Genomic DNA, 115,343 nt, shown 5'->3' with positions numbered 1-115,343 from the left:
TTTTGTGTTTTTTGTACTTTTTGTCGCTTTGTGTTCTTTTTTTTTGATTGGTATTGGATTTGACTAATAGAAAAGCAACAACACAACAAAAAATATTTTAACAATACAACCATTAATCATCTTGTTCAAATAGATAAACGTTGAAAGATGATTGACATTAAACAACACAACAATTATGAGATTAGTAACAAGAAATTTCAATAGACCAACAATCAATACTTTTCCTAGTTTATGGAACGATTTATTTGCGGATGACTTTTTTGCCAAGCAAGCTAAGAACAAAAATACCTGCAATCCAGTTTATACCAACACACCAGCGGTAAACATCAAAAATAGAGCAGGGCATTATTTTATCGAAGTGGCTGCACCTGGCTTCAAAAAGTCAGACTTTTCGGTAGAGTTAGAAGATAGTACCTTGACAATTGCTGCAAAGAAAGTTGAGGAAAAAGCGACAGAAGGGGCAGGCGAAAAAACAGAAAAAGAGAGCTATACGCATCGTGAATTTGCAAGCCGTTCTTTTAAAAGAGCATTTACTATCCCAGAAAAAGCAGTCGATGTTGATAAAATTGAAGCAAGTTATGAAGCTGGAGTTTTGGTTATTTCAATTCCTAAAAAGGAAGTAGAAGAAACAAAATTAAATATTGATGTTCTGTAAGCACTACGCTGTTGAAACCACGCAGTAGCAGCGCAGCAAACTAAGTAAAGCGATTTTGCGAAGTAAATCGTATTAGTAAGAATAAACGCACAAGTTTCCTTGGTAGCTACTTAGATAGAAAGAAGCGTAGATGATGTATACAATAGAAGATAAGCAATAAGTAGTTGCCAATTGTTCACCCTTTAAAACAAGAAAATAATGAGTAGTAGTAGTAATTATAGGTTTCAAGTCGTTTCGGATTCGTTCCGAAACGACCATTTTTCCATCTCAAAAGATGTGGGGGGAGTTGGAAAAGTACGTCCCAATTTAGAAGCGGTTGATTTTATGCCAAAAGTAATCTCTAGAGAAAAAAATAAAAGTTAAACAAAACTAGAGGTTTGGATGTTATAAAGACATAGAAATTACAACAGAAGAGTGGTCGTTTAAGACTATTTAAAAATAAGAAGGTCGCTTTGCGATAGATACGAAAATTAGCACCCCAAGGTGCTATAGGTCACGTTAAGACAACCCAAAGAAAAAAAATGTGCTATCTTGATATATCGAGATGGCTTTTTTTGTTTTAAGAGGCACCTCTATTTTTAGAAATGATAGACAATTCCATTTATAAATTGATACTTCTTTCGAAAAAAAAAAGTTAAACAAAACGCAAATTTTTTCAAAAAAAGTTAAACAAAACTGGAGGTTTGAGTGTTATAAAGATATAGAAATTACAACACAATAGTAGTCTAAGACTACTTAAAAATAGGAAGGTCACTTGACGATAGATGCGAAGATTAGTACCAGTAGGCGCTATAGGTCACGACAAAGAAACCTCAAAGAAGAAATTATGCTGTCTTGATATATTCGAGATAGCTTTTCTTATTTTAGGAAAGAAAGAGTTTAATGAAAAAAAGCAATCATTTCTTTAGCGACAAGATTTTCCAAGCCTTCTTTATGCCCTAGTAAATTATCATCAATAAATTGCTGTAATAAACAAAGAATCTCTTTTTCTGCTTTAGATTGCAAAGGAAGCATGGCATTGTTAAGATATATTCTACGAGGTGTTGTATAAGGAATTAAGTCATCGTCAAGGTTGGGTAAAAAATCAATTTTAATTTTTTGATTTGTATGTAATTCAAGTTGCAGCATTAAACTGCAAGGTTGGGGTGGAACCCAAGCATGAACTTGTTTGATTTCGGAGTAATTGGGAATAAAGAAAACGGTCATATTGGTGCGGTGATGTTTATGTTAGCAGGCTCAAATCAAGTCTTGTTTTTTCATCCATTTTCTAGCTTCACGATAAGTAAGAGGCGACAACAAGTCTTGGTAAGATGTTGTAAAGTGTATCACCGCTTCTGCGTTAGTTTTGGAATATTCTCTCAATGCCCAACCACTAGCTTTCTGAACAAAGAACTCTTTGGAATCTGCACGACCTAAAATATAATCGAATAAGATTTGTTGATTGGTTTTATCTTTGTATTTTAATTGAAATATAATTGCTACCCTTTGCAACCAAAAATTGTCTGACTCAATCCATTTTTTGGTATAAGGAATGGTGTGTTTTGGATATTTTAAAAGCATTGCTCCAATAAGCCTTGGAGCTAAATAATCTACTGTATCCCACCAAGATTTTTGAACCACAAGTTGTTCCCATAGGTTTAACCAACTAGGAGATAATTTTTTGATAGATTGATGCATAAGATCTAATGCGTGGTATTGTAATTCACGATAAGGACTTTCCCATAAAGCCTGAACAAGTGAGGGAAGTTCCTCTAGGGTAGGGCGTGTTCTTGTTTCCCAAAACGATTTACATAATTTTTGGCGAGCAGGTTTTTTTAATCCAAAAAAATCAAATTGATTGCGCATATAGCCAGCCATAATAGGGGCGTCTACTGGGTTTTGGTGAGCACTTAGAAAAGTGCTTAACTCTGCTGTAATTTGTTGTGAATCCATGTAGAAAACGATTTGTAGCAACCAATTGAGAATACGGTGATTATTAAAATCAAAAATAAAATAAAATTTTTTATTTAATTAAACAGTTAGTTAAAATTTGACATGATTTTTGCTGTTGAAAAGGTACAAAAAATCAATCCATTTATAAAAAAAAAAGATAGCTTAGAGAAGACTTCAAACTCAAGTTTATTTTACAAACGGGACTAGTATATATGTATAAAATTGGCGTTAGCAAGGTCGAGATGACCTATTTTAAAGAAGGAGCAGGAATGTTAGGGTATGGCATGCATTTTCATAAAATAGAAGGTGTAGAAACTCCCCAATATGCACGTGCTTTTGTTGTTGAAAATGACCATAAAAAAGTTGTTTTTGTGAATGCAGATTTCTGTTTTTCAACAAACTATCTTAAAACCAGAGTGCTTACTCGTTTAGTGTCGGAAAAACCAGAATTGGGCTATTCGGATGCAAATGTAATGATTACAGCACAGCATACACACAGTGCGGCGGGTGGGTATACTCAACATTTGGCGTATAATTTTACAACCCCTGGTTTTAAAGAGGATGTTTGTATGCGTTATGCAAATGCTATTTTTGATGCTATTGTCCTAGCAGATAAGAATAAGAAACCTGGCAATATCAGCCATCACAAAGCTATGTTTGATAAGGACGCTGAAATATGTTTTAATCGTTCTATTCGTGCTTACAATCAAAACCCAGAAGTTGGCGTACGTATTCCTATGAAAAAACGTCATTTGGCTGCTGATCGAACCATGAAATTATTGCGATTTGATGATGCTGATGGGAAACCTATTGGTAGTTTGAACTGGTTTGGCGTACACACAACTAGTGTTTCAAATCGCTATCGCAAGGTTTGTTATGATAATAAAGGATATGCAGCTGATATGTTTGAAAATTATCTTCAAGAGAAATATGATAACAAAGATATTGTAACAGGTTTTGCACAAGATGCAGCAGGAGATATTAGCCCTAACTTTATATGGGATCGTAGAAATAGAGAGTACCGTGGAAAGCATTTGGATGATTACGAAAGTGCGGCTTATAATGGAAAACTGCAAAGCGATAAAGCCAAAGAGATTTTTGAATCTGCTTCTAAGATTGGTAAAAAAATAGAAGGCGATATTGATTATTTATTGATGTATGCAGATATGTCGGATGTTGGTATTGACGAATCTTATACAGGAGGGCTAAAACATGAAACGACAAGTGATCCAACTTGGGGAATGTCTTTTTTGGAAGGAACCACAGATGGTCAAGGAGCAGCTAAAATTGTAGGGCAAGCAGTTCGTGTGTTTTTGGGATCAATTCGTCAAGTCGAAGTGATGGCAGCTAGAATGAGCAAAGACGAGGCACGTCAGAAAAGAGTAATTGGTTATTATAATGCGCATCACCCTAAGGCAATTGTTATTAATCATGCAACAGGGGTAACAGCAGGCGCTATACATCCTGAGAAGTTGGTCGTTCCTGGATTTGTTGATCCGTCGATTAAATTTATCAAATTTGCCAATAAGGTAGGTTATGGGAAAAAAACACCTTGGATACCTAAAATTTTACCATTGCAAATTTTTATTATTGGCAATATGGCAATTGTGGGCGTACCTTCAGAAATAACAACGATTGCAGGAGCTCGCTTGCGCAAGACGGTAGCAAATGTACTAGAAGAACGAGGCGTTTCAGAAGTTTTATTGTCTCCTTATGCGAATTCTTATGCAGGCTATATTACCACCTACGAAGAGTATCGTTTGCAATTGTATGAGGGAGGTCATACGCTGTTTGGCAAATGGACTTTAGCGGCTTATCAGATGAAGTTTAGACAGATGGCAGAGGAACTTTTGAAAGCCCCTGAAGATCGAAAGAAGGTTGCCTTACAGCCCGAAATATTCGATATGAAGGATATTTGGACAGGTATGGATGACTTAGGTATATTGGCTGCCTTAGAGGCTACGGATGAATTGCTTGAATCGGGAGAGGAAGAAGAAGAAAAAGACGAAGAAGAAGCGGTTTAATAAACGGTGTTATTAGTAATCACTATCCTAATCAATAATTAATGAAGAAAAGAACTTATCCATATTATAAAAATGCATTTGAAGGACAAGCAATGCCCTTTGCCTATGTTGATTTAGATTTTTTTGATCAAAACATAAAAGATATTCTAGAGCGTGCCAATAGAAAAAATATTCGGATTGCATCTAAGTCGATTCGCTGTGTTCAGTTGATGCGTCGAATATTGGATTATAGCGAACAATATCAGGGGATTATGTGTTTTACAGCAACCGAAGCGGTTTGGTTGAGTCGCCAAGGCTTTGACGATCTGTTGGTTGCTTATCCTACGTTTCAGGCAAAGCATATAGAAGGCGTTGCCCAAGAAGTTCAAAAAGGGAAAAAAATCTATTTAATGACGGATAAGTTAGAGCATCTTCAGCAGATTAATAAAATTGGTGAACGCTTGAAGTTGAAAATTCCTATTTGCATGGATTTGGATGTTTCTAGTGATTTTCCTGGGTTGCATTTTGGCGTTTATCGATCTAGTTTGTGTACCCTAGAATCTGTTAAAATCTATTTGGAGCAGTTGAAAAAATTCCCTTTTGTAAACTTGAAGGGGATAATGGGTTATGAAGCACAAATTGCAGGGGTAGGAAATCAAGTGCCGCATCAAGGAGTTAAAAATAGGTTGATCAGAATATTACAAAGACGCTCTATTAAGGAAATACGAGAGCGCAGAGGAAAAGCAATCGAGTTGGTAAAGGAGGCAGTTGGTGCACTAGACTTTGTGAATGGAGGAGGGACTGGAAGTGTGGAAGTGACTAGCGAAGAGGAGGGCATTACAGAAGTAGCTGTGGGCTCAGGATTTTATACCCCTACTTTATTTGACAATTACGAGCATTTTCAACATTTGCCAGCGTCAGGGTATGCCATAGAGATAGTGCGTCAACCGCAACAACAAATTTATACTTGTTTGGGAGGTGGTTATGTTGCTTCTGGTCCTTTGGGGATCGACAAATTACCCAAACCCTATCTTCCCGATGGTTGTGAACTCTACCCCAATGAAATGGCAGGCGAAGTTCAAACGCCTATTTATTATAAAGGAAAAGAATCGTTGCAGATTGGCGACCCTATTTTTTTTCGACATAGTAAGGCTGGAGAACTATGCGAGCGATTCAACGAGTTGTTATTGCTGAAAGGAGGTAAAGTAGTAGAAAAAACAGAAACGTATAGAGGAGCAGGGCAATGCTTTTTGTAATGATGCGAATAGTTATTTTTATAATAACCATAAAATCAATGGAGGGTGATTAAAGTTATCGGAAAAATATTAAATTTTTTGTAGCTTTATTAGCTACAATAGTTTGTTGATTTTTATACAATAATTGCTTCCAATTTAACGGAACGATATTGCACGGAGTTAGTTTATAATTCATTAGCTTGTTCTAAATGAAAATTGTGAGCGAGGGCAACTAATTCACTTTATTACTATAACATCAATTAATTTGCTGAAATGATAGAAGGACTTATCAAGAGCGTTGCTAAAAAAGGAACCCAATGGTCTAATTGGGCTGGTAATGTAGCGTGTGTTGCGGAGCATATTTTTTATCCTAGAACAGAGGCGGACATAATCGAAGTGATTCAGTTGGCAGCAAGAGAAGGAAAACAGATACGGGTGGTTGGAGAAGGGCATTCTTTTTCGCCTTTGATAGCAACGGATTGCTTTATTCTATCGCTTACTTATATGACGGGAATTATTGACGTAGACAAAGATAATTTGCAGGCAACAGCTTGGGCAGGAACGTCGATTAATAAGGCAAATGCAGCGTTGTTTAAGTTTGGAGTAGCTATGATTAATTTGGGCGATATTGATGTTCAGAGCTTGGCGGGGGCAACGGCTACGGGGACACATGGCACAGGAACTGCTTTCGGAAATGTTAGCACAGAGATTGTTGCCTTTACAATTGTTACTGCCGATGGTAGAATTCTTAATTGTTCTAAGGATGAAAATGCAAGATTATTTGCGGCAGGAAGAGTGTCACTAGGGGCTTTAGGAGTAATTACTAAAATAACTTTTAATGTAGTAGAAGCTTACAAATTGGAATATAAATCCTCTGCCAATGATTTTTATGAAACGTTAGATGCGTTAGAAGCTTACAATCAAAAAAACAGAAATTTTGAATTTTATTATTTCCCATATTCCAATCAATTGCAACTAAAAGAGTCCAATGTCACAGATAAGCCTATCAAACACAATAAAATTTTAGCTCATATCAATGATGTATTTTTGGAAAATACAGTTATGAAATTGGTCTGTAAAGTTGGGGGTGCTTTTCCTAGTTTGACCAAAACATTGGGTCGATGGATGGCAAAAGCAGTGCCCAAAGGTGTTACCATAGATTATAGCCACGAAATTTATGCAACTGTTCGTGATGTGCGTTTCAAAGAAATGGAATATAATATTCCGATAGAGCACTTTAAAACTTGTATTCGAGCGTTCAAAGATCTGTTGGAGGAAAAGGAATACGAGGTGTTTTTTCCTGTGGAATGCCGTTTTGTAAAAGGAGATGATATTTGGTTGAGTCCAGCTTATGGGCGAGATTCGGCTTATATTGCTGTTCATGTGCCAGCAGCGGCTGAACACAACCCTTATTTTAAAGAGATGGAAGCTTTATTTATGCGTTATGACGGGCGACCACATTGGGGTAAAATGCACACAAGAACAGCAGAGAGTTTATCGGCTACTTACGAAAAATGGGATGACTTTTTGGCACTTAGAGCAGAATTAGACCCTAATGAACTATTTTTGAATCCTCATCTTAAGAAAGTCTTTGGATTAGAATAGATAATATTGTTCCTTACTTGCCAATTGTAGTGTTTTTAAACACCATCCAATGAAATTTAGGATGGTTTTGATCTTTGTGTTTTAATTCATCTTTCATTTCTTGGTGCAATAGGGGCAAGGCGTGAAAAGGAACCGCAGGATAAGCATGATGTTCGGCATGGTACGGCATGTTCCACATTAAGAACTTGACAAAGGAGGGCGCAGCAATACTTCTCGTTTTTTCTAAAATAGAACCTTCGTGAGGAAGTCCGTTGTGTTCTGCTGCGGTGTAACTTGCCAACATACAATGCCCAATTAATAAACCTACGAACAATCCCCAAAAGCCATTGTTAACAAATAGAGCCAATCCAACGATGCTCAATTGCACCATCAATATTGCCCAAGATTCTAAGACTATTTTTAAACGAACTTCTGGACGGATAAACGGATAGACATTTTTGCGCATAAACTCTGGCATTCCCAAGGCTCCAACAATCGTCATTCCTAGTTTGAACATAAATAGAGGAAAGCCCGATAACCAAGTTAGGTAAAAAGGTAAACTGCTTACAACAGAGGGAATGGCTTTGCCGCCCAATGATATTTCTGGATCTAGACCAGGTTCGTGGGTATGGCGATGATGTGTAAAATGTAATTCTCTGAAAATACTAGAGGGGTAGATATAGCTAAGTCCAGTTATAAAAGCGATGATTCGATTGAGTTGGGGAGACTTGAAGGCTGTGTTGTGTACGCATTCATGTTGACAGGCAAAAAGACTGCAAACTAACATTCCAAATATTAATAAAAAAACAATTAATAGGATGGTAGAATGATTCCAACTCCACACAATTCCTATCCCCATACTTACAAAAAGACTATACATACTTATAAAACGACTTAAAGCAGTCGTATTATTTTTCTTCAAGAGTTTTTGCATGACTTGGGGATTTATATGGGGACTTTTGTAGAAACTTTCTTGCATAATCTTGATGTTTTGGCACTTAAAAACAAAGGCTTAGTGGCATGGTAAAATACCAATTTTTGATCTGAATATTTCTATGAAATAATTTTTTTTGAATAAAAAATTTAAAATCTAATTTGAAACCCTACATAAAAAGAAAAGAAGAAGTTTTTTGAAAATTAGGTAGAGAAAAGAAAAAGACAGGTCATATTTGTAATGCGAATATCAAACAAAACCTGTCAATATGAAAAAAAACGATTTTTTCACAAGTCAAAGATAGTTTAAAAAGTCTATATCAGCAAGAGCCATCGGGGCATGCACTAAGCCGTTTGAACACTTTGTGTGGCTTAGTGACAGGAATGATTAAACGAAAAAGTAGCCATTTGCCAGATATAGGTAGTGGTTTACCTCAAGATATAGATGCCGCAAGTCGAGTTGTTCATGCCAAACGATTTCTGTCAAATAAGTGGACAGATTACAAGGTACATTATCTTCCCTTTCTAATTGCATTTTTACGTTTTGCTTTATCCAAAAAGAATAATAATCAAGACATTAGTTTAGTAATAGATGGGAGTCAAATGGGAAGTAAACATGTCGCTCTTGTTGTCAGTCTAGCTTGGAAAAAACGTAGTATTCCTATTTGTTGGGTAATCAGAAAAGGGCGTAAAGGACATTTCCCCCAACAAATGCATTTAGACATTATTCAACAAGCAGCCGAAATCTTAAAACCGATTCTTTTTACTCAAACTAAAGTGACTTTATTAGGAGATGGAGAGTTTGATGGAGCATCTATACAGCAATTATGTCGCCTAAAGTTAGGCTGGAAATATGCTGTAAGAACAGCCAAGAATACAATTTTACATGAGCAAGGAGACTGTTTTAAACCTCGATTTACAAAAGTACCAGATGGAGAAACATTTTTGTTTATCCCATCTGTTGAGTTTTCTAAAGAGAAAATTCAAGATGTAAATTTTCTGCATTGGCATGATCCTAAATATGATGAGCCAATATTTTTGATTAGTAATCTAGATGACCCCTTTGAAATTATAAGGCAATATGAACTGCGTTTTTCAATTGAAACCATGTTCAAAGATTTCAAATCAAGAGGATTTAATATGCATAAAACAAGATTAAAGGAAGCTTATGACATATTTAATCTGTTGATTGTTGGTGCATTAGCTTTTTGTTTTATTATGGGATTTGGTGCTTTACATCAAAACAGTCCAGTAAAAAAGAAAGTTCAAGAAAAACAAAATCAACAGTTTTCAATTTTTACATTGGGCTTAAAATTAGTTCATTATTTTATTGAAAGGGAAATCCCTTTCGTCTTTTCTCTCATATTTTCAAAGAACTCGTCTTAGTTTTTTCTAAGTTTTTATGTAGGGTTTCAAAAAATCTAAGAAGGATTAATTCCCAGAACCCTTTTTTTTATTAAAAAATTAATATCTTGTTGTTTCGTGCTTGATTTTAAATGCTGTATTTTTTGGCAAGATTATAGCCACTTATAAAGCATTTGATAGCACAGATAGACAAGATATTATATCATAAAAAGGTTCTTTTAGAGACAATTGCAGAAAACTATTCATGGGAATAATATGTTTGGCAAGATGTCGGAGAAAGAACTATTAAAAAATAACGTATTATGCAAGAGGAGAAGAATGGAATTGATGGAACAACGTCTCCCAAAAGAACAAAAGAATGGAATAGCATACACCAAATGAAAGCCTCTAACTCATGGACGGTTTTTAAAGTAATTGCTGAGTTTGTAGATGGTTACGAGCGTATGAATAAAATAGATCCTTGTGTATCTATTTTTGGTTCAGCACGTACCAAACCAGACAATCCTCATTATAAACTAGCCGAGCGTGTTGCTGGCTTGTTGGTAGAAGAAGGATATGGAATTATTACAGGAGGGGGACCTGGTATCATGGAAGCTGCCAACAAAGGGGCAAAAGAGAGCGGTGGTACATCAGTAGGACTTAATATTGATTTGCCTTTTGAGCAAGGTTACAATCCTTATATAGATGTAGATAAAGTATTTAACTTCAACTATTTCTTTATTCGTAAAGTTATGTTTGTGAAGTATGCACAAGCTTTTGTTGTGTTGCCTGGTGGGTTTGGAACCATGGACGAATTGTTTGAGGTATTGACATTGGTACAAACTAAGAAAATTGCTAAAATTCCAATCGTATTGATGGGTACAGACTTCTGGAAAGGCATGATTGAATGGATCAAAGGGTCTTTATTAGAGAAATATGCTACGATTAGCGCGCACGACTTGGATTTGATTCCAATTACAGATTCGCCAGAAGATGTTGTGAAAATTATTAACGATTTCTATGAAGCAGAGGAGTTAAAGCCAAATCTGCCCTACTAGATCGTTGCAAGAGTACAATGATTTATGATTGTTGCACCTGTTTATAAAACGAAGTTGCAGATTATTCTTCATTGCTCGCACAGTGCCTTTTTTTAAGATATTTAGTCCTCCCAGTTCTTAATTGAGGGGACTTTTTTTATTTTTATTAAAAATGTATAAAAAGGATTGAAATAAGAAACCGAAAATATAATAAGATAGGAATGACAAAAGAAGAATATGTAAGTACTTTTAGGGAAGAAGAATCAGTGGGGTGGCTTTTTTTAGATCGACAGTTGGAAACAGTGTATGGTAGCGTAGAACCTCGACATTACGCTGCTGAAGTGCCTTATGTGATAGGTGGGAATGATCCTTTAGATGGTGTCAGTATATACGATTCAGAGGCACAAAACAAACATTATCATTTGATTACTTATGGAATGTCCGAATTGTATTATGACGAAGAATTAGTTGGTGGAGATTTCAGTAAATGGGGATTTGAATTTACATTTCGATTGAAGCCTTTTGAAGCGGATGAAGGCGATCCATTTTGGGCAATAGAGGTATTGAATAATTTGGCGCGTTATGTATTTGAAACAGGCAATTGGTTTGAAGAAAATCACTTTGTACCTATCAATGAGCCAATTCGATTAGAGACAGATACGGATATTGTTGGTTTAATCTTTGTTCAAGATCCAGAACTAGGCAAAATAGAAACACCTCATGGAGATGTGACGTTTCTACAAATGGTAGGTATTACCTCTAAGGAGTTAGACACCTTATTAGAAAATCCAACAATAGAAGCAGTAGAGGCTTTAGCCAACAACTTGAAAAAAGATAATCCTTTGCTGATTACGGATTTGAACCGAAAGTAAAATGTAACGCACATTCTATTAGTTTTATGCATATTATGCAACTAACTATTGTGTTACAAAACAGTCAATTTATAGCATACAAAAAGACAGAATAGATGGATTTAATGACACCCAATAAAATAGAAGAAGATAACCTAAGTTACCAAAAACCTCCAAAGGAAATTTTAGATTTAGTAGACGTACCTCGGGCGCCATTTGTACAAGTAGATCGAAAAGGAAAGTATATGCTGTTTATTTACAGGGATAGTTATCAGACAATTGCAGCACTTTCGGAGGAGGAATTACGTTTGGGAGGGTTACGGGTTAATCCTATTACAAATATTGGGAGTCGAACTATTTATTATAATAACCTACAACTAAAATTATTACAAGATAAAGAAATTACGCAGGTCAGTGGCTTGCCAGCAATGCCTAAGTTAGCCAATTTTATTTGGTCGCCCTGCCAAACGAAATTAGCATTTACACACACAACTTCAACAGGAGCAGAAATTTGGGTGTTGGATATGGAAACAGCCCAAGCTCGTGCGTTAACTCCTGCTACTGCCAATGCCAACTTAGGAAATCCTATTGTTTGGTTTGAAGATAGTCAATCGTTGTTGGTTAAACTATTGCCCTCTTTAAGAATGAACTTAATTGATACCGATACCGCCGTTCCTACAGGACCAACAATATCTGTTAGCGATGGTTCTAAGGCACAAAACAGAACGTATCAAGATTTGTTAAAAAATCGAAATGATGAGCATAATTTTGAAGTATTAACAACATCTGAGTTATACAAAGTGGATTTAGATGGTCAACATACAAAATGGCTGGAAGTATCGGGTATGTATCGTTCTTGTTTGGTTTCTCCTAATGGCGAATATGTACAAGTAACGACAATACATCCTCCTTTTTCTTATTTGGTACCTTATACTAGATTTCCACACATAACTCGATTATATACAAGAAAAGGTGATTTGGTTCAAACGATTAATGATGTTCCTCTAACAGAAGATATACCAAAAGGATTTATGTCTGTTCGAAAAGGGCGTAGATTGTTGCAATGGAGAAATGACAAGGCTGCTAGTTTAATTTGGGCAGAAGCTTTGGACGAAGGAGACGCAGGGAAGGAAGTGCCCTTTAGAGATGCAGTTTATGAACTGGCAGCTCCTTTTACAGAAAAACCTAGGTTATTACTTAAAACAATCAACCGCTTTGATTCTATTGAATGGGGAAGCGAAACGTTTGCCATTGCGCATGATTATTGGTGGAATACTAGAAATACAAAAGTATACGGATTTAATCCTTCCAATGCGTCAGAGCAACCTGTAGTTATTTTTGATCGAAATTATCAAGATAAATATAGTGATCCTGGTCTGTTTTTGACAGAGAAAAACAAATTCAATCGAACAGCATTAACGATTAAAGAAAATGCTTTGTTTTTAATAGGAGAAGGACATTCCGAAGAAGGACAATTTCCTTTTGTAGATCAGCTAAATTTAGAGAACAACGAAACAAAGCGCCTTTATCAAGCGGAAGATAAACATACGTTAGAATCAATTTATTTTCCAATTGACTTGGAGAAAGGTTTGTTTATTGTTCGTATAGAAGCGCCAACAGCTTATCCGAATTATTATATTCGAAATATTTTCGAAAAGGATGACTTACAGCAAATAACGGCATTTGAAAATCCGTTTAAAAGCATTCAAGATGTCCACAAAGAGGTCATTAAATACACAAGAGAAGATGGCGTAGAACTATCTGGTACCCTGTATTTGCCCATAGGATATGATCGAGCAAAAAAAGAGAAAAAGCCCATGATTATGTGGGCTTATCCTCGTGAGTACAAAGATAATAATAGTGCTGGACAAGTAACAACAAGCTCCAATGAGTTCATCTATCCATTTTATGGTTCGATGGTGTATTGGGTAGCGCGAGGATATGTAGTATTGGATGATGCCTCTTTCCCAATAGTAGGAACAGGCGAAGAAGAACCTAACGATACGTTTAGAACACAATTGGTTGCTAATGCTAAGGCAGCCATTGATGCTGTAGATGCTTTGGGATATATAGATCGAGAACGAGTTGCAGTCGGTGGGCATTCATATGGCGCATTTATGACGGCTAATTTATTATCTCACTGTGATTTGTTTGCAGCAGGAATTGCTCGAAGCGGTGCTTATAATCGTACTTTAACACCCTTCGGATTTCAAAGTGAAGAACGCAATTATTGGGAAGCACCAGATGTATACAATGCTATGTCTCCCTTTATGCATGCGCATACAATGAAAACACCGTTATTACTGATTCATGGAGAGGCAGATAATAATTCGGGAACTTACCCATTGCAGTCGGAGCGTTATTTTAATGCTTTAAAAGGCTTAGGAGCGACAGCAAGATTGGTTATGTTGCCTAAAGAAAGCCATGGTTATAGTGCCAAGGAATCGATCTTGCATCTACTGTGGGAGCAAGATACTTGGTTGGAAAAATACCTCAAATAAAAGAACGGGCTACTGAATGCTCCATAAAGCATTCAGTAGCCTGTTTGTAATTAATAATATAAGCCTCAATTATTGTAGGTCTATTGGCACCACAATTCTACTTGTCATAGTTATACAGTTTGTAGCGCTCAATCAATTCAATCAAGATAGATGGGTATCTAGGATTGGTCGCATAACCTGCTTTTCGTAACCCTTTTGCCCATCCTTTGTAATCGTTGCGTTTTAATTTAAACAAATCTTTATAACGGCTGCTATTGGTCAAAAAATAAGAGTGTTCTTTGTAAGCATCATTCCCGTTTTTGAATACTCGGTAACAGCTTCCTTTATACTGAATTTTCTTACCTGTCCAACCACTACCACATTTAATTCCAAAGTGATTGTTCGATTTTTTTGCTAAAGGACTACTTCCATAGCCTGATTCCAAAATACCTTGGGCTAGTTTTATACTAGCAGGAATGCCTGTTCGGATGCTTTCAGATATGGCAATACGTTTGTATTGCTCCACATAAGCAACAGCATTTGATGGTCCTTTTATCGTATATTTTGCAGCATTGGAGCTACTAGAAGTTGTCGGAGGTTTGGAACTAGTGGTTGTTCTAGATGTGGTACAAGCACTGGTTAATGCGGTTAAAATACAAATAAAGAACAAATACTTTACGGACATAATCTATTGTGTTTTTAATGCGATTAGAATTATTGTATCGTAACGAATGCTTTGGAGAATTTCGTATTCCTAATTCGTTCGAATGAAGCAAAGCGCAAAAGTAGTATTTCTATTGTTTGGATAGAAATTAGCATGCAAAAATATTGGTATGATCATACATATTCCAACTTTATGCCAAATAAGAGGAATGCTCCAATTGTCTTGTATACTGTATTCCGTGTTTAAAAGAATAAAAACAATTGTTTTAGAAAGGAGGGTTTACAAAGTAATGTTGATATGTTGCAGAATAAGATCACTAGCACCGCTATTTTGCTGAAAGTAAAGTTGAGCTTGTTGTTGTATGGCAGAAGTTGTTTCTTTAGATTGTATTTGATGAATACAATTGATGGCAGTTTGAGCCTGTTTTATTTCAAATCCAACCCCTATCGCTATTAGATCCTTGGCTTCTTGAAATTTATGATGATTGGGACCAAAAAGAACAGGAATTTCAAAAACAGCTGCTTCTAAAATGTTGTGTATGCCTGCACCAAACCCGCCCCCAATATATGCTATATGAGCATACGCATAGATAGAACTAAGCATGCCGATATTATCTATAATTAAGACAGAAAATTCATCTAACTGAGAATTAGATACAGCAGAAGAATAACGAATACAAGTAGTAAAATCAAACAAACGCTCTATTTCTTTTAGGTGTTTTTCATTAATTTGATGCGGGGCTATGATAAGTTTTTGGTTGGGAAGTGTTTGCAGAACTTTGGCTAAAATTTGTTCATCAGGAGTCCATGTACTTCCAGCTACTAAGCAACGGTTGTTTGAACAAAATGCTTCTATGATAGGAAGGGGGGGGGCTTGTGCTCTTATCTTTAGTACTCGATCTAATCGAGTATCACCAGCCACATAAGCCGTTTGGTAATTAAGTTGATGTAATAAATCTAGGGATGCTTGATTTTGGACAAAAATGGTTTTGAAACAAAATAGCATTTGGCGAAAGAAGGCGCCATACCATTTAAAAAAAGCTTGGTTAGGGCGAAAAGAAGCTGATATAAGATAGGTTGGAATCTGTTGTTGCTGTAAAGTGGTTAGGTAGTGGTACCAAAACTCATATTTTACAAAAATGACTTGCTGTGGACGTACAATCGAAATAAATCTTAGCGCATTTTTTTTTGTATCAAGAGGCAAATAAAACACCCAATCTGCATCCGTATAATTTTTTCGAACCTCATAGCCAGAAGGCGAGAAAAAGGTGAGTAAGATTTTGAAATGTGGGTGTTGTTTTTTGAGCGCTTCTATAAGAGGGCGCCCTTGCTCAAATTCTCCTAAAGAGGCACAATGTACCCAAACAACAGGAGCCGTATTGTTGGCAAAGGTACTATTGAGTTGCTGAAAAATACGCTGGCGTCCATGCCTCCATTTTTGGGCTTTGGAATGACCACCCCAGGCGGCTATACGAATAACTAAAGTGTAAAAAAAAATAGCCGTGTTATAAAAAAATAAAGACATTAAATAGATGTAACTTTCAAAATAGGTGTATTCATAAATAAAAAAAAGGTAATGCCAAGCCCAATGACATTACCTTAAATGTATTTTTTTAGATTTTATTTACCAAGCTCTTTTGCTTGTTTTTTGAAATCTTTTCTTTCGTAAGCAGAAGCAAACCCTCTAATTGATTCACCTAGTTGAGCAACATGTTTCTTCGTCAATGACGCTAGTTGTTCGAAAGAGGTGATACCCGCAGCGCTAAGACTTTCCATCATTTTAGCTCCCAAACCATTAACTCTTGTTAGATCATCTGGTTCTTGAGCTGGTGTAGATGTTTCTTCTACTGTTGGATCGTGTAGTGCAAATTCTGTAATGTTGTTTTCTACAACCTCTTCAATGGTTGTTTTTTTCTCCTCTACAGGAGGTGCTTCTTTTGCTTTTGCAGGTGCTTTGCTTTTGGCTTTTCCCTTCGCTTTAGATTTGCCTTTAGCCTTGGTCTTGGCTTTTGCTTTGTTGTCAGCCTTCTTTTTCTTAGGTTTTTTAGCCGTTTCGGCTAAATCATCTAAGAGACGAGCGATGAGCCACCGGTTCTTATGGAAGAACTTGGCTCTATCCTCAAAAGATGCTCTTTCGATTAGAATTGACATAATTGGTTTCAATTTAATTGTTTTAAAATAAATGTTTTTCAACAAGCATCAGAAAATCACCTTTTTAATGGAGAACATAGTCAAAGAAAATTTACAATTTGACATCAATGCAAAATAGCCCAAGTTGCTCATCAAACTTTCAATTTTTGAGACAAGTACATAAAAGGGCAAACCTGAAAAAATGTTAAAAAACTATATAATGGAGTATTTAGTATCGTAAGTATACAAAAAAAAACGCTAAAAAAGAAAGAATATCAGTAGTATATGAACCCCTCTTTATACTCAAGTATAAAGAGGGGATATTTCTATATTGATAACAAAAAAATGGCGTTATTGTTTACGTTTTAGCAAACCAACAGGCATGTGTTTATCATATTCGCCGTAAATTAAAGGATGTTGAAATCCGTAAGTGAAATTGCGAACATTCTTCTCGATAAATTTATAAAGTTCTTCTACATCAATTACATTGTCTTTTTTACCATGTTCATCGGCACGGTTGGCAGCTCCTTTCATTGCTTGGATAAAATAGTAGCTAAAGACACCTTGTTGTAATTTGTTAGCTTCTAAAGAAATTTCTTCAGAAGCAGAAGACATGATGACAGCCAAGCCACCTTTAACTCCATCAAAACTTTTGTAATAATCTTTGATGCGCTCTCGGACATTTTTGCTTGAACGAGTAGAAGCAAAAGGATTGCCCATCGCTTCGCCTTCGCTATTATAGTTTTTTAGATAATCTTGATAAGAAATAACTGTGTTCATGTCAAAGCTTCCAGAGTGACAAGCATCGACAGCACACAATTTGTATTTGGCAGGGCTATCTTTTAATAACGAATTAACAAGTCCGTGGTAGAGTAGATTTGAATTGGTACCATCGTAGTCATATGGCAAGAAAGCACCATTTTTACCATGACCAGCGAAGTAGAAAATAATCAAGTCGTTACTATCTGCTTGTTCGTACAAATCTGCTGCGGTATTCATAATATTAAAAGCGGTAGCATCTTGATCCAACAAAAGTTCAATTTGATCTTCAGGAACAGCTCCACCTTCTACACTTCTCAAGAAAGCATACACTCGTTGTGCATCTCTAGTCGTATAGTTTAGTTTTTGAAAATGTTGATAGTCTGCTACTCCAACGACAAGCGCCCATACTTTCATTTTGTTGTGTGTGTACTCTCCATTCAAGAACTTTCCTGTATTGACGTGCCCATTATTAAAATAATAAGAGCCTTGTCCATGTTGAAGTCCATTTGCCCAGATGCCTTTGTAGCGATCGCCATTGTAGTAGCGCATTTCACCAAAACCACTGTATTCGCCCTTAGAGAATTCTCCATTGTAAACATTGCCACGGCTATCTTTGGATTTGCCATACCCTTCTTTACAATTACCAACCAAGCATTCACGGCTGATATCCTCTTTTTGGCGAGCAATTAATTTTCCATCTTGCCACGTTCCCACTTTTATTTTTCCATTTTTCGCCACTCGTGCACCGAGTCCATTTGGTTTTCCTTCTGCCCAATTTCCTTCGTATTTGTCTCCGTTGGCATAAATAAATTTACCTTTGCCAGCGCGAAGCCCATCGACGAAATTTCCCTCATAACGCCCTTGATAAATGTCTCCAACATAATACTCATAAATTCCCCAACCATTTTCACAATTGCCTTCTAGACAACCTTTTTCTTGAGCAAATAAAGAAGTTGTTAAGAGCAATGACAACAAGGTAAGAGCTAATTGAATGTACATAAGCTTATATTCTTTAGGAAGTTTTATAGATTGTTATAAAAAAAATCTAGTATGTGATTCTCAATTCAACAACGGTTGATAGAGAAACAAAACTTAGACTTCATTCGTTTAAAATGATCTTAGAACTTTTAATATACAAACAATCTATCGAATTTGTTTTTTTTTCTTGGAAATGTTGTGTGGTAGATCGTTATTATAGCAAAACAAATATTGTGCTAAAAGTAGAGGAGTACGTACATACAAGAATATAACGAGAAAAGAGCGGAGTTTCTTATTTAGGTACCTAAAGAAATTTATAAAAGAAATAAGAATCCTGTAATCCCAATGTGTTTCTTAGGATTACAAGATATTAAGAAGGGTAATAGCGACAGGACCGCCAATAAACCAAGCGGCTTCTCTCACAAAAGGAGAATTTTCGACTCGATTGGTTGCCGCATCACTTTTGGCGCGCACCATTTGAATGGTTTTGTTCAAATTAGATTTTGTTGCTCTATTGAACCGAATGACGTCAGGATGCCTGTTAATAGACGGAAAATGATTCGTATCAACGGTGTCTTCTACCAATAACAATGCAGGTGTTTCAGATTTTAATGCAAACTGCCATTCGTTATGGACGCGCTCTACTTCAGTACTATTGGCAGTAATAATCCCAATAAAAAGATTGGCTTTATTGATCTCATGAAAAGCAAGTTCATTATTGGTTTGTCCAAATTTATGATACCCACCCGTAAGAGCAATGCCATTGGCACGAATCCTTTTAGAGAGTGCGCTGATTATGTTTTGTTCGTCATCTGTGACCGATGGAGAAAAATAGGCTTTCATGTACGTGTTTTTAGTTCAGAAATTACATAACCGTTATGGTTAGAAGTGGTTTAGTTGATCTTATCTATTTGCCAAACCGATTGGTAGTAATGATTGGTTTCTATCTATAAGCTTCTGTAATAAGCAGGAAAAAACTCTGCCAAAATTTCATCATTGAGACGAATTCTGCGTAAAAAATCAGATCCTGTCCAAATTTCATAAGTATATTTCAAGCGACATTTACGTCTAAAGTTTTCAAACATATTACTTACGTTAGAAGTAACACCATTTTTGCATACCAAAAGATACCCATCCGCCCCATATTCATGAATCAAGCTAGGTATATTAACAGAAGCTAAATCTCTTTTGGATAATGAATTGGTGTAAAATTTACATTGAATTACCCACTTGCGTTCAAAAATCTCAATAGAGTCTGATACTCGAAATGTAACGAGAATATCTCGACCACCATCTGTCCCTTCGCCAGAAGGTTCCACCCGTACTTCTGTAATATTGTTGCTACTATCTTGTTGTATATATTTAAAATAGGCTGCAACTAAATCTTCAAATACTTGCCAGTTGGTTATTTCATCGAAACTTAGAATCATAATACCTGTTTGAGCAACGTGTTTTATTTAGGTGTCAAAATATTATTGTAGTAAAATATTATTCACTATTTAATTAAGAATGATAAAACCTGTACTCGTATTAACTCATGTATAACTGATTAAAGATCCATTTGTTACAGATAGTTCCCTGTTTAGTTTTTTAATTCATTTTACGGTTGAAATTGACACAAAAATGATTATTTAGGAATAGAAACCAAACCTCTACGAATTTTAGGTGTTTATTTTAAACAAGTTTAACCTCTTAAAAAGTTCCAAAAGATAAAGATATTCTTGGAATTTTTTTAGTCCTAAACGTATTCTTATCTTGTGCCCATGCCAGCACATTTACATACTATTAACTTATATAAATTTGACGATGTCGTTTCCGCTTTGCAGAAGAGTATTCGACGTTGTGATACTGCACAAGCTTTGTTTTGGGCAGGAGAGCTTAATCAAGGATTTAAGCCTATTTTGTACAGTCGATTGTGGACAATTATTGCAGAAGACATAGGTTTGGCAAGTCCTTTTTTAGCACAAGAGCTCTTTCCATTGTATCAAGCATGGACAAAAGCACAAAATACCAATACAGCATTGACAGAAGAACTGACGATACGTATTGTTTATACCTTGTCCAAAGCACCTAAAAACAGAGTTGTAGATAACTTATTGTTGTACAATTATTTTCAACCAAGACCTACCAATGGGTGGAAACGAAGTACTGTTACTAAAAGATGGCAAGAAAAAATTCAACATTTATTTAGTGTTAATTTATTTGAGCAGGCAGTAGAGAAAGAAATTGATGTGCAAGCTGCTTTGGTGCAATTGGTTGCTTGTCTAGAGAAGAGGGATGCGACCAATGCGTATTACTTTTGCAATATAATCAATTTATCCACAGAGGAAACGGATCGTTTGCCTTGGTTGTTGCAGTATTTAGGGCTTAACAAACCCTTGAAAATAGATAGCAAATGGAGTAAGAAAATGACTCTTTTTTGCTGGTATATTCTATTTGAAATGGTAAAGGATAAGAAGGAGTTGCTGGATGTATTGAAGGTATTGTTTCAATTATATTTGGGAAAAATAGGTGCTCCCAATTTGTTGTTAGCCTTTGCTATACTATTGTATTGCAATGAGAAACGACTTGTTCAAGAAACAACTAGATTACCGTTGATTTCAGAAATTCCAAGCGATCTTCAGAATCTTTATTACAATAATCAAGCAACTATTCTAGAGCGACGCCAACTTTCGATACCAGATTATGCCATAGACAAGCATACCGACAGAGGAAAGCCTTCTGCATATGCTCCACACAATATTGCAGATTTGCATACAGAGGCACAAAAAAAACGCATTGCTACTTATCAATGGTCGCCCAAAGAAATTGCTAAATCTCATGGTAATTATAAGGTTTTTGCAGATTACGTCCAGTCTGGGCAACATTCTCGCATGAGTCATTTTTTTCAAGAAGGGGCTTTGTTAAAGAATACTCCTACTAATTGGAAAGGGGAAGATCCTTATAAAAAAGAGGTAGAGCGGTATTTTTTAAGTTTAGAAAAGAAATACAATTATCAAGCTTGTAGTGGTTTTTTTATTCTTGAAAAAATGCGCCCAATTTGGATTCAACAACAAGAACTTTGGAAGTAAATGATTGTTATATAACCGAAAGTAAGTAATCAGAATTATCATTTAAACAATTATTTACTTATTGGAAATAACAATAGTTCGTTGAAACCACGAAGTAGCAGCGCAGCTAAACTTTATTAGTTTGATAATCAGCAAGTTGTGTCTTTGTTGTGTTTCGTGTTAAAATTTTGATTATCAAACTAATATAAATGTGATTTTTTATCTTTTTGGTAAAAAAGTAAAAAACTAAGCTTGCGCCCTCATGAGCGTAGCGAACTAATCAACGAACTACTAAAATAATAATTTGTATCGCTAATAAATAACAATTCTTATGGCAGCTGGAGATTGGAAAGATTTATTGGATGCCACGCAACGTGGCGATTTGGATTTGGTACGTTACCATATCAAAAAGGGTGTTAATCCAAATTATCAGCACCCTGAATTATTGACAACGCCTTTGATTGAAAGCGTTGAGTTTGAGCAAATAGAGGTGGCAAAATTTTTGCTCGAAAATGGAGCTGATGCTAGTATCCCTGCTGGATTTAGCACAGAAACCCCCTTAAAAGTAGCTAAGCGAAAGAAAAATAAAGACTTGATTCGTTTGCTAAAACAGTATGAAAAAAGACCTTTTTGGAAAATTTGGTAGTGCTTGAAGTAACGGATTGGTACTTTTGTCGTTTAGAGGAGGTATGGGGTTCTGTAGGTGCTATTACTATGTTGTGGGAAATTTACCTTTGAGGAAAAATAGTAATATTGGCGACTAGCCCTAATTTATATCAATTCAGCATTTTGTTGTTTTCTAAAACGATTCATAGATGAGCCTTTTATTTGCATTTTTGTTGTCCATGTTGCCTCTAGGAACTATTATATATGATTGGCACACAGAACCACTTGATATTGGATTCAAAGCAAAAGCAATTACTCTTTATCAAACCTGCTTTGTGCAAGATAGTACCGTTTTGCCAATTCCAACGCTAGATAAAAAAGCAACTTACAGAAAAACAAAAGAAGGCATTCGTTCCCAACAAAAAACATTTCAAACCGCTTACAAAAACGCTAGGACAGAAGAAGAAAAGGCTGTTATTCGAACACGTGCACAGCATTATATTACGAAAGCATTGGTAAACGATTTATTTCCTCATTGGTATGGAACAACATGGTCTTTTGATGGTTATTCGGCTGTTCCTAACGAAGGGAGCATAGGTTGTAGTTATTTTGTATCTACAACTTTATTGCATGCAGGTTTTAATTTAAACCGTTATCGCTTGGCGCAGCAAGGACCTGTTGCTGAAGCACAAAGCTTGTCACTAGGAGAGGAGCTAATTCTTATACAACTGACAGAAGGAAATAAGGATTTTGCCAATATAATGAAGGCGAAATATAAAGAAGGGCTATATTTTATAGGTTTAGGACATAGCCACGTTGGGTATTTGTATTATAGAGAAGGAGAATGCTATTTCATACAATCAAGCTATGGTAAGAGTGGGCAAGTAGAAATTGATTATGCACGAGACTCTGATATCTTGACAGGTTTTTCAGAGTTTGTCTTAACACCAATAACAACTAATGTTGCATTGATAAATGCATGGTTAGAAAGCACCGAAATTAGCATTATAAAAGGCACCGAATAAAAAAGAAGATTTGAGAAAAAGACCATCCCTCGTTCTCAAATCTTCTTGTAAACTTCTTTTGAAATTCAATTTAAATCTCGCCTACAACAGACTCTGTTACATTGATAATATGGTCACCAATTCGCTCCAAAGAAGAGAATAAATTGTTGTAAATCATAGCAGCTTTTACCTTGTAGTCAGGATTTCCCAAACGATCTAAATTGTTTGAACGCAATTGATCTCTGAGATCATTAATTGCATCTTCCAATTGACGCGCTGCACTTTTGTCAACCGTACTATAGTCCGCTACAGCTAAGTTTCTATTCATTTCCTGAAAAGCCTTATCGACTAATTCCAACATTTGATTTAAACCATTGCGTTGTTCGGGCAAGAAATAAATGCGTTCTTCTATTTTTTGTTCCAATGTCTTGGCAATTTGGAAATAAATATCGGCAATACGTTCCAAGTCATTGGCAATATTCATATAACTTCTCAGGCGAGTAGAAGTGTCAGAAGTGATTTCTTTGTCTGCAAGGTTGGTAATATATTCTGTAATTTCGATTTCCATCATATCCGAAATTTCTTCGTACTTAAACAAGCGTTTGATGGCTTCGTCTTTTTCCTTGTTATTAATGGTATTCAAAGACGTTTTTAGAAATCCGTTCATTCTTCCTATAACATCTCCGAAATGTGCTGTTTCTTTTTGTACAGCATCGGTATTTAATTCAGGGGTTAAATTACCATTGGTGATGAATTGTAATTTTTCCACTTGATTGTCTCCATCCTTATCTTTAACAGTATACGTAGCTGCACGAACCAACAAAGGCACAAAAGGTAAAACCAAACATACATTGATGGTATTAAAAGCCGTATGAAACGCTGCCAAAGACAATGGAATAGCTGCTGCGTCTGCATATGGATTGCCAAATAAATTGGGGAATAAATCCTGCAAGGTATTTGACAAAACTGGTAAGAACCAAGGCAGTACAATAACCATCCAAGCAACTCCAACGGTATTGAATAAAGAGTGTATTCTAGCCGAGCGTCTTGCAGAGGTGTTGCCTATTAAAGAGGCCAACTCTGCTGTAATGGTCGTTCCTATATTTTCACCTAAAATCATTGCTGCTGCAACGTCAAAAGGCAATAGACCATTGGCACAAAGCGTCAATGTAATTGCCATCGAGGCACTAGAAGATTGTACAATGATGGTTAATAGTGTTCCAACAATAACAAATAAAATTCTAGAAAAAATACCCCATTGTGTGTATTGTGCTAAGAACTCCAATGCTTCTGGATTCCCTTTCAAGTCAGGAACCGCACTTTTTAGTTCACTTAAACCTAAAAACAAAATGGCAAAACCAATAATAAACTGTCCCCAGTATTTGACTTTCCCTTTTCCTGCAAAAACCATGGGTACTCCAAAGGCAAACAAAGGTATAGAATAAGCCGATAGTTTGACCTTAAAACCAAGGACTGAAACAATCCATCCTGTAATCGTGGTTCCAATATTGGCACCGATCATTACTCCTGCAGATTCTGTCAACGATAAGAGTCCCGCATTAACAAAACTTACGGTCATTACAGTAGTAGCGGAGGAGGATTGTATGAGGAGCGTGATTAAAAAACCTGTGAAAACCCCTAAAAACCGATTTTGGGTCATGGTTCTCAAAATACTTCTAAGTTGTGAGCCGGCTGCACGTTGGATGCCATCACTCATCATCTTCATGCCATAAATAAAGAAGGCCAAAGATCCTATGATATTAAGAACACTTCCAAAGTTGAAATCCATTTTTTACTTTTTGTTATCTGTTAAACACTGTTGATTGATAAGATCTTGCTTTCCCAATTCACCTATCATCCATTTAATGGGGCGAAAGTACGTAGTTTTTTTGGTATTAGATGGGCATTTTAAATTAAATTAATAAGGATTGCAAGAAGTTATTTTTTTTCATTCTTATAATTAAGAATTACTTAAAGATACCCTTGTTATGTTGTCTTATTTTTAGCTTATTGTTAACTTAATGTTAATTGAAAATAGAGGCGTTTAGGGTATTGTTTATCAATTGTTTGGAGTAGTGTTTTGGGGCGAAATCAAGGAAAAAAATAATGCTAAGTAATTGTTTTGAAAAAATAATAGGTACCACGTGTCAGCAAGACCGCTAAACTATAATTTTTTTATATAATTCTTGATTCTAAAAAACGCTTCTTAGCGAATGTAGTAGCAGCGATAATAAGATGCTGATGGCTTCGATTTATGCTAAAAAATCAACGGAGTATTAAAGATTATGCATGTAAAAAGTTGTGGGAATAGTTTACTCCTTTGTCCTTCTTTTACTGCGTGAGCCTTTGGGTTCTTGATAAAAGAAGCAAACCACGCAGTAGCAGCGCAATTAACTATTGACTAAAATAAACCTAGTTTTTATTGTTATTGTAATTTAGCTGCAATAAAAGCTGTAGTCCAAGCAGCTTGGAAATTATATCCTCCTGTAATGCCATCTATGTCCAATACTTCTCCAGCAAAATACAGATTAGGGCAAACCTTGCTTTGCATTGTTTTGGGATGGATGCTTTCTAAGCTAACTCCACCACAGGTCACAAACTCTTCCTTAAATGTAGTTTTGCCCTTTACTTCATAACTGTCATTCGTAAGGAGAGCCACTAATTTATGCAATCCTTTTTTACCCAATTCTGCCCATTTTTTATGGATAGGAAGTTCACTTTTTTTCAATAAGTAATGCCAAAGTCGTTCAGGAAGTAAATAAGGACGGTAGTTCGTTAGCAATTTGTTAGGGTGGGCTTTGACAATATCGGATAGTTTTTCAGCAACTAAAGCGTTGTTGAGTTCATTTACCCAATTGACTTGAACATTGAACGAATAATTACACTCACTAAGCAGACGAGCTCCAAATGCAGAGAGTTTGAGAATCGAAGGACCACTCATGCCCCAATGTGTGATGAGTAGAGGTCCATCCGATTTGAGTTTGGTACCTTGGATGCTTGTTTTGGTTTCTTCTACAACAATTCCCATTAATTCTGTGATGTCTTCATGGGGCATATTAAAGGTAAATAAGGAAGGAACAGGCAGTTCAATTTGGTGTCCTAAATCGGCGAGCCACTGAAGCCCTTGTCGTTTGGGAGAACCACCCGTAGCAACAATTACTTTATCAAAGGTTCTAAATTCATGGGCTGTTTTTCCCAGTGTTAGTTTTATTCCGTCCGTAGTAGGAGTGAGGGCTTTGACAACTTTGTTTGTTTCGATTTGTACTCCTAGTCGGCGGCTTTCCTCCAAAAAACAATCAATAATAGATTGAGAATTTTGAGAGGTAGGAAAAACACAGTTGTCTTCTTGGATAACCAAGGGAACATTCCTAGACTGAAACCAGTCCATAGTATGTTTGGTATTGAAGGTCGGGAATATTTTTTTTAATAATTTATTGCCTCTAGGGTAAGCTTTGACCAATTCTTTGATTGAAGTACAGCCGTTGGTTACGTTGCAGCGACCTCCACCAGAGATTTTTACCTTAGAAAGTAACTTTTTGGTTTTTTCTAAAATCACAACTTGAGCATCAGGATAATTTTCTTTGGCAGCAATAGCTGCAAAAAAGCCTGCTGCTCCTCCTCCTATAATAGCAACTTTCATGAAGTGTACTTTATTTTTAAAATCTCGAAAAACATTGGTTTGAAGCACTGCAAAAGTCGATAAAAAAGCGTTAATTTTATATTAATTAGGCAACTTCATCAAAAATAATGCTTTCAACAGTCTTTTTTAGGAGTTGAATTTTGGGGTAAAACCATAGAAAAGAGACCAACTGTCCTAATATAATAGCAGAAATGAAAGGAAATGGGAGAAAACCTGAAAATCCAATGATTAAAAAAAAGATGGTTGCAAGTACTTGAGGACCACTGCCAATTTGAGGAAATTTTTTTTGAACAGTAGCCGTTCCGTGAGCATCAAGATTAATCTGAACTTTTACGCTATCCCCATAAGTACCTTTAACGATGACATAGCCTTTTTGGTGTGCGTACATATTGGTAATGCCTGCTTTGATTAGACTTTCTTTGATGCTATTGATAGTATGTGTGCGATGATCTAAAGGAAGATTTTGCATAATAGGGGGTGGTTTGAGATATTTTGTAATTAGAGCGTGTTTAAAATTGATCTATATTTTATGAATTTAAACACAGATTTTTAGAAGTTGGAACTAGCCGTCTAAAATAGAAATATTGTAGCAGAAAATCATCAAAGCGTCCCAAAAAGAATTTTTTGATTTTTTGATAAAAAAAGGAAAGTATGGAGCAATGTGTTGCTAATTAATTATTTACATGCTTGCAAGTCTGGGCAGCTTGCAAAAAATGACATATTCCTTTGGTAGATTGCAACATTATATCTACATTCGTTGTTATGAACATTGATTAATATATTCGATTCCAAGTTGTCGATTTTAGAAGCCATTTTGAGCTTTAAAAAGATGACTTAGAAAATACAAAAAACTTTAAAAATGGCACTCGAATTCACAGATAGCAACTTCGAAGATAAAGTATTAAACTCAGGTAGTGTAACAGTTGTTGATTTTTGGGCACAATGGTGTGGTCCATGTAGAGCTATTGCTCCAATTATTGAAGAATTGGCAGACGAGTATGCTGGAACTGCTTTGATTGGAAAAGTAGATGTAGACGCAAATCAAGAGCTAGCAATGCAATATAGCATTCGTTCAATTCCTACAATTTTAATCTTGAAAGATGGAGAAGTTGTTGAAAAACACGTAGGCGCAATTACGAAGCCTGCTTTGCAAGCTAAATTAGATAAGCATTTGGCATAAACGTTTGATGCGTAAAGAAAATACAGAAGCGATAAAAACTTAAGTTTTTATCGCTTTTTTTATTGTTCCTTACTCTGTTGATTTTTATGTTCTTTATAGAAAAATATAAAAAACAATAGAGTATTAATTGCTATAACATATAGGGTTTGGAACATTTTTGGTATACTTATACTCATAACGATTTAAAATCAGGCTATTCTAAATTATTATCTATGAGAACAATTGTTACACTACTGTTTTTAATATTACCCTTAGTTGGATTGTTAGCACAACAAACAACACCACTATCAGAAGCTGAGTTTGAGGTGCATCGAGCACAGATTGCAGGGCAGTCTTTTGATAGCAAACGACTCTTGAAAGCAAAGGAATTGTCAGATGTACAATATCTGTATGTTAGCCAGATAGAAGCTATCATAAAAGGGTTTTCTTTAGAAAGTAATAAATTGGAATATGCTAAATATGCTTATTCAACAACTTTAGATGCTGCTAATTATCCCAATTTAGTTGCTCTCTTTCGATTGAGCGAATCAAAAGAGGCATTAAAAGGTTTTTTGTCGAAACGCGAAATTCCTGTGGTACCTCAAGCCTCAGAAAAGACAGTAACTATTGAAGAGCCAGCGAGTGACAATGAATCTAGTGCTGTAGAGATTACGACAGGACCTAAACCTATAGACGATCCATCTTTTGCTGCTGCTAAGCGCTCTGTAAGTGAAGAATCTTTTGAGAGTGCTAAATTGCGCCGTGCAAAACAAATTAGTGATGCCAACTATTTGTTGGCAGGACAAGTAAAAGAACTGTTAGATTTGCTAAGTTTTGAAAGCTCAAAGTTGGAGTATGCGCAGTATGCTTATGATAAAACATACGATCAGGCAAATTATGAAATCGTCAAGGAAGGTTTAAAACATTCTAAGAGTAAAGAAACAATGACGGCTTTCTTGAAAAATAAACCAGTGACAACATATCAGCAAAAAAAAGAAGTCGTAAAAGCGAATCTTACTCCTGTAGCTAATACTCAAACACCAAATACACCATCCACGATCGTTATGTCTCAAGGAGATTTTATCAATGCTCAAAATCAAATTACTAGCCAAACCTCAGATTCAAAAAAATTAGAAGAAGCAAAAGCAATTGCCAATAAAAACAACTTATCTAGCGAACAGATCAAGTCTATTGTTGGAATCTTTTTGTTTGAAGATAATCGCTTGGAATTTGCAAAATATGCTTATGCTAAAACCGTAGATCAGGAAAATTATGATTTGGTTAAGGCTGCTTTGGAGAAAGAAAATCACAAATTTCTAGAGGATTACATCAAGCATGTTGATAAAAAAATGGCTGAGAATACCTTAGCTACAGGTCCTAGCGAATTATCTTCAGAAGATTTTGAGGCTCTAAAGCACAAATTAAAAGGACTGGCATTGGAGAGTCATAAATTGGAGCGAGCTAAGATAATTGTTGACCGCTCTAAAATTAGTGCCATGCAGGTAAAACAAATTAATGATCTATTTGAGTTGGAAGAAACTCGATTAGATTTTGCTCAATATGCGTATTCCAAGACTTTGAACCCTCAAGACTATTCTATTGTACGTGAGGCGCTGACAAAAACAACGAGTAAGTATGCACTAGATCGGTTTATCAAAGCACAAAAGAAATAAAGAATGGTCATTACAATTAAGATGCCATGATATATCTTAGTAGCAAGTACTGCTACTGGAGTTGTTCGGAAAATACATTTTTTTTAGCTCTAAATACTTTAATTAGTATTTAGAGTTTTTTTGTTATAGGCTGATTAATAGTTGAGTAGGTCTTTTTAGATGTGTTGTTTTATAAAAGAAAACCATAGTTAGAAGTTATAAAAGAAAGATAATTGATAGAAAATATTATAACAAGAATAAAAATAATAGGGAACTAAAAAGCATCGTATATCCTTTAATAGATACTAATCTTTAGAAATACACAAAATCTTAGAACCATGAAGAATTTTATCCTTCTTATGACATTGCTATGTCTAGGATTATGGATTGGTTGTGCTCCTAATTGTCCTAGTGATGCTGAATTGCTAAAAATGACCACTGTTGAAAAATGGACTTGTCTAAAAAAAGGAATGCCAAAGGAACGAGTCTTTAAGATTGTTGGAATGCCTCAAAATTCGAGAAGTTCTAAAACCGACACCGTGTATACTTTTGACTGCTTTTTATGTACAGCTACGTTTGATACCTTACAACAGCTAAAGTCGTGGCATGGTCCATAAAGAAATAAGGCAATAGGGACGTATTTGCCCTATTGCCTTCACCGAATATAAGTGCTTTACCTTGAAGTCTTCACAAGACTTATGAAGCCATCTAAAAAGCGTTTAAATTAAGATTTGCGCTTGCTTATTTTGTGAACAACAGTTTGATTTTTAGTTGAAATTACTACAAAATAGATTCCTGCGTTTAAAGTTGAAACATCAAGATTTGTTGTTCTATTAGAACCAATAAAGGCTTGTTTTACAGTTCTACCTAGTGCGTCAACTATACTTACTTGCAATGGACTTGTAGGAAGAGTTTTGCTTTGTATCGTTAATACATCTTGTGCTGGATTTGGAAAAATATTGAAGTCAGTTTTTGCGTTGATAGCTTCTACTCCCAAACAAATATTAACTGTAATCATGGTAGAATCGGTAGCCGTACAATTGTTGGCATCGGTGTAGGTATAAGCAACATAATGGATACCAGGTCCACTGATGGCAGGATCAAAATTAGCTCCACTAACTCCATTACCACTATAGGAGCCACCTGCTGGCGTAGCAGCTGGAAGTGGGATTGGTGCGCCATTATCACATAATGTATCTGGAGAGAATGCTGTCAAAATAACATTAGGAGAAGGATAGACAACAAGTGTTTGTTGGTGGATACTATCGCACCCCGCTGTACTTTGAAGGGTGTCAGAATAGGTGCCTGCCGTCGATTGATACACTCCTGCAATTAGGACACTATCTCCTTGGCAAATGCGAATGGTATCTGTTGATGTAACCGTAGAAATAATGGATAATGTTGTGGTTAAAATAACACTATCACAACCCATCGTATTTTTTAGTGAGTCCATGTAATTACCAGCAGTTGTTTGATATGCTCCACCCAATAAAATGCTATCTCCTTGGCAAATCTGAGCAGTAACACTGACAGAGGCAGGAACAAGAACAATAAGGGTCGTTGATATAAGGCTATCACAACCAGAAGCGGCTTGAAGGGTATCTACATAAATGCCTGTTGTAGTTTGATAAGCTCCTCCCAACAGAATGCTATCTCCTTGACAAATAGTAGCATTGTTGTTAGTTACAACACTTGGAGTAACTGCTAATGTAATTCTAATCAAACTGTCACAGCCGTTGATGGTTTGTAAAGAATCAAAATAAGTGCCTGAAGTTGTTTGATAACTCCCACCTATTAAAACACTATCTCCTTGACAAATGGTTAGAGAACTATCAGAAGTTGATAGATAGACACCTTCTACCCAATTAGAAACGGCACCATTAAGGCTACTATTAATAATGGTTCCATTTCCTACTCCAATTTCTTCATTAATTGTTGTTAGCCCTGCATTATTGCCATTTGCAACTCCTTGATTGAATTTGTAATAAGCAACTAGACCAGTTGGATAATTAGAACAAGCATTATTGTTCATGTCTTCTATAATTTCTTGCGCTGTTCTTGTGGTGTTCCAAATACGAACCTCGTCAATTCTACCTGGAAAATATCTTCCTGTAAACTGAGGATCGTCTCCAAAAAGTAAGTTGTTGGAAGCAAATCCAATGTTACCAGTTAAAGGACCTGTTGCTACCTCTACACCATCTACATACAGACGCATTGTTGTTCCATCATACGTTCCTGCAATGTGATGCCATGTGTTTAGTGCAACGGTACCTGTAGGAGAGTTGATTTCGTTCCAAGCGCCATTTCCAATATTAAAATTAACTTGTCCATTGTTGCCAACACGAAGCATATAACCAAAATCTCCATTACCACTTTTGTTTACAACATTTCCCTGCCATACATTGGTTGTAAAAGAAGTAGAATATACCCATGCTTCTAGGGTAATAGAGGTACCTGTGATGTCTAGACTAGGATGGTTGCCACAATCAGCAAAGTCATTGTTGCCGTCTAAACCTAGTGCATTTCCTTGCGCAAATGCATTGTTACTAAATATCCAAAGAAAACTAAGGAGAACGCTGAATTGGAGTACTGTTTTAAATTGTTTCACTTTTTTAAAATTTTGAGTTATTAAAGTAATCATCTGCTTGTAATCTTGGCATAAAAACTTAACAACTTAAGATTTTGTATTGATGGGTTGGCTAAGTTGGTAGGAGATGTAGTAGCAGACTTTTTAAATAGCTTCAACAAAGAATAGGGAGAACTCTAATTATCTACAATACATCGATCTCTTAGTAGAGAGTTTATTGTGTTTTGGTGGGGTAGAGAGGATAGAGACGCAAACTGTTCTAGGTGAAAGGATGTTTTTAGGTTTCTAAATCGTTTTAGGTTGTTGCCAAAAAAATACTTGAAGGTGAATGAATAAAAAATTTAACCATACAAAGTAAAGAAAAAAATGTTAGAGCTAAAAGAAAATGCAGCGTTAAAAGATGTTAAACATTTGATTTGTAGTTGGTTATTGTGTCAAGTGACGGCATAAAAAATGGCAATGTTCTTAAAAAAACATTGCCATTTAATATATTCTATAAAATGCTTAGATTCTAGTAACGGTAGTGTTCTGGTTTGAATGGACCTTCAACTTTTACACCGATATAGTCAGCTTGCTCTTTAGACAATGTTTCTAATTGAACATCAATTTTTGCCAAGTGCAAACGAGCAACTTCTTCGTCCAAATGTTTTGGCAACATGTATACTTTGTTTTCGTATTTATCGTTGTCTTTATTTTCCCAAATTTCTAATTGAGCTAATGTTTGGTTTGTGAAAGAGTTCGACATCACAAAAGATGGGTGACCAGTAGCACAACCCAAGTTTACCAAACGACCTTCAGCCAAAACAATAATATCGTTTCCATCAATGTTGTATAAGTCAACTTGAGGCTTGATTTCAACTTTAGAATCGCCGTGATTGCTGTTCAACCAGTTCATATCGATTTCGTTGTCAAAGTGACCAATATTACAAACGATTGTTTTGTCATTCATCATTTTGAAATACTCGCCAGTGATGATGTCTTTGTTTCCTGTAGCAGTAACAACGATGTTCGCTCTAGGAATCGCATTTGCCATTGTTTTCACTTCAAATCCGTCCATAGCAGCTTGCAAAGCACAGATTGGGTCAATTTCAGTAACAATAACACGAGCACCAGCACCACGTAAAGAAGCAGCAGAACCTTTTCCTACGTCACCATATCCAGCAACAACAGCAACTTTTCCTGCCATCATTGTATCTGTAGCACGACGGATAGCATCTACTAAAGATTCTTTACAACCGTATTTATTATCAAATTTAGATTTTGTAACAGAGTCATTTACGTTGATAGCAGGCATTGTCAACGTACCGTTTTTCATTCTTTCGTACAATCTGTGAACACCAGTAGTTGTTTCTTCAGAAAGACCGTAAACTCCTTTGGCAATATCTGGGTAACGATCCAAAACCATATTGGTCAAATCACCACCGTCATCCAAAATCATATTAAGTGGTTCACCGTTTTTGAATGCAAACAAAGTTTGCTCGATACACCAATCAAATTCTTCCTCGTTCATTCCTTTCCAAGCAAAAACAGGTACACCAGCTTCAGCAATAGCAGCAGCAGCATGATCTTGAGTAGAAAAGATATTACAAGAAGACCAAGTAACATCAGCTCCCAACTCTACTAGAGTTTCAATCAAAACAGCTGTTTGAATTGTCATGTGCAAACATCCTGCAATACGAGCACCAGCCAAAGGCTTAGCAGCACCATACTTTTCACGTAGCGCCATTAATCCAGGCATCTCAGCTTCCGCCAATTCAATTTCTTTGCGTCCCCAAGCAGCTAGGGAAATGTCTTTAACTTTGTATTGCACTTTATTAGTAGTTTCCATGAAAAAATCTAATTTTTTTATTTAAAAATGAGCTCTGTAGGAGCTTTATCAATGTCAAATCTGTCTGAAATAGACGGATTTACTTTGAAAACTAGTGCAAAGGTATGAAATTCAACGACCAAATACGAATTAAAAAATGTTATTTTTAGTTTAAAATTACCAAAGGGCAAATTTAACCAAATAGCTAATTTGAGATGTACTTAGAATCCTAGGGGTTTTACCTATTTTTCCTATTTTGACAATAAATTTCCAAGGGAGTATTATAACCTTAGTTTTTATTGTTGTGTTTCTAAAAAATGTTTTTGGTTGAGCATAATATTTTCGGCGGTCCATTTAACATTTTGTTGCCACTGGGCTTGTCGAACAGGGCAGTCTTTTTTGGCGCAGATGATACAAGATTGTGGTATACAGGGATCTACGTGAATGAAAAATTCAATGGGTTTTTCAGTGTTTGCAGCTAATAATTCTTCCAATCTATCAACTTCGTCGTGTGCTTGGCGTGTGTCAAAAAACCAAGGAATTGTGATGTGGCAATCGATGTGTAATGCTGTACCGTATTTGATGACTCGTAAATTGTGTACATCAATCCAATCGGAGTGCCTGTTTTGATCTAGAATTTGAACAATGGCTTCTACCAAGGGATAATCTACTTCGTCCATAATACCTGCCATGGATGATTTAATGACATCAATTCCTGTTTTTAAGATAATAAATCCAAATATAATCGCAATAATAGAATCCAACCAAAGCCAATTGGTAATTAAAATGGTTGCCAAGCCTAAAATCATCCCTAAGGTAGAGTAACCATCTGATTTTAAGTGCTTCCCGCTTGCTATCAAGACCATTGAACTGGCTTTTTTGCCTTGTTGTTCAACATAAGCGCCCAATAAATAATTGATTAGTCCTGCAATCGCAGTAATCCAAATTCCTGTGTCAACGTCGTGAATAGGAATGGGATATTGTAAGTTGTAAAGTGACTTTAGTAAAATAATAATTCCAGCTAAAGCAATTAAAACGCCTTCTACTGCAGCAGAAACAAATTCAATCTTGCCATGTCCATATGGGTGATTTTCATCTTTTGGAAGTGCTGAAATATATAAACTGAACAAACCAAATCCTCCTGCTACAACGTTAACAATGCTTTCTAAAGCATCTGTCAAAATTGTATTTGAGTGTGTTAGAAAGTAGGCACTAAATTTTATAACTAATAAAATTACTCCAACAAGTAAGGTGATCCGTTGTGTTGTGATTAGCCTATTGTTCATAATGCAATTATTGGATTAAAAGTTGTGGTGTTTGGCAATATGGCTCTATAGATATTACAAATAAAAACTAAAATTTCGTTAAGCGCTTCATTTGACTTAGGAAAAAACACTTTTAATTGTACTTTTGTGTTTTTATACCGTTTTGTATGGAGGTTCTAAATTGACTTAGAGGTTGAATGATGCCTAGGAATAAGAGTAATCTGCTTGGCGGTTCACTCACCTATTTTGATTTTGACAGATAGGAATTTAGTATAGAGGGAATAGAAAACTAATCCGCTTTGCGGTTCACTCACTTGAATATCCACTGGATATATAATAGATAGGTATTAAGGAGTTTGATATAGGGATTATTTTAGAGTTGAGAATAGAAAAACTAATCCGCTTTGCGGTTCACTCACTTGAATATCCACTGGATATATAATAGATAGGTATTAAGGAGTTTGATATAGGGATTATTTTAGAGTTGAGAATAGAAAAACCAATCCGCTTTGCGGTTCACTCACTTGAATATCCACTGGATATATAATAGATAGGTATTAAGGAGTTTGATATAGGTATTATTTTAGAGTTGAGAATAGAAAAACTAATCCGCTTTGCGGTTCACTCACTTGAATATCCACTGGATATTCATTTTTTGCGTTGCAAAAAAAACGTTCGTTCATGTTTGATATAGATAAATGGCAGGAGATAATTTTATCGTTAAGTAAGCATAAGTTGCGTACTGGATTGACTGCTTTTGGGGTATTCTGGGGAATTTTTATGTTGGTCTTGTTGCTAGGTGCAGGTAATGGTTTGCAAAATGGGGCGGAGTATGAGTTTCGAGATGATGCAACCAATAGTCTTTGGATATACCCTAGAAGAACTTCGATTGCGCACAATGGTTTGGCTAGTAGTCGTAATGTAGAATTTGATAACTCCGATTATGATTTGTTGAAGGATAAAGTAGATGGTACAGAGTATATCACAGGACGTTTTTATTTGCCTTCGGAATTGGAGAAGATGGTTTATAATAATGTACGGTACAATTTCAGTGTGCGTTGTGTGCATCCCGATCACCAAGTTTTGGAAAATACATTGGTAGAAGAAGGACGTTATATTAATACGATGGATTTAAAGGAGTATAGAAAAGTAGCTGTAATTGGGAAATTAGTAGTCGAAGAGGTGTTTCCTAATGAAAATCCAATTGGCAAATACATTCAAGTTGGTGGAATTAGTTTTCAGGTCGTTGGGGTATTTTCGGACACAGGGGGAGACGATGAAATGCGTATGATTTACCTTCCTATTACAACTGCACAACGTTGCTTTGATACCAAAAGTTCTATCAATCAAATCATGCTCACCACTGGAGACGCTAGTTTGGAAGAGGTCATGGCGTTAGAACAGGAGGTGATCCAAAAATTAGCTATTAAACATAATTTTGACCCTAGAGACAAGCAAGCATTACGGATTCGTAATAGAGTGGAACATTTTCAGTCTATTATGAATTTGTTTAAGATGATTAGCTTTTTTATTTGGGTGGTAGGAGTCGGGTCTATCGTTGCGGGAGTAATTGGGGTCAGTAATATTATGTTAATTGTGGTGAAAGACCGAACAAAAGAAATTGGCATTCGCAAAGCATTGGGCGCAACTCCATTCTCTGTAGTGAGTATGATTTTGCAAGAGGCTGTTTTAATTACTAGTGTCGCTGGTTACTTAGGAATGGCTTTGGGGATCGGTTTAATTCATCTGATTCGAACCATGATGAATACCTACAATATTGATGGCGGCTTTTTTAGAGATCCACAAGTGGATGTAGGGATGGTGATTTTTGCTACTATTATTGTTGTGGTAGCAGGGGCAATTGCTGGTTTAATACCTGCTCTAAAGGCGGCTAAAATTAGTCCTGTAGAAGCCATGCGTTAACCGTAATTAGTTTTAGAATTTGAAGCTTGTGTAGACTTAAACCACTTAAAAATTATATTAGATTATTTTATAAGATTGTTTAGTCAACGATGTTGCTATTGTGTGGTTTCAACGAATTGTTGAATAGAATAACAAGCTTCAAATTGGGTACTCATCTTTCTTTTTAAAGAATCATTTTAATTGGTATTTAATCTCATGTCTAGAGATTGAATTTGGTTGTTGTAAAAATGCTGCGGTTGAGATATTGGCGTTGCCATGGCATGAGCATTTCTAAAAATTAAATTTTGATGTACCCATTTAGCAGAATTGCCTTTGTCTAGGGAGGTGAAGATTATTTTGGTACTATCTTCTTTGGAATGCCATTCTGTTCTAGAATTTAACGTTTTAATTTGGGAGGTTGCATCAATGTTTTTATTTAAAATTTGCATTAATGTTTCTGTCGACAAATGAGTTGTTGTAAGTGTACTTGTTGTGTCTAAGTCGGCAATTGCTTCAACAATTAAGGCATCTAATAATTTGCTCCATAGGTTAGAAAATAACTGTTGATTGTTATAAATATCGACGTAATAAACCTCACCATTGATGGCACAAGCATAGCCTGTTGCTTCTTGCAAGTCTAAAGTTTTAAAGTGTGTTTTATACGATTGTTTTAATTCTTGAAGTTGTTTGTTTTCAAGAGTTAAATCCAAACTTGTAGCCGATGTTTTATCTTTGACATCTATGTTGAGCGAATAATGAGCACGAATCGTAGTATTTAATTTTTCCTGTTGTTCTGATACACTAGCCCAAACATAGGTCTGATTATTGGCTTCTTTAGAAGCAATTTTTAAACTTCTAGATGTCAGCATATTTTTATTAGAAGCAAAACCTGTCACTGCTTCATCACCTCGTTGGTGCCAACGGTCAGATTCTACACAAAAGCTGGTTATTTTTTCTTGATTTACATTAGGTGCGACTACCAAATCATAGGCCAGCGTTCTATCTTGCTTTCCTCCTTTTACAATATCACCAGCATGAATGAAAATCGTTTTGTTGCTGTGGTTGGTAATGGCTAATTCATTCACGTTCGATGTCTCTATAATTTCTACCCATTTTTTGTCCATTGCTTTTTGCAAAGGAACATAGGTCATATTATCTGCATCGGTTTGGTTTTTTAGTATGAAAATCTGCAAGTTTTCATACTTGGCAGAAGCTATGTTATGAATGGGCACTAAAAAAGGAGAAGTATCTTCTTTTTTTGAAACTTTTGTTTCAATGGTTGAAGCCGAAAAATTGGTATTCTCTGTATTATTAGGAGAGTCACATTGGCAAAAAAGATAAGATAAAAAGATGAAGAACGAATAATGAAAGCATGTTTTCATGAAGTTTTGATTTATTGGGTTATGAAATAAATATTCTAGAGTAAAAGGCGTTCAACAAGTAGGAGCAAAATTTATTAGAAAAATAATGACCTACTAGGCAATCTCTACCGATAAGGACACCGCTTATGGGTGTTTCTAAAAAAAAAGATACTAAATTATTACTAATGGAAATCTATAATAGTTTTGAATAACAATTGATTAACAGTTGGCGTGTGTAGCTGTTGGGGTTGAACGTTTAGGGAAGAGGAGGATCATACCAACTAAAAAAGCGCTCCAGAATAAAAGTTATTCGTGGAGCGCAACCCTGTATAGACTATGTTGCTGACCATTGGGACGTTTTTGGGGCGACACAATCTATTTAATTAACACATCTTGTAAACTAATGCTAAAAGCAATAGAACGAAACTAAATCAATAAGGGGATTGATGAAGCGTAGACAGAACATTTTAAGGCAATTTATCAGAAATAGTTTCCTCCCTTTTGGCATTGCGTTGATCGACCAAACGTTCAATGGCATCCCATATAAACTGCGATTTTCGCTTGCCATTTAGCGTTTTCCATATTGTCATCCTAGATACATCTAAGGCTTTGCAAAGGGCTCGTATATCTCCATATTCTAATGCTGCTTTTAGTTTTTTTTGTTCGTCTGTTAGTTTCACTTCTGCTTTTTTCATACATTTACATTTATGTACATTTGGTTACATTGTTTTACATTTGTATACATTGTTTTACACTTGTATACATTTGTTTACATTGTTTTACATTCAGTGAAAGTCGTTTACATTATCCAATATACAATAAGTGAGTTATTTTTGAAACAATTTCTATTTTCTTAACTTATTGTTAACATTTTTTATTTCAATGAAAGAAGCAGATTTAGAATTATACCATAGATTAATTGCAGTTCTCAATCATTTGGGCTGCGATAAGAATACCAGTAAATTTGCGAAAACTTTGGGTGTCAATAGTCAAAATATATCTAATATATACAATCGAAAGACCATTCCTAAACTAAATTTAGTTGCTAAAATTGCTGTTAATTATCCAAAAGCGGTTAACTATCATTGGTTGCTGACAGGAATGGGGGAAATGTTGGAGAGTACAGTTCAAGTAGAGGCTGATAATGGTCATAAAAACATTATCAATGATAATTATGATAGAGATTATAGAACAAAAATAAAAGAGCAGCAGAACACCTATTTATTACAACTCCAAGAAAAAGACCAAACAATCATAGCCTTGCAAAGCGAACTCAACAAGGCAAAAGAAAAAACGATTCAATTGTTAGAAAGGCATTTAGAAAAGTAGATGGTTGAATTTATTTCCATCGATCTTTTCCCCAAAGATGTTTGTCCAAAGGCAAGACATCTGATTTTAGTTCCCAATTTTTAGCCGATAATTCTTTGTAGCCAGGTGTATTTAATCCTGCACGAACATCTGCTACAAAAATTGGATTGGGAGACAAGTAAGCATCGCTGTTGAGAGACATCACAGGTAATTCCAAGCTCAACATAGCAATATCCTCAAAAAACTTAGACTTGTCAATATAGATATTTTGCATGAAGTTGGTATGTGTTCCTTTCCATTGTTCTTCTTCAAAGTCATACAATAACTTTGTAATCAGATAATAATCTCCATGAATAGAAATAGCTTGTAGACTTTTCTTGTGAGTCGCAACACCACTAGGTGTAAAACCTTTGAGGACATACAAGTCACTAGGGACACGAATTTGAAATTCAAAACTTCCTGTACGGCTATTGCCATGAATATTGCTATCTACAAAATTTTGAACAGATTCATTGAGGTAACCTCCCAAAAAGGGCATGATGGTGGCAAAACCACTAGGAACAATTTCTTTTAGGCGCTTTACGATGGAATGGCGAACACTGTTTTTTAGTAAGCCATCAAAACGTCCATAGTCAAAACGAGGGGGACAAGAAAGCTGCTGTTTGTTGTCTTCAATTAAATGCAATTCTTGTAAAATACGTTTTGCACAATATTTCCCATAAGCAATTTCATAACTACTTGCTTCTACAGAGGCAAAACCAGTAAATCCTGCCATACCCTTGCCAGGCAAAGGCATTAATTTAAATTCTTCGCCTTCCTCATAAAAGTTAAACGGAGCGATAGGGATCAGTTTTGTTTTAGAGGTTTTGCCAACCAAATTCATCGCAATATCTAAATTGAGACAGGATAAAACAAATATCCAGTAGCCTACGTGCTCTACTTGAGACGGATTGGGAAGGTAAACAAATTTGTTGATTTCGTCTACCAAGAAGCGCTCGTCTTCAGAAGGAATATAATTGTCTAAAAATTCATGTTCTTCTTTTATAATGCGCAGAAACTCATGTTGTATTTGAAGTGTATTATCAGGCAGATTCAATTTGTAACGAACTTGATCCAATTCAGCAATGGCAAAGTTTCGCATTTCAATGATTTGGGCATCGGTAGGAATTCCCTTAACCGTTGTTCGGTAAAACTGTCGCATTTTTTTGCGGTGCTCGAATTGCTCTAATATCGCAGAAATTTTACCTACTTCAATACTTTGAGCTTCATTCAAAATGGCACTAAGAATATAAGTCATGCCACTAAACAAACGCAAAATAGTGGATTTAGTACTTACTTTAGTTTTACTTGAAAACAACGACCGACCAATACTCAGTTTTTCGTGCGCTTGGATTTTGAATTGATTTTCCAACTCCGTTACATCAGGATCGACAAAGATAAGCTGGCGTTCAAAGTTTTTATTTTCAGTTGTAGTATCAATATAAGAAGCCAAGCGCATGGCTTCTTTGACAGGTTCGTTGTTAAACAACCCTCCATCTACATAGGTAAAAGGATAGTTTTTTTTGTGTTTTAATTCCGTAGCCCATTCCATTCCAAACTCATAGCGATAGCGATTGAGGACAACAGGTTCAAACGCAAAGGGAACAGCAGCAGATGCAATGGCTGTTGCGGTTATTTCACGCCAAACATCGTTATCCCTTAAATTTTTGACTACTTTTTCGTAGGTATTGTTTTCTTTATCGTGTTGTTGTAAGATAATATCCTCTCCATCCTGATATTGTACCCAACGTAGGGGATAATACCGCCCTTCATTTTCTTTGATGGTTTTGAAGTTAATATCAAATACCCTCAACTCACTATGAATTCTATCGACAGAACTATCGTTGAGTGCTTGAATTAGAGATGGTTTTTTGGTATCGTTAAAATGAGTGCGCTTTGATTTTTGAAGGGTGTGACTAAGATTTGCCAAAGTACATCCAAAGAGCACTCTATTTCCTAATAAAATTCTATTTTTGAGCCGTTCTTTGCCATCAATTTGAAATTGAAATAGTTCTACACCCAGTTTATCGACAACCCCTCGATCCATAAAGCTCGCAGAATCCGTCAAGTCTTTATCAAAAGAGCCTGTTCCTAAAAAACGATCAATATCGACTTCTTTTGACCAGACTTTGTCCTGAAACTCTTGAATGGTTTGAGCTGCTAATAGTTGTTCATATTTTTGAGGGTATTGCATCTTGAGCTCAATCAACTTTCCTTCAAATTGTTTAGAAAGCTTTTGTTCTAAACCTTCCCGCAAATCTTCGTAAGAACGGTAACCTAAGAAACGATATTTATCTTTGGGATTGACCAATACTCGAAGCATAATTGCGAGAGAAATCGCTCCAGCACTTGCACCACTAAACACATCAATTTCTATAGCATCGTAAGGAGCATAAATAGGCTGGTTGTTTGGATCCTTTTTGCCAGTATCATACTGCCCATAGACAATTTGTTGCTTAATGGCTTCTGATAACGCTGCACCAGAGAAGGTGCCTAAGGAGACACCGCCTCCCATAATAAATCCTAATCGTAGTGTTTTTGGCATGTTGTATTTGTTTTGGTGAAAGGGGGGATGATCTTTATTATTTGAAGGAATCCCCTATCGCTTACTCAAAATAAAAAAAATATTGTATAAATCTAGTATAGGATTGTGCAGATGTCCGCTTCTCGAAAAGAGTAAGGGGTGAAAAATGCAACTAACTTCTCTTCAAATCCATTTATGATAGCTATCAATAGTAATCTTAAGGGATTACCTTCAAATACACCTTTGTTATCTAGTGTAAATGCTTTCCAGTTCTCATATATTGCTTTATTTTTAGCAACAGGATTGGCATATTGAGGGTTGTCTATAAAAAATTGATCCATGGATTTTGATTGCGTTAGGACCAGTGTTTTTTCGTACTGGAACAAAAAAGGATAGCGATAAGTGTTTTCTTACATTTTTAAACGAGAAAAGTAATTCTCTTTAGAAATTTCGATGGGATTGGCATTAAACCATTCTGCAAATTCGTCAAATGCTGCTTGATGTTGGTCATACCATTGTCCAAATTCTTCTTCGTTTCCCTTCATAAGAAACCAATAATTGTAGGCTTCAAAATAATTTTTTTCTTGAAGTTGTTTATGGAAATCGAATAGGACATTAGGGTAGTTCTTAGCGTGTTCTTTTTGATACCAAAATTGAATGAATTGTTGTCTAATGGCATGTATATGTTGCAAGGACAATTCTTTTTCTACACTGTGCTCTAACAAGACTGGAGTAAGCGCCATGGTCATAACCATACCATAATTCATTTGAAATGGAATCTTAAAATCTTCATTAGCATTGATGGTTAGTGTTTTACTAAATAAAACAGCCGCAGTAGAGTCTGAAGATATATCAATTGCTTTTTTATACGTTTCAAAAAGCAATTGACTCATTTTGACTGTTCGTTGAGAGTTTCTTTCTAGGTTCATAAAAATTTCGCCATACAATACGCCCCAAATTCTTTCACTAGAGTTACAAAATATTTGACCTAGCCAAAAATAGTTCGAAGCAAACGTAGGAGCAACCTCAACCCCTTTCTCCCAATAAGCGATGGCTTGATCGTAATTTTCTCTAGAATATTCTACGATGCCTTGTTCTAGATACATTTTTCCCGAATTAGGAAATATTTCTAAGCCCTTTTGATACACTTCTAAAGCTTTGTCGGGGTTCCCTATCAAATCATAACTATTGCCGAGCAATTGAAAATGTTGTTCTGTAACATCCGCTCTTTTTACCTGTTTTTCAAGTTCAGAAATAGCCTTTTTATAATTTTTTTGAATGTAAAAGATGTAAGCAACTTCATAAGGATATATAATATTTTTAGGGTCGAGCTTTTGGGCTTTGTGTAGTAATTTTAAGGCATCTTTAAATTCGCCTTTATCAATCATTTTTACGGCTTCTTTTCCGTATTCTAATGCTTTTTCTTCATTGGTTTCGGATTGAGCAAAGCTATTCAACGTTATAAAAGAAAGAAGAATGATGGTTAGAATTTTAATCCTGTTCATGGGTTTGATTTTTATGTCTGATAAAGCAATGTTGATTTTTAGTCAATAGTTCGTTGAAAAACTTTATTAGTTTGATAATCAATAAGTTGTAAGTTTGCTGTGTTTTGTGTTAAAGCTTTGATTATCAAGCTAATATAAATGTGCTTTTTTGTCTTTTTGGTAAAAAAGTAAACAACTAAGCTTGCGCCCTCATGAGCGTAGCGAACTAATCAACGAACTACTATTTTAGTATAAAAATAGATCTACTCCCGATAGGTGTAGAGGTATAATAGGGCAGAATAGCTTTTTACCAAAAACTAAGATAATAAATTTAGAACAAACAGAGGAGAAGTAAAATACATTATTGACCCTCAAATAAATTGACAGCAATGTTATTTTCAACATGTTTTTGTAGTAATTGGCGCCTTGTTTTTAAAGCAATTCGATCTCCTGAACTTAAAAAAGTATATTTTTTTTGAAGAATGGCATTCAATTCTTGTTGAATTTGCTCCAAAGGCATCCAATAATGTTCTGCAACAGCAATATCATCAATCAAAGCTTGTTTTATAGTCTTGATTTCTGCATTAAAATAGCCGTTGCTATCCAACGCAACACCAATTTTATCTAAGACATCTATATGAATATTACTACCCAAAAGACTACACATAGTAGTACTATCAACAGGGAGTTGCCAGCCATAAAAATAGAAGGCAATGCTGTCAGAAGGATAACTGGCCAATAAAACCTCAACAAATTGATCATCTTCTAGAGCATCCGTTTGGGTGCTGATCATTTGCCATACGCGTAAGTCTTTGAATAAATAATACTTGTTTTGTGATTCAATATAATGCACCAAAAGACCATCCATCAACTCGTTTAGCCAGAAAAAGTCAGGGAATGTATGAGCCGTTTTTAGATAAATATTCATCTGTTTTTCTAAGCTATCTTTTAGCAATTGAGCACGAGAGTAGAGGGTTCTAAATGCAGGGAGTGTACGAGCCGTTTTTACTTCTTTTTGATAAACTGCTATTTGTTGTGCTAACGAAGCACCAAAAAGAGCAACCGCACGTTGATCCAACACTTTTTCTTTTAGTTGCACTTGCTGAGTCGCATCAAAATTAATGCAAGCTCCATAAATCCAACCCATCTTATTGTCTGACAAGATAATCCGAAGCCAAGGTTCATTATAAGCAACTCCTTCTAACTTCATGGCGGTATTGAATTCACTAATTCTATTGGTAAATAATAAACTATCTCCTTTTGAAAATCGAGCAATTTCTGCTGCCTCAATAGAAGGAGCAGCACGAACAATAGCTTTCTGTGTGGTGACCACTAGAGAAATGGGTTGCCCTTCTAGTTGAAGAATGTTAGGCGTTGTTTGTTCTTGGATGGTGCTATCTTGAGAATTGGATGTAATGGTGGACTCTTGAGGTTCATTTTTACAGGATACAAAACTGTAAATTAATAAAATAAAGAAACTATAGAATACTAGTTTTTTCAACTGGATTAATGTTTTTTACAAAATGGCGGTTTTGAAATAATAAGTTAGAGAGTTGAAAATAAGACTAATTTGTTCCATTTTCAAATCTCTAACTTGATAATCGTTTGTATTCTATATAGATTGATTGTAGCTATTGTTTATCTAACTAGAAATAGTTGTAGGTAATCTTCCAGTGCTTTTAAATCATCTACTTTTCCAATATAACCAATGTAATTATCGGGGCGAATAAGGTAGAGGGTAGAATGGTTTAAATGGAGCGTTTGAAAGGCAGGCACATTTTCTGTCTGATCATAAATGATATGTGTCTGAAATAAATTGGCATAATTGTTATCCAAAAATGTTTTGACAGCATAAGCATCTTTATCTTGAATTTTATCTTTATTGCTCAGCCAAATGATAGCATGAAATGTTTGTTCGCCTAATTGCTGGTACAAGCTTTTTAACTTGCCTGTTTTTTCATCTAATATTTCTAAATACGGCAAACGATCACCAGGGTGAGGCGTTTTTTTGTTCAGATAAATAGAACTGTTAGAAACCAGACTATCGGGATAGTTAATACCAACTTGAGAAACGATTTTAAAAGCACGCTGTTGGATAGCTTTGATTCCCATCAAGCGCCCAATAAGCACAGGAGCAATATTGAGTCGAAACCAATTGATTAAACTACCTTTTTTGACAACACTGCTAAATGCTCTATCTGTACTATTAACCAATTGATTGGCAATTGGCCAACGTTCGTTGTGGTAACTATCCAATAAGGTTTGTTTTGCCTTGCCTTGAACAACTAATGCTAATTTCCAAGCCAAGTTATAGGCATCTTGTAGTCCTGTATTCATACCTTGCCCACCAGCTGGACTGTGTACGTGTGCAGCATCACCAGCAAAGAAAACAGGTCCTTCTTTGAAACGATCAATACAGCGATGGTGCACTTTATAAACAGAGAACCAGTTGGCTTCGCCAAACTCGATATCTAAATGCTGAATATCCTTAATGTAAGAACTGATATCTTCAAACTGAATGTTTTCCTGTTCAGAATAACTTTCGGGCAAGATACCGACCAATCGATAGCGTGTCCCATCCTCATCTGTAATAGGAAAGAAGCCCGTAAAATTATTATCGGCTAAATTGATGTGTATGGCATTGTGATCTTTTTGCCAGAATACAGATGTATCAACAACATAAAAGATATTTTTGTAGGTATCCCCCTTAAACGGGATATTTAAGGCGTGTCGAACAGGGCTGCGACCACCATCGGCTGCAATTACCCAATCGGCATTGATTTGTTCTTGAGTGCCATCTGCTGTTGTTATTTCAACTTGTGCCCCGTTTGCTTGTATTTGAAAACTAGTCATTTCGGTATTAAATTCTACCTGACCACCTTTTTTTTCGATGTACTCCAACAAAAGAGCTTCGTTGCAACTTTGTTCTAAAACAAATACATAGGGAAATGGTGTAAAATCAGCTCCTGTTTCTGATAAAGGCAAGGTTTGGACATCTTGCCCTTTGACCATAATTTCTGCTCTTTGGGCAGGAATACCAAGTTCTAGAGCTTGATCGACAATATTCATTTGTTCGTATATTTCCATAGTACGAGCTTGTACAGCAAGTGCTTTAGAAAAGGTTGTTGTTCCTTTGCGTTTTTCTATAATTCGATAAGGAATGCCAAAGCGTTGTAGTTGAGCGGCAGCCATAAGTCCAGTAGGACCTGCTCCTATGATAAGTACAGGGATGTTTGATGTTTTCATTGTATATTGGTTTTAAAATCCACTAAACCACTAGTGACTTATTTGAGGTAAGTTTTTAGTGAACTATTATTATGTAACGTGAGTATATGCCCAATATAAAAGGAAAAAGGGAGGTATATTTATTTATTCAATGAATGGAGATTGATTTTCAACGAAGGGAAATATAGAGGCAAAACAGTTACCAAATCATAACGGCAGTTATAAATTCGTGGCCAATGCCTTCGTTGATGAATTTTCTAATTTTATCTTTAGAATAAGAAATTTCTTGGCGAAGAGAGGAGGAAGAGATGCTAATATAGAGTTTACGATTTTTGACATAAATATTTTGAGTGTAACCACTAATAGTAGGTCCCATTGTTTCGTGCCAAAGCTGTTTCGCACGAGCTTCAAAATACTTATCTTGAATACCATAAGCTTTGAGCATGCGCAGAACAACATTGCCAACAGGTTCATCGTTGGTTTTGCGGTAACGCAGTTTTTGATTCTCTCTTTCTATGTTAAAGCTCATGAATTTTAGTTCATTACGTTGTGAAAAATTAAATTATATATACTTCATGCAAAATAAGTTTGTGCCTGCACAAGCGTAGCGAACTAACTAAGTGAAGCGATCTCATAAAATAATTCACGAAGTGTTATTAATTATAAGAATACGTTTTTTTAATAAAAGAAGCCATCCAAACTAAAAATAATTCTTGATACAAATCTTGGGCTTCCTCTACCAATTGTTCGGCGACAAAATTAGTAGAAATAGGCGAAAGAAAATAATACTCTCGCAACCATTTTTTAAATTTTCTAGAATAAAGACTTGGTTCGTAATTTTCTTCATCTTTGTAATAATAAACGCCATCTTCATCAACCATTGGTTCTACATCCAAACTAAGCAATCTTAGTAAGGTAAGCAAGTTGTTAGCGACAACATGGTAGCCACCTTCACTGCCAAAAACAACAATAGGAGCCGTGTTTAAATCTTGATTCTTGTATAGCCAAAACGCATAAAAAGAACCATTGTTGTCCGCTTGTGCAAAGGGGAGGAGCTGGTTCAAAAAATCAACTTCGTTTGACCAAGTTTTGAGTCCAAATTTGTCGTCTACTATTAATTCAAAAGATTCTGAATAATAATCATCAATTGCATGATCTTTTTCAAAAGTTAACAAGTCGACTAAAATCGCAGGGACGGTGTAGCCCATAAAATTGTGGGAATACTCTTTTAATGTCATGTCATGTCTGGTTACAGTGATTGGTAGTTTATGTAAGTTAATAAAAATCGTTAAAATTAGATAGCTTAATTGCCTAAAAAATTTTATTTTCGTTGGAATATTATCTTTCAAAAACGTTTGTTTATAGAAAATTTTATGAAGTTGGTCTATTTTGTGAGAATAAAGAAGTGCTTTTGAAGAACTTGCAAACATCTTGACCTTAAATCAAACCTATCGCATAAATTATATTCATAATATCATAACACATCATCATTAAGATAACCATAGAAGCAATGTATTTAGATCAAATAGAACTAAAAGGAAAAAAGGTATTGGTACGAGTCGATTTTAATGTGCCACTGGACGATAATTACACGGTAACAGACGACACACGTATTCGTGGAGCATTGCCAACTATTGAGTATATTTTGGAGCAAGGAGCAGCCGTTATTTTAATGTCGCATTTAGGACGTCCTCAAAAAAAGACAAAAGAGGATGGTTCTATCAATAAAGAAAAATTTACTCTAAAACATACCGTTAGCCGACTTTCAGAATTGTTGGGCAAATCTGTTGGATTTGTAGGAGATACCGTTGGAAATGTTGTAGAGGAGGCTGTTGAGCGTTTGGAAATGGGAGGCGTACTTGTTCTAGAGAACACTCGTTTTTACAAAGAGGAAAAAAAAGGTGACCAAGATTTTGCAGCGCAAATGGCTAAACTAGCCGATGTATATATCAATGATGCCTTTGGAACAGCACATCGTGCTCATGCTTCTACCTGTACCGTAGCTCAATTTTTTGATAAAGACCATCGAGGTTTTGGTTTTTTGATTCAAAAAGAATTGGAAAGTGCAAAGAAATTAACCGATCATCCTGAACGCCCATTCACAGCAATAGTAGGTGGCGCAAAGGTTTCGGATAAAATATTGTTATTAGAAAAACTAGTAGATTCGGTAGATAATATTATTATCGGTGGTGGTATGGCGTATACCTTGTTGAAAGCACAAGGAGGAGAAGTGGGGAGTTCTCTTTTGGAGGAAGATAAATTGGAAGTAGCCAAGGCGTTATTAGAAAAAGCAGCTCTAAAAGGGGTGCAAATCTTGTTGCCAGAAGACTCTCTTGTTGCGGATGATTTTAATAATGAGGCTGCTAGAAAAGTCGTCAACAGTAAAGAAATTCCTACGGGATGGATGGGACTAGATATAGGTCCTAAAGCGATTGAAACGTTTGAAGGTATCGTAACTACTTCTAAAACTTTGGTTTGGAATGGTCCTATGGGAGTATTTGAGTTCTCTAATTTTGCCAATGGAACGAGTCAAATAGCAGAAGCAGTTGTTAAAGCAACCGAAAAAGGAGCATTTTCTTTGATTGGTGGCGGTGATTCGGTTGCTGCAATCAACAAAGCAGGTAAAGCGGATCAAGTAAGTTTTGTTTCGACAGGTGGAGGAGCAATGCTTAAGTTGTTGGAAGGAGATGTATTGCCTGGCGTTGCGGCTATTGTAGATTAAACGGACAACTTTGAGAATTTTAAAATGTAGGTCGTAGGTTATGTTTAGCCCTACGACCTATTTTTTATTACTCGGTTGAAACCATGTAGTAGCAGCGCAGAAAACTAAGCAAAGCGATCTCAGGAAGTAAAAACTAAAAAAGCAACGGAGTATTAATTGTTAAGTCAAGCCATAAATTTCCATTGCTGTAGACATTCCTTTTAGGTAAACTCTATTCAGATAAATCAAATCTAGATTTGGAGAGGCTTTGAGCACAGCTTCTCCAAGGATTAGCTGTTGTTGATAGTGCTGGCACAGGCTTTGTAAACGAGCGGTACTATTGATGGTGTTGCCATAAAAAACACGAAAGCCATTTAGTTGACTTGCGACTACTTCGCCCCAATTGATGGCAGCAGAAAAAGAGGGGAAAAGACCATATTTTTGTTCTAAAAAAGCTCGATTGGTTTCTAAAGCAGCCATGAATTTTTGAAAACAATTAATAGCTTGTTTTGTAGTAGTTGCTTGCGCCCAAGTCAAAATAACGCCATCACCTGCATACTGATGTACCTCTATATTGGGAAAATCTTGCCGAACGAACTCTAGTTGATTAAAACAAAAATTGATAAAAGTACTGTAGGGCAACAGCCCCAACTGATCAACCTTTTCCATAGAACTTTGAAGGTCTATAAAGAGAAATCCTCGTTGTTCTATTTTTAAATTATTCTTTGTCATAATATTAATTTATAAAAGGCTTTTGCTATTTTGCTTTATCACAAAAAAGAAAGCAATAGGTAAACCACGAAGTTATTATAAAACTATTGACCCTACAAGTGATTTTTTAGAAAATTATTTTGACAAACTGTATATCAATATATGTTATAAAGAGGCAGTGAATGATTGCAGTTGTCAAAGCATCAAACTTAAGAAAATAATGGCTGGACAGATCCCAAACAATCCCATTTTAGATGATCAAGTTTCTCCTGGAGGAAATTCTAAGAACTATAAAAGTGCCTTTGCATTATTAACTTCTTTATTTTTTATGTGGGGATTTATCACCGTAGTGAACGATCCTTTGATTTCAGCTTTCAAAAAGATATTTGATTTACAAGCGTTTCATGCGGGCTTGGTGCAATCTGCTTTTTTTATTGCTTTTTTTGTTATTTCTCTGATCTACTTTTTAATCTCTACATCGAGAGGAGAAGACCCTATCAATCGATTGGGATATAAAAAAGGCATGTCTTTTAGCTTAGGAGTTTGTAGTTTGGGGTGCTTTTCTTTTTATCCGTCTGCTTTGGCGGAGTCGTATCCGATGTTTTTAGCTTCTTTGTTTATACTAGCTTCAGGAATTACCTTGCTACAAATTTGCGCTAACCCTTATGCTGCTATCATGGGGAGCAAAGAAACGGCTTCTAGCCGCTTAAATTTAGCGCAAGGATTTAATTCTTTGGGAACGACAATTGCACCTTTAGCGGCTTCATTGCTGATTTTTAAGGTATTTACAAATGGAACGGAGCCAACGTTAGATGCCATTTCTTCTACCTATTTGATTACAGGTTCTTTGTTTTTGGTCTTGGCATTGGTTGTTTGGGTAGCAGATATGCCTGCTTATACCAATGCCGAAAAGGTAAAAGGAGGCTTAGCGGTATTGCAGTTTCCTCAATTGAAATGGGGAATTGGAGCCATCTTTTTTTATGTTGGTGGCGAAGTAGCCATAGGAAGTTGGCTAATGCCGTTTATGGAGAATGTATTTGGCTTTGAGCCGACCAAAGCAGGGGCTTATCTGGCGTTCTACTGGGGTGGGGCAATGATTGGTCGTCTGTTAGGAGCGGTGTCCTTAAATACAGATATTGAAGACAATAAAAAATATCCCATGATGGCAGCAATTTCGGTTGTTGTGTTTGGTGTCATTTATTTAATAACGGGCTTAGATCTAGATGCAAATGGTGCGATAGCCTTTGTTGGCTTAGAGTTTAGCGAAGTTGTTTTTTACCTTTTGTTTTTAGTACTTAACTACATAGCATTTATATTGGGTAAATCAAATGCTGCCCGTTCTTTGAGTATTTTTTGTGTGGTGGTTATTGCTCTATTGTTGATAGGGGTATTTAGTGGAGAAAGTAGGTTGGCATTATGGGCTTTGTTGAGTATTGGTTTGTTCAACTCTATCATGTGGTCAAACATTTTTACATTGGCCATTAAAGATTTGGGAATCTATACCAGTCAAGGTTCTTCCTTGTTGGTGATGGCTATTGTTGGTGGCGCATTTATTCCGCCGTTGCAAGGTTTGGTGAGTGATGTTTGGGGACCTCAACTTTCTTTTTTAACGCCCATTATTTGTTATGCTTATATCTTGTTTTATGGATTGGTTGGACACAAAACTCAGGAAGAAAAACATTCTTAATGTTTAGTACTGGAATGAAATTTGCATTGCGGTATATAAATATTATTATTAATAAATAATCACTATGAATAAATACTTATCAATAAGAATTGTTCTTATTCATTTATGCTCTATTTTTTTGAGTAATATTTCTCTAGCTCAAGGTAGTACACAATACTTTTTTATTGTAGAGAGCAATGACGGAGATGTTTCCAAAGAGTATATTTTTAACGAATTGGGAGGAAAGCTTTTTAAAGAACCTAAATCATCCATTTATTTTAATGACTGGGATTGGATGATTGTTGGTAATAAGGATAAAACATATACTGTTTTTTGTCCTCCGAAATATCAACATTCTATTAAGGATATTCAAACCGTACCTTCTATGGCTCATATGAGGAGTTCTAAAACAACCTTATTCCCTTTGAAAAAAGCTGGTAAATGGGGATTTTATAATAAAAAAGGACTAGCTGTTATAACACATAAATTTGACTTCGTTTCTGAGTTTTACAAGGGAATGGCTGCGGTTAAAATAGGTGAAAATGCTTATTATATTAATGCAAAAGGAGAAAAAGTAAACCTGCCTTATAGATCAAAAGATTCTTCATATTCATTTTATAAATATGAAGAAGTATTAAGAGAACCACCTCTTGACGATTATTATAGATCTCATAAAGACGAAAATTTCAACATAACGACTGAAGATAATAAGATAGGATTAAAAAATAGTCGAACGGAAGAAGTTATAATTCCTTGTATTTATGATCGAATTTTGCAAATGGGGGATATTCTAGAGTATTTTATTGTTGTTAAAGATGAAAAATGGGGACTGTATAGTGCAGAAGGGAAAAAAATTCTTGAACCTATTTATGATCTTATACAGATTGAAAAAATTTCAATAAAGAACTAGAAAAAAATGCTCTAGAACTGAAAAAATACTTTAAAAAATCTATCCAACGGATAGATTTTTTTATTTTTGTCGTTTGTGATTTTACAACGTATAATTTTTGTTTCAATGATAATTTTTGTGAAATGATCTAATAATCTAGTTTAATTCGCAGTAAAATTCTGTATTCCACAAAACTTGTCAAAGACCTTCATTTTTTATACAAATAAAAGAACAATTAACCGACCATAAAAACACCTAAATTTTGGCAAAAAAGAAAACCACCACCAAAGCAAGAAAACAAACGCCTTTGATGGCTCAATACGAAGACTTAAAAGCGAAATACTCCGATGCTATTTTATTGTTTAGAGTAGGAGATTTTTACGAAACGTTTTCGACAGATGCTATTACGGCCTCTAATGTATTGGGAATTGTATTGACAGCTAGAAATAATGGTTCTTCAAAAGTAGAGTTGGCAGGATTTCCTTACCATTCTTTGGATACATATTTGCCCAAATTGGTACAGGCAGGATACCGAGTAGCGGTTTGTGATCAACTAGAAAAGCCAAGCAAGTTAAAAAAATTGGTCAAGCGTGGTGTGACGGAAGTAGTGACGCCTGGTGTGACGGTAAACGATAAAATTCTTGACCACAAGAGTAATAATTATTTGGCAGCGATACATTTTGGCAAAAAGGGACACACTGGCTTGGCATTGTTGGATATTTCTACAGGAGAGTTTTTGGTTAGTGAGGGAACGTGTAGTTATATAGATAAATTGCTACAGAGTTTTCAACCTTCTGAAATTATCTTTGCGAAAGCTCGTCAAAAAGACATCCTCAAATATTTTGGAGATAGTTTTTATCAATATGGCGTAGACGATTGGGTGTTTACTAGTGACTATGGCCAAGAGAAATTATTGCAACAGTTTGAGGTAAATTCTATGAAAGGGTTTGGTATAGAAGCCTTGGAACTGGCACAAGTTGCGGCAGGTTCTATCTTGCATTATGTAGCGACTACAGAGAATACCAACCTAAAGCACATTACCAATATTGCTAGAATTCAACCCGATCGTTATGTTTGGCTGGATAAGTTTACCGTGCGAAATCTAGAGTTGGTACATTCTCCCCACGCCTCGGGGGTGCCTTTGGTCAATATTTTGGATCAAACTGTGTCGCCAATGGGAACTCGGTTGTTAAAACGTTGGATGATATTGCCTCTAAAGGACAAAAATGCCGTTACAGCGCGACATCAAGTAGTGCGTCATTTTATTGATAATGGCGATATTGCTACCTTGGTGGATACACAAATACGCCAAATAGGGGATTTAGAGCGATTGATCTCAAAGGTGCCACTTGGCAAAATTGTTCCTAGAGAAATGAAGCAATTGGAATGTGCCTTAATTGCCTTAGAACCAATTAAAGAAGCTTTATTGGCTTCTGAAAACAAACAACTTCAGTCAATAGGGGAGCGCATACAATTGTGTGCCATGATTCGAGATCGTATTGGAAAGGAATTGGTGGATGAACCACCTGTAAAACTAGACAAAGGAGGCGTTATTGCAGATGGCGTATCTGATGAGTTGGATGAGCTGCGAGATATTATCAAAAATAGCAAACAACATCTGTTAAACATTCAACAAACAGAAGCAGCGGAAACGGGAATTGACAATCTGAAAATAGGTTTTAATAATGTTTTTGGTTATTACCTAGAAGTAACAAATAAGTATAAAAATAAAGGGTTGGTACCAGAGCATTGGGTACGAAAACAGACCTTGACAAATGCAGAACGTTATATTACAGACGACTTAAAAAAATTAGAGGTTAAGATTTTAGGAGCAGAGGAGAAAATTTTGAGTTTAGAGAATCGTTTGTTCCAAGATTTGGTTTTTGCCTTGACAGAATACATCCACCCAATTCAAATGAATGCGGCTTTGATTGCACAGTTGGATTGCCTCGCTTCTTTTGCGAAAGTTGCTATTCTTAATAACTATTGTCGTCCACAAATGAGTGATAGTTTGGTCATTGATGTCAAAGAAGGACGGCATCCAGTGATTGAAAAACAATTAAAATTGGGAGAGGAGTATGTACCCAATGATATTTATTTGGACAATGAAGGACAGCAGATTATTATGATAACGGGACCCAATATGTCGGGTAAATCTGCGTTGCTGCGCCAAACCGCACTGATTTGTTTGATGGCTCAAATGGGATCGTTTGTCCCTGCTAGAGAAGCTAAGTTAGGGATGATTGATAAAGTATTTACTAGGGTAGGGGCTTCTGATAATATCTCTTCTGGTGAGTCTACATTTATGGTAGAGATGAACGAAACAGCCTCCATTTTAAACAATATCTCGGAGCGTAGTTTGATTTTGCTAGACGAAATTGGGCGAGGAACAAGTACCTATGATGGTATTTCGATTGCTTGGTCCATTGCAGAGTTTTTGCATAATAATAACATTGCAACACCCAAAACCTTGTTTGCTACTCACTATCACGAGTTGAACGAGTTGGCAGGGCGTTTCCCTCGCATCAAAAACTTCAATGTGGCGACCAAAGAACTAAACAACAAGGTTATTTTCTTAAGAAAGTTGCAGGAAGGAGGCTCTAAGCACAGTTTTGGAATTCATGTTGCTAAAATGGCGGGGATGCCTCGATATGTGGTGGAACGAGCCAACGAAATTTTAGGACAATTAGAACAAAAAAGTATTGATGCAGGCGATTTGGACGAAAAAATCAAAAAAATTAATGCACCAGCTATGCAGTTGAGTTTCTTTGATGCTGCACCCGATCCTGTTTTGGCAGAACTGAAGGAGCAATTGGAAGAAGTTGATTTGAACCGCTTGACTCCGATTGAATGTATGTTGAAGTTGGATGAGTTGAAGAAACTGTTGGATTAAGGGAATTGTGCTTGAAAACGAACTAATAATAGCCACCTAGATTGCTCTAGGCGGCTATAGCAAAACTCAGGATGGATGAGCTTACTTAGCTTTTTTAGAACGACTTTTGGAAATGCGTTTCTTGGATTGTTGAGCAAATTGTGCCGTTCGGAGTTTTGGTTTGGTAATGCTTACTTTGATAACCCGCTCATCCGATCGTATTTTTTGAATTTCGAACCGTACATTTCCAGATGGTTCGCGCCATGAGTTTTTGGCGTGTAAGGTTTTGGGAAGTGCTATTTCACCTAAAATAGCCGCTGTATTGCCAACAATTCGCCTAATCACCAATACAGGACCATCCAAACCTTTGTTCCAATCATTGGGTCGCATATATTCTAGGTGATAATACCAAGAACCAGAGCTGTTGATTGGTATTTTTGCCCCCAAATGTGCATTGATTCTTCGGTCATTAATAGGAGCCATAAAGAAAGAAGTACCATTGGTGTTGACCCAAGATTTGCTTGCTGTATAAATGCGTCTTTTGTAGAATAAATTTTTGATGTCCAGTTGAGGGAAACTCATGGCAGGACCAAAAGGTTTGTTCCATTTAGGATGGCTGAATGTTTTGATAGCCATCGCACTCATAATACAGTTTCTATCGCCGTAATGTGTTTTGAGATCTTTGGCTAGATCGTGGTCGAAACCCATTCCATGCCCCATTTCGTGTGCTAAGAAAGAGCCGTTGTGCCCATGCGGTGGCGCAGAAACTCGCCCTTGACCATCGGCACTACCATCCAACCAATACTTGCCCCATACAGAGTCTCGCCAATTAATACCAGAAGGCGCATCAGGATGAGAAAAATCATGTGTAAACACAGCAAGTTGTTTGTGGAATCCGTTAACAGGGTCAATGCCTACTTTTCGACAAGCAGCAATTGCTGCATCAATTAGTTTGCCTCTTTTTAGGTCGGTATCCATTGGTTTAAAATCGACTTCTACCCAACCAAAGACCTTCGAGCCACTCACATCAATTGTTCCTAACGAAACCTCATCCCAGTATTCAATCAAGCCTCCAGTTCCTGGGGTATAAATCTCTCTAAAAAATTGCTCTACCGCAGGCACTTCAGGCATACCCTTAAATCGGCAAAGAATAATCGCCCAAGGACGTTTTTTGACACTAGGTCTTGACTCAAAAATGAGATTAGAGGTGTAAGCCCACCAATAAGTTAATTGCGAGGCATTTTTATTAAATCGAGCATCGGTGCGAATGAACTCTTTGTTCTTGGAGTTAAAGAATAAAATGTCATCCCTGTTAGTACCACCTCGTTCATATCTAAAACTCTTATTTCTGACTTTTGATGCTATAATAGCTCCTTTCTTGGCACGAATAGGAAGTTGTCCTTTTTGTACGTGTTCTACCATACGCAAATTTCCATTATTGTATTCTAATGCCAACAATTTGTAGGCTCCCGTGCTGTATTTTCGAATCAGTAAACCATCTTTTGATTTACCATCTAGATTGGCAACAATAACATCGTCGTTTTTGGAGAACAATTTGGTTTTGGAGGTAAATGCCCACCAAAATGTCTTAACTCCTTGACTATTGGTAGCTGTGTCAAATCGCTTAACTTGCCCATTTGTTTTATCAATTACGAGCAAATCATCCCGATTGCGAGCCTGTCCAAAATTTCCAGTTAGTAAGAGTTTGTTTTTAAGATTATGACTACTTAAATTACCTAAGGAGTAACCTGTCATTCTTTTTAGAACGCCGTTGACTTCTTTTTTGTAAAGCTTAATCGTTCCTCGACTACGATTATAAACCATAATCTCATCTGCTCCATCACCATCAAAGTCACCAACGAGATAATGTTCGCTATTTTTGATAAAATTAGGTTGTGTAAACCACCACCACATTTCCGTTAAGTCGTTGCTAATGGCATAACCACGAATGCTGCCATCTTCGAGAATAGCAAAAATTTGATCTTTGCCTTTTTCTCTTCCGTTGACAACAAAATCGCCAATAATGAGGCGTTTGACGGGAGAAGGAAAGCTGTGTGTAAGTAATGGTTTGTGTTCGTGTTCACATTTAAAAATATGAATGTGTCGACCATCGACCTCAATGAGTTCATTTAGGGAATCTCCATCTATATCGCCTAGATATAATTTTGAAGAAAGCAAAATTTGAGAATTGGTTTTCATCTTTGTTTGTTTGGATTTTAAAAATGTCAAAACATTGACAGAATAATATATTAATCTTGGGATTTTTTGATGTAAAATTAGATGAAATAGACTCCGTTAGCTATCCGTAAAAAGACAGAATATAGTTATCCGTAAAATTACGTAGATGAGATGGAATGATGATTTGATGGAATAAAGGAATATTCTAGTGGAGGGATTTTGAGCATTCATTTAATGGGTAATAATTCCTTTGTTGTAATTCTCTAGTTGCTGGCGCCAACGATTAAATTTAGTGCTTTCGTCTTCTTCCCAACGCCCTTGTTGGTAGCGAAAAGCCATCCAGAAGGACTTCTTATTGCCCCTAATTCTTAGAAAATCGTCTTCTTGTGGTTGATAATCAAAATCAAAGCAATTCCGTTGGTTTAATTGCTGGACAACTTCTGATTTTAGTGCTTGTTCACTTTGATTCATTTTATAAATAAATGGTTTGCCTCTTAAGGAGCTAGCTTGTTTAACAGCGTTTTTACGTTCTAGAATCCAACCAATTTCATCGGGAGTTAATTGGTCACTATCACAAGAACAGAGTTTGAAACCTTGGTTTAAGTTACACATGATTTAACGTTTTAAAGTGGTAATGAAATACATAAAAAGCGCATTTAAAGAGTGTAGATGCTTAAACAAAATACGCAAAAGGTAGAAGATATAGTTATAATTTGCCGATGAATGCTGGGGACGAATGCGAATGCAAGGGCATAAGGATAGCATATTTAATAGCCGAAGTTGATTTGAATAGCTTCTGTTTGCTTATTTAAATATCTATCAAAGTAGTTTAAAGAAAAGCCTAGAAAAAACTAATTTTTAAAACAATCTATATACATTTTTAGTTGAATTAACAGGAAATTATTATCTTATTGAATCTTCCAAAGGGTTCGGGACACACCTTAAGACTTACCCCATTTTTAACATTAAAATCTGATCACTTATTGAGATAAGTGGATGGGTAATTTCAAATTAATATTAATTTTTATGAAACAAGTATGGCTTAGTTTGTTTTTGGTAACCATGTTTACAATAGCGTGCTCGGGGTCAGAAACAACAGAAAATAATACAAAACAAAGTGAACTTACAAGCACACCCGATCCAACAGAGGATGTTGCGGTAGCAATTACAACTAGTGCTACAGAGCATCCAGAAGGAGAAATCATAGGCAATGAAGCAGCAACGAATGCTGCAACGGCTTCTCCTACTCCCGAAAATGTTTCCAGTACACAAACCGATATTGTTTATCCTACACCAGCAACGAATAAAAGCAATGTGGTGGCTAAAAATGAGCCGATAAAGCCAGAGCCAGAACCTGTACAAGTAGAAGAGACAACCACTACAACAACAACGACTACGACTTCCTCTAAGCCAACTACAAATACTACAACAACAACTTCTAAACCGACATCAACAACTAGTGTTGCTCCAAAGCCTGCTAAACCAGCTTTGAGCCACGATGTATTTGATGCTTTGTTGCGCAAGTATGTCAATAGTAGTGGAAATGTAAATTATGGAGGTTTTCAAAAAGATAAAGCAAAGCTGGCTAGTTATTTAGAGTTGTTAAAAAACAATCCTCCTCAAAGCAGTTGGTCTAAAAATAAAGAAATGGCATATTGGATTAATATGTATAATGCAATCACCATTCACTCAATTGTAGAAAGTTATCCTGTTAGCAGTATCATGAAATTGGAAGGGGGAAAAATTTGGGATAAGAAAAAAATTGTCATTAACGGCGAAAATCTTACCTTAAATAACATTGAAAAGGATAAATTACTGAAACGATTTAAGGAACCTAGGGTGCATTTTGCCGTCAATTGTGCTGCTGCATCTTGCCCGCCCTTATTAAATAAGGCATGGACAGAAGACAATATTCAACGGTACTATGACAAGCAAGCAAAAGCGTTTATCAATAACCCAAGCTACAATACAGTTAGTGCCAAAAAAATTGAAGCCTCTCAAATTTTTAATTGGTATGCTGGTGATTTTGGTGGCAGCGATAAAGTTGTTCCTTATTTTCAAAAATATTCAGAAACGACCATTAAGGATAATGCTAAAGTTTCGTACAAAGAATACGATTGGAACTTGAATAAGCAATAGACAATCAACTTATCCTAAAAAAAAGCTCTTGGAGATAATGACTCTAAGAGCTTTTTTATTTAATTAACGTTTTATCCCAACGTGTTTTTGTCTTATTTTCGTTAGTAATAATAGTGTTTGCTATGAAGTATGAATGAAGATTATGCAATGAGAAATGTTAGGTGGAGCAGAATAAATATTAACAAAAGTATTGTAGACATTGATTAAATATTGGTTGGCATATATATTCCTCTTTTTTATTCCTTATTTATCCTTAGGACAGGTGGAGGATAGTATTCCTGTAGGAATATTAGAAGTGGAGCAAGCGTATCTTTTGAAGATGTATTCCTTGGACAAAGACAAGCGTTTTTTTAAAAAGCAACGCATTCAGTTTGAATATGAATTGGAAGATACTGCCCAGATACAAAACAAACTTCAAGACATCTTAAAGCAGCTTCATGCCAAAGCTTATTTAACAGCATCTATAGATACGTTTTTCCGAGATGATAGCACTCAGTTTTCAGCTTATCTTTTTGTTGGAGAGCGTTACGAATGGGCGAATCTAAAAAATGGCAATGTTACCGATGCTTTTTTAGCAGCAGTAGGATTTAAAGAGCGACTGTACACCGATCAACCTTTTTATTACAAAGAAGTTGCCTCATTACAAGAAAAGTTATTGATTTATTTAGAAAATCATGGCTATCCATTTGCGCAAGTCTATATTGATAGTGTTCGAATTGTAGAGCAAGAAGTGTCGGCACGCATTTATTTTGAAAAGGGACCGCTTATCTTTTTTGACGCACTAAAGATTGTGGGAAAGAGCCGTTTGCCCAAGCAGAAAAGGAAGAAAAAAGTTCGGATCACAGAAGGTTTTGTCTCTAGTTATTTAGGGATTCGAAAGGGAAAATTGTACAGCGAAAAACTTGTTCAGAAAGTTCAAAATCGAATGAATGCCCTGCGATATTTAACGAGTTATCAAACTCCTTATGTCATATTTAGAGACAATAAAGCAGAGTTAAATTTGTTTTTGATGGACCGCCCTTCGAGTAAAATAGATGTTTTGCTTGGCTTTTTACCTAGCAAAGATGCCGTAACAGGACAACAACGGTTTGATTTTACAGGGAATATTGATATTGATTTGATCAATCCATTTGGAACGGGCAAACGCTTGCAATTGAAATGGCAACAATTGAGCTTAGGAACCTCCGATTTGTTGGTGCGATTTGCTTGGCCTTATTTGCTGAAAACACCCCTAGGAGTAGATCTTTCCTTTAAATTATACAAGCGAGATTCTTCTTATATTGATATTATAACGGATGTTGGGTTGCAATATTTGTTTAATGGGAATAGTTATATTAAGGCATTTTGGATTAATACGACGACTAATTTAATCAATATAGACACCAACTTAATTCGGGCAACTCGGCGATTGCCAAGTATGCTTGATATTGATAACAGCTCGTTCGGGTTAGAATTTTATTATGATAATTTAGATTATAAATACAATCCTAGAAAAGGATTTGAGAGTAAATTAGTGGCTAGCTTTGCTTTGAAAAGAATCCGCCGAAATAATACCATTGAAGAAATAGAAAATCCTTTGGATACGACCTTTAGTTATGCCTCCTTGTATGATACAATAGTCACCAATACCTTTCAGTATCGATTTCTAGCAGAACACAGTCAGTTCTTTCAATTGTGGAAAACCAGTACTTTGATGGCTCGATATCGAGGAGGAATTATCCTTTCCAAAGACCCTATTTATGATAATGAGACTTATCGAATAGGAGGAAATAAATTGTTGAGAGGTTTTGACGAAGAGGCAATTTTGGCAACATGGTACAATGTATTGACGTTGGAATGGCGATTTCTATTTGGGCGAAATTCTTATGCTTATCTATTTGGAGATGTTGCTTATGTTCAACGAAATACAATTAGTACCCAATTGAATGATTTTCCTGTGGGCTTTGGTGTTGGCGTTGCCCTAGAGACCAAGGTAGGCATTTTTGCCCTCAGCTATGCACTTGGAACACAGCAAGGCAATCCAATTATTTTTAATAATAGTAAAGTACATTTTGGATATGTGTACTCGTTCTAATCTAGCTATAAAATAAGAGCAGCTAAAAAGAATAGCTGCTCTGTAACTTGATTTTACAATGTGCTAAAGCGGAGGAGGTGATCTATTTTGAAATAATAATTTTTTCTTTAAATAACTGTTCTCCATCGGATACCACAATTATATAAACTCCATTCTCTAACTCAGAAGCATCAATCGATTGCAACGGACGATTTGCAGTAATATTTTTTCTAACCCTACCCATTATATCAAAAATTTGAATGTTGGCATTAGTAGGCTGTGCTTGAAATTGGAGGGTAAAGGTTCCTTTTGAAGGATTCGGATAAATACTGAGTGTATTGCTTGTGATTTCTGTTGTAGTACGAAGGGTAGTATTTTGATTCGTAGTAGAATTGGAAGTTGTACCAGCTGTTTGCAAATCGCTTTGCGCAGAACTTACACTTGTAGAATTGTCTTGTACTGCTTTTCCATGAAAACAACCTGTTGTTCCATCGGGTAGGCAAGCACAAGGTCCTATATGCGCCAAAAACACTTCATTACCATAAAAGCCAGGTTGCAACAAAACAGCTTTGCCCGCTTTAAATTCTAATTTAGAAAAAGAGGTAGTTGATACATCAGACGCTGTAATATAGTTGTTAACAGAGTTATAGCTGTTTGTGATAGGCGATGCTCCAGAAAAAGTTAAGTTATCTTCGCAAGCTCTAGTTACTGTAATACACTCTGTTTTGGATGTTCCACATTCTGGATGATAAACCGTAATACAAATTTCTCCACTAGCTGCATTATCTGTTGTAAAATTGAATTGAGAATTAGCAGCGTCGTATGTATAGCCAAAACAATCAGGATGAGTAACCGAGTAGACCTCAGAACCTGGTTGACTACTAACATTGACGGTGAATTCTGTTTCATTACAAGCTAATTCGACAATGCTTGAAGAGGTAATAACGGGCTCATTAATATTTAGGATGGTAATATCCAACTCTACCGTATCCCTTTGAGTACTTACGACATTGCCACTATCATCAAGATCCACACAAACATAGGTAACGGTTAATGTTGCCTCGTTAGACGCTGCTGTTGTAGACCAAGTGAGCGTTACTGGATTAGTACCTGCATAGAGAATCGACACAGGATAATCAAGTTGCCAATCGACACTGTCTATGGCATCACAAGTATGCATGAGCTCATAGCTATTAACAATAAAATTGGATGGGCAAATCTCTGTTGGACCCTCTATGGTTGCTTCTTGAGCCCACACATTATTACAAGCAAGCCCCAGTAGAAACAAACTAATTAGTTTATACATAATAATTTTCATAGTGCTTACTTAATTTTATTTTTCAATACTTCCACTTCTGCTTTTAAGGCTTTATTTTCTTCTTTTAGTTGAATCATATAAAGCGTTAATTCTTCTATTTTTTCTAACAACTTAGCATCCATTTTAGCCACATCAATACCTTCTTTTTGCACTTCTTCTGCACTAGGAACACCAGGTAAGTGTTTGTGTTCTTTGACAAAGGCATTGACTTGATCCAAAGGCATTAATTGATAATTGTCTGCAAAAACATAATCCGCCCAGTCGGTAGTATTTTTGAGAGCTACTTTTAGTTTTTCTGTCAAAATTCCTTTGTCCACATATAGTTTGTAATCTCCATTGAATGTTGAACTAGCAGTTGGATCAAGACCTATACTAACTTTTCCATCATTGCGAATAAACAAGTGGTAGTTGGTGCCTGCATATCCTGTAGTCCCACCATAAGGCTTCCATATGTTAAGCCCCTTTGCATGAGGATTGTATTCAATACCCCATTCGCCATGACTTGCTCCTGTTTCTGCACCTAATAGCAGTGAGGCTTGATTGCCATCTAGCAGCGTAAATCCTTCTATATGAGCGTCTAGTCTAGTGCCATTAAAATTCCTAACATGCAATGTTGCATTGGGGTTGTTTAATCCAATACCTACTTGACGATCGTTGGTCAGGCTCATTACGGTTTGGTTGATATTGCCATGATGGAAATGCAAGCCTCTGTAGTTCGCGCCCATATCCCAAACATAATTGGTATAAGAAGAACCTGTACCTGAGAAGCGATGGGTTATTTGCAAGCCTGTTGTATAGCTTGTAAATGGAGCGCCTGAAGCGGGTAATCCTGTGTGCGTTTTAAAAATACTGACTTTAGCGGGTGCGCTTGGGAAAAAGCCACTTCCAACAGATATTTTGCCCGTAAAGGTAGCGTCTGTAAATTGAGCAAATAGATTTTGGCTCATCAGCCCAATTCCTAAAACGATCATTATTTGTTTAAAATTCATAATCCTTTGATGTTTTAATTAAAGTTATTTCGAATAAAAATTAATTCACTGTCAAAGTTAAGGTATATGAATATTTGAAAATTGATGTATGTTTATTCGTCAACGAAAAGGCTTTATCCGTCAGCTTTAAATCTATATTCGTTGAGAATAGAAGATAGGTGCTTGAAGTAGGGGAGAAGTTATAGTTAGTAGACGGCAAGAGTAAGTATTTGCTTTGGAGTAAGAGAAGAAATTAGAATAAAAAGTAGGCAATACAAACGTTGGTTTACGGATAAAAAAAAGCTTTCTAAGTGATTGTTCAACCTAGAAAGCTAATTATATTGGGTTACCCCAACTCTACAATCGTCAGGCCATCGCCCCCTTGATTGGGTTCAGGATGATAAGAACGTACGATATTTTTATATTCTCTTAATTTCCTATTAACGACCTTGCGCAAGGCACCCGATCCTTTTCCATGAATGATTCGAACCTCGTTGACACTAGCCATTAAAGCATTATCCATGAATTCTTGAATTCTTTCCAAAGCATCTTCATAACGCATCCCTCGAATATCAATTTTAGGATCAAAGTGGGCATTTTTGTTTAAGGTGTCTGTTTTGACAATAGCCGTTCGATGCGTTAAAATTGGATTTTTAATCAACTGCAAGTCTCTCAATTTAACCATCAAATGAAGGTTGCCTAATTCTACCTTTGCTTCTTTTTTCTTGATTTCCTTAACGATTCCCATTCCACCGCCAGAGCGCAATTTGACATAAGAGCCTTCTTCAATGACACCATCATCTTCTTGTTCGTACACCTCATAAATTCCTTCTTTGACGCCTTTTACATCTTCGACCATTTGCTTGCGTTCTTCCTGTGCTTTGTCGAGCAATTTTTTGGCTTTTTCGGCAGCTTTTTCCTTGTTAGAAGCCGTTTTGAGTTCTCTTAAAACTTTTTGAAGTGCTTTGTTGGTCTTTTCGGTTTCAACCAATTCTTGCTCTTTAATTTGAAGCTTTAATTTTTTACGAGAGAACTCCAAATCTCTAAAGGCCGACTCATAGTTTTTGATCAGTTGATCCAATCGTTTTTGATGTTCTAGAACTTGCTCGTGCGCCTCTACAGCTTTTTGTCGTTCTCGCTGCAAATCGACCAAGATTTCATCCAAGTTGTGATTTTGTTTGCCAACTTTGCGGCGAGCGTAGCCGATTACGTGATTGGGCAAGCCACTTTTAGACGCAATTTCAAAAGCGTAAGAACTACCTGGCTTTCCAATTTTCATTTGATACGTAGGAGAGAGGGTATCTTTGTCAAAAATCATAGAGCCATTGACTAGCCCTTTGTTCTCAAAAGCATAAACTTTAAGGTTGGAATAGTGGGTGGTAATAACACCGTAGACTTTTTTCTGATTCAAATCTCTTAGAACAGCTTCTGCAATCGCTCCCCCCATTTTAGGATCTGTACCAGAACCAAACTCATCAATCAATACCAACGTTTTGTCATCTGCCAACTCCATAAATAAACGAGCATTTTGCAAACGAGAACTATAGGTACTCAACTCATCTTCCAAAGATTGTTGATCACCAATATCGGCAAAAATTTGATTGAAGATACCTATCTCAGCTCCTTCATTAGCTGGAATTAACATACCCGCTTGAAGCATCAACTGGATTAAGCCAACGGCTTTCATACAAATAGATTTTCCACCAGCATTAGGACCACTTAAGACCAAAATACGAACGCCTTTCTTAAAGTGTAAATGAAAAGGAACTGTTGGTGTACCCGTTTGCTTATTTTTGATGGATAATAAGGGATGAACGACATTGCGCATCTTGTAATGAGGTGTCAACAAAACTTTGGGCTTTGTAGCTTCTAGCTGAATCGCTATTTGCGCTTTTGCTTGGATGGTATCAAAGCGAACAATAATTTGTTCATATTGCTGCAATTGAGGAATATAAGGGCGTAAGAGATCACTTAATGCTCTTAGTATGTTATAAATTTCCCGTTGATAGTCTCGTTCTAGGTCAAAAATGTCGTTGTTTAGATCAATAACCCCTTCTGGCTCTATAAAAACGGTTTTTCCTGAAGCGGATTCATCGTGAATAATACCTCGTACTTGACGTTTTCGCTCAGCAGGAACGGACAAAACACGGCGACCATTTCTAAAACTTTCTATATTATCTTTTAGCCAACCTTTGCTTTGATAATGGACGATGATTTGACGGAATTTTTTGTCCAATTCTTGGCGCTTGCTACTTTGCATTCTTGCAATGCGCATCAATTCGGGAGAGGCATCAGAGCGAATGTTGCCTTCTTCATCAATAACACGCTGTATTTCTGATAGCAATTCTTTGTCAAAATCAGCTACTCGTATAATGTCAAAGAGGGTTGGATAAAGCGTTTTGGTGCTTTTTCGTTTGCTAAAGAAGCCATAAATCCCATAACAAACCAACAGCGTTTTTGCTACATTACGCAAGCTTTCAACAGACAATACGTAGCCCTCAATGCTCAACATACGCAAATCATCGTTGATGCTGGCATATTGACTCATCGGAAAGTTGTGGTTGTTTTCATACGTTTGAGTATATTCAAATACCTCTAAAAGCCAACGCTCAATTTGCGAAGCTTCCGTACTTGGAATTAATTGCTGAAAATATTCCTTTCCTAATGTACCGTAGCAGTAATCTTCAGTTAATTCTAGTATTTTGTCAAACTCTAAAGTTTGGTATAAATCTTTCGGTGCAAGTTTCATTTCTAATCTATGCTTTGTCATAATTGGTTGCCCTAAAGTTACAGATTTCAATTCTACTAAGAATCAATGTAGGTGTTCACTTAAAAGAGTTGAATTGTAAAATGGAGTAACATCTGTATTGATAGAAGCACTATTATTAAGTTACTCTAATAGCAATGCCTCACAGTTTAAAAACATCTACTGCAAAAATAGTTCACTTCTAGTAGAAATTAATTATTTTTATGAAAGAAGTTGTAGCTTTCATTTAATCCATTCGTGTTTAGGTAACACTCCGCTGCTTTTTTAGTTTTTCTATATTCAAGGGAGCGATGTTCAAGTTATAATTAATAATGAAACCAGAGAAGAAATTTGAATTTAGTGAGGTGATTAATGCCCAGACGGTTAAAAAGATTGGGCATGATATAAAGAAGGTGTGGCAAGATTTTGATGTAAAACAGTTAGAAAAAAGAGTACTTACGAAGCTATCTAGTTTAGCTTTTAAAGATAGAGCTAATTTGATTGCAGACGTACTTTATGAGTTGTTACCCAAGGATTTTGAATTGGCTGGACAAATTTTATTGGATTCTTTTGGCGAACAGTTGGATGCTCCTGACTTTACAGGGCAAAATGCATTTATGTATATGCCGCATGGGGTATATGTCAGTCGTTATGGTTTGGATGCACAACATTTTGAGCTGTCTACGCAGTTTTTATATGAAATGACGAAGCGATTTAGTGCGGAATTTGCCATACGACCATTTTTAAATAAATTTCCTCTCCAAATGATTGGCAAATTGCAAACATGGGTCAAAGATGATAATCAGCATGTTCGCCGATTAGTTTCAGAAGGAACACGTCCACGTTTGCCTTGGGCACCTAGGGTTACGGTGTACGATGATGATTATACTGTCATTATGGACTTGTTAGCAATGCTGAGGAATGACCCTGAATTGTATGTGAGGCGGTCGGTAGCCAATCATCTAAACGATTTGACAAAAGATCGGAAAGAATTAGTACTTGCTCATTTAGAAGGATGGAATAAGCAACCTAATCCTAAAATAGTATGGTTGACCAAGCACGCATTGAGAACCTTGGTGAAAGCTGGAGATGCTGGTGCTTTAAAAATTTTGGGTTTTTCCAACAATCCTGAAGTTAAAGTGCAGCATTTTGCCTTGGAGAAACAACAATTGAAGTTGGGTGAGCAACTTGTTTTTTCTTTTGATATAGAATCCCAAAGTGCCTACTCTCAACGGTTAGTAGTGGACTATATCATTCATTTTAAAAAAGCAAATGGAAGCCAAGCACCTAAAGTGTTTAAGTTAAAAGTGTTAGAATTGGAAGGGCACCAGTCCATTCAACTTAAGAAAAAACAATTGTTTCAGCAGTTGAGTACAAGGGTTTTATACGAAGGAAGACATCAAGTTGAATTACAAATTAACGGAAAGAGTTTTGGTATTCAAGAGTTTGAACTTGTATTTTAAGTGAGAGGTGTAAGAATATTTGGGGCGTTTTTGATCACATTATTTGGTGGCTTTTTTTGTTGTCAATGTACTTAAGTTTGTTGAAGCCACGTGGAGTAGTACCATTGCTAACGAAGCGATAACAATCTTACAAATAATCAATAAACTACGATCTAACAAAACAACTGCGTCAATGAGATGTCTTTTTCAATCTAAAGCAATTGTGCTTCTAAAGTATTTTTTAATAGGAGGGCTGATTGTATTGTTTGAAGAGAGTAAGGCACAAGATACATTAGTTTTAGATACCTTAGAAATTTATAAACAAAGCAAATCTATACCACAATCATTTACTAAAAATCCTATAACGTTAGCTACTTATTTGACCCAAAATTATAAAAGAGACGATCAAAAAGTACTTTCAATAGCTTACTGGATTGCTACGAATATTCAATACAATTATCAAGCATTTAAACAGCGTTTGCTATCAGAAAAAACTTCTGTAGAGATTTTGCGCTCCAAAAAAGCTTTGAGTCATGAATACGCTCAATTATTCAAAGATATGTGTGGTAGTGTTGGAATACAAGCTGCTATTGTAAATGGTTATACCAAAGGATTTGATTTCTTCTCCAAAGATACTTTGTATCGTGCTGAACATAGTTGGTCAATCGTTCAAATTAATGGTCATTGGCATTTGATAGATTTGACCTATGCTAGTGGTCGCATAGAGTGTCAACAACAGGTATTTGCCAAAGGAATAGTCAAACTATTTAATGGTAGGATAATTCCTCGATTTAAGTATGTTCAAAAATTTAACCCTGCTTGGTTGTTTGTTGCTCCTGATGAATTTATTTTTACCCATTTCCCAAACTTAAAAAGGTATCAATTGCTCAAGCAACCACTTGCCTTTGAGGCATATCAAGCGGGGGGATGGGCCATTCATAGTCATTTGTCTTGGTTTCCCAAAACCTATCAGAGTAACCCCGCTATTGATGCATTTATTCAACAATCTAAAATAGAGCAATGGTTGTTGGAAGCCCAAGAGGCGCATGCTATTAACTCTAGCAATCATCAAGTAAAAGGATACCTTTATTATCTAGCTTTAGATAGTTTGTTTCGTGCGACTTATGATCCTCAAACGAGTGCCTTAATCGCCTCAAAGCGCTATTTGCAAAGAATGGCAGACTATGCTAATATTGCCGAAATAGCTTTGCGTCAGAGTGTTGAAGATAATAATCAAGAATATAAGAACAAAATGGCACAAAGTTGGGCGTGGAAAAAACGTTTGTTTGACAGCAATAGAGGGCATATTCAGCAGCTGCAAAAGCGTTCTCAAAAAAATACAGAACAGGAGGCATTAATTGTAAAAATTGAAAATGATAATTTGAATAGTCAGCAATTGGTAGAAAAGCACTTGCGTCATAAAAAAAGGCAAAGAGTTAGATTTAACAATATGGACAAAGCGAATTCTGAAATAGCAATTCAAAATTCTATTATCCATGCTCCTCGGAATGTGTTATTACATCAAACATTAGATTCCTTAGAAGAAGTGGCGAATGCCTTGATGGTTCAAAAAGATTCTTTATTGCAGTTTTTAGACGAAAAAATACAAGAGATTATTTATCCTAAAGAACAGTTGGTTATGCATATTCATCGAGGAAATTTAAAAGCTCTGCGACAAATTGTTGATCAAAAAAAATTAGCGTTGTCCTTGGTGTATGAGGATGCTCAGGTATTGGACAAAGGTTGGTTTAAGAAGAGCCTCTCACGGGCAGATAGTATTAACAAGGTTATTATCGACACCTTTTTGCTTACTTTGTACCAAAAACAATTAGCTTCTCAAAAAAGAATGCAATTGTATTGTAAGTTGATCGATAATCAATTAGAATTGTTACAAAAAGAAAGAAGTCGTAAGACTCAAAGGGCAAATACGCTGCAATATTCTATTGGTGTATTCGTAAACTTAGAAAACAAATTATTACAATATAAAGAGCAGTTAAAAAATTGCCTAGGATTTCAGCAGAGATTAATTCGTTGGTTGGAAAATGAAATTCAGTATATGCATCAGACCATACAGGTTTTTTGGAGTGATAATCGCTTGGAACATTATCGACATGTAAAATACATGGAGTATCGCCAACATATTCGTCAAGCTGAAAACGCAAAAATACATTTGATACTTCAAAAGATTACTAAGATTAAACGAATGATAATCGCTGCACAATCTTAGTGCATGGTTTGTTTGACAGGACACCAACAGATGATATAAGTCTAATAGAAAAAACTAATAATATGCTAATCCTGATTGTAATTTAATTGGGAGATTCGAATCCATTTATATAAAATACCACTATGACGATGGCTAAAAAAATAAATCTAGCGACTTGGAAACGATTGCCTCAATACGAGTTTTTTAAGACCTTTGATCAACCTTTCTTTAACATAACCGCTAATATCAACGTAACAGAACTTTATGCGTATACAAAGACAAATCAACTGCCGTATTTTTATACTATGTTGCATACTTTGTTAAAAGTGATTCAAACAATTCCTGAGTTCAGATATAGAATTTATCATGGAGATGTATACGAATATACAAGCATTGATAGTGGAGTAACAATTTTGTTAGAAGACGAAACCTTTATGTATGGAACCGTAGCCTATAAAGAAAATCTTAGGGATTTTATTGTTAAAAGCCAAGCAGATGTTGAACGTCAAAAAAAAGAAAGAGGTTTTGTGCCACATGGAGAACCTAATGTAATATATGTTTCTGCGTTACCTTGGGTATCATTTACAGGGGTTCAACATGCTCGAAAAACAGGAATGGAAGATAGTATCCCTCGTTTTGTTTTTGGGAAATATTTTAAAGAAGGAAATGAGCTAAAAATGCCGCTTTCTGTTGAGGTTCACCATGCTTTGGTGGATGGCTTTCATGTTGGTCAGCTATTCGAACGTTTGCAAAAAGAAAATTTAAACTTTGTTTAAGATGCTGATTAGTAGTTGGTTGTGTGTTTTGTTGTTGCTAGAGGCTTAATTGAAGGAGGAATTTAGTGCCAACAAACTAATTTAAAAATAAAACAAAAAAAAATAACAAAAAAATAAACCATCCTCTAGTAAAGCGTAGATGGGGCTTCCCCTTTTTATTTAGAAATATTGAAGTGTTAAATATGCTCCTTTAAAAAAAACAAACTGGACTTTTTAGTTTTAATATAATATCTTTGTGACCGATTTAAGATAAGATGAGTTGTATCAATTTTAATCATTCACTAACAAACCACTTTAAAACTAAGAAAATGACAAGACCTTTAATCACTATTTTATTGTGTATTGTATTTGCGTCAGTATCTATGGCACAAAACCTACAACCTATTAACAAAACAATTTCATTTCAACCTCAATTATCTACTTTTTCGAATGCACCTGAAGCAACGACCTTGAACTGTGTGGACACGATAGAGTTTACATTGGCAAAAGCAACAGGTTTACGTATTCTTACCTTAAATAATGCAACATCTGCACAAGCGGCATCTCAGTATTTTAATGCTGCACAAGCAATTACTATAAGTGGTGCAACATTTTATGCGTTTAAATCAGATGCAACAGGAGGTATTTCTGCGAATGTTCCTGTATCTATTTACTTGGCAGGAGCAGATTCTTTGCCTACAGGGGCACCATTAGCTACTGTTAACGTACCTGTAGATACTACTTTTGGTGGAGGTTCATTAGCTGTTCTTGAAAAAACAGCAAATTTCACAACACCCATAACTATGACACAACCTTATTGTGTTGTAATTGAGAACAATAGCCCCAATGGCGTTGGTCTAGTATACAATGACTATACTAGTGGCGATGGTAGACAACAATGGCTATCTGGAGCAAATATTGGAGGAAACTGGTTGAATTCATACGTTATTAGCATTGGAGGAGCGGCATTGGATGCAGATGTTTTGGTTTACCCACATGTTAGCTATGATTTGACCTCTTCATTTACTTCAAGTAGATCATATATGTGTGCTGCTGGAGTTGTGACATTTACCGATAATTCGTCTGTTATTTTAACAGATCCAATGTACAATAGAGCAGCTTTCTTTAATGCATTAGCTGTATCTTATGCTTATGACTTAGGAGAAGGAAACCCTGTAACAAAAGTTATTGATACGACACATACGTATACAACACCTCCACCATATACCGTTATTCAGTACGATACAATTTTAGGATGGAATACTTTCTGTGCAGCAAGTGACACAACTGTTTTAGCACCAATTACTTTAACGACAACAACGAATACAACGGTGTCTAATTGTGATCAAGCAACAGGTACTGCGACAGTAAGTCCACAATTAGGGGTAGCACCATATACGTACCAATGGGATGCCGCTGCTGCTAACCAAACAACGGCTACAGCAACCAATTTGGCGGCAGGTTCTTATATGGCAACATTTACTGATTCAGAGGGTTGTATAGGTTCAGATACATTTGTAGTTGACAACCCTGTATCACCAACACTTGGAGCAGCTGTAAGTTCTAACTATAACGGTGCTGATATTTCTTGTAATGGAGGTGCTGATGGAACAGCACTTGCAACAGGTACCAATGGAACAACACCCTATACATACCAATGGGATGCCGCTGCTGCTAACCAAACAACGGCTACAGCAATTAACTTGGCTGCGGGAACATATGGTGTAACTATCATTGATGCTGCAAACTGTGCTGCTACTGCTACTGTTACTTTGACAGAGCCAACGGCATTGGTTGCTACTGGAAATGCTGTTACAGATGTATCTTGTAATGGAGGTACTGATGGAACTACTTCTACTACTGTAACAGGAGGAACTGCACCATATTCTTACCTATGGAGCAACTCTGCTACAACAGATACTATCGTAGGATTGAGTGCTGGTAGCTACATTGTTACAAGCACAGATGCTAATGGATGTACGGTTGTTGGATCTACTTTGACTGTAAATGAGCCAACATTGTTAACCTCTACAATTCTAGATAATGGAGATGGTACAGCTACTGTTTCTGGAGCAGGGGGAACTCCTGGATACACTTACCAATGGGATGCCGCTGCTGCGAATCAAACAACAGCTACTGCAACAGGATTGACGAACAATACTACTTATAGTGTTACTGTTACCGATGCGAATGGATGTACTTCTGTTTCTAATGTAACTGTAACAATTGTAGGTATAAATGACCTTGAGGTATTGAACAGTCTATCTGTTTTCCCAAATCCTGCTCGCACAACTGTATTTGTAGATTTGGATATGCAAGTAGCCAATGATGTTTCTATCCGTATCGTTAACGTTACAGGACAAACTGTTTTGGAGAAAAACTTAGGTAATATTCAATCAGAAAGAGTTGAATTGAATACTACTGAATTGGCGAAAGGTGTTTATATGATGAACTTCAATATTGGTGCAGAAATGACAACTACAAAGTTGATTATTGAATAGCATGAATACCAAGATACTTTTAGTATAAATGAGAAGCCATATCCTTTGATATGGCTTCTTTTTTTATTACTCAGAGAGCATTTTTAATTTTTTTAATGAAAGGACAATGCTGACTTCTTTGGGGTTGTCTTTTTCTTTTTCATCACTGCCCATATATTTTCTACATTTTAGTTCTCCAATTGGAGGACTTAATACAAAATTTGATGGCTCAACACCAAGCTCTATCAAGTACTCTTTGACACTATTTTGCCTGCCTTTTGAAATTTTTCTATTAATCTCTTCACTACCTTCACAGCTTGTTGTGCCTTCAAGGTAAATGGAGTAGTACTCATCATTTTTTTGTTTTAGCGTTAAGTCCCTAATCATGCTAATTTCTTGTGTAGAGAATGTTTTATGAGGGAAGTCCTTTTTTAGTTTGGTGGCTACTAATTTTGAAAAATCTTCAACAATTAGCCGATGCAATTGATTTTTATCGCCTTTGTCTAGAGTAACTTCATTTTTTTCAAATTTTATGGAGGAGTTATCGGTCTCTTTTTTAGGCTTTTGAGCCTTAAAAATAATAGGGATTTGCATATTTAACTCAAATCCTTTAAACAGTATAGCAGAATAATCAATAGATGCAATACCAATAGATGCTCCCATGTCTAAATTATTACTGTCAACAGAAGCTTGGGCTTTTAAAACTATCGTATTGTTATTTAATTCAGCAGAGGTGTCAATTGTTATTGTTTGTTGATTGATTTTGGTAATCAATTTCTTTAGTTCATTTGTAAATTTTTTGTCATCAGGATGAAGCTTGCCAAGTACTAATATTTGTTTGATAATAGAGGCAAAAATATTCTCTCGATTGAATTGAGAATATGTTTTTAGTGCATTGATACTAATAGTACCATTGCCTTGAACTTCGTAATGAGTACTAATGGTTTCGTAACGAGTAAACGTGTTGATGATTGTATCACCATGTGATAAGATGAACTTCAACTCTATAGTAATACTTCCTGTTGTATTTTGAGGGAGCGTAATGCTGTCGTCTTTATATGCATCAGATATAGATCTTGTGATTTTTTTGCCGTTTGAACAGGTAACTAAGACATTTGCCTCTGCTATAATAGAAAAACTACCTAACGTCGATTGGATAGGAGTCTCCGAATAAGGTTCTTCTTTTACTTTTTTTTGCTTTTCTTTTTTCTTCGTCTTGCTTTTTTCTTTTTTCTGCTGAATAAGAGCTACTTTTTTATCAATTGCTTGATGAATCTTTTTGTCCCAATCATCTAAGCGATCGATTATTTTCTGTGCTTTACGTTCTAGAACACCACTAGCTTTGATGCGACCTGAAATGGTTGCAATATCCATAGAGTAGTCTTGTAGTTTGGTGTAGGGTGTTAGTTCTAAATTGCTTTCTACAAATACATTTTCCAATTCAGCAATCAACGCTTTTGCAGCGTTTAGTTTTCTATTATTGGAACGTTTTATTTGCTTTAGTTTAGCCAATTTTGCCTTTGCTTTTTCGATAGAAGCTTGCATTTTTTTTAGCTTTTTGTCTTCTTCGTCACTAATGTAGCCATCAGCGTTAAATAATTCTCCATAATAGCATAATTTATCATCCATGTATTGTAGTTCATCCTCCAATTCTTGAATCTTATCTATTGATGTTGCCATAATTATTATTTAGGTGATTTTTGATAAAATAAATGGGTTTAGTTTCGCTAGCTTGTTCTTCTTAAGCTATTAATTTATATTTGCAGTAAATATCTAATATTGTGAATATACTAGCAACGTAGAATATTGAGAACGTGATGTTTTGTAGAAACTATTGTGAGTGATTTTTTAATTGTATTAGTTTGTAAAACAGCTTTTTAAGGTTGTATTGTTGTGATGAAATACAATAGTTAGCAGCGAACCGAGCTATGCGAGTTCACGACCGTAGGGAGTAACAAAGCTAACTAAAAGCGAAGCGCTCATGAAGTACCACGCAGTAGCAGCGCAGCTAATCAATGAACTACTAAAAATAATAATCGAATGGATAAAGGAGAATTAAAAGCATTTTTAGCAGAAGTAGAAGAAGATGGCATTGCTTTGTTACATAGCAGAGGTTATCAATGGTTCAAAAGTGAATTTTTACCTTATTTAAATTTAGGAGATACGCTCTTAGCCGATCAGGTAGAGCTCTTGGCAGACTGTTGGTACTTGGTTGGTGATGTGTACGATTTTAATGGAACACCCATCAAAGCAATAGAAAGTTATAAAAAGGCTTTGGAATATGATGATGATGTAGATGGTGCCTATCGTGAAATTGCCAATATGTATGAACAAATCGGACAATACACAGAGGCTTTGGAATATATCAATATTGCCATAGACAAAATGCCTGAAGAAGAAGAATTACTTGATGATAAGGCTTCGATTCAAGATAGTATCAATTATACAGTAGAACCTTATCTGACTGCTAAAAATCAAGCTTGGACGTTGTCCGAGCAATTAGCACAAGGAGAAGTGGAAGCCGTTGTTCAAACAATTGCTGCTTTAGAAAGTCCCAATGTAGCTGTTTTGCAGTGTTTGGCTAAGGCGTATGGAATGGAATTAAAAAAAGAGGCTTATTTAAAAACTTGGGAACGTATCCTTCGGACGGAAGGCAACATGACTTTAAATTATGCCGATTGGTTCTATATGCCTCGTTCTATTTATAACAATGAGAAAATATGGTTGCTAATTAAAGAACTAAGTCCGAGAGTCAACGAAGCTATTTTTATTGAGTTTGATAGTTTGAGTGAACATTACAGTGAGGTACTTTCACAAGCCGAAGAACTAAGCCTAATTTGCGATTTTCAGATTCATAGAATTACAAAAAATCAAGCAGCGCTCAAAGAATTGGCTGCCCAATATCCATTGTGGGAAGAAGTGCAGGAGTTGTTAGCTTAAAAAGAGGATGTTTTGCATTAGTTTGAATTGCTAGCCTTTTATTGCAAAAAACTAAAATGATAAATAAGAGGAGTTAACTATTTGAGAGTAACGCTACATTATTCTCAAATAGTTAGCCCAAATAAAAAATGCTAAGAAGGCTGACTGCCTAATGCATAAATAGCAAAGCTAGCCAACCAGTGCCCACCTTCATAATGTCCGTCTACAATTTCAGGCAAAGAGTGGTGAATATGCTGATGAGCAACGGTTTCTAAGTGAGCATATTCAGGTAACGTTTGGGCAATTCCATACAAGCACCAAGCTCGACTAAAATTAACGCCATCCAAATGCACTAAGTGACCGTCGGTACGATCGCTAACAATACCTGGTTCTAGTTTGAAATCGGATTGAGATAATTGCGGTAAAAACTTTTGCAACCAATCAGCAAATTCTTCTTTAGGAAGGACTCTTCTCATAATATCTATTTCCTCCAAGCAAGGAGACAAAAAATCATATCCCCCAGGTTCCCATTCTAATGGACCATTTTCATCTTTCAAGAAAAAATCTTTAGCTCTATTAGTAATTAAATCCTTTAACGCATTGTGTCCAACTGTAGCGGCATAATCATAGGCAAAAGTGAGCCCAAATCCTGTATTGGTATGAGTTCCTATACGAATAGGGTAGTAGAGTTTTGGCAAAAATTCAAGGTAGCTATCAACAATAAGATTAGTTAAGGGCTGCAAATTATTTTCTAACTCTCTAGCAAAGGGAGTATCCCAAGTATGTAATTCTTCTGCTAATTTTAACAACCAAGCCCAACCATAGGTGCGTTCATAGCTTTTGTTTTGAGGTTGTTTGAAGTAGTCAACTTCCTGTAAAATATTTTCTTTAGAAATACGTGCCGCTAATTTTTGTTTAATTGCTTCTGCATTTTCCAAGTTGGGAAACTCCTTAAGTAAACGTACCAATGACCAGTGCCCATGAACGGCCGAATGCCAATCAAAGCAGCCATAAAAAGCAGGGTGTAAAATACTGGGGGCTTTTAAATCTTCAGCTCCCGACAATACTTGTCCTAGTTTGTTTGGATATTCTGTTTCCATACAGGTCAGCGGTAGTTTAGCAAGTCGATTAGCTTCTGTTAAATCCAATTTGGGAGCAGGAATAGATGGTTTAGGAGTCATAGTAGTTGGTGTTGATGTCTTTTCTTTTGAAATGTTTTCAGTAGTTGTTGATTGATTCGAATCACAAGAAAACAATAGATAGACCAAGAGTAAAATAAAAAGGTGTTTCGTTGAGGGCATGATATTTTAGATTGAATAGATGGAATAATTGCTGTTGTTAAGGTGGCGACAACAGCACTTTAGAATACTTCTAATACATACATAATAGGGAATCTAATACGATTTTTAAACGGAGTAATGATAGTTGTAACTATTTTGCTTCAACAATAGAAGTAACTCAAAGGCTTGGGGGTTTATTTTTCTTTTTTCTTAATGCTATACCAAAGACAGTTACAGGAACAAGCAACAAAACATACAAGTATTGAAGGGCTATGGTTAAAAATATTGGAATCAGAAGATACAAACAACTGTAAAATAATACCAAATAAATAATAGAAATATGTACATTTTCTTTTTTGTGATAATCCAAGAAAATTACAAAAGGAAAAGATGTAAATCCAATCACTAGTGGTAGAAATAACAAACTAGAATGAAAGAAGCCAAAGTCAAAAAGAGTAGATTGCATGGGAATAAGTGGAGTTTTTTTGATGATTGGGACTCAATATACAAAACTTTGTAATAAGAGGAAGGAGGCTTTGAGGATGATTTGTTTGTAAAGAAAAGAAAGAGCTATGTTCGCATCGAACATAGCTCTAAAGGTAATATACTTTGAGGAAGTGCTTTGTTAAGTTTTTGAAAAGCTTTCAGGGGCATCAAAGGTATTTTCGTTTACATTCACAAATTTGATATTGCTCAATGTTGCAGCACCCAATTCTTTGGTTAGTCCTTCCTCTTTTCTCCATTCCCAAAAAATCCAATTTTGAGCAATAGGAATACCATCGATCATTGTATAATCTTTGTATTGAATGGCATGAGGATCTTTTTCTGCTTCTGCTTGAGTGCTTCCTCCAGCAGTAACGATATAAGCTGCAACATCAATCAAGTGTGTTTCCTTATCGGCATAAGCAATATACCAATCTTCAGGATCATCACCTGTGCCCGCATCAAACGTAAGTTGCTGAGTAAAGTATTCTTTGTCGTTCAACATAGAATTCTCGTAAGCTTTCCAATTGGTTCCAGGGTCACTTAATTTGTATGGATAAAGAAAGAAGTAAGGCCACGTGTAGGCTCCAAAACGGATTCGCTGTGGATTTTCCATTTCTGGAGAATAGTAAACATCATTCTCATTGTAGTAAACCTTATGACCATTTTTATGTGTAATAACTCCTCGGCGAGAATCCGTCGTTGTTAGAATTGTTCCATTGAGACGTTCATTGCCACCAAAAGTTAATACAATATCAAATTGAATGGCTTTTTTAGATAAAAAATCTTCTCTATGGTGCGCTTCTTCGACTTTGGCTACAAAAGCGTTTTCGTTTTGATGCTTCTGGGGAGCCTCTGTTGTTGTTTCTGTTGTTGCAATAGAATTAGAATCTATATCAGAAGCAGCTTTTTCTTCAGGAGAGCTACAAGCAATTATAAGGGTGAATAAAAAAAAGGAAATGATAGATTGATAGTACATGAAAATTAACTTTTATAGATGAAAAAATATAAAGCCCATAAACAAAAGTGCTTTGCTTTTTGTTGTCAGATCCATGTCAACATTTAGAAATAGTTTACAAAGTGTGCTTAAAAACTGGATGTATCAACCATTAAAATTAATTCTGTCGTTAGGATAACTCGAATGGTCGAATTTTTTGACATAACGCAGCGAGTTAGCAACTCTTAAGGGATCAGACGTGTTTGATAAAAGAAGGTAAGAGGTTGTTATTAGAAATACAAATAAAATACTATGAGAAGTTTTGCTTTTTGGGCATTGGTTGTTGTAATGAAAATTTACGTCTATTTTAGTTTAGTTCGGTTGTTCAAACGACCATTGTATCGAAATTTGGCGATTGGTTTGGGAGTGATCTCGGTTTTGTCAATGGGGGTAGGTGTATATGCGCTTTTTAATAGCTTTGGAGGAGGAATTAGTTCTGTTTCAGCTTTTGCCAATTATTCTATAGCGTTAATGATTTCCTTTTTAGTTTGCGAATTAATGGTGTCTCCATTCTTTTTGTTAGATGACTTGGTAGGCTTATTTCAGAGAGGTCGCCACTATTTGGGCAAACGCCATCAGAAGGGAATTAAATTTGAGCGACGGAAATTCTTAAAACAAGGCGGTGTATTGCTTGGAGCGATTCCTTTTATGTCTTTTTTATATGGCATTACGTGGGGGAAATACAACTTTACAGTCCACAAGCAGCCTTTAGTATTTGATGATTTACCTGATGTTTTTGATGGGTTTAAAATTGCTCAAATATCAGACGTGCATTCTGGAAGTTTTGATAATAAACAGGCGGTTCAAAAGGGAATTGAATTGTTGCAGGCACAAAACGCAGATGTAATTGTATTTACAGGTGACTTGGTGAATAGTTACGCTTCAGAAATAGAGCCTTATTTAGATGATTTTAAATCATTAACAGCTCCTTATGGTAAGTTTTCAGTGCTCGGAAATCATGATTATCCCATGTATAAACGAATGTTTGATAACGATGAGCATGGTCAACGAAATTTAGACCGAATTAAAGAGCATCACCAAACAATGGAATTTAACTTGTTATTAAACGAAAGTAGAAAACTAGAGAAGGAAGGGCAATACATTCGTCTAATAGGAGTTGAAAATTGGGGACGCAGCCGACATTTTCCTAAGATAGGTGATTTGGATTTGGCTACAGCAGATTGTGAAGAAAAAGAATTTAAAATATTGATGTCACACGATCCAACTCATTGGGAAGACCGTGTTAAATCTTATGATAAACACATTCATTTGACTCTTAGTGGACATACGCATGGATTTCAAATGGGAATTGACTTGCCCATGTTCAAATGGAGTCCAATTAAGTATGTGTATAAACATTGGGCTGGTTTGTACGAAGAAGCGGGGAAGTTCCTGTATGTAAATAGAGGGTTTGGTTTTTTGGGTTTTGCTGGGCGAGTAGGAGTCTTTCCTGAAATTACAGTATTTGAACTGAAAAAAGGGTAAAATTTCTATGGAACGATTTTTTTTTAAGAAACAACAAGTCTTAATTTTTCAATAGTAGCCCCGTACTAAAATCCTAACAAGGGGCTACTATCGGAAATACTTTTGAATGTTATTCTTCAATATTTTTATCTCCATAAGCCAAGTCTCCTGCATCTCCCAAACCAGGTACGATATAGGAACGGGCGGTCAATTCCTCATCAATTGCTGCCACCCAAATACTTGCTTTGGGTAAGGTTCTTTCCAAATGTTCTATGCCATCTGTAGAAGCAATAGCCGCTACGATATGAATGTGAGATGGGGTACCATGTTCCAGTATACCTTCAATAGCCGTTGTCATAGACATTCCTGTGGCAATCATTGGATCACAAATGATGAGTGGTTTGCCCTCAATAGAGGGACAAGAAACATAATCCATATGAATTTCAAATGTGCCATCTTTATGTTGGCGGCGATACGTTGTAACAAAGGCATTGTCAGCTTGATCGTAAAAATTCAACAAGCCTTGATGCATTGGAATTCCTGCTCTCAGAATCGTAGCCAAAACTGGAGGAATAGCTAATATTTTAGAATTGGAAATTCCCATAGGTGTTTCTACTTCGAATTCTCCATACTGCAATGTTTTGCTAATTTCGTAGGCAAAAATTTCTCCCAAGCGTTCTAGGTTTTTTCTAAAGCGCATACGATCTGCTTGGATGTCGATGTCTCGAAGCTCTGTAACAAATTGATGTATAAGGGAATTTTGAGCAGATAGATTGAAGATAGGCATGATGATTGATTTTTTTTATAGAAAAACTTAATCCATTGGGGTCTAATGTAAAAAAAAAAGCTTAGATTTTGCTTCACTTGTTGATTTATATTGAAGCGGATTTTAAAAATGAATACAATTGTAATAGGGCAGCAACATTATCGCTGGGAAGTAGAAGTGTTTACATGGTTGGGAGCAATAGAATGCACCATTTATAATGTTGTAGATCTTGCAGCCTGTTTGGTTATTGTCCAAGAAGGAACGGACAAAAGATTATCTTCTCCCCAAAAGGTAAAAGAGTGGATTAATTTTGCCTTGCAAGAGGGATGGTATAGCGAGACAAGAGTGTATAGATTGTTTGAAATCAATGGTCACCATCGAATGGTTCGTTTGAGTAATAGTTTGGCACAAGGCGCAAAAGTAGCCTCTACTTTAAGTCAAAAATTTGGAAAATCTACGACTGCCTTAGAAAAAAGTAACCATCAATATAATTTGACAAATCTAGAGCAACAGATTGGTTTGACGTTGCCTACTACACTCAAACAGCTGTATTTGGAATTGGGCAATGGTGACTTTGGTCCTGATTATGGCTTTTTCTTTTTAGAAGAAAAAGAAGGCAGTTCAAAGATTACTTTGGAGCAAGCTTATGATGAAATACATCAAGCAAAAATTAAGGATTGGGACTGGGAACTGTCCAAGCTATTTGTCCCATTTTTGTACTGGGGAGCTGATATTTATTCTTTGATAGATTGTGGTAATCCAAATGGTGCTGTTTATGTATTAGACAAGAACCTAAAACAGGAGAAAACAACTTGGCAGTCTTGCGTTTGGAAACATTGCGATTCGATTTTGGAGTGGCTCGAAAAATGGTCGGAAGGCGATACTTCTGGGCGTTCTCTTTGGTTAGAAATGTATCAATTAAAGGGCTTGTTGTAATAGCTAATAAATAGCTAGGGGTAGTTGGCGGCACTACTATTGTGTAGTCGTTGATTTAAGCTTAGGATTACTTTTGTAAAAAGTTGAGCGGAAGCATTTCCCACTCTTTCCCACCAAATGATTCAAGTTTCCCACTTTTTTCACTTTTTTGAAAAAAAACGCTTTTTTTTTCCACTTTTTTGAAAAAAAAGGGAAAATTTCCCACTTTTTACAAGGGTGTAAACGAAAAAGTGACACACTTTTTGCTGTAGCCCATAAATAAAGGGTTTTGAGAGTCTTAGCTGCTTGGGTGAGACTCATTTTTTTTGCACTAAAGAGAAGAAAAGTGCAAAAAGTGGGAATTATTTTCTACAAAAAGTGGTAGAAAGTGGTAAAAAGTGGTAAAAAATGGTATTTTTGATTTGTTATAACAAACAAAAGATTTTTAATGATACAATTTCTCGGTGAATACAATTGCAAAATGGACGCAAAGGGGCGTCTAAGATTGCCATCGCCCTTGTTGAAACAACTGGGAGATTTGGCACAGGATGGCTTTGTACTAAACCGAGGTTTTGAAAAATGTTTGGTATTGTATCCTAGACAAGCTTGGGACACGATTTCCAAAGATATTCAAAAACTAAATCAATACGTAAAAAAGAATAGAGATTTTGTTCGTTATTTCTTTAGAGGAGCAACTGAGTTAGAATTAGATAGCAATTCTCGACTATTGTTTCCTCGAACAATGCTTGATCATGCTGAAGCGGACAGAGAATTAGTGTTGTTTGCTTATTTTGATAAAATTGAGGTCTGGTCAAAAGAAAATTATGAAGCTTTATTAAATGATGAACCAACTGATTTTGATGCTTTAGCAGAAGAGGTCATGGGCAATTTGAATGGAGGAAGTCAAGATGGAGGAATTGAATTATCATAATCCCGTATTGCTTCAAGAAAGCATTGACGGGTTAGCTATAAAGCCAGATGGCACGTATGTAGATGTTACATTTGGAGGGGGAGGACACTCTGCTTTGATCTTAAAACAATTAGGTCCAAAGGGAAGGTTGTTTGCTTTTGATCAAGATGCTGATGCGGCGGAGAATGTAATCGAAGATGAGCGATTTAAGTTAATACCACACAACTTTCGATTCTTAAAGCGTTTTTTGAGATTAGAAGGCGTTCGGAAAATTGATGGTTTGTTGGCTGACTTGGGCGTATCTTCTCATCAATTTGATACAGCAGAACGAGGCTTTTCGTTTCGTTTTGATGCTTTGTTGGATATGCGAATGAATCAAGGTGCAGATCTAACTGCCGAGCGAGTAGTCAATACATATAATGCACAACAATTGCAGCATATTTTTGGAATGTATGGCGAAGTTCGAAATTCCAAAACACTAGCGCAAACAATTGTGCAGAAAAGAGACTCTGGAGTTGCCTTAAAAACAATTGGTGACTTTGTAACAGCTATTGACAAATGTATTAAAGGAAAGAAGAATCGCTACTTGTCTCAAGTTTTTCAAGCCTTGAGAATGGAGGTAAACGAAGAGATAGAGGTATTAAAAGAAATGTTGTGGCAGAGTACAGAAGTATTGGAGACAGGTGGAAGGCTTGTAGTTATTTCATATCATTCCTTAGAAGATCGATTGATTAAAAGTTTGATCAAGAAAGGAACATTTGAAAAGGAACCAGAAAAAGATGATTTTGGCAACTTTTATCAACCTTTAAAAGCAATTAATAAAAAAATTATTATCCCTACGGATAAAGAAATAAAAGAAAATCCAAGAGCTAGATCCGCTAAGATGCGTATAGCAGAACGAACGGATAAGAAACCGCTATTATTTAATTGACGTACGGGCGAACCAAGTGTTCGCCCCACGACAATTTATAGCAACTCCTTCTCGTACTAGTTGATTATTCTGAATATATAAAGAGTGGTTATAGAGAAGAAGAGGAAACGAGTAATATTATGGCTGAGAATAAAATAAAAGCACCTGTATCAACAACGCCCAAAAGGCCTTCCAAACCAAAAAAGCAACCTGCTTTTATGAATGGTTTGAATATGAGCGCTTTTTATTTGTTCAATAACATTCATTTTATCTTTTACTTGGCTTTTTTAGGAGTTATTTATATTGCTAATTCGCATTATGCTGTTCAAACTATTAAGGAAATTAAATCCATCCAAAAAGAACTAAGGGCAATTAGCTGGGAAAGTAATTCTAAAAACTCAGACCTGATGTATCAAAGCATGGAATCTGTTGTTGCTAAAAAAGTAAAAAAAATGGGTTTGGAAGAATTAGAAACCAATCCCAAAAAAATTATCAGTAAAAACAAAATCAAATAAGGACTATACTTTAGGTAGCCCTATTGAACATAAGGATAGAAAACTCAATGTCAACAAAAGACCAAACCAAAAACGCCGCTAAACCGGTAGATGTTAAGAATGCCATTTTGTGGCGCATCTACGTCGTCATGCTTATGACGATCGTTGCTGCTGTAGTTATTTTGCTACAGATCGGTAAGGTACAGTATATGGACGGCGAAGAACTTAGAGCAAGAGCAGATAGTATTTATATTGCTTTGCGCCCTGTGGAGGCTCCTAGAGGAAATATTTTGGCAGAAAGTGGTAGTTTGTTGGCGACTTCTTTGCCGTATTTTCAGTTACACTTTGATACAAAGGTGGTGCCCAAGGATACTTTTATGAAGTATGTAGATACGTTGGCTGCTTGTTTGGCGCGCTATGTAGATAACGAATATACTATTGGTGCTTATCGAACTCGTTTAAAAAATGCACGTAACGCAGGACATCGTTATTTTCCTATTCGTAAGAATGTAGGGTATTTGGAATTAGAAGAAATTAAAAAGTTTCCTCTATTTAATAAAGGTGGACAGTACAAGAGTGGTTTGATCATTGATAAGATGAGCAAACGCCAATATCCATTTAAAATGTTGGCACATCGTACTGTAGGGTACATTCGTCCGTATGTCAAAATGAAACCATCGGGAGACACGATTCGAGATGTTCGCGGAATGCCTGTATTGGATACAATGCGAGTCGGTTTAGAAGAGGCATTTAATCATATTTTGTCTGGTGAAGAGACCTTGAAACCTATGAAATGTATTGGTAGCAATATTTGGGTGCCTTTGACAGATATGTCCGAAATCGAACCGAAAGCAGGAAAAGATGTCGTGACAACATTAGATATTAATATACAAGATATTACAGAGGAAGCCTTGTTGAGAACGTTACAAAACAATCAAGCGGATCATGGTTGTGCTATTGTAATGGAGGTTGCAACAGGAGAAATCAAAGCAATTGCTAATATTGGTTTTAATAAGGAAAGAACATCTTATTGGGAAACAAAGAATTATGCGATTGCTGAAGCTGCTGAGCCTGGGTCGACATTTAAGTTGGCTACTATGATGGCGTTGTTTGAACATGGTTATGTTAAACCAACAGATACCGTTAATCTGAATAAGGGGCGAATTGAATTTTATGAAGAGACAATGGAAGATGCTTCTTATCATGGTCTAACCCTTACATCAGTTAGTAAAGCATTTGAGATTTCTTCGAATGTTGGAGTCGCACGATTGGCTAATAAGTATTATAACAAGGATAAGGCAAGTCAAAAGAAATATATAGATTATTTGAGAGGCTTGCAGTTTGAGCACTCCAAACTTGGCTTTTCGGGAGAGGGATCTTCTTTTATTAAAGATCCAGATTATAGAGACTGGAGTGGTATTACAGTTCCTTGGATGTCTATTGGTTATGAGTCTTATTTAACTCCTTTGCAAACATTGAATTTGTACAATACCATTGCGAATAATGGTCAAATGATGAAGCCGCATATTGTGAAGGAAATTCGTGCGTTTGGAAAAACGGAGCAACGATTTAGACCTGAAATTATCAGTCGTAACTTAGTGGACAAGAAAACAGTTGCTTATGTCAAGCAATTGTTGGAAAGTGTGGTGGCAGGCAAAAGTGGAACCGCTAAAAATATCAAACCAGAGCATTATAGTATAGCTGGTAAAACAGGTACAGCTATTATTAATTATCGTGCTTACCGAGATAGAGGAGAAGCTAAAAAGTATCGTTCTTCCTTCGCTGGTTATTTTCCTGCAGATAAACCTGTTTATTCTTGTATTGTTGTTGTAACGAATCCGAGAGTAGGGTTTTATGGTGGTCGAGTGGCTGCCCCTGTTTTTAAAGAAATTGCGGATAAATGTTATTCCAAAATCATTGACGTGCATCATGCTATTAATGACTCAGCTAGAGTGTATAAAGGAGCAAAAATGCCAGACTTGCAAGTTGGCTTTAAATCAGACTTTGAAACTTTAGTAGAAGGTTTAGGTATGCCTTATAAAGATGCTTCAACTACACGTTGGGCAGTAAGTCGTATTGAGAATGATACGTTGGCATTGGTAACTAGAAATATTAAAGATCAAGATAAAGTGGTTCCGAACGTTGTAGGAATGGGCTTAAGAGATGCTTTGTACCTCTTGGAAAATAGAAATATTAGAGTGAAAGTGAGAGGTTCTGGTAAGGTGAAATCTCAGTCTATAAAGCCTGGTCGTTCTGTAAATGAAGCACATACGATTGAATTGGTACTAGGATAATTGTAATGAAATTGAGGTATGAAATTAAATGAATTGCTAAAAGGAACCAATTATCAGGCAATAGGACCGAATACTAACCCTGAAATCGAAAGCCTTCAGTTTGATTCTAGAAAGGTGGTAAAAGGTGCTTTATTTGTAGCCATTAAAGGAGTTGAAACGGATGGGCACCTGTACATAGATAAGGCGATTCAAAATGGTGCTTGTGTTGTGCTTTGTGAGCAAATTGACAAGGTTCAAGAAAATGTTCTGTACATAAGAGTTAGAGATACCGCAGAGACATTAGGGCATTTTGCCAATACGTTTTATGGCGCGCCTTCACAGCAATTAAAGTTGGTTGGTGTAACAGGGACAAATGGTAAGACGACAACGGTAACGTTGTTGCATAATTTGTTTAGCCAATTGGGATATACTGTAGGGCTAATTTCTACGGTAGAAAATAAAATAGGGCAGGAGGTCATTCCAAGCACACATACTACGCCTGATGTGATTACATTAAATCAATTGTTGGTGGAAATGAATCATGCTGGATGCGAGTATGCTTTTATGGAAGTTAGTTCTCATGCAGTAGATCAGAAGCGAATTGCAGGAATTCATTTTGAAGGAGGGGTGTTTTCAAATATCACACACGATCATTTGGATTATCACAAGACCTTTCAAAACTATATTTATGCTAAAAAAGGTTTTTTTGATGCTTTGCCTAAAACAGCGTTTGCTCTAACCAATTTGGATGACAAACGAGGAGAAGTGATGTTGCAAAATACCGTTGCCCAAAAAGCAACGTATGCGTTGCGCCAGATGGCTGATTTTAAAGGCAAAATTATGGAAAACAACCTTTCGGGCTTGGTGTTGTATTTGGATGGTGAAGAAGTGTATGCTCGTTTGGTCGGTGGATTTAATGCCTATAACTTGTTATCGGTTTATGCGACTGCAAGGTTGTTGGGAGCGGATAAATTAGAAGTGCTTGCCGTCATGAGCAATTTAGCAGCACCAGAAGGTCGTTTTGACTATATACAAAACGAACAACTAGGAGTGGTTGGCATTGTTGATTATGCACATACACCAGATGCTTTAGAAAAAGTTTTACAAACAATAGATAAGTTGCGAACTGGCAACGGACGAATTATCACCGTAGTAGGATGCGGTGGCGATAGAGACAAAACCAAACGCCCTTTAATGGCGAAAGTCGCTTGTGACTATAGTCAACAAACGATTTTAACTTCCGATAATCCGCGTACGGAGGAACCAGAGGCAATCTTGCTTGATATGGAGCAAGGGGTTCCGCCCTACGCGAATCGGAAAACCTTGGTTATTACAGATAGAAAACAAGCCATCCGAACGGCTTGTCAACTCGCTCAAAAAGGAGACATTATTCTAGTAGCGGGTAAAGGACATGAGAAATACCAAGACATCAATGGGGTCAAACATCCTTTTGATGATAAAGAAGAATTGAGAAACGCTTTGAACGAATAGGAGCTTCTTAAAAAATGAGAAGTTCTTTGGAATCCCCAAAAGAATAGAACACTTAGAATCATGTTATACTGGTTAGCTGAAACCTTAGATATTCGACTTTTTCAATACCTGACTTTTCGTGCAGGATTGGCAGTTTTGATTGCTTTACTAATTACGTTGGTTTTTGGTAAGAAGATTATTGGGTTGATTCAGCAAATGCAAATTATAGAAAAGCAACGCGCATTGGGATTGCCTGGAGAGGAAACAAAAGCCAAGACCCCAACAATGGGAGGGCTTATGATTCATTTAGCAATCTTATTGCCTTGTCTGTTATTAGCAGATTTGACAAATGTTTACATCCAAATGATGCTTTTAACAACTGTTTTTATGGGAGGCGTTGGATTTTTGGATGATTACATGAAGCTGACCAAAGGTAAAGATGGTTTGGCTGGACGGTATAAAATCTTAGGACAGGTAGTATTAGGAGCTATTATTGGTTCTGTTATGCTGTTTCATGATGATGTTGTGGTTCGAGTAGACCAACAAGTAGCAGAGGAGTATGGTTATGAAATTGTCAAAAAAGTGCCTGTAGAACGTACGGGAAGGGGAAGCAATGGAGAAAAAATAACTTATACAAAGGACATGGTCTATGTGAAAACAACGATGACAAATGTCCCTTTTTTTAAAGGAAATGAATTTGATTATCAGTACTTTTTATGGTTCTTAGGTGCCAATGCAAAATACTGGGTATGGCTAATTTTTATTCCCTTTGTTATTATTATTATGACAGCGGTGTCTAATGCGGCAAATTTGACAGATGGAATTGATGGACTAGCAGCAGGAACATCGGCTATTATTGGAGCTGTATTAGGCTTGTTTGCTTATGTTTCGGGAAATAATATCCTAGCGGAGTACTTGGGTGTTTTATACGTTCCACATGTAGGAGAACTGGTTGTTTTTTCAGCTTGCTTCTTGGGAGCGTGTATAGGCTTTTTGTGGTACAATGCTTATCCCGCAGAAGTTTTTATGGGAGATACAGGAAGTTTGGCTTTGGGAGGTATTATTGCTGCGTTGGCAATTATGATTCGCAAAGAATTACTAATTCCATTATTGTGTGGGATTTTTGTTGCAGAAAACTTATCGGTTATGATGCAGGTGAGTTATTTTAAATATACTAAGAAAAAAACAGGTACAGGACAGCGTATTTTCTTAATGTCTCCTTTGCACCATCATTTTCAGAAGAAAGGGATGCATGAATCAAAGATTGTAGCTCGTTTTTGGATTGTGGGGGTATTTTTGGCTGTACTGACAATTATAACTTTAAAAATAAGATAAAACCAATTGATGAGCAATCATAAAAACATAGTGGTACTGGGGGCTGGTGAGAGTGGTGTTGGAGCAGCTATATTGGCTCAGAAAGAAGGTTTTAATGTGTTTGTTTCTGAATTGGGAACAATCGCAGAAGAGTATAGAGCAATTTTAGAAGAGAAAAAAATTGCGTATGAAGAAGGTAAGCATAGTATAGAGCGGATTCTTGAACAATCTAATTTAGTGATTAAAAGCCCAGGAATTCCAGGTCATGTTGCTTTAATTCAACAGCTAAAAGCAAAGGCGATTCCAGTGATTGATGAATTGGAATTTGCGAGTCGTTATACTCAAGCTACGATTGTTGGTATAACAGGAAGTAATGGGAAAACGACAACAACGAGATTGTTGCATCATATTTTGGAGGTAGCAGGTTTTGATGTTGGAATTGCAGGAAATATTGGATTTAGTTTAGCCAAACAAGTTGCAGAAAAAGATCGTGCTTACTACGTGGTAGAGGTTAGTAGTTTTCAATTGGACAATATGACAACGTTTAATCCTCGTATTGCAATTTTGTTGAATATTACGCCAGATCATTTGGATCGTTATGAATATCAGTTAGAAAAATATATTGCCTCTAAATTTAGAATTGTTCAGAATAAAGAGGCGGAACAAGTTTTTATATACAATAGTGATGATGCGAATATTCAGTACGGATGGACGCATTTTTATAATGGAAATACAACGGGGATATGTGAAGTCTCTATGCGTGCTCTAGAGCAAGATTCGGAGCTGTTTAGAGTGCCCCAAATAGGTTTTGAAATGCCTAAAGGAGCATTGGCATTAAAAGGTAGACACAACTATTTTAATATGCAATGTGCTGTTTTGGCAGCGCATGAACTGGGAGTTGAGCAGGCTGCTATCAAAAAAGCGCTTTCTTCTTTCGAGAATGAGCCACATCGTTTAGAATCTGTAATTACACTAAACGAGATAGAGTTTATTAACGATAGCAAAGCAACGAATGTAGATGCCGTATTTTATGCCTTGGAGGCGATGACTAAACCAGTTGTTTGGATTGCTGGTGGAGTAGATAAAGGAAATGATTATGCTCGTTTATTGGACTTGGTTCAAGAAAAAGTGCGGGCTATTGTTTGTTTGGGAAAGGACAATACTAGAATACAAGAGGCGTTTGAAGGAAAACATGAGATTATTGTAGAAGCTAGAAGTGTGGAGGAAGCTATAAAAATAGCTACGTTATATGCTGAATCTGGAGATGCTGTATTATTATCACCAGCTTGCGCAAGTTTTGATCTATTTAAAAACTATATAGATCGAGGCAATAAATTTAAGGCTGTGTTGAGACAACAACACAAAATAATGACCGAAGGAATACAGGTTAGTTTGAACATTGATTTTAAGCAAAATCCTGTTGATCGGAAGTCAGACGATTGAAAGATATAAGGAGACACAACTAGAGCACTTGTGTTTGAGTTGTGCACCAAGATTATAAAGAATAACAATGGACGTAAAATTTATACAAACTAAAGTAGGTGCTCTATTGCAGGGAGATAAAGTTATATGGCTAGTAATTGGATTGCTAGCGATACTTTCTGTTTTGACAGTTTACAGTTCTGCTGAAGCGTTGGCTTTACGTACAGGAATGAATACAGAATCTTTCTTAGCAAAGCATATTATTTTATTATGTGCTTCTATGGTATTGATTTATATCTGTCATATGGTCAATTATGTCAAATATGGGCGTTTGTCGGTCATTTTGTTAGTTATAGCTGTTCCATTGCTAGTGTATACCCAGCTGCTCGGAGAAACCTTTAATCAAGCTACTCGTTGGATACGAATTCCTTTTATAGGTGTAACGTTTCAAACATCAGATTTTGCGAAGATTGCCTTGATTATGTATACTGCTAGAACATTATCACTGATGCAAACGAAAGAAGTAGCATTAGGAGAATTGATTATTCCTGTACTACTAGTTTGTGGATTGATTGCACCATCGGATTTATCGTCTGCTATGATTTTATTTTTTACTTGTGCTTTGTTAATGTTTATAGGGCGAGTAGAAATGAGAAATGTATTTTCATTGGTCATGTTAGGAGTTGGGGCATTTGCTATTTTAATCATGTTGTCAGAGTTTTTTCCAGATTCTATTCGAGTCAATACGTGGATAACAAGATTACAAGATTTTTGGGTGGGTTCATCGGGAGACCAATTCCAAGTAGAACAAGCTCAAATGGCGATAGCACAAGGTGGATTTTTGGGTGTAGGTCCAGGAAATGCACAACAAGCGCATTTTTTGCCACATTCTTATTCAGACTATATTTTTTGCGTTATTGTAGAGGAGTATGGCACAATGGGAGCTATGATTATGATTGGTTTGTACATTACGTTATTACTACGTTGTATTCGATTGGTCACTAGGAGTCCCAAAGCATTTGGGGCAATGTTGGCGTTAGGATTGTGCTTTAGTTTGGTCATTCAAGCATTTGTACATATGGCTGTTAATGTAAATTTATTGCCCGTAACTGGTTTGACATTGCCTTTTGTGAGCATGGGAGGAACGTCACTTTTATTTACAGGGATTTCTTTAGGAATCATACTAAGTGTAAGCAAGTATATAGAAACGAGTGTTGGTGAGGGCGGAAAAAGTGGAGATAACCAAGTAGCTTTGGATAGTTAATTGTTTGGAGCATTACTTTGTGGATAACAGTCAATATGAAAGAAATGAAATTAGACGGACTTAAAAAAATCTATTTTGTAGGCATTGGAGGAATTGGAATGAGTGCTTTGGCACGTTATTTCAATAGCTTGGGAATAGAAATATTTGGGTACGACAGAGTAGAAACAGTTCTTACTAAAAACTTGGAGACAGAAGGAATGAAGATACATTATGAAGATGATGTAACACAAATTCCCAAAGGTATCGATTTAGTAGTTTATACGCCAGCTATTCCAAAAACACATCAAGAACTGAACTATTTTTGGGAGCACAACTTTGTTGTAAAAAAACGAGCAGAGGTTTTAGGGCTGATTTCTAAAAATAGAAAGACAATTGGTGTTGCTGGGACACATGGAAAGACCACGACGAGTGCTATCTTGACACATGTGTTGCGTAGTTGTGGTGTTGATTGTACGGCATTCTTGGGAGGAATTGCAGCCAACTTTGAATCGAATTTTGTAGCAGGTGAATCAGAATGGGTTGTGATGGAAGCAGATGAGTTTGATCGTTCCTTTTTACACTTGTATCCAGAATTGGCAATTGTTACTTCTATGGATGCAGATCACTTGGATATTTACGGAGATCAGGCGTCAATGCATCGAACATTTTACGATTATGTCCAGCAGGTACAAGGTCAATTATATCATAAGTACGATTTGCCGTTGGCACAGCATCATAACGAAGATATAAGATTGAATGCTTATGGAATAGAAGCGGGAAGTATTCGTGCGACCAATATTCGAGCAGAAGCACCTTATTTTGTCTTTGACTGGGAACAAGGAACAGACATTATTAAAAACTTGAAGTTTACTTTGCCTGGTTATCATAATGTATTGAATGCTACAGCAGCCATTGCGATAGCAAGGTATTTGGGATGTACGGCAGATGATATTCGGGCGGCTTTGCTTTCTTTTAAAGGCATCAAGCGTCGGTTTGAATTTATGTTGAATGAAGCAACACAGGTTTATATTGATGATTATGCACATCATCCTGAGGAGCTTAAAGCAGCTATTAAAGCTGCAAAAACCTTGTATCCTAATCGGAAAATAACAGGAGTGTTTCAGCCACACTTGTTTTCTAGAACAAAGGATTTTGCAGAGGGATTTGCGAAAGCTTTGGATGATTTAGATGAAGTGATTTTGTTGGATATTTATCCCGCTAGAGAATTACCAATAGAGGGGGTAAGTTCAGCAATTATTTTTGATAAAATGAAACGGAGTCGCAAAGTTTTGATTTCAAAAGAAGCTTTGTTGGAAGAACTAAAAACGAGAGATTTAGAAGTTTTGATGACCTTAGGAGCTGGTGATATTGGTGCTTTGGTACCTAATATTGTTAAAATGTTAAAGAAATCTTAATAAAAACACCTTGTCTTGGAACTTTTTAGTTGTATGTGACATATTATATAGTATTCATAGGTTTTAAGAAATTATATTAATTAATTAGCTCAGTTGGGCGATAATTTAGAATGACAAATTATGGAAGTGCACCCCAAAAGAATGTCTTGGATTATAAAGCGACTATCATTGATAGTAGGGGCTGTTGCTATTTTGTTATTGGTCATTGCAGCGGTTCAATACCGCAAGAAAAGTGTAATTGGAGAGGATGATCTGACCATTAAAATTATTAAAAATGACGCTCAAAATAAATTTGTTAGAGAGCGTGATGTGACGGAAATTTTATTCAGAGAATTTAGGCATGCAATAGTTGGACAACCCTTGGAGTTGATTGATCTAAAGGAAATAGAAGAGGTCTTGGAATCGGATATTTTTATCAAAGATGCCGATGTTTATATTGATGCTCTAAACAAAGTTCATATTACAGTTGAACAACGGATTCCAATTGCTCGAATTATGGATGAAGAAGATCCAAGCTATTATTTGGATGAAGATGGAGAGCGTGTTCGGACATCTCCTAAGTTTACTGCTAGAGTAATGGTTGTAACAGGAAAAATTGGTCATTATAATGATAATTATTTGAATATTCCTCATCATCGGTTAAATCGGGTGTTTGAGTTAATCAAATTTATCAATGGCAATGACTTTTGGAAGGCACAATTGGAGCAAATCCATATTGATCACAGTGGAGAAGCAACCTTAATACCAAAATTAGGTGACCATGAAATAAAATTTGGGGCTCCTAATGAAGATATTGAAGACAAATTTCATCGTTTAGAGGTTTTTTATCAAGATGGATTGCCTGTAGAAGGATGGAACAAATACAAGAGCATCAACTTGGCTTTCAAGGGGCAAGTAGTTGCCAAGAAACGTTAGTTAAACAACAAGAGATAAAAGAACCTAAGGGAATTGCACGAATTAATTGCCTTTAGGAATCAACTAGTTAATAACATCAATTTAGTTTGCTAATTTTTTAGTTTTAGCGAAAGGTTTTGACCTTGAATCAAAAGGATAAAGAATAAGCAAACTACTATCAATAGCTTACTATAGTTCAATAGTCGTATTAAATTACTTTGTAAGTGCTGTGTAGTTGATTGTTAGCTAAATGTGAAATACATTTTCATGTTTTATCAACTACACAAGATATTCTTACTAGTAATGGGAACTAAAAACATACTGTATCAATAAATTACCCAATTAGTATGAATATAGTCGTTCTTCATTTATGGACTAAGTTAGTAAGCTATAAACTATAACATAAAGAATTAAATAAATTGCGGATTATTATGGAAAACCAAATTGTTGTCGCTTTAGACATCGGAACTACAAAGATTTGCGCTATGGTAGGGCGCAAGGATAAGCACGGAAAATTAGAAATATTGGGAACTGGTAAAGTAGAATCAGTGGGTGTTCTAAGAGGTGTTGTATCTAATATTGAAAAAACAGTAAAGGCGATTTCAGATGCTATAGCAGAAGCAGAGCGTCGCTCAGGTGTCGAAATAGGTGTGGTAAATGTCGGTATAGCTGGACAACACATCAAGAGTCTTCAGCATAGAGGTATCTTGACAAGACACAGTTTGCACGATGAAATTTCGCAAGATGATATAGATGATTTGATCTCGGATATGTACAAGTTGGTCTTGCCTCCAGGTGATAAAATCATTCACGTAATCCCTCAAGAATATATCGTAGACAACGAGCAAGGTATTGTGGACCCTATTGGTATGTCAGGAATTCGTTTGGAAGCAAATTTCCATATTATTACTGGGCAAACTACAGCTACAAAGAACATTGCTAAATGTGTTCAGAAAGCAGGTCTAGAAATGGCATCTTTGGCATTGGAACCAATTGCTTCTTCTGCTTCTGTGTTAAGCGCAGAAGAAATGGAAGCGGGGGTTGCTTTGGTTGATATAGGAGGAGGAACAACCGACTTAGCGATTTTCCATGAGGGAATCATCCGCCATACTGCTGTAGTGCCTTTGGGAGGAAATATCATTACCAAAGATATTAAAGAGGGGTGTAACGTTATGGGGCAACAAGCCGAGAAGTTGAAAGTGAAATTTGGTGCTGCTATGGCCAATGCCTTGACTGAAAATAGAATTATTACGATTCCTGGTCTAAGAGGACGTTCGCACAAAGAAATCTCTGAAATTAACTTGGCACGCATTATTCAAGCACGTGTGGAAGAAATTTTGGATTTGATTTATTGGGAAATTCGTCGTTCAGGGTACGAGCGTAAGTTGATTGGTGGAATTGTTTTGACAGGGGGTGGTGCCTTGTTGCGCAATATCACGGATTTGGTAGAGTTGCACACAGGAATGTCTGCTCGTATGGGAATCCCTACAGAGCATTTGGCACATGGATATGACAAAGAAATTACAAGCCCAATTTATGCAACAAGCATCGGCTTGATTCTAAATGGATTTGAAGAATTACAAAGAGGTCGTCAATACGAAGCCGATTCAAACTACAGTTCTAATGCGGTTCCTGCTACACACAGCAAACAAACTGTTGAAATAGAGGAAGGGAACAAGTGGTATGAAAAAATCTTCAAACGTACCAAAGAATGGTTTGAAGCAGAACCAGACGGGGACCTTTAAATCGATTGTTTAAAAGACATTATCACGAAACGCCGTTAGAAAAAGGTTCTAAAAAGCTATTTTCTGAGCTTAGAGGTTAATTCATGGTAATGTCTATAAGAATTCTTGATTCTTTAATTGAAAATTCTGTCAAAGAATTTTTATATTTGTAGTTGGCTAGTTTGTAATAATCAAAAATAGCCTTATTTAATGGTTGTTGAATGACATTTTATTGCTTGGCAAAACTAGTTATTCAATAAATTGTTAAAAGAAATTAAAAGCGGAGAGGGTTTGTCCCCATGATCCGTATTTGGCGGAAGCCCTCGAACTTGTAACATAAAGGAAATAGTATGAAATTCGATATACCAGATGATTCAAACCCAATAATCAAAGTAATTGGTGTTGGTGGTGGTGGTAGCAATGCAGTCAACTATATGTACGAGAAGAAAATCGTAGGAGTTGATTTTGCAATTTGTAATACCGATAACCAAGCAATGAATCTTAGTGCAGTGGTTAACAAAATTCAGTTGGGACCTACCCTTACAGAAGGTCGTGGAGCAGGCTCTAAACCGGGTATTGGTAGAGAGTCTTGTATCGAATCTTTGGATGAAGTAAAGCAATACTTTAGTGATGGTACCAAAATGTTGTTTGTAACCGCAGGAATGGGGGGAGGAACAGGAACAGGTGCGGCTCCCGTCATCGCAAAAGCTGCTCAAGAATTGGATATCCTAACCGTAGGAATTGTAACTGTACCCTTTACTTTTGAAGGGCGTCGACGTATGAAACAAGCCATGGAAGGTTTGGCAGAATTGAAGAAAAATGTTGATACGTTAATCGTTATTTCTAATGATAAATTGCGTAAAATTTATGGCAATTTAAACCTTAGCGAAGCTTTCTCTAAAGCAGATGATATCTTGATGACAGCAGCCAAAGGTATTGCCGAAATTATTACAGTACCTGGTTATGTAAACGTTGACTTTGAAGATGTCAATACTGTTATGCGTGACTCTGGAGTAGCGGTAATGGGTACGGCAACCACAGAGGGCGACGATCGTGCTATTCGTGCTGTAGAAGCTGCTTTGCAATCTCCTTTATTGGAAGACAATGACATCAAAGGAGCACAACACATTTTGTTAAATATTACTTCTGGTACCAAGGAAGTAACCATGGATGAGGTTTTCGAAATTACAGAATATGTACAAGAAGAGGCTGGGTATGGAACAGACCTTATTTGGGGAAACTGTTTTGACGAAAGTTTGGGAGAACAAATTTCAGTTACTGTAATTGCTACAGGCTTTGAAACAGGTCAAGATGCCAAGAAAATGACGGCAAGAGAAGAGCGTCCTGTCGAAAAGAAAGTTCGCGTGGCTTTGGACGATGACGAACCAACTACCAAAAAATCAACATCGGGATCTTTTTTTAACAAAGATTTGGATTCGGATCATGGATCTATTGAATTTAACTTTAGTAAAAAAAAACAAAGTAGTGACAAGCCTAAATACTCTATCGAAAAAGAGCCATTTGTAAAGCCTGACACCCAAAAAGAAGAACCTAAAGTTGTCGAAAAATCAGAAACTTTGGAAGAACGTAGACAACGTCTCAAAAATTTGAGCGTAAAACTAAATAATCCTGAAGTGTTGAATGAACTTGAAAATCAACCTGCTTACCTCCGCAAAGGTATTGCACTAGATAATGTTGAGCATTCTTCTGATTCGAATGTGTCTCAATGGACAATTTCTGACGATGATGAACCTGAAGTAAAGGATAATAACTCTTTTTTGCACGATAATGTAGACTAGTTTTAGACAACAATGTCCTTGCTCAAGGGCAAATGCAATATATTAATAAAGATCCATCTTGAATTTTAAATTTAGGATGGATTCTTTCTTTTTATAGAATGCAATCTAACTTTAGTTAAATATTAAGAAAATGTTAAAAAAATACTATCTTGGGTGCCTATAGCATACCTAATGCTATTAAGGTATGGCTTCCAACAATTCAATTTATTGATTAGTAGTTTATTTTTAATAACAACAGTCCGCTAAATACATACTGATAGACCTCCAATAAATCTTATTTGAGTAAATAGACCTAAAAAATAGAGGTGTTTTTACATAATTTGTTCTAAATGCTTAATTTATTTGAGCATAAGTTCATGCTTAATAATTAGTCGTGTGTATTTTGTTTGTTGTTCTTTGACGGTAGCTTTAGGGTAACTGATTTTTGTATTTAGACAAGTGTTAAGTTGCAATTTGAGGATATTGGTTGAAGGGCAAGCAAGGTGAAAATAGTGGATGATTTATAATAATGTATGGCAACATTTAATTATAATAACAAAATTTTTAAGGCAATTGTCAATGATGATAATGGTCATGTGACGAATGCAACAACCTTTTATTATCGCCAACGAGGAAATGTTGTTTGGGGGACTTATGAAGGAGGTGGAATCGAAATAGGAACTATTACGGGCAAGGTTCTAGAAAATGGCAAATTACAATTTCATTATCAACACGTCAGTGTTAAAGGAGAATTGATGACGGGTTATTGTGAATCGACTCCTGAAATGCGCTCGAATGGTAGAATTCGATTGTTTGAAAAGTGGCGTTGGACCAATGGCGATCAATCAGAAGGAATGTCTATTGTAGAGGAAGTTGTTTCGATGGGGTAGGTACTAATTAGCCAATAAAATGGATGTATTGTAAATACCAGACTAAAAAGAGCAAATTAGTGCATAGACTAAGCACAATAACATTTAATCTTGCTCTAAAAGCCTTGAATAAATTAGAAAGAAGGGGGCACTTCAAAAGGCGAAAGGTAGTAGATAATATATAAAATAAAAGGCTTAGTGCGGCATGAACGAATGTAGAAGCAGTAAAAGTATAAATGGTGAAGATAACGATTAGGACGGGAACTAGAACTAAAGTATCAAAGCTAACCGAATGTTCTATTAGCATAATCATAGTAGGGATTGTAATGTAAAACACAGCATTGATGAAAATTAAAAAAACTTGAAGTGTTTTATAAGTAGTGTGTTTTGAAGTTTCTTCAAAGAAATCTAAGGGTTGCACAGTATCAAAAATTAAAAAAAGAATGAATAATAGGGATATTGATAATCTTTAACGAGACTTTAACCTACCTTAAAAATAAGTGCCTTTATTCTGCCCAACGGTAGCTTTCAATTTCAAAACCTGCCAAATCTAAGATTCGATCAACCACTGTTGCAGCTACTTCTTCTAATGTAGTAGGTTTGCTATAAAAAGAAGGAATTGCAGGGCAAATAATCCCACCTGCCTCTGTGATAGTCTTCATATTGTTAATGTGAATAAGACTAAAAGGAGTATCCCTAGGAACAAGAATCAAGCGCCTTCTTTCTTTTAAAATAACATCAGCAGCACGTGTAGTAAGGTCGTTAGAGACTCCTGTAGCGATTCTTGCCAATAAACCCATTGAGCAAGGACAGACAATCATAGTATCGTATTTGGCAGAACCAGAAGCAAAGGGAGCAAAGAAATCATTCTTGGTATAAAAATCAAACGGATATGCATCATAATTAGTATTTTCAAGCTCTAATTTCCAATTTAATTTGGCATTATCACTCATAACAATACCGACTTTTTCTAACTGGTCTTGGAGTGTTACTAGTTTGTCTAACAGAACTTTTGTATAGATAGAACCACTAGACCCACCAACCGCAATTACTATTTTCTTCATTTTTTTATTATTTTTGGAATCGTTTTTGAATTCTATTATGAATACAGCAATTATTGATCTTAGTTCATTTTTAGGAAAAATTTTAAGTAAATTTACTACACTAAAACTTTTCTTAAAAGATTAATAAATAAATCTTAAAGGTAGGAAAATAAGTAACTTCTGATAAGAAATAGAGTTTTATTAGCATGAACTTAAGTAATCGTTCAAAAAAATCAACGAACGACTAATCGAATATAGAATAACTTAAAACTTGATTATTTCGTGACAGGTGGTTCTCTCATGAAAGTTCTTGAATTAGCAAATAAAGTTTTACAAAACTAGCGAGATATGAAAAAGATTTTACTGGGTGTATTGACCTTTTCTTTTTTTATGGCAGCCTACGCCTTTACGACAGCTCCCCATAATACGGCAGGCCATATTGATGGAAAGAATGTGCGGTGGATGACATGGGAAGAAGCCGTTGCCGCAGCGCAAGCAGCTAAAGCTGCAGGCAAGACACCTAAAAAAATATTCGTCGATATTTATACAGATTGGTGTGGTTGGTGCAAAAAAATGGACAAGGAAACATTTGAAAAACCAATGGTTTCTTCTTACCTAAACGAGCATTTTTATCCTGTTAAATTTGATGCAGAGCAAAAAGAATCGATTACCTTTGATGGCAAGACATTTAAATATGTTGCCAATGGGCGTAGAGGCTACCACGAATTAGCAGCAGCCTTGCTCGCTGGAAAGATGAGCTATCCAACAGTTGTATTTTTGAACGAAGATTTTCAACTACTACAGCGTATTCCAGGTTATTTGGATATCCCTACGTTTGATATGATTATGCACTATTTAGCTGAAGAGCATTATACCAAAACACCTTGGGCTGATTTTCAAAAAGCATATAAAAGCCCTCAAAAAATGGTTGCTCCTACCACCAATAACACCAAACACTAATGACCAAAAAGGTTCTTTTAACGGGGGCATCTGGGTTTTTAGGCTTTAATTTTTGCCAACAATTTGCTTCCAAGTATGACTTAGTAGGAACGTATTTTCGAAACCAACCTACAGGTTTAAAAATTAATTGGACAAAAATTAATCTTTTAGATACTCCAGAGATTTCTAAATTGATTGATCGAGAAAAACCAGATATAGTTGTTCATTTGGCAGCAATCGCCAACCCTGCATTTTGTGAGCAACATCCTGCATTAAGCCATCACATTAATGTGTATACCACCGTAGCTATAGCTGAAGCAACTCAACGGGCAAATATTCCAATGATTTTTTCTTCTACAGATTTGGTCTTTAATGGCAACTCAGCTCCTTATTCCGAAGATGACTTTTCTTACCCATTGTCTCAATATGGTTTGCAAAAACAAATGGCAGAAGAAAGTGTGTTAGAAGACTTTGAGCATGTTTTTGTTGCTCGCTTGCCATTGATGTTTGGAACAACACCGAGTTATGCCAGTAATTTTTATACACAAACCCTTGAAAAATTACAAGCAGGAGAAGAAATTAGAGGCTTTGTAGATGAATATAGAACAATGGTTGGTGCGACAACGGCAAGTATGGGCTTGGAAAAACTAATGGTATATGCTTGGGATACCAATCAGCAACAGCACGAAAAAGAACGCTTGTTTCATCTAGGAGGTGGGGAGTCTTGTTCTAGATATGATTTTGCTTTGAAAATGGCAGAACATTTTGCGTTAGACAAGCAATTAATTGTACCAACAATGCAAAAAGAGCTTGATTTGATCCCTGCACGACCACCAGATGTGAGTCTAGATAGCTCATTGGCCAATGAAATATTGGGTTATAAGGTTCCAAGCCTTGATGAACAATTATCCTCTCTCAAGAGTAGTTCATAAATAATGACTTCTATTCATTACTCCGTTGAAACTACGTAGCAGCAGCGTATTTTAGTTTTTTAGCAAGCTGTGGAATGCTTTTTTTCGTTATTAGGATAAAAACACTATCATTGTATTTTATTTTTAACCGTCTACTAAAACCATATAATTAGTGGACGTTTTATTTTTTAACGAACTACTAATATCTATAACGTAGAAGATGAAAAAGCAACATTTATTTTTATTGCTTGCATTCGCTTGTCTGTGGAGTGCTTGTTCAAAGAGTATTTACAATCCTAAATCTCCCAATTATGAACCGATTGTTGAAATGACAACAGAGTATGGAGTGGTAGAAATACAACTTTACTCTAGTACGCCAAAACATAGAGATAACTTTGTCAAGTTGGTCAAAGAAGGTTTTTATGACAGTTTGTTGTTTCATCGGGTGATTAATAATTTTATGATTCAAGGAGGAGACCCCGAATCAAAGGGTGCTGCTGCGGGCGTAATGCTTGGAAATGGAGGTCCCGGCTATACCATTCCTGCTGAGTTTGTTGATTCTTTAGTTCACATCAAAGGAGCTTTGGCTGCTGCTCGAATGGGCGATGGGGTAAATCCTACCAAGGCTTCTTCTGGATCTCAATTTTATTTGGTACAAGGACAAAAAGTGAAACCTGAAATTCTAACTCAAATGGCTGCCCATAGTGGCAAAAAATATACGGAGGCACAAAAGAAAGCTTATGCTGAAATTGGCGGCACACCACACTTGGATGGTAGCTATACTGTATTCGGTCGTGTCATCAAAGGACTAGATGTTATTGATAAAATAGCGGCGGTACAAGTCCGAAATAGTCGTCCTGTTAAGGATGTTATGATGACAATGAAAATCAAAAAAGGGTAATAAATTGTTTACTCAACCCAACTATATTTATAGACACTTTCGTTTAGATAAGTGATTTCATGCAATGAAGTTGTTGAAGAAAAGCTTGCTCTGAAAGGAAATTATAAGCAAAAGGGATTGGATGTGAATAGATTAAATGGATTTTGAAAAACTCAAAAAGCAGTAATTTGATGCCCGTTTAAAATCTTTGTAAACAAAGAAGAAGGCAAATGTTATTGACGACTCTGTTTATTGTATTTCTCTGTTTAGATACTTTCTATTATGGAAATAATTCTATTCTCAAGCAGCTTTCATTAGAATAAGACGTTTCTAAAATGCTATGAAGTTATCTTTTATGGATTGCCTACAAACAAAGACCTAAATTTTAGGTCAGCCAATTTATCGCCATTGGTGTTTTGTTTGATTCCTGCCTGAAGTCCATCTCCATAAATATAGAAGTTAAAAGAGAGTTAAATGGCTTTGTGGTATTAGGGTAATGTAGAACTTAAACGGAAGTTTAGACAAGGAGCAATTTTATTGCTTGTAAATTATAAAACTAAACTTGTTATTGTTAATAAAAGCTAAAAAAATATATGCAAATCGGTTGGAAGAGAAATGTTTATGGAATTGTAATGATTCTTTTTTTGTCTAGTGCTTGTTCAAAAATGGATATTGATGCTGTTGAATGGGAATATAGACATTATTCTGTTCCCTGCCACCCCACAGCTTCAGCTGGAACATTAGATAGTGAGCATGAGCTTACATTTAGTAAGGATCATATGTTTTGTGTAGAAATTCATATGGATGAACCTGATTTTGAGTTGATGAGAAATGAGTCTCGTTTTGGACCTAGTGTTGATGAGGATGGAGGAATTGCAACCAAAAAAGCAGCGTTTGAATACTTGAATCAATGTGATGTGCCTTTTCCCTCTTATTTTAATTGGTATAGAATTAATTTATTCAACATAGATGATTTGTGGTTTAATGGCGGCATCCGTAAAAAAGGATTTTTGGGATCTATATTTTCAGATGCTCCATCAATAAAAATTAATCTGAATCGATACAAAGATTTTAATCCTATAGGAATACATCACAATGTTATTTTTAACAATAATTCGGAAGATCCTTCTAGAGTTATTCAAGGTGTGTTTTACAAATTGCTGGAATGGGCAAATTATCCTGCTCCAAGATGCAACTTGGCTAATGTTTCTATTAATGAAGAGCCTTTGGGGGTGTATTCTCATGTAGAGGCAATTGATGAAAAATTCTTAATCCGAAATTTTGGAAGTGCCTCAGGAGATTTATACGAATGCCAATTAACAGATTTTAGAGCAAGTTGGTTGAGTCGGTGGGAGTGCAAAACAGAGCAGACTGATTGTTCTAAATATCGAATTGCTAAAATTGCTAAAATATTATCTAGCACACCAACCAATAAGTTGGTATCAAAGCTTAGCAAATATGTTAATATTGAGAAATTTATTAAATTTTGGGCACTAGAGGTACTGATGAATCATACTGATGGTTATGCCCGAAACAGCAACAATACGTATATTTATTTTGATCCTAATGATGATGACAGAGCTGTTTTTATCCCTTCGGGTATAAATTACTATGTAGTAGATCATGGAGCAAGCTTAAAAGAATTTACTACAGCAGAGTTGCCAAGGAGACTTTCTAGATGTCCTGATGCTGTAGAAATGTTTGATAGAGAGATGCAGTATTTATTGGATAATGTATGGAATGAAACTGCATTAATTGCTTTGGTCGATCATTTTCACAGACAAGCTGAAACAGCAGAAAGTATGGAGCATACGGGAGGTCGAATGTGTGTTGAGAGACTAAAAAGCTGGATACAACATCGAAAAGAAAGTATTTATGCTTTGCCCCGTGGAAATTCTAAACCATCATCAATTTGCCATTTTGAACATGATTAATCAAAAAGTATATTTTATCCACTCTCTTTTTTTTCTTTTAGTTTTTTCATTTTCTAGTCATGCTCAAAAATCGTCCAAGGGAAAGTCATCGGATGTTGATATTGATGTTGAATTATGGGGGAACTTGTCGTACAACTATAAATTTAACAAGTCATGGGAGTTAACTGTAAGTACTCAGGCTAGAGCAAAGTTAACAAGTCCTGAATTTGATCAATTTTTAGTAGAAGTAGAAACGCAATATAATCCTAGGTTTCATAAGTTGGTAAAACCAATAAAAATTGGTGTAGGGCTTCGTTATATTGGAGCATTAGATGATAATAATTATGAAAATCATCTGAGATTGCATGCTGATTTTTTATATCGGTTTAAATTCAAACGATTGCATTTAGACTATCGATTACGAGGACAGTTTAAAGATGAACTAAAGAGAAAAGATGATATTTATAAAAACTACTGGACAAAAGACTTAAGAAATAGAATCGAAGTTGGTTATGATTTTAAGAAATGGAAATTCGATCCAGAAGTTTTTTTTGAATTATTTTTTCACGATGAATTGGGAGCTTTAAATGGATTTACCAAATGTCGGGCTGGTGTAAAAACTAATTATAAAATCACCTCTAACCATAGTTTAGGCGTTAAGTATTTTATGGAGATAGGTATGCAATACTATGGGGCAAATTATAACCATGTAGTGGTGTTATCTTACCAATATAAGACCAAATCAAAAAAGAAAAAGAAGAAAAAAGTACGCTTTAAGTAATTCCAAAAGCTTGTTGAAAAAAAAGACCTTACCTGATTAGTTGCTAGGCTTTACGCTCTATAAACTTTTCAGGTAAGGTTTTTTGTCGTAGGGAATGGGCTGAAAAAGATTGGACTTGTACGTATTCCCATTCGTACAAGTCCTAAATCACCCCAATTAAAACCCAAATTTATCTTTTAGAAGTTTTAGTGGTGAAAGATTGGACTTGTGCGTATTCCCATTCGTACAAGTCCTAAATCACCCCAATTAAAACCCAAATTTATCTTTAGAAGTTTTAGCGGTGAAAGATTGGACTTGCATGTATTCCCATTCATGCAAGTCCTAAATCACCCCAATTAAAACCCAAATTTATCTTTAGAAGTTTTAGCGGTGAAAGATTGGACTTGTGCGTATTCCCATTCGTACAAGTCCTAAATCACCCCAATTAAAACCCAAATTTATCTTTAGAAGTTTTAGTGGTTGAAGATTGGACTTGCATGTATTCCCATTCATGCAAGTCCTAAATCACCCCAATTAAAACCCAAATTTATCTTTAGAAGTTTTAGCGGTGAAAGATTGGACTTGTGCGTATTCCCATTCGTACAAGTCCTAAATCACCCCAATTAAAACCCAAATTTATCTTTAGAAGTTTTAGTGGTTGAAGATTGGACTTGCATGTATTCCCATTCATGCAAGTCCTAAATCACCCCAATTAAAACCCAAATTTATCTTTTAGAAGTTTTAGCGGTTGAAGATTGGACTTGTACGTATTCCCATCCGTACAAGTCCTAAATCACCCCAATTAAAACCCAAATTTATCTTTTAGAAGTTTTAGTGGTTGAAGATTGGACTTGCATGTATTCCCATTCATGCAAGTCCTAAATCACCCCAATTAAAACCCAAATTTATCTTTTAGAAGTTTTAGCGGTTGAAGATTGGACTTGCATGTATTCCCATTCATGCAAGTCCTAAATCACCCCAATTAAAACCCAAATTTATCTTTTAGAAGTTTTAGCGGTTGAAGATTGGACTTGCATGTATTCCCATTCATGCAAGTCCTAAATCACCCCAACTGCGCTTGCGCACTCACGCAGTAATTAAAACCCAAATTTATCTTTTTCTAAATTATTATCACTTGTTGATATGCTTACTTATATGCCAAACTAGTGCCACAAAATAATAAATACTGATTACTAATGGTTTATATATTATTTTTATTTCTAAATAGTTCCATTTTGGATTCGGTTTTCAAAATGGGAAAACGAAATAAATTACAAGTTTCCTATTTTGACATCTAGCAATCTTCTTTGAATGTCTGCATGAATGGCATCCAAGGCATTTGTTCGAAAGTTTTCTTCTTCTTGTGGACTCAATTTCTTTGTTTTACTTTTTTGAGTTTGAAGAAAATAATTTTCAGTTAAACTAACGAGATTTGGAAAATACTGAGCAGTATAATTGATGTCAACAGCAGTATAAGTAGTTGTATTGATAAGAGCAATTAAGCCATTAAGATCAGGAGTAATGACACTCAAACTATCTTTGGCAAGTTGGTTAGGGTCTACGTGCAGGTCATTTCTTTCTAGAATATGGTTGTGTATATTTTTTTCGACATACATTTCATATTTTTTCTCCATAGCCTCTATCCGAGCAATAGCATTTAATGCTTTCTTTTTAGAATTTTTAGATGCAAGAACAGCGCCTATAGCTAAAAGCCCAATAAAACCAAGCAAGAGATAGAGTAGCATTGATAGTTGTTTTGATTGATTATTTCGTGAAAAATTAGCATTTGTAATGATGATATAATAAAACCATCTTTTTAGTTGAAAGATATTATACAATCACTAAAAAGATGATTCCTACGAAGCAATGAAGTAGACTAAGTACGTCTTGCCTCTCATGCGATTACAATACTAGAATAATAATATTCCCGAAGTTAGTATTGAATTAATAATTATTATTCATCGGCCCAACCTTTGGTTCGTTCTACGGCTTTTTGCCAATTGGTATAAAGGTGTTGGCGTTGATCTGATTTCATTTCAACTTCAAAAGCTTTATTTAATTGCCATCTATCTTTGATTTCTTCTTTTTTCCAGAAACCCACAGCCAAACCAGCAAGATAGGCAGCACCCAAAGCAGTTGTTTCAATAATCTCAGGGCGTTCAACAGGAGTGTTTAAGATGTCTGCTTGAAATTGCATTAAGAAGTTGTTGGCACAAGCTCCTCCATCTACTCTTAGTGTCTTGAGTTGAATGCCAGAATCTTTTTCCATCGCTTCTAACACGTCTCGGGTTTGATAGGCTAAGGATTCTAAGGTTGCTCTAATGACGTGGTACTTATTGGCACCTCTTGTCAACCCAAATATAGCACCTCTTGCATACATATCCCAATAGGGAGCGCCTAAACCTGCAAAAGCAGGAACAACGTAGACACCGCCGTTGTCACATACTTTGCTAGTAAAATATTCAGAGTCAGGAGCAGAATCTAATATTTTCATCTCATCTCTTAACCATTGAATCGCTGCCCCTGCAATAAATACGGAACCCTCTAAAGCATATTCCACTTTGCCATCAATGCCCCAAGCGATTGTTGTGAGCAAACCTGCTTTGGAGTGGATCATTTTTTCTCCTGTGTTCATAAGCATAAAGCAGCCTGTACCATAGGTGTTTTTTGCCATGCCAGGATGGTGACAACCTTGCCCAAACAACGCAGCTTGTTGATCTCCCGCCATACCTCCAATTGGAATTTCTGCTCCAAAAAGCGATGGATTAGTGTGACCATATATTTGACTTGATGGCCGTACTTCTGGAAGCAATTGAGAAGGGATATCCAGTTTGTCTAGCATCGTTTGATCCCACTTTAAATCTTTGATATTGTACAACATGGTTCTAGAGGCATTGCTGTAATCAGTTGCATGAACAGCGCCTTGTGTAAGATTCCAAAGAATCCATGTATCAATAGTTCCAAAGAGCAAATCTCCTTGTTCAGCAGCAGCTCTAGCGCCATCTACTTGTTCTAAAATCCAATTTAATTTGGTGCCAGAAAAATAAGCATCCAATACCAACCCCGTATTCTCATAAACATAGTCAGTCCATCCATCCTCTTTTAGTTCATCGCAAAAATTGGCAGTACGACGATCTTGCCATACAATAGCGTTGTAAATGGGTTTCCCAGTGTTTTTATTCCAAACAACAGTAGTTTCTCGTTGGTTGGTAATACCAATACCTTTGATGTCTTTGGCAGATAAATTATTATTTTTAAGAACATTTTGTGCTACCTCTAGTTGAGTCTGCCAAATTTCGTTGGCATCATGTTCTACCCATCCCGATTGAGGATAAATTTGTTTAAATTCTTGTTGTTCAGTAGCTAGTATGTTTCCATTTTGGTCAAAAATTATAGCTCTGGAGCTGGTTGTTCCTTGGTCTAACGCTAGTATCATTTTTTGTGTTTAGGTGATAACGATTCGTCTTTTGTTGTTTAATCGTTTGTTAAAAGTTTATAGTCTTACTTGGCAGCACAATCAATCCAAGAAGCATTATATCTTATAGCAAATAAATAATTTTGATTAAATTAAGACGAATTCTTATTTTTACAAAAGAACGAACCTAAATTTTATTTTTAGATTAACTCATTCTACCCAATTATAAATGGGTAACAGCACTAAAAAAATGCAACACTACTTTGTCCTATTTCTTTTATTGTTACTAGCACAACATACTTCATTGGCACAGCAGAATTGTTTGAATGACCCTTCTTGTCAGCATACCAAATCAATGCTTTGGGAAGCTCAACGTCAGTGGGGAAATCAATACCAAGGAATTAATACAAATAAACGTTGTGATAGTCTTGATATCTTACATTATACGGTTATTTTGGATATGAGCGATCATGTAGGGGAGCAGATAACAGGAAGTTGTACTATACGTTTCAAATCTAAAAAAAGACAAGTAAGTGCTTTGCCACTAGATTTATTGCAATATCAAGTAGATTCTGTGGTTATGAATCGCCAGCAATTGGAATTTGATTACAACGATACTTTGCTGAATGTTCGTTTCAAAGAAGCTTTAAATCAAGGCGCAGAGAATGCTGTAACGGTTTATTACAAGGGACATCCACAAAAAGACAGACGTTGGGGAGGCTTTTACTACAAAGATGAGTATGCATACAACTTGGGAGTAGGGTTTGCTTCTGACCCGCACAACTACGGTCGTGTATGGCATCCTTGCTTTGATAATTTTAGAGAACGAGCGACCTATACATTTCATATTACTACTGCCCAAAATCAGCGTGCGCATTGCAATGGTTATCTACAGACTGAAAATAAATTGAATGGACTAACTACCAGAACTTGGCAACAAAAAGAGCCCATTCCTACTTATTTGGCTTGTATTGCTGTAGGAGATTATGTGACCCTTAAACAAAGTCATAAAGGGGTGAATGGTTTGATACCAATAGAATTAGCAGCCAATGCAGCAGACACAAACAATTTAAAACAATCGTTTGTTAATCTAAAGAAAGCAATAGAAACGTATGAATATTGGTATGGTCCGCATCGTTGGGCTAAAGTTGGATATTCTTTGGTGCCATTTCGTTCTGGAGCAATGGAGCATGCTAGTAATATCGCTTATCCTATCAATTCTGCTAACGGAACACTTAAAAGAGAGCACCTCATGGTGCATGAATTGGGGCATAGTTGGTGGGGGAATTTAGTAACTTGTGCTACAGCACAGGATATGTGGATTAACGAGGGAATGGCTTCTTACAGCGAAGATTTATTTTGGGAATATACCTATGGTTGGAAGCGGTATATAGAGGATGTAAAAAGCAATCATTATAATGTTCTAAAAGTAGCACATCAACAAGAAAATGGCTATCGTCCAATATCGGGGGTGCCACATGAATATACTTATGGAATTCATGTATATGACAAAGGGGCTTCTGTGGTGCACAACATGCGTTGGTATATGGGAGATGAAGCTTTTCGAAAGGGATTGCAATATATTACCAAAAATTATGCTTTCCAAAACTTGACAACAGCTGAGTTTAGAGATGCACTAACGACATCAACCGATGTGGATATGAATCCATTTTTTGATGATTGGGTGTTTAGAGGGGGCTTCCCTCACTTTGAAGTAGAAGGCTTTACAACAACTAAAAAGGGGCAAGGTTTTGATGTAGAAGTTGCTATTTTGCAAAAATTGGTGGGGCGTAAAGTTTATTTTAAAAAAGTACCTTTGCAAGTAACGTTCTTAGATGACCATTGGAATAAATTTCAAACAGTCGTACACGTTTCAGATAGTTTAGACAGAGTAACGATAAATGTTCCTTTTCTGCCAACATCTGTCTTGCTTAATGAGGAACATCGGCTTAACCAAGCACGATATGACGAAGAGTTGATCTTTCATCAAGAAGATTCTATGCTTGCAAGCATTCAACTCAAGGACTTAGATATTGAAGACTTGGTGGTGCAAGAGCACGGTGATTCGACTTGGTTGCATTTGCAACATCATCCAGTGCCTCCATCTGTCCAAGATGTACCAAAAGGGTATACCATCTCTAGAAACCATTATTGGACTATTGAGGGCATTTTGTCGAATAGTTTTGATGCGACAGCTGTTGTTAAAAATCATGGAAAATGGGATGCGGATTTGACAAAAAATGGCACTGATAGTATGGTCTTATTGTACCGCCCTAACTCCAATACAGCGTGGCAAATTCATCCTAATTTTATTAAAAGCAACTTTTTTAATAAGACTATTTTTACATTTAGTATTTTGAAGGGGGATTATGCTTTTGCTAATGGTGCTGTTCCAACGCAAGTATACGAAGCACAAAAAGAAGCTAAATTTATAACATTTGATTGCTTAAAAGAAACTGCGTTTTGGCAAATTGATTTGGCGACGACGAATAAGCACAAGGCTTGTGTAGAGTTGTATGATCAGGAAGGAAAAGTCGTGTATGAAAATTGTGTGACCTTGTCTGCTAAACCCAAATCGTTTAAAATAGATACAACTTCTTTAAAGAAAGGAATTTATTTCTTGAAGGTTCGAAATACAAAAGGCAAACTCTTAAAAGCAAAGCGAGTAGTTTTGGAATAAAGGATTTTTGTTTTTGCTAACAAAACTTCATTGTTAAATAAAATAATACTCCGTTGATTACCTGCGATGCTACTTCGTGGTAGCTCTCTGCGGTCGTGAGGGGGCAAGCTTAGTTTTTTAGTTTTTCTACGAACCCGTAGGCTCACGAAGTAAAAACATAAAAAAGCATCTTGCATTAGTTTACTTCGTGAGCGCTGCGCTTTTAGTTAGCTGCGCTGCTACTTCGTGGTACAGTGTGAGGGCTTCACCGTTGATTGTCAGTTTTTTAGTGTAAGGATTGGAGGGAGTGCATCTTGCTGATAATCCAACTAATACGGTTTTTAAACGGAGTAATGATAAAAAGTATGAAAAGAGAATTTAATAAATTTTTAAAAACCTTATCAGAGAAGGAATTAATAAAAGAGTTACAAGCACTTTATTCCAAGTTTGAACCTGTTAGGCAATATTATCAACTCGAATTGAGTCAAGATACAACCGTTGTGGTGCGTGAATATAGACAAAAAATAAAAAAAGAATATTTTCCAAATAGAGGATATGGTGCCGCAAGAAGTGGGGTGTCTCGAAAGATTATTTTGGATTTTAAAAAAATCTCTGTGCATGCCAAAGATGTGGTAGAGTTGTGGTTGTACCGAACAGAAATGATGTTAGAATTTTCAATAGCTTATGGAGATATGGAAGAAGCTTTTTATAACTCTCTAACGAGTGGTTTTGAACAGGCTTGTAAGCTCATCCAGTCTGAATGTTTGCACCAAGAATTCAAGACGTATTGTCAAGAATTAATTGCAAAATCTTATAATTTGGGGTGGGGAGTATCTTTTGATTTGGACTATTATTTTGAAAATTGTTTTGGAGAGCGTCCTTGATGGCATCAAAAACGTTGCCTGTTAGGGAATAAATTAAAAAAATCAAACTTAAAAAATTAAATATGCAACAACTAATTTATAAGCTATTAATTATAAGCTGTTTTGCTTTATTGACTAGCTGTGGAGCAACCCAAAAATTAAGCAAAGAAAAAATGGAAGCTCGTATTGCTGCTTTGGAAGACGAAAATGCTGCTTTGAAAAAAGATATGGAGGTGATGAAGTCGCAAGTGCGTGTATTAATCAATAGTTTGCCCAAGCCTGGGCAAGATGCCCGCCCTGGGGGAGGAGGTGCACGACCACAAAATTGGAATGGAGGAAGCACTAGTCAAGTCGACCCCAATGCAACTACGATGGAATTTGAAAAAACTATTCATGACTTTGGAACGTTAAAGGATGGCGCTTCTGTTTCTTATACCTTCAAATTTAAAAACACAGGGAACAAACCTTTGTTGATTAGCAATGCTAAAGGAAGTTGTGGATGTACCGTACCTAAATGGCCAAGAGAAGCAATTGCCCCTGGAGCTAGTGGTGAAATTCAAGTTACCTTCAACTCAAAAGGAAAAAAAGGCAAACAACATAAATCGGTTACATTGACAGCAAATACAGATCCTGCGAATACGCGTTTGTATATAAAAGCGGATGTAGGGACATAAAAGTGTATTATGGCAAAACGACATTATTTCTCAAAACGAGATAGAGGAAATCCAGCACCGAAAGATGAAAATGAAGCATTTCACGATTTGGGGTTCAGTAGTTATGCAGTCAAAAATCGGAAGCGATTTGTTAATAAAGATGGCAGTTTTAATGTGATTCGAAATGCTTCTTTTCTCAAAGATTTTCATATCTATCAATTTTTGGTATCTATGAGCTGGACAAGTTTTGCTTGTACTACGTTGTTGTTTTATTTTGTTATCAACTGTCTGTTTGCGGGTTTGTATTTGTTGAATGGAGTAGATTATTTATCAGGAGCAGAAGGAGACCACTTAACGCCTTTTTGGACAGCATTTTTTTTTAGTGTCCAAACGCTTACCACAGTAGGCTATGGAAGTGTTAGTCCTATAGGATTTGGGGCTAACTTGATTGCTGCAATGGGAGCGTTGACAGGCTTAATGTCTTTTGCATTGGGAACAGGTCTTTTGTTTGCTCGTTTCTCTAAACCAACGGCTAGTATTATATTCAGCGAAAACGCTATTATTGGGGGGTATGAAGAGGGCAAAGGTTTGATGTTTCGCTTGGCAAATCGTCGTAGAAATATGCTGACGAATTTACAAATAGAGGTTATTGCAGCTTGGTTGAGTCGGGACAGGAATGGCAAGATTAATAGGAGGTATCGCCCTTTGGATTTGGAGCGTTCTGAGCTGAGTATGTTGCCTTTAAGTTGGACGGTTGTTCATCCCATAACAGAAGATAGCCCTTTGGCAGAATGCATTAAGCATGGCGTAGAGAATGTAGATTTAGAGATTATAGTCGTTTTGGAGGGGTATGATGATACTTTTGCTAGCACCATTCGCACGCATACATCTTATAAGTACAATGAGCTAATTTGGAATGCTAAATTTGATCCTGCTTTTTATTTTAATGAGGAAGGGGATACGGTTTTGGAAGTGGATAAGTTGAATTCCTTCACTAATAACTAATTTTTAGGTTTAGATCGACCCCCTAACAATATAATAAAAGGCCAGTGAATGAGCTCGATAAGCGGTTTTGAAAAGGTTATTAAGACAGTAAAGATAATACCCAAAACATGAAAAAATAGCGAAGGAGCTTTAGGAAGGGGTGTTTGTAGACAAATCAATTCTGGAACTTGCTTGAAAAAATTAGGTACAGAATGCCCTCGGTAATGATTGATGTATTGTTTGAAAATATGTTCTTGTTGATAGGCAGGAATTTCCATAGGATGCTGACGATAAGCAATATTAGTAGCTTCCGACCATCGCTTTTTGTCTTTCCAAAAGGCTTTGTACAAGCCTTCTAAATACCATCCAATATAATAGCGCATAAATCTCCTATTATACCCCCAGTCAAAACCTCTATTGGCTTTCCCCATACTAGACAACTCATAGTATTGTTGAACA

The 115,343-nt window shown here is 36.1% G+C and carries 90 protein-coding genes (1 of these 90 only partly in view); 52 read left to right on the top strand and 38 right to left on the bottom strand.

The genetic code is table 11. The features are described from left to right. The first annotated feature begins 175 nt into the window (after window positions 1-175). Window positions 176-655, top strand: coding sequence for an Hsp20/alpha crystallin family protein (locus QP953_RS23875; protein ID WP_309553177.1), 480 nt, complete (start codon window positions 176-178; stop codon window positions 653-655). A 198-nt stretch (window positions 656-853) separates the two neighbouring features. After that, entirely contained in the window at window positions 854-1,018 is a 165-nt protein-coding gene (locus QP953_RS23870; protein ID WP_156039636.1) for a hypothetical protein, read from the top strand. Window positions 1,019-1,534: 516 nt separating this feature from the next. On the opposite strand, the gene QP953_RS23865 is transcribed toward QP953_RS23870, so the two are convergent. Beyond that, window positions 1,535-1,861, bottom strand: a complete 327-nt coding sequence (locus QP953_RS23865) for a hypothetical protein (protein ID WP_052592851.1) — start codon at window positions 1,859-1,861, stop codon at window positions 1,535-1,537. Window positions 1,862-1,891: 30 nt separating this feature from the next. After that, window positions 1,892-2,587, bottom strand: coding sequence for a DNA alkylation repair protein (locus tag QP953_RS23860; RefSeq protein ID WP_309553176.1), 696 nt, complete (start codon window positions 2,585-2,587; stop codon window positions 1,892-1,894). 212 nt (window positions 2,588-2,799) lie between these two features. Between QP953_RS23860 and QP953_RS23855 the strand changes: the two genes are divergently transcribed. From QP953_RS23855 to QP953_RS23845, 3 genes are all read left to right on the top strand, one after another. Continuing rightward, a complete protein-coding gene (locus tag QP953_RS23855) occupies window positions 2,800-4,611 on the top strand; it encodes a neutral/alkaline non-lysosomal ceramidase N-terminal domain-containing protein (protein WP_052592855.1) in 1,812 nt (603 codons plus the stop codon). 41 nt (window positions 4,612-4,652) lie between these two features. Next, window positions 4,653-5,846 (top strand): amino acid deaminase/aldolase, encoded by a 1,194-nt coding sequence (locus tag QP953_RS23850; RefSeq protein ID WP_309553175.1) that lies wholly within the window; start codon window positions 4,653-4,655, stop codon window positions 5,844-5,846. Window positions 5,847-6,098: 252 nt separating this feature from the next. Next, window positions 6,099-7,430 carry a D-arabinono-1,4-lactone oxidase gene (locus QP953_RS23845; protein WP_309553174.1) on the top strand — a complete coding sequence of 444 codons (1,332 nt, stop codon included), beginning with the start codon at window positions 6,099-6,101 and terminating at the stop codon, window positions 7,428-7,430. 13 nt (window positions 7,431-7,443) lie between these two features. Here QP953_RS23845 and QP953_RS23840 read toward each other — a convergent pair whose 3' ends face one another. Continuing rightward, window positions 7,444-8,343, bottom strand: a complete 900-nt coding sequence (locus QP953_RS23840; protein WP_052592862.1) for a fatty acid desaturase — start codon at window positions 8,341-8,343, stop codon at window positions 7,444-7,446. Between the two features lie 383 nt (window positions 8,344-8,726). Between QP953_RS23840 and QP953_RS23835 the strand changes: the two genes are divergently transcribed. From QP953_RS23835 to QP953_RS23820, 4 genes are all read left to right on the top strand, one after another. Next, window positions 8,727-9,728 carry a transposase gene (locus QP953_RS23835; RefSeq protein WP_309552816.1) on the top strand — a complete coding sequence of 334 codons (1,002 nt, stop codon included), beginning with the start codon at window positions 8,727-8,729 and terminating at the stop codon, window positions 9,726-9,728. Window positions 9,729-10,009: 281 nt separating this feature from the next. After that, on the top strand, window positions 10,010-10,744 hold the full coding sequence (locus tag QP953_RS23830) for a TIGR00730 family Rossman fold protein (RefSeq protein ID WP_052592865.1): 735 nt from the start codon (window positions 10,010-10,012) through the stop codon (window positions 10,742-10,744). A 200-nt stretch (window positions 10,745-10,944) separates the two neighbouring features. Next, complete coding sequence (locus tag QP953_RS23825; RefSeq protein ID WP_309553173.1) at window positions 10,945-11,595, top strand: suppressor of fused domain protein; 651 nt, start codon at window positions 10,945-10,947, stop codon at window positions 11,593-11,595. A gap of 95 nt (window positions 11,596-11,690) precedes the next feature. Next, window positions 11,691-14,075 (top strand): prolyl oligopeptidase family serine peptidase, encoded by a 2,385-nt coding sequence (locus tag QP953_RS23820; protein ID WP_309553172.1) that lies wholly within the window; start codon window positions 11,691-11,693, stop codon window positions 14,073-14,075. Window positions 14,076-14,172: 97 nt separating this feature from the next. On the opposite strand, the gene QP953_RS23815 is transcribed toward QP953_RS23820, so the two are convergent. The 6 genes from QP953_RS23815 to QP953_RS23790 all read right to left on the bottom strand — a co-directional run bounded on the left by QP953_RS23815 (window position 14,173) and on the right by QP953_RS23790 (window position 20,017). Further along, entirely contained in the window at window positions 14,173-14,739 is a 567-nt protein-coding gene (locus tag QP953_RS23815; protein ID WP_052592873.1) for a glycoside hydrolase family 73 protein, read from the bottom strand. Between the two features lie 258 nt (window positions 14,740-14,997). Beyond that, complete coding sequence (locus QP953_RS23810) at window positions 14,998-16,242, bottom strand: glycosyltransferase N-terminal domain-containing protein (RefSeq protein WP_309553171.1); 1,245 nt, start codon at window positions 16,240-16,242, stop codon at window positions 14,998-15,000. A gap of 95 nt (window positions 16,243-16,337) precedes the next feature. Next, complete coding sequence (locus QP953_RS23805) at window positions 16,338-16,868, bottom strand: helix-hairpin-helix domain-containing protein (protein WP_052592877.1); 531 nt, start codon at window positions 16,866-16,868, stop codon at window positions 16,338-16,340. A 330-nt stretch (window positions 16,869-17,198) separates the two neighbouring features. Next, window positions 17,199-18,608: a caspase family protein gene (locus QP953_RS23800; protein WP_052592879.1), complete on the bottom strand. Its 1,410-nt coding sequence runs from the start codon at window positions 18,606-18,608 to the stop codon at window positions 17,199-17,201. A 339-nt stretch (window positions 18,609-18,947) separates the two neighbouring features. After that, window positions 18,948-19,430 carry a hypothetical protein gene (locus tag QP953_RS23795; protein ID WP_052592882.1) on the bottom strand — a complete coding sequence of 161 codons (483 nt, stop codon included), beginning with the start codon at window positions 19,428-19,430 and terminating at the stop codon, window positions 18,948-18,950. A 104-nt stretch (window positions 19,431-19,534) separates the two neighbouring features. Next, window positions 19,535-20,017, bottom strand: coding sequence for a restriction endonuclease (locus QP953_RS23790; RefSeq protein WP_052592883.1), 483 nt, complete (start codon window positions 20,015-20,017; stop codon window positions 19,535-19,537). A 333-nt stretch (window positions 20,018-20,350) separates the two neighbouring features. On the opposite strand from QP953_RS23790, the gene QP953_RS23785 reads away from it, so the two are divergent. The 3 genes from QP953_RS23785 to QP953_RS23775 all read left to right on the top strand — a co-directional run bounded on the left by QP953_RS23785 (window position 20,351) and on the right by QP953_RS23775 (window position 23,268). Continuing rightward, window positions 20,351-21,658 (top strand): hypothetical protein, encoded by a 1,308-nt coding sequence (locus tag QP953_RS23785; protein WP_309553170.1) that lies wholly within the window; start codon window positions 20,351-20,353, stop codon window positions 21,656-21,658. A gap of 310 nt (window positions 21,659-21,968) precedes the next feature. Beyond that, window positions 21,969-22,283: an ankyrin repeat domain-containing protein gene (locus QP953_RS23780; protein ID WP_052592887.1), complete on the top strand. Its 315-nt coding sequence runs from the start codon at window positions 21,969-21,971 to the stop codon at window positions 22,281-22,283. Window positions 22,284-22,452: 169 nt separating this feature from the next. Next, window positions 22,453-23,268, top strand: coding sequence for a hypothetical protein (locus tag QP953_RS23775; RefSeq protein ID WP_309553169.1), 816 nt, complete (start codon window positions 22,453-22,455; stop codon window positions 23,266-23,268). A gap of 70 nt (window positions 23,269-23,338) precedes the next feature. Here the strand turns inward: QP953_RS23775 and QP953_RS23770 are convergent, their stop codons facing one another. From QP953_RS23770 to QP953_RS23760, 3 genes are all read right to left on the bottom strand, one after another. After that, window positions 23,339-25,036: a Na/Pi cotransporter family protein gene (locus QP953_RS23770; protein ID WP_052592892.1), complete on the bottom strand. Its 1,698-nt coding sequence runs from the start codon at window positions 25,034-25,036 to the stop codon at window positions 23,339-23,341. Window positions 25,037-25,672: 636 nt separating this feature from the next. After that, window positions 25,673-26,887 carry an NAD(P)/FAD-dependent oxidoreductase gene (locus QP953_RS23765; protein WP_309553168.1) on the bottom strand — a complete coding sequence of 405 codons (1,215 nt, stop codon included), beginning with the start codon at window positions 26,885-26,887 and terminating at the stop codon, window positions 25,673-25,675. Window positions 26,888-26,972: 85 nt separating this feature from the next. Then, window positions 26,973-27,356, bottom strand: a complete 384-nt coding sequence (locus tag QP953_RS23760; RefSeq protein ID WP_052592896.1) for a hypothetical protein — start codon at window positions 27,354-27,356, stop codon at window positions 26,973-26,975. Window positions 27,357-27,746: 390 nt separating this feature from the next. On the opposite strand from QP953_RS23760, the gene trxA reads away from it, so the two are divergent. The 3 genes from trxA (at window position 27,747) to QP953_RS23745 (ending at window position 30,315) form a co-directional block, all read left to right on the top strand. Continuing rightward, complete coding sequence (gene trxA, locus QP953_RS23755; RefSeq protein WP_052592898.1) at window positions 27,747-28,067, top strand: thioredoxin; 321 nt, start codon at window positions 27,747-27,749, stop codon at window positions 28,065-28,067. 212 nt (window positions 28,068-28,279) lie between these two features. Further along, window positions 28,280-29,719, top strand: coding sequence for a DUF4476 domain-containing protein (locus QP953_RS23750; protein WP_309553167.1), 1,440 nt, complete (start codon window positions 28,280-28,282; stop codon window positions 29,717-29,719). Window positions 29,720-30,036: 317 nt separating this feature from the next. Then, a complete protein-coding gene (locus QP953_RS23745; RefSeq protein ID WP_052592902.1) occupies window positions 30,037-30,315 on the top strand; it encodes a hypothetical protein in 279 nt (92 codons plus the stop codon). A gap of 107 nt (window positions 30,316-30,422) precedes the next feature. Here QP953_RS23745 and QP953_RS23740 read toward each other — a convergent pair whose 3' ends face one another. The 3 genes from QP953_RS23740 to QP953_RS23730 all read right to left on the bottom strand — a co-directional run bounded on the left by QP953_RS23740 (window position 30,423) and on the right by QP953_RS23730 (window position 35,378). Next, the gene (locus QP953_RS23740) at window positions 30,423-32,306 is read right to left on the bottom strand and encodes a LamG-like jellyroll fold domain-containing protein (RefSeq protein ID WP_309553166.1); all 1,884 of its coding nucleotides are present in this window, start codon (window positions 32,304-32,306) and stop codon (window positions 30,423-30,425) included. A gap of 490 nt (window positions 32,307-32,796) precedes the next feature. Next, complete coding sequence (gene ahcY / locus QP953_RS23735; RefSeq protein WP_052592906.1) at window positions 32,797-34,113, bottom strand: adenosylhomocysteinase; 1,317 nt, start codon at window positions 34,111-34,113, stop codon at window positions 32,797-32,799. 275 nt (window positions 34,114-34,388) lie between these two features. Then, window positions 34,389-35,378, bottom strand: a complete 990-nt coding sequence (locus QP953_RS23730; protein WP_052592908.1) for a cation diffusion facilitator family transporter — start codon at window positions 35,376-35,378, stop codon at window positions 34,389-34,391. 660 nt (window positions 35,379-36,038) lie between these two features. Between QP953_RS23730 and QP953_RS23725 the strand changes: the two genes are divergently transcribed. Then, window positions 36,039-37,280 (top strand): ABC transporter permease, encoded by a 1,242-nt coding sequence (locus QP953_RS23725; RefSeq protein ID WP_052592911.1) that lies wholly within the window; start codon window positions 36,039-36,041, stop codon window positions 37,278-37,280. A gap of 176 nt (window positions 37,281-37,456) precedes the next feature. Here QP953_RS23725 and QP953_RS23720 read toward each other — a convergent pair whose 3' ends face one another. Both QP953_RS23720 and QP953_RS23715 read right to left on the bottom strand, forming a co-directional pair. Then, window positions 37,457-38,641, bottom strand: coding sequence for an ARPP-1 family domain-containing protein (locus QP953_RS23720; protein WP_309553165.1), 1,185 nt, complete (start codon window positions 38,639-38,641; stop codon window positions 37,457-37,459). A gap of 446 nt (window positions 38,642-39,087) precedes the next feature. Then, complete coding sequence (locus tag QP953_RS23715; protein WP_052592917.1) at window positions 39,088-39,315, bottom strand: hypothetical protein; 228 nt, start codon at window positions 39,313-39,315, stop codon at window positions 39,088-39,090. 187 nt (window positions 39,316-39,502) lie between these two features. On the opposite strand from QP953_RS23715, the gene QP953_RS23710 reads away from it, so the two are divergent. Further along, a complete protein-coding gene (locus tag QP953_RS23710) occupies window positions 39,503-39,949 on the top strand; it encodes a hypothetical protein (protein ID WP_052592919.1) in 447 nt (148 codons plus the stop codon). 10 nt (window positions 39,950-39,959) lie between these two features. On the opposite strand, the gene QP953_RS23705 is transcribed toward QP953_RS23710, so the two are convergent. The 7 genes from QP953_RS23705 to QP953_RS23675 form a co-directional block, all read right to left on the bottom strand. Beyond that, entirely contained in the window at window positions 39,960-42,512 is a 2,553-nt protein-coding gene (locus tag QP953_RS23705) for a patatin-like phospholipase family protein (protein WP_052592921.1), read from the bottom strand. A 92-nt stretch (window positions 42,513-42,604) separates the two neighbouring features. Further along, window positions 42,605-42,832 carry a hypothetical protein gene (locus tag QP953_RS23700; RefSeq protein ID WP_309553164.1) on the bottom strand — a complete coding sequence of 76 codons (228 nt, stop codon included), beginning with the start codon at window positions 42,830-42,832 and terminating at the stop codon, window positions 42,605-42,607. A 69-nt stretch (window positions 42,833-42,901) separates the two neighbouring features. Then, entirely contained in the window at window positions 42,902-43,996 is a 1,095-nt protein-coding gene (locus QP953_RS23695; RefSeq protein ID WP_309553163.1) for a tetratricopeptide repeat protein, read from the bottom strand. Window positions 43,997-44,336: 340 nt separating this feature from the next. Then, window positions 44,337-45,476: an SH3 domain-containing protein gene (locus QP953_RS23690; RefSeq protein WP_309553162.1), complete on the bottom strand. Its 1,140-nt coding sequence runs from the start codon at window positions 45,474-45,476 to the stop codon at window positions 44,337-44,339. A 137-nt stretch (window positions 45,477-45,613) separates the two neighbouring features. Then, a complete protein-coding gene (locus QP953_RS23685; protein WP_309553161.1) occupies window positions 45,614-47,221 on the bottom strand; it encodes an FAD-dependent monooxygenase in 1,608 nt (535 codons plus the stop codon). 178 nt (window positions 47,222-47,399) lie between these two features. Next, the gene (locus QP953_RS23680) at window positions 47,400-47,729 is read right to left on the bottom strand and encodes a DciA family protein (protein ID WP_052592930.1); all 330 of its coding nucleotides are present in this window, start codon (window positions 47,727-47,729) and stop codon (window positions 47,400-47,402) included. 127 nt (window positions 47,730-47,856) lie between these two features. Beyond that, complete coding sequence (locus QP953_RS23675; RefSeq protein WP_156039637.1) at window positions 47,857-48,438, bottom strand: hypothetical protein; 582 nt, start codon at window positions 48,436-48,438, stop codon at window positions 47,857-47,859. A gap of 272 nt (window positions 48,439-48,710) precedes the next feature. Between QP953_RS23675 and QP953_RS23670 the strand changes: the two genes are divergently transcribed. After that, complete coding sequence (locus tag QP953_RS23670) at window positions 48,711-49,922, top strand: phosphoglycerate kinase (RefSeq protein ID WP_052592934.1); 1,212 nt, start codon at window positions 48,711-48,713, stop codon at window positions 49,920-49,922. 159 nt (window positions 49,923-50,081) lie between these two features. Here the strand turns inward: QP953_RS23670 and QP953_RS23665 are convergent, their stop codons facing one another. Continuing rightward, window positions 50,082-50,633 carry an adenylate/guanylate cyclase domain-containing protein gene (locus QP953_RS23665; RefSeq protein WP_052592936.1) on the bottom strand — a complete coding sequence of 184 codons (552 nt, stop codon included), beginning with the start codon at window positions 50,631-50,633 and terminating at the stop codon, window positions 50,082-50,084. Between the two features lie 199 nt (window positions 50,634-50,832). Here QP953_RS23665 and QP953_RS23660 point away from each other — a divergent pair, with 199 nt between their 5' ends. The 3 genes from QP953_RS23660 (at window position 50,833) to mutS (ending at window position 56,060) form a co-directional block, all read left to right on the top strand. Beyond that, window positions 50,833-52,299, top strand: a complete 1,467-nt coding sequence (locus QP953_RS23660) for a sugar MFS transporter (protein ID WP_309553160.1) — start codon at window positions 50,833-50,835, stop codon at window positions 52,297-52,299. A 64-nt stretch (window positions 52,300-52,363) separates the two neighbouring features. Next, complete coding sequence (locus QP953_RS23655) at window positions 52,364-53,188, top strand: WG repeat-containing protein (protein WP_309553159.1); 825 nt, start codon at window positions 52,364-52,366, stop codon at window positions 53,186-53,188. 289 nt (window positions 53,189-53,477) lie between these two features. Next, complete coding sequence (mutS, locus tag QP953_RS23650; protein ID WP_408913550.1) at window positions 53,478-56,060, top strand: DNA mismatch repair protein MutS; 2,583 nt, start codon at window positions 53,478-53,480, stop codon at window positions 56,058-56,060. Between the two features lie 81 nt (window positions 56,061-56,141). Here the strand turns inward: mutS and QP953_RS23645 are convergent, their stop codons facing one another. Next, window positions 56,142-58,238, bottom strand: a complete 2,097-nt coding sequence (locus QP953_RS23645) for a hypothetical protein (RefSeq protein WP_309553157.1) — start codon at window positions 58,236-58,238, stop codon at window positions 56,142-56,144. A gap of 210 nt (window positions 58,239-58,448) precedes the next feature. Further along, window positions 58,449-58,829, bottom strand: a complete 381-nt coding sequence (locus QP953_RS23640; RefSeq protein ID WP_052592942.1) for a hypothetical protein — start codon at window positions 58,827-58,829, stop codon at window positions 58,449-58,451. Window positions 58,830-59,243: 414 nt separating this feature from the next. Between QP953_RS23640 and QP953_RS23635 the strand changes: the two genes are divergently transcribed. Together QP953_RS23635 and QP953_RS23630 are read left to right on the top strand one after the other, a co-directional pair. Beyond that, window positions 59,244-60,356 (top strand): DUF547 domain-containing protein, encoded by a 1,113-nt coding sequence (locus QP953_RS23635; protein ID WP_309553156.1) that lies wholly within the window; start codon window positions 59,244-59,246, stop codon window positions 60,354-60,356. Window positions 60,357-60,555: 199 nt separating this feature from the next. Then, window positions 60,556-62,430, top strand: coding sequence for a BamA/TamA family outer membrane protein (locus QP953_RS23630; RefSeq protein WP_052592946.1), 1,875 nt, complete (start codon window positions 60,556-60,558; stop codon window positions 62,428-62,430). 82 nt (window positions 62,431-62,512) lie between these two features. Here the strand turns inward: QP953_RS23630 and QP953_RS23625 are convergent, their stop codons facing one another. The 3 genes from QP953_RS23625 to QP953_RS23615 form a co-directional block, all read right to left on the bottom strand. Further along, entirely contained in the window at window positions 62,513-63,727 is a 1,215-nt protein-coding gene (locus QP953_RS23625; RefSeq protein WP_309553155.1) for a T9SS type A sorting domain-containing protein, read from the bottom strand. A 5-nt stretch (window positions 63,728-63,732) separates the two neighbouring features. Continuing rightward, complete coding sequence (locus QP953_RS23620; RefSeq protein WP_052592950.1) at window positions 63,733-64,716, bottom strand: hypothetical protein; 984 nt, start codon at window positions 64,714-64,716, stop codon at window positions 63,733-63,735. Between the two features lie 325 nt (window positions 64,717-65,041). After that, window positions 65,042-67,444: an endonuclease MutS2 gene (locus QP953_RS23615; RefSeq protein WP_052593019.1), complete on the bottom strand. Its 2,403-nt coding sequence runs from the start codon at window positions 67,442-67,444 to the stop codon at window positions 65,042-65,044. 329 nt (window positions 67,445-67,773) lie between these two features. On the opposite strand from QP953_RS23615, the gene QP953_RS23610 reads away from it, so the two are divergent. The 4 genes from QP953_RS23610 to QP953_RS23595 all read left to right on the top strand — a co-directional run bounded on the left by QP953_RS23610 (window position 67,774) and on the right by QP953_RS23595 (window position 74,345). After that, window positions 67,774-68,904, top strand: coding sequence for a hypothetical protein (locus QP953_RS23610; RefSeq protein WP_309553154.1), 1,131 nt, complete (start codon window positions 67,774-67,776; stop codon window positions 68,902-68,904). A gap of 172 nt (window positions 68,905-69,076) precedes the next feature. Then, entirely contained in the window at window positions 69,077-71,110 is a 2,034-nt protein-coding gene (locus QP953_RS23605) for a transglutaminase domain-containing protein (RefSeq protein WP_309553153.1), read from the top strand. A 128-nt stretch (window positions 71,111-71,238) separates the two neighbouring features. After that, window positions 71,239-71,865, top strand: a complete 627-nt coding sequence (locus QP953_RS23600; protein ID WP_309553152.1) for a chloramphenicol acetyltransferase — start codon at window positions 71,239-71,241, stop codon at window positions 71,863-71,865. A gap of 308 nt (window positions 71,866-72,173) precedes the next feature. Continuing rightward, a complete protein-coding gene (locus tag QP953_RS23595; RefSeq protein WP_309553151.1) occupies window positions 72,174-74,345 on the top strand; it encodes a T9SS type A sorting domain-containing protein in 2,172 nt (723 codons plus the stop codon). A gap of 66 nt (window positions 74,346-74,411) precedes the next feature. On the opposite strand, the gene QP953_RS23590 is transcribed toward QP953_RS23595, so the two are convergent. After that, window positions 74,412-76,004 (bottom strand): OmpA family protein, encoded by a 1,593-nt coding sequence (locus QP953_RS23590; RefSeq protein ID WP_309553150.1) that lies wholly within the window; start codon window positions 76,002-76,004, stop codon window positions 74,412-74,414. A gap of 360 nt (window positions 76,005-76,364) precedes the next feature. Here QP953_RS23590 and QP953_RS23585 point away from each other — a divergent pair, with 360 nt between their 5' ends. Beyond that, window positions 76,365-77,264: a hypothetical protein gene (locus QP953_RS23585; protein WP_309553149.1), complete on the top strand. Its 900-nt coding sequence runs from the start codon at window positions 76,365-76,367 to the stop codon at window positions 77,262-77,264. A 131-nt stretch (window positions 77,265-77,395) separates the two neighbouring features. Here the strand turns inward: QP953_RS23585 and QP953_RS23580 are convergent, their stop codons facing one another. Continuing rightward, entirely contained in the window at window positions 77,396-78,544 is a 1,149-nt protein-coding gene (locus tag QP953_RS23580) for a DUF2891 domain-containing protein (protein WP_309553148.1), read from the bottom strand. Between the two features lie 604 nt (window positions 78,545-79,148). Beyond that, on the bottom strand, window positions 79,149-79,985 hold the full coding sequence (locus QP953_RS23575) for a DUF6503 family protein (RefSeq protein ID WP_309553147.1): 837 nt from the start codon (window positions 79,983-79,985) through the stop codon (window positions 79,149-79,151). Window positions 79,986-80,255: 270 nt separating this feature from the next. On the opposite strand from QP953_RS23575, the gene QP953_RS23570 reads away from it, so the two are divergent. Then, complete coding sequence (locus tag QP953_RS23570; protein ID WP_052592969.1) at window positions 80,256-81,488, top strand: metallophosphoesterase; 1,233 nt, start codon at window positions 80,256-80,258, stop codon at window positions 81,486-81,488. 109 nt (window positions 81,489-81,597) lie between these two features. Here the strand turns inward: QP953_RS23570 and upp are convergent, their stop codons facing one another. Continuing rightward, window positions 81,598-82,254: a uracil phosphoribosyltransferase gene (gene upp, locus QP953_RS23565; protein ID WP_052592971.1), complete on the bottom strand. Its 657-nt coding sequence runs from the start codon at window positions 82,252-82,254 to the stop codon at window positions 81,598-81,600. 108 nt (window positions 82,255-82,362) lie between these two features. On the opposite strand from upp, the gene QP953_RS23560 reads away from it, so the two are divergent. From QP953_RS23560 to QP953_RS23495, 14 genes are all read left to right on the top strand, one after another. After that, window positions 82,363-83,169 (top strand): SMI1/KNR4 family protein, encoded by an 807-nt coding sequence (locus QP953_RS23560; protein WP_052592974.1) that lies wholly within the window; start codon window positions 82,363-82,365, stop codon window positions 83,167-83,169. 427 nt (window positions 83,170-83,596) lie between these two features. Then, window positions 83,597-84,079: a division/cell wall cluster transcriptional repressor MraZ gene (gene mraZ / locus QP953_RS23555; RefSeq protein ID WP_052592978.1), complete on the top strand. Its 483-nt coding sequence runs from the start codon at window positions 83,597-83,599 to the stop codon at window positions 84,077-84,079. After that, window positions 84,057-84,989: a 16S rRNA (cytosine(1402)-N(4))-methyltransferase RsmH gene (gene rsmH / locus QP953_RS23550; protein ID WP_052592980.1), complete on the top strand. Its 933-nt coding sequence runs from the start codon at window positions 84,057-84,059 to the stop codon at window positions 84,987-84,989. Before mraZ ends, rsmH begins: the two co-directional genes overlap by 23 nt. 119 nt (window positions 84,990-85,108) lie before the next feature. Beyond that, complete coding sequence (locus QP953_RS23545; RefSeq protein ID WP_052592982.1) at window positions 85,109-85,483, top strand: FtsL-like putative cell division protein; 375 nt, start codon at window positions 85,109-85,111, stop codon at window positions 85,481-85,483. 47 nt (window positions 85,484-85,530) lie between these two features. Beyond that, a complete protein-coding gene (locus tag QP953_RS23540; RefSeq protein WP_052592983.1) occupies window positions 85,531-87,756 on the top strand; it encodes a penicillin-binding protein in 2,226 nt (741 codons plus the stop codon). 18 nt (window positions 87,757-87,774) lie between these two features. Then, the gene (locus QP953_RS23535; RefSeq protein WP_309553146.1) at window positions 87,775-89,226 is read left to right on the top strand and encodes a UDP-N-acetylmuramoyl-L-alanyl-D-glutamate--2,6-diaminopimelate ligase; all 1,452 of its coding nucleotides are present in this window, start codon (window positions 87,775-87,777) and stop codon (window positions 89,224-89,226) included. Window positions 89,227-89,286: 60 nt separating this feature from the next. Beyond that, on the top strand, window positions 89,287-90,540 hold the full coding sequence (gene mraY, locus QP953_RS23530; RefSeq protein WP_052592988.1) for a phospho-N-acetylmuramoyl-pentapeptide-transferase: 1,254 nt from the start codon (window positions 89,287-89,289) through the stop codon (window positions 90,538-90,540). A gap of 9 nt (window positions 90,541-90,549) precedes the next feature. Continuing rightward, window positions 90,550-91,962, top strand: a complete 1,413-nt coding sequence (murD, locus tag QP953_RS23525; RefSeq protein WP_309553145.1) for a UDP-N-acetylmuramoyl-L-alanine--D-glutamate ligase — start codon at window positions 90,550-90,552, stop codon at window positions 91,960-91,962. A gap of 67 nt (window positions 91,963-92,029) precedes the next feature. Continuing rightward, a complete protein-coding gene (locus tag QP953_RS23520) occupies window positions 92,030-93,205 on the top strand; it encodes an FtsW/RodA/SpoVE family cell cycle protein (RefSeq protein WP_052592992.1) in 1,176 nt (391 codons plus the stop codon). 35 nt (window positions 93,206-93,240) lie between these two features. Then, entirely contained in the window at window positions 93,241-94,599 is a 1,359-nt protein-coding gene (gene murC, locus QP953_RS23515; protein ID WP_309553144.1) for a UDP-N-acetylmuramate--L-alanine ligase, read from the top strand. Window positions 94,600-94,740: 141 nt separating this feature from the next. Continuing rightward, window positions 94,741-95,514, top strand: a complete 774-nt coding sequence (locus QP953_RS23510) for a cell division protein FtsQ/DivIB (RefSeq protein ID WP_156039640.1) — start codon at window positions 94,741-94,743, stop codon at window positions 95,512-95,514. Between the two features lie 410 nt (window positions 95,515-95,924). Then, the gene (ftsA, locus tag QP953_RS23505; protein WP_052592995.1) at window positions 95,925-97,238 is read left to right on the top strand and encodes a cell division protein FtsA; all 1,314 of its coding nucleotides are present in this window, start codon (window positions 95,925-95,927) and stop codon (window positions 97,236-97,238) included. Between the two features lie 329 nt (window positions 97,239-97,567). Beyond that, a complete protein-coding gene (ftsZ, locus tag QP953_RS23500; RefSeq protein WP_052592997.1) occupies window positions 97,568-99,016 on the top strand; it encodes a cell division protein FtsZ in 1,449 nt (482 codons plus the stop codon). Window positions 99,017-99,528: 512 nt separating this feature from the next. Next, window positions 99,529-99,885, top strand: coding sequence for an N-acetylglutamate synthase (locus QP953_RS23495; RefSeq protein WP_052592999.1), 357 nt, complete (start codon window positions 99,529-99,531; stop codon window positions 99,883-99,885). A 485-nt stretch (window positions 99,886-100,370) separates the two neighbouring features. Here QP953_RS23495 and QP953_RS23490 read toward each other — a convergent pair whose 3' ends face one another. Next, window positions 100,371-100,928 carry a UbiX family flavin prenyltransferase gene (locus tag QP953_RS23490; protein WP_052593001.1) on the bottom strand — a complete coding sequence of 186 codons (558 nt, stop codon included), beginning with the start codon at window positions 100,926-100,928 and terminating at the stop codon, window positions 100,371-100,373. A 327-nt stretch (window positions 100,929-101,255) separates the two neighbouring features. Here QP953_RS23490 and QP953_RS23485 point away from each other — a divergent pair, with 327 nt between their 5' ends. The 5 genes from QP953_RS23485 (at window position 101,256) to QP953_RS23465 (ending at window position 106,331) form a co-directional block, all read left to right on the top strand. Next, a complete protein-coding gene (locus QP953_RS23485) occupies window positions 101,256-101,867 on the top strand; it encodes a DUF255 domain-containing protein (protein WP_063832999.1) in 612 nt (203 codons plus the stop codon). Beyond that, window positions 101,867-102,778 (top strand): SDR family oxidoreductase, encoded by a 912-nt coding sequence (locus QP953_RS23480; RefSeq protein ID WP_309553143.1) that lies wholly within the window; start codon window positions 101,867-101,869, stop codon window positions 102,776-102,778. Before QP953_RS23485 ends, QP953_RS23480 begins: the two co-directional genes overlap by 1 nt. Window positions 102,779-102,977: 199 nt before the next feature. Then, a complete protein-coding gene (locus tag QP953_RS23475) occupies window positions 102,978-103,658 on the top strand; it encodes a peptidylprolyl isomerase (protein WP_052593005.1) in 681 nt (226 codons plus the stop codon). A gap of 572 nt (window positions 103,659-104,230) precedes the next feature. Further along, window positions 104,231-105,571, top strand: coding sequence for a CotH kinase family protein (locus QP953_RS23470; RefSeq protein WP_052593007.1), 1,341 nt, complete (start codon window positions 104,231-104,233; stop codon window positions 105,569-105,571). Beyond that, on the top strand, window positions 105,564-106,331 hold the full coding sequence (locus QP953_RS23465) for a DUF2490 domain-containing protein (protein ID WP_309553142.1): 768 nt from the start codon (window positions 105,564-105,566) through the stop codon (window positions 106,329-106,331). Before QP953_RS23470 ends, QP953_RS23465 begins: the two co-directional genes overlap by 8 nt. Before the next feature lie 1,250 nt (window positions 106,332-107,581). Here QP953_RS23465 and QP953_RS23460 read toward each other — a convergent pair. Then, window positions 107,582-108,055 (bottom strand): hypothetical protein, encoded by a 474-nt coding sequence (locus QP953_RS23460; RefSeq protein WP_052595076.1) that lies wholly within the window; start codon window positions 108,053-108,055, stop codon window positions 107,582-107,584. Window positions 108,056-108,264: 209 nt separating this feature from the next. After that, the gene (glpK, locus tag QP953_RS23455; protein WP_052595078.1) at window positions 108,265-109,746 is read right to left on the bottom strand and encodes a glycerol kinase GlpK; all 1,482 of its coding nucleotides are present in this window, start codon (window positions 109,744-109,746) and stop codon (window positions 108,265-108,267) included. A 229-nt stretch (window positions 109,747-109,975) separates the two neighbouring features. Here glpK and QP953_RS23450 point away from each other — a divergent pair, with 229 nt between their 5' ends. The 4 genes from QP953_RS23450 to QP953_RS23435 all read left to right on the top strand — a co-directional run bounded on the left by QP953_RS23450 (window position 109,976) and on the right by QP953_RS23435 (window position 114,905). Then, window positions 109,976-112,405 (top strand): M1 family aminopeptidase, encoded by a 2,430-nt coding sequence (locus QP953_RS23450; RefSeq protein ID WP_309553141.1) that lies wholly within the window; start codon window positions 109,976-109,978, stop codon window positions 112,403-112,405. A 344-nt stretch (window positions 112,406-112,749) separates the two neighbouring features. Then, entirely contained in the window at window positions 112,750-113,268 is a 519-nt protein-coding gene (locus QP953_RS23445) for a DUF6155 family protein (protein WP_309553140.1), read from the top strand. Window positions 113,269-113,330: 62 nt separating this feature from the next. Further along, window positions 113,331-113,921, top strand: a complete 591-nt coding sequence (locus QP953_RS23440; protein ID WP_052595086.1) for a DUF1573 domain-containing protein — start codon at window positions 113,331-113,333, stop codon at window positions 113,919-113,921. A 9-nt stretch (window positions 113,922-113,930) separates the two neighbouring features. Then, a complete protein-coding gene (locus QP953_RS23435) occupies window positions 113,931-114,905 on the top strand; it encodes an ion channel (protein WP_052595088.1) in 975 nt (324 codons plus the stop codon). On the opposite strand, the gene QP953_RS23430 is transcribed toward QP953_RS23435, so the two are convergent. Further along, window positions 114,902-115,343, bottom strand: the 3' portion of a protein-coding gene (locus tag QP953_RS23430; RefSeq protein WP_309553139.1) for a hypothetical protein. Its footprint extends 275 nt past the window's final position; only the last 442 of its 717 coding nucleotides appear in the window; its start codon lies off the right edge, out of view; the stop codon is at window positions 114,902-114,904. The genes QP953_RS23435 and QP953_RS23430 overlap by 4 nt on opposite strands.

It is taken from the genome of Aureispira sp. CCB-E (assembly GCF_031326345.1).
Taxonomy (GTDB): domain Bacteria; phylum Bacteroidota; class Bacteroidia; order Chitinophagales; family Saprospiraceae; genus Aureispira.
Note: the sequence above shows the minus strand (reverse complement) of the source record. Positions and strands in the feature narration are given on the sequence as shown.

What these genes read in the sequence shown, in the direction of transcription:
- QP953_RS23875 (WP_309553177.1), top strand. Translation starts at nt 176, where the DNA reads ATGAGATTAGTAACAAGAAATTTCAATAGACCAACAATCAATACTTTT.
- QP953_RS23870 (WP_156039636.1), top strand. Translation starts at nt 854, where the DNA reads ATGAGTAGTAGTAGTAATTATAGGTTTCAAGTCGTTTCGGATTCGTTC.
- QP953_RS23865 (WP_052592851.1), bottom strand. Translation starts at nt 1,861, where the DNA reads ATGACCGTTTTCTTTATTCCCAATTACTCCGAAATCAAACAAGTTCAT.
- QP953_RS23860 (WP_309553176.1), bottom strand. Translation starts at nt 2,587, where the DNA reads ATGGATTCACAACAAATTACAGCAGAGTTAAGCACTTTTCTAAGTGCT.
- QP953_RS23855 (WP_052592855.1), top strand. Translation starts at nt 2,800, where the DNA reads ATGTATAAAATTGGCGTTAGCAAGGTCGAGATGACCTATTTTAAAGAA.
- QP953_RS23850 (WP_309553175.1), top strand. Translation starts at nt 4,653, where the DNA reads ATGAAGAAAAGAACTTATCCATATTATAAAAATGCATTTGAAGGACAA.
- QP953_RS23845 (WP_309553174.1), top strand. Translation starts at nt 6,099, where the DNA reads ATGATAGAAGGACTTATCAAGAGCGTTGCTAAAAAAGGAACCCAATGG.
- QP953_RS23840 (WP_052592862.1), bottom strand. Translation starts at nt 8,343, where the DNA reads ATGCAAAAACTCTTGAAGAAAAATAATACGACTGCTTTAAGTCGTTTT.
- QP953_RS23835 (WP_309552816.1), top strand. Translation starts at nt 8,727, where the DNA reads ATGATTAAACGAAAAAGTAGCCATTTGCCAGATATAGGTAGTGGTTTA.
- QP953_RS23830 (WP_052592865.1), top strand. Translation starts at nt 10,010, where the DNA reads ATGCAAGAGGAGAAGAATGGAATTGATGGAACAACGTCTCCCAAAAGA.
- QP953_RS23825 (WP_309553173.1), top strand. Translation starts at nt 10,945, where the DNA reads ATGACAAAAGAAGAATATGTAAGTACTTTTAGGGAAGAAGAATCAGTG.
- QP953_RS23820 (WP_309553172.1), top strand. Translation starts at nt 11,691, where the DNA reads ATGGATTTAATGACACCCAATAAAATAGAAGAAGATAACCTAAGTTAC.
- QP953_RS23815 (WP_052592873.1), bottom strand. Translation starts at nt 14,739, where the DNA reads ATGTCCGTAAAGTATTTGTTCTTTATTTGTATTTTAACCGCATTAACC.
- QP953_RS23810 (WP_309553171.1), bottom strand. Translation starts at nt 16,242, where the DNA reads ATGTCTTTATTTTTTTATAACACGGCTATTTTTTTTTACACTTTAGTT.
- QP953_RS23805 (WP_052592877.1), bottom strand. Translation starts at nt 16,868, where the DNA reads ATGTCAATTCTAATCGAAAGAGCATCTTTTGAGGATAGAGCCAAGTTC.
- QP953_RS23800 (WP_052592879.1), bottom strand. Translation starts at nt 18,608, where the DNA reads ATGTACATTCAATTAGCTCTTACCTTGTTGTCATTGCTCTTAACAACT.
- QP953_RS23795 (WP_052592882.1), bottom strand. Translation starts at nt 19,430, where the DNA reads ATGAAAGCCTATTTTTCTCCATCGGTCACAGATGACGAACAAAACATA.
- QP953_RS23790 (WP_052592883.1), bottom strand. Translation starts at nt 20,017, where the DNA reads ATGATTCTAAGTTTCGATGAAATAACCAACTGGCAAGTATTTGAAGAT.
- QP953_RS23785 (WP_309553170.1), top strand. Translation starts at nt 20,351, where the DNA reads ATGCCAGCACATTTACATACTATTAACTTATATAAATTTGACGATGTC.
- QP953_RS23780 (WP_052592887.1), top strand. Translation starts at nt 21,969, where the DNA reads ATGGCAGCTGGAGATTGGAAAGATTTATTGGATGCCACGCAACGTGGC.
- QP953_RS23775 (WP_309553169.1), top strand. Translation starts at nt 22,453, where the DNA reads ATGAGCCTTTTATTTGCATTTTTGTTGTCCATGTTGCCTCTAGGAACT.
- QP953_RS23770 (WP_052592892.1), bottom strand. Translation starts at nt 25,036, where the DNA reads ATGGATTTCAACTTTGGAAGTGTTCTTAATATCATAGGATCTTTGGCC.
- QP953_RS23765 (WP_309553168.1), bottom strand. Translation starts at nt 26,887, where the DNA reads ATGAAAGTTGCTATTATAGGAGGAGGAGCAGCAGGCTTTTTTGCAGCT.
- QP953_RS23760 (WP_052592896.1), bottom strand. Translation starts at nt 27,356, where the DNA reads ATGCAAAATCTTCCTTTAGATCATCGCACACATACTATCAATAGCATC.
- trxA (WP_052592898.1), top strand. Translation starts at nt 27,747, where the DNA reads ATGGCACTCGAATTCACAGATAGCAACTTCGAAGATAAAGTATTAAAC.
- QP953_RS23750 (WP_309553167.1), top strand. Translation starts at nt 28,280, where the DNA reads ATGAGAACAATTGTTACACTACTGTTTTTAATATTACCCTTAGTTGGA.
- QP953_RS23745 (WP_052592902.1), top strand. Translation starts at nt 30,037, where the DNA reads ATGAAGAATTTTATCCTTCTTATGACATTGCTATGTCTAGGATTATGG.
- ahcY (WP_052592906.1), bottom strand. Translation starts at nt 34,113, where the DNA reads ATGGAAACTACTAATAAAGTGCAATACAAAGTTAAAGACATTTCCCTA.
- QP953_RS23730 (WP_052592908.1), bottom strand. Translation starts at nt 35,378, where the DNA reads ATGAACAATAGGCTAATCACAACACAACGGATCACCTTACTTGTTGGA.
- QP953_RS23725 (WP_052592911.1), top strand. Translation starts at nt 36,039, where the DNA reads ATGTTTGATATAGATAAATGGCAGGAGATAATTTTATCGTTAAGTAAG.
- QP953_RS23720 (WP_309553165.1), bottom strand. Translation starts at nt 38,641, where the DNA reads ATGAAAACATGCTTTCATTATTCGTTCTTCATCTTTTTATCTTATCTT.
- QP953_RS23715 (WP_052592917.1), bottom strand. Translation starts at nt 39,315, where the DNA reads ATGAAAAAAGCAGAAGTGAAACTAACAGACGAACAAAAAAAACTAAAA.
- QP953_RS23710 (WP_052592919.1), top strand. Translation starts at nt 39,503, where the DNA reads ATGAAAGAAGCAGATTTAGAATTATACCATAGATTAATTGCAGTTCTC.
- QP953_RS23705 (WP_052592921.1), bottom strand. Translation starts at nt 42,512, where the DNA reads ATGCCAAAAACACTACGATTAGGATTTATTATGGGAGGCGGTGTCTCC.
- QP953_RS23700 (WP_309553164.1), bottom strand. Translation starts at nt 42,832, where the DNA reads ATGGATCAATTTTTTATAGACAACCCTCAATATGCCAATCCTGTTGCT.
- QP953_RS23695 (WP_309553163.1), bottom strand. Translation starts at nt 43,996, where the DNA reads ATGAACAGGATTAAAATTCTAACCATCATTCTTCTTTCTTTTATAACG.
- QP953_RS23685 (WP_309553161.1), bottom strand. Translation starts at nt 47,221, where the DNA reads ATGAAAACATCAAACATCCCTGTACTTATCATAGGAGCAGGTCCTACT.
- QP953_RS23680 (WP_052592930.1), bottom strand. Translation starts at nt 47,729, where the DNA reads ATGAGCTTTAACATAGAAAGAGAGAATCAAAAACTGCGTTACCGCAAA.
- QP953_RS23675 (WP_156039637.1), bottom strand. Translation starts at nt 48,438, where the DNA reads ATGACATTAAAAGAGTATTCCCACAATTTTATGGGCTACACCGTCCCT.
- QP953_RS23670 (WP_052592934.1), top strand. Translation starts at nt 48,711, where the DNA reads ATGTATTTAGATCAAATAGAACTAAAAGGAAAAAAGGTATTGGTACGA.
- QP953_RS23665 (WP_052592936.1), bottom strand. Translation starts at nt 50,633, where the DNA reads ATGACAAAGAATAATTTAAAAATAGAACAACGAGGATTTCTCTTTATA.
- QP953_RS23660 (WP_309553160.1), top strand. Translation starts at nt 50,833, where the DNA reads ATGGCTGGACAGATCCCAAACAATCCCATTTTAGATGATCAAGTTTCT.
- QP953_RS23655 (WP_309553159.1), top strand. Translation starts at nt 52,364, where the DNA reads ATGAATAAATACTTATCAATAAGAATTGTTCTTATTCATTTATGCTCT.
- mutS (WP_408913550.1), top strand. Translation starts at nt 53,478, where the DNA reads ATGGCTCAATACGAAGACTTAAAAGCGAAATACTCCGATGCTATTTTA.
- QP953_RS23645 (WP_309553157.1), bottom strand. Translation starts at nt 58,238, where the DNA reads ATGAAAACCAATTCTCAAATTTTGCTTTCTTCAAAATTATATCTAGGC.
- QP953_RS23640 (WP_052592942.1), bottom strand. Translation starts at nt 58,829, where the DNA reads ATGTGTAACTTAAACCAAGGTTTCAAACTCTGTTCTTGTGATAGTGAC.
- QP953_RS23635 (WP_309553156.1), top strand. Translation starts at nt 59,244, where the DNA reads ATGAAACAAGTATGGCTTAGTTTGTTTTTGGTAACCATGTTTACAATA.
- QP953_RS23625 (WP_309553155.1), bottom strand. Translation starts at nt 63,727, where the DNA reads ATGAAAATTATTATGTATAAACTAATTAGTTTGTTTCTACTGGGGCTT.
- QP953_RS23620 (WP_052592950.1), bottom strand. Translation starts at nt 64,716, where the DNA reads ATGAATTTTAAACAAATAATGATCGTTTTAGGAATTGGGCTGATGAGC.
- QP953_RS23615 (WP_052593019.1), bottom strand. Translation starts at nt 67,444, where the DNA reads ATGAAACTTGCACCGAAAGATTTATACCAAACTTTAGAGTTTGACAAA.
- QP953_RS23610 (WP_309553154.1), top strand. Translation starts at nt 67,774, where the DNA reads ATGAAACCAGAGAAGAAATTTGAATTTAGTGAGGTGATTAATGCCCAG.
- QP953_RS23605 (WP_309553153.1), top strand. Translation starts at nt 69,077, where the DNA reads ATGAGATGTCTTTTTCAATCTAAAGCAATTGTGCTTCTAAAGTATTTT.
- QP953_RS23600 (WP_309553152.1), top strand. Translation starts at nt 71,239, where the DNA reads ATGGCTAAAAAAATAAATCTAGCGACTTGGAAACGATTGCCTCAATAC.
- QP953_RS23595 (WP_309553151.1), top strand. Translation starts at nt 72,174, where the DNA reads ATGACAAGACCTTTAATCACTATTTTATTGTGTATTGTATTTGCGTCA.
- QP953_RS23590 (WP_309553150.1), bottom strand. Translation starts at nt 76,004, where the DNA reads ATGGCAACATCAATAGATAAGATTCAAGAATTGGAGGATGAACTACAA.
- QP953_RS23585 (WP_309553149.1), top strand. Translation starts at nt 76,365, where the DNA reads ATGGATAAAGGAGAATTAAAAGCATTTTTAGCAGAAGTAGAAGAAGAT.
- QP953_RS23580 (WP_309553148.1), bottom strand. Translation starts at nt 78,544, where the DNA reads ATGCCCTCAACGAAACACCTTTTTATTTTACTCTTGGTCTATCTATTG.
- QP953_RS23575 (WP_309553147.1), bottom strand. Translation starts at nt 79,985, where the DNA reads ATGTACTATCAATCTATCATTTCCTTTTTTTTATTCACCCTTATAATT.
- QP953_RS23570 (WP_052592969.1), top strand. Translation starts at nt 80,256, where the DNA reads ATGAGAAGTTTTGCTTTTTGGGCATTGGTTGTTGTAATGAAAATTTAC.
- upp (WP_052592971.1), bottom strand. Translation starts at nt 82,254, where the DNA reads ATGCCTATCTTCAATCTATCTGCTCAAAATTCCCTTATACATCAATTT.
- QP953_RS23560 (WP_052592974.1), top strand. Translation starts at nt 82,363, where the DNA reads ATGAATACAATTGTAATAGGGCAGCAACATTATCGCTGGGAAGTAGAA.
- mraZ (WP_052592978.1), top strand. Translation starts at nt 83,597, where the DNA reads ATGATACAATTTCTCGGTGAATACAATTGCAAAATGGACGCAAAGGGG.
- rsmH (WP_052592980.1), top strand. Translation starts at nt 84,057, where the DNA reads ATGGAGGAATTGAATTATCATAATCCCGTATTGCTTCAAGAAAGCATT.
- QP953_RS23545 (WP_052592982.1), top strand. Translation starts at nt 85,109, where the DNA reads ATGGCTGAGAATAAAATAAAAGCACCTGTATCAACAACGCCCAAAAGG.
- QP953_RS23540 (WP_052592983.1), top strand. Translation starts at nt 85,531, where the DNA reads ATGTCAACAAAAGACCAAACCAAAAACGCCGCTAAACCGGTAGATGTT.
- QP953_RS23535 (WP_309553146.1), top strand. Translation starts at nt 87,775, where the DNA reads ATGAAATTAAATGAATTGCTAAAAGGAACCAATTATCAGGCAATAGGA.
- mraY (WP_052592988.1), top strand. Translation starts at nt 89,287, where the DNA reads ATGTTATACTGGTTAGCTGAAACCTTAGATATTCGACTTTTTCAATAC.
- murD (WP_309553145.1), top strand. Translation starts at nt 90,550, where the DNA reads ATGAGCAATCATAAAAACATAGTGGTACTGGGGGCTGGTGAGAGTGGT.
- QP953_RS23520 (WP_052592992.1), top strand. Translation starts at nt 92,030, where the DNA reads ATGGACGTAAAATTTATACAAACTAAAGTAGGTGCTCTATTGCAGGGA.
- murC (WP_309553144.1), top strand. Translation starts at nt 93,241, where the DNA reads ATGAAAGAAATGAAATTAGACGGACTTAAAAAAATCTATTTTGTAGGC.
- QP953_RS23510 (WP_156039640.1), top strand. Translation starts at nt 94,741, where the DNA reads ATGTCTTGGATTATAAAGCGACTATCATTGATAGTAGGGGCTGTTGCT.
- ftsA (WP_052592995.1), top strand. Translation starts at nt 95,925, where the DNA reads ATGGAAAACCAAATTGTTGTCGCTTTAGACATCGGAACTACAAAGATT.
- ftsZ (WP_052592997.1), top strand. Translation starts at nt 97,568, where the DNA reads ATGAAATTCGATATACCAGATGATTCAAACCCAATAATCAAAGTAATT.
- QP953_RS23495 (WP_052592999.1), top strand. Translation starts at nt 99,529, where the DNA reads ATGGCAACATTTAATTATAATAACAAAATTTTTAAGGCAATTGTCAAT.
- QP953_RS23490 (WP_052593001.1), bottom strand. Translation starts at nt 100,928, where the DNA reads ATGAAGAAAATAGTAATTGCGGTTGGTGGGTCTAGTGGTTCTATCTAT.
- QP953_RS23485 (WP_063832999.1), top strand. Translation starts at nt 101,256, where the DNA reads ATGAAAAAGATTTTACTGGGTGTATTGACCTTTTCTTTTTTTATGGCA.
- QP953_RS23480 (WP_309553143.1), top strand. Translation starts at nt 101,867, where the DNA reads ATGACCAAAAAGGTTCTTTTAACGGGGGCATCTGGGTTTTTAGGCTTT.
- QP953_RS23475 (WP_052593005.1), top strand. Translation starts at nt 102,978, where the DNA reads ATGAAAAAGCAACATTTATTTTTATTGCTTGCATTCGCTTGTCTGTGG.
- QP953_RS23470 (WP_052593007.1), top strand. Translation starts at nt 104,231, where the DNA reads ATGCAAATCGGTTGGAAGAGAAATGTTTATGGAATTGTAATGATTCTT.
- QP953_RS23465 (WP_309553142.1), top strand. Translation starts at nt 105,564, where the DNA reads ATGATTAATCAAAAAGTATATTTTATCCACTCTCTTTTTTTTCTTTTA.
- QP953_RS23460 (WP_052595076.1), bottom strand. Translation starts at nt 108,055, where the DNA reads ATGCTACTCTATCTCTTGCTTGGTTTTATTGGGCTTTTAGCTATAGGC.
- glpK (WP_052595078.1), bottom strand. Translation starts at nt 109,746, where the DNA reads ATGATACTAGCGTTAGACCAAGGAACAACCAGCTCCAGAGCTATAATT.
- QP953_RS23450 (WP_309553141.1), top strand. Translation starts at nt 109,976, where the DNA reads ATGCAACACTACTTTGTCCTATTTCTTTTATTGTTACTAGCACAACAT.
- QP953_RS23445 (WP_309553140.1), top strand. Translation starts at nt 112,750, where the DNA reads ATGAAAAGAGAATTTAATAAATTTTTAAAAACCTTATCAGAGAAGGAA.
- QP953_RS23440 (WP_052595086.1), top strand. Translation starts at nt 113,331, where the DNA reads ATGCAACAACTAATTTATAAGCTATTAATTATAAGCTGTTTTGCTTTA.
- QP953_RS23435 (WP_052595088.1), top strand. Translation starts at nt 113,931, where the DNA reads ATGGCAAAACGACATTATTTCTCAAAACGAGATAGAGGAAATCCAGCA.